Origin of the sequence: Lactimicrobium massiliense, assembly GCF_900343155.1 — a bacterium.
Lineage (GTDB): Bacteria > Bacillota_I > Bacilli_A > Erysipelotrichales > Erysipelotrichaceae > Bulleidia > Bulleidia massiliensis.
Genome location: NZ_OUNG01000006.1, coordinates 1 through 115,343, shown reverse-complemented (window position 1 = coordinate 115,343; position 115,343 = coordinate 1). Strand labels below are relative to the sequence as shown.

At 46.7% G+C, this 115,343-nt stretch carries 117 protein-coding genes, 2 rRNA genes, 1 pseudogene, 1 riboswitch and 1 other annotated feature (1 of these 122 running past the window's edge); of the genes and pseudogenes, 10 read left to right on the top strand and 110 right to left on the bottom strand.

Features of this window, described 5'->3' with window-relative positions; translation table 11 throughout:
* The 4 genes from DHU66_RS11145 to DHU66_RS11130 all read right to left on the bottom strand — a co-directional run.
* Positions 1-2,799: ribosomal RNA gene (locus DHU66_RS11145) — 23S ribosomal RNA — on the bottom strand; it reaches 101 nt to the left of the window's first position.
* 243 nt (positions 2,800-3,042) lie between these two features.
* Positions 3,043-4,567, bottom strand: a 16S ribosomal RNA gene (locus DHU66_RS11140).
* The 16S and 23S rRNA genes sit together here, the layout of an rRNA operon.
* A gap of 334 nt (positions 4,568-4,901) precedes the next feature.
* Positions 4,902-5,441, bottom strand: a complete 540-nt coding sequence (locus DHU66_RS11135; protein ID WP_108776022.1) for a DUF402 domain-containing protein — start codon at positions 5,439-5,441, stop codon at positions 4,902-4,904.
* Between the two features lie 89 nt (positions 5,442-5,530).
* The gene (locus tag DHU66_RS11130) at positions 5,531-6,091 is read right to left on the bottom strand and encodes an energy-coupled thiamine transporter ThiT (protein ID WP_108776021.1); all 561 of its coding nucleotides are present in this window, start codon (positions 6,089-6,091) and stop codon (positions 5,531-5,533) included.
* A 27-nt stretch (positions 6,092-6,118) separates the two neighbouring features.
* Positions 6,119-6,205: riboswitch (TPP riboswitch) on the bottom strand.
* A gap of 37 nt (positions 6,206-6,242) precedes the next feature.
* On the opposite strand from DHU66_RS11130, the gene DHU66_RS11125 reads away from it, so the two are divergent.
* The gene (locus DHU66_RS11125) at positions 6,243-6,707 is read left to right on the top strand and encodes a GAF domain-containing protein (RefSeq protein WP_108776158.1); all 465 of its coding nucleotides are present in this window, start codon (positions 6,243-6,245) and stop codon (positions 6,705-6,707) included.
* Here the strand turns inward: DHU66_RS11125 and DHU66_RS11120 are convergent, their stop codons facing one another.
* From DHU66_RS11120 to DHU66_RS11110, 3 genes are read right to left on the bottom strand one after another with little or no spacing between them, the layout of a single operon-like run.
* The gene (locus DHU66_RS11120; RefSeq protein WP_108776020.1) at positions 6,708-7,526 is read right to left on the bottom strand and encodes an AAC(3) family N-acetyltransferase; all 819 of its coding nucleotides are present in this window, start codon (positions 7,524-7,526) and stop codon (positions 6,708-6,710) included.
* Positions 7,526-8,446, bottom strand: a complete 921-nt coding sequence (locus DHU66_RS11115) for a pseudouridine-5'-phosphate glycosidase (protein WP_108776019.1) — start codon at positions 8,444-8,446, stop codon at positions 7,526-7,528. Before DHU66_RS11115 ends, DHU66_RS11120 begins: the two co-directional genes overlap by 1 nt.
* Complete coding sequence (locus DHU66_RS11110; RefSeq protein WP_108776018.1) at positions 8,443-9,378, bottom strand: carbohydrate kinase family protein; 936 nt, start codon at positions 9,376-9,378, stop codon at positions 8,443-8,445. Before DHU66_RS11110 ends, DHU66_RS11115 begins: the two co-directional genes overlap by 4 nt.
* A 123-nt stretch (positions 9,379-9,501) precedes the next feature.
* Between DHU66_RS11110 and DHU66_RS11105 the strand changes: the two genes are divergently transcribed.
* Entirely contained in the window at positions 9,502-9,906 is a 405-nt protein-coding gene (locus DHU66_RS11105) for a metal-dependent transcriptional regulator (RefSeq protein ID WP_108776017.1), read from the top strand.
* A gap of 97 nt (positions 9,907-10,003) precedes the next feature.
* On the opposite strand, the gene DHU66_RS11100 is transcribed toward DHU66_RS11105, so the two are convergent.
* From DHU66_RS11100 to DHU66_RS11090, 3 genes are all read right to left on the bottom strand, one after another.
* Complete coding sequence (locus DHU66_RS11100; RefSeq protein ID WP_167836375.1) at positions 10,004-10,426, bottom strand: hypothetical protein; 423 nt, start codon at positions 10,424-10,426, stop codon at positions 10,004-10,006.
* Positions 10,427-10,668: 242 nt separating this feature from the next.
* Positions 10,669-11,520 (bottom strand): patatin-like phospholipase family protein, encoded by an 852-nt coding sequence (locus tag DHU66_RS11095; protein ID WP_108776015.1) that lies wholly within the window; start codon positions 11,518-11,520, stop codon positions 10,669-10,671.
* A gap of 16 nt (positions 11,521-11,536) precedes the next feature.
* Positions 11,537-12,697, bottom strand: coding sequence for a transglutaminase domain-containing protein (locus DHU66_RS11090; RefSeq protein WP_167836374.1), 1,161 nt, complete (start codon positions 12,695-12,697; stop codon positions 11,537-11,539).
* Between the two features lie 120 nt (positions 12,698-12,817).
* Between DHU66_RS11090 and DHU66_RS11085 the strand changes: the two genes are divergently transcribed.
* The 3 genes from DHU66_RS11085 to DHU66_RS11075 all read left to right on the top strand — a co-directional run bounded on the left by DHU66_RS11085 (position 12,818) and on the right by DHU66_RS11075 (position 17,512).
* Positions 12,818-13,837 carry a M42 family metallopeptidase gene (locus DHU66_RS11085; RefSeq protein WP_108776013.1) on the top strand — a complete coding sequence of 340 codons (1,020 nt, stop codon included), beginning with the start codon at positions 12,818-12,820 and terminating at the stop codon, positions 13,835-13,837.
* A 308-nt stretch (positions 13,838-14,145) separates the two neighbouring features.
* Complete coding sequence (locus DHU66_RS11080; RefSeq protein WP_108776012.1) at positions 14,146-15,879, top strand: ABC transporter ATP-binding protein; 1,734 nt, start codon at positions 14,146-14,148, stop codon at positions 15,877-15,879.
* Positions 15,866-17,512, top strand: a complete 1,647-nt coding sequence (locus DHU66_RS11075) for an ABC transporter ATP-binding protein (RefSeq protein WP_209451822.1) — start codon at positions 15,866-15,868, stop codon at positions 17,510-17,512. The genes DHU66_RS11080 and DHU66_RS11075 overlap by 14 nt, the downstream gene beginning before the upstream one ends.
* 17 nt (positions 17,513-17,529) lie before the next feature.
* Here DHU66_RS11075 and DHU66_RS11070 read toward each other — a convergent pair whose 3' ends face one another.
* The 8 genes from DHU66_RS11070 to DHU66_RS11035 all read right to left on the bottom strand — a co-directional run bounded on the left by DHU66_RS11070 (position 17,530) and on the right by DHU66_RS11035 (position 26,784).
* Positions 17,530-19,188, bottom strand: coding sequence for an AAA family ATPase (locus DHU66_RS11070; protein WP_209451821.1), 1,659 nt, complete (start codon positions 19,186-19,188; stop codon positions 17,530-17,532).
* A 90-nt stretch (positions 19,189-19,278) separates the two neighbouring features.
* Complete coding sequence (locus tag DHU66_RS11065) at positions 19,279-19,791, bottom strand: ferritin (protein WP_108776010.1); 513 nt, start codon at positions 19,789-19,791, stop codon at positions 19,279-19,281.
* Positions 19,792-19,859: 68 nt separating this feature from the next.
* Entirely contained in the window at positions 19,860-21,539 is a 1,680-nt protein-coding gene (locus tag DHU66_RS11060; protein WP_108776009.1) for a M14 family metallopeptidase, read from the bottom strand.
* A gap of 8 nt (positions 21,540-21,547) precedes the next feature.
* A complete protein-coding gene (locus DHU66_RS11055) occupies positions 21,548-22,291 on the bottom strand; it encodes an amino acid ABC transporter ATP-binding protein (RefSeq protein ID WP_209451820.1) in 744 nt (247 codons plus the stop codon).
* Positions 22,284-22,949, bottom strand: coding sequence for an amino acid ABC transporter permease (locus tag DHU66_RS11050; protein ID WP_108776008.1), 666 nt, complete (start codon positions 22,947-22,949; stop codon positions 22,284-22,286). The genes DHU66_RS11055 and DHU66_RS11050 overlap by 8 nt, the downstream gene beginning before the upstream one ends.
* Positions 22,950-22,974: 25 nt before the next feature.
* On the bottom strand, positions 22,975-23,919 hold the full coding sequence (locus DHU66_RS11045) for a transporter substrate-binding domain-containing protein (protein ID WP_108776007.1): 945 nt from the start codon (positions 23,917-23,919) through the stop codon (positions 22,975-22,977).
* A gap of 119 nt (positions 23,920-24,038) precedes the next feature.
* Positions 24,039-24,249, bottom strand: a binding site (T-box leader).
* Between the two features lie 55 nt (positions 24,250-24,304).
* Positions 24,305-25,282: a glycosyltransferase gene (locus DHU66_RS11040; protein WP_108776006.1), complete on the bottom strand. Its 978-nt coding sequence runs from the start codon at positions 25,280-25,282 to the stop codon at positions 24,305-24,307.
* 191 nt (positions 25,283-25,473) lie between these two features.
* A complete protein-coding gene (locus DHU66_RS11035; protein WP_108776005.1) occupies positions 25,474-26,784 on the bottom strand; it encodes a PAS domain-containing protein in 1,311 nt (436 codons plus the stop codon).
* 50 nt (positions 26,785-26,834) lie between these two features.
* Here DHU66_RS11035 and DHU66_RS11030 point away from each other — a divergent pair, with 50 nt between their 5' ends.
* On the top strand, positions 26,835-27,212 hold the full coding sequence (locus DHU66_RS11030) for a GGDEF domain-containing protein (protein ID WP_167836373.1): 378 nt from the start codon (positions 26,835-26,837) through the stop codon (positions 27,210-27,212).
* 45 nt (positions 27,213-27,257) lie between these two features.
* On the opposite strand, the gene DHU66_RS11025 is transcribed toward DHU66_RS11030, so the two are convergent.
* From DHU66_RS11025 to DHU66_RS10935, 19 genes are all read right to left on the bottom strand, one after another.
* On the bottom strand, positions 27,258-28,727 hold the full coding sequence (locus tag DHU66_RS11025) for a glycoside hydrolase family 1 protein (protein ID WP_108776004.1): 1,470 nt from the start codon (positions 28,725-28,727) through the stop codon (positions 27,258-27,260).
* Between the two features lie 125 nt (positions 28,728-28,852).
* The gene (locus tag DHU66_RS11020) at positions 28,853-29,164 is read right to left on the bottom strand and encodes a hypothetical protein (RefSeq protein WP_108776003.1); all 312 of its coding nucleotides are present in this window, start codon (positions 29,162-29,164) and stop codon (positions 28,853-28,855) included.
* A 1-nt stretch (position 29,165) separates the two neighbouring features.
* Positions 29,166-29,561 (bottom strand): C-GCAxxG-C-C family protein, encoded by a 396-nt coding sequence (locus tag DHU66_RS11015; RefSeq protein ID WP_108776002.1) that lies wholly within the window; start codon positions 29,559-29,561, stop codon positions 29,166-29,168.
* Between the two features lie 70 nt (positions 29,562-29,631).
* Positions 29,632-30,885: a nickel-dependent malate racemase, LarAH6 family gene (larAH6, locus tag DHU66_RS11010; RefSeq protein ID WP_108776001.1), complete on the bottom strand. Its 1,254-nt coding sequence runs from the start codon at positions 30,883-30,885 to the stop codon at positions 29,632-29,634.
* 183 nt (positions 30,886-31,068) lie between these two features.
* Positions 31,069-32,016: a lactate/malate family dehydrogenase gene (locus DHU66_RS11005; RefSeq protein ID WP_108776000.1), complete on the bottom strand. Its 948-nt coding sequence runs from the start codon at positions 32,014-32,016 to the stop codon at positions 31,069-31,071.
* A gap of 125 nt (positions 32,017-32,141) precedes the next feature.
* Positions 32,142-33,149 carry an NADP-dependent oxidoreductase gene (locus DHU66_RS11000; protein ID WP_108775999.1) on the bottom strand — a complete coding sequence of 336 codons (1,008 nt, stop codon included), beginning with the start codon at positions 33,147-33,149 and terminating at the stop codon, positions 32,142-32,144.
* On the bottom strand, positions 33,146-33,595 hold the full coding sequence (locus tag DHU66_RS10995; RefSeq protein ID WP_108775998.1) for an Rrf2 family transcriptional regulator: 450 nt from the start codon (positions 33,593-33,595) through the stop codon (positions 33,146-33,148). The genes DHU66_RS11000 and DHU66_RS10995 overlap by 4 nt, the downstream gene beginning before the upstream one ends.
* Positions 33,595-34,407, bottom strand: coding sequence for a nitroreductase family protein (locus tag DHU66_RS10990; RefSeq protein WP_108776154.1), 813 nt, complete (start codon positions 34,405-34,407; stop codon positions 33,595-33,597). Before DHU66_RS10990 ends, DHU66_RS10995 begins: the two co-directional genes overlap by 1 nt.
* 124 nt (positions 34,408-34,531) lie before the next feature.
* Positions 34,532-34,933, bottom strand: a complete 402-nt coding sequence (locus DHU66_RS10985) for an arsenate reductase ArsC (protein ID WP_108775997.1) — start codon at positions 34,931-34,933, stop codon at positions 34,532-34,534.
* 16 nt (positions 34,934-34,949) lie between these two features.
* On the bottom strand, positions 34,950-35,999 hold the full coding sequence (gene arsB, locus DHU66_RS10980; protein WP_108775996.1) for an ACR3 family arsenite efflux transporter: 1,050 nt from the start codon (positions 35,997-35,999) through the stop codon (positions 34,950-34,952).
* A gap of 93 nt (positions 36,000-36,092) precedes the next feature.
* On the bottom strand, positions 36,093-36,425 hold the full coding sequence (locus DHU66_RS10975) for an ArsR/SmtB family transcription factor (protein ID WP_245309541.1): 333 nt from the start codon (positions 36,423-36,425) through the stop codon (positions 36,093-36,095).
* Positions 36,426-36,459: 34 nt separating this feature from the next.
* Entirely contained in the window at positions 36,460-37,104 is a 645-nt protein-coding gene (locus tag DHU66_RS10970; protein WP_108776153.1) for a flavodoxin family protein, read from the bottom strand.
* Positions 37,105-37,129: 25 nt separating this feature from the next.
* Entirely contained in the window at positions 37,130-37,729 is a 600-nt protein-coding gene (locus DHU66_RS10965) for a DUF1349 domain-containing protein (protein WP_108775994.1), read from the bottom strand.
* Positions 37,730-37,959: 230 nt separating this feature from the next.
* Positions 37,960-38,154 (bottom strand): hypothetical protein, encoded by a 195-nt coding sequence (locus DHU66_RS10960; protein ID WP_108775993.1) that lies wholly within the window; start codon positions 38,152-38,154, stop codon positions 37,960-37,962.
* A gap of 17 nt (positions 38,155-38,171) precedes the next feature.
* Positions 38,172-40,679: an excinuclease ABC subunit UvrA gene (locus DHU66_RS10955; RefSeq protein WP_108775992.1), complete on the bottom strand. Its 2,508-nt coding sequence runs from the start codon at positions 40,677-40,679 to the stop codon at positions 38,172-38,174.
* 252 nt (positions 40,680-40,931) lie between these two features.
* The gene (locus DHU66_RS10950; protein WP_108775991.1) at positions 40,932-41,138 is read right to left on the bottom strand and encodes a hypothetical protein; all 207 of its coding nucleotides are present in this window, start codon (positions 41,136-41,138) and stop codon (positions 40,932-40,934) included.
* 182 nt (positions 41,139-41,320) lie between these two features.
* The gene (locus DHU66_RS10945) at positions 41,321-41,923 is read right to left on the bottom strand and encodes a hypothetical protein (protein ID WP_108775990.1); all 603 of its coding nucleotides are present in this window, start codon (positions 41,921-41,923) and stop codon (positions 41,321-41,323) included.
* Positions 41,924-42,064: 141 nt separating this feature from the next.
* Positions 42,065-42,313, bottom strand: a complete 249-nt coding sequence (locus tag DHU66_RS10940) for a hypothetical protein (protein ID WP_209451819.1) — start codon at positions 42,311-42,313, stop codon at positions 42,065-42,067.
* A gap of 75 nt (positions 42,314-42,388) precedes the next feature.
* On the bottom strand, positions 42,389-43,366 hold the full coding sequence (locus DHU66_RS10935) for a ketopantoate reductase family protein (RefSeq protein ID WP_108775989.1): 978 nt from the start codon (positions 43,364-43,366) through the stop codon (positions 42,389-42,391).
* A 96-nt stretch (positions 43,367-43,462) separates the two neighbouring features.
* Between DHU66_RS10935 and DHU66_RS12715 the strand changes: the two genes are divergently transcribed.
* Positions 43,463-43,783: a LysR family transcriptional regulator gene (locus tag DHU66_RS12715; protein ID WP_135358362.1), complete on the top strand. Its 321-nt coding sequence runs from the start codon at positions 43,463-43,465 to the stop codon at positions 43,781-43,783.
* Positions 43,784-43,849: 66 nt separating this feature from the next.
* Here the strand turns inward: DHU66_RS12715 and DHU66_RS10925 are convergent, their stop codons facing one another.
* The 17 genes from DHU66_RS10925 to DHU66_RS10855 all read right to left on the bottom strand — a co-directional run bounded on the left by DHU66_RS10925 (position 43,850) and on the right by DHU66_RS10855 (position 63,617).
* Entirely contained in the window at positions 43,850-44,839 is a 990-nt protein-coding gene (locus DHU66_RS10925; protein ID WP_108775987.1) for an SIR2 family NAD-dependent protein deacylase, read from the bottom strand.
* On the bottom strand, positions 44,820-45,206 hold the full coding sequence (locus DHU66_RS10920; protein WP_245309538.1) for a macro domain-containing protein: 387 nt from the start codon (positions 45,204-45,206) through the stop codon (positions 44,820-44,822). The genes DHU66_RS10925 and DHU66_RS10920 overlap by 20 nt, the downstream gene beginning before the upstream one ends.
* Entirely contained in the window at positions 45,130-47,118 is a 1,989-nt protein-coding gene (locus DHU66_RS10915) for a recombinase family protein (protein WP_108775986.1), read from the bottom strand. Before DHU66_RS10915 ends, DHU66_RS10920 begins: the two co-directional genes overlap by 77 nt.
* A gap of 331 nt (positions 47,119-47,449) precedes the next feature.
* Positions 47,450-47,860 carry a type II toxin-antitoxin system PemK/MazF family toxin gene (locus DHU66_RS10910; protein WP_245309534.1) on the bottom strand — a complete coding sequence of 137 codons (411 nt, stop codon included), beginning with the start codon at positions 47,858-47,860 and terminating at the stop codon, positions 47,450-47,452.
* Between the two features lie 39 nt (positions 47,861-47,899).
* The gene (locus DHU66_RS12275; protein WP_167836370.1) at positions 47,900-48,067 is read right to left on the bottom strand and encodes a hypothetical protein; all 168 of its coding nucleotides are present in this window, start codon (positions 48,065-48,067) and stop codon (positions 47,900-47,902) included.
* A 305-nt stretch (positions 48,068-48,372) separates the two neighbouring features.
* The gene (locus DHU66_RS10905; protein WP_108775985.1) at positions 48,373-48,669 is read right to left on the bottom strand and encodes a helix-turn-helix domain-containing protein; all 297 of its coding nucleotides are present in this window, start codon (positions 48,667-48,669) and stop codon (positions 48,373-48,375) included.
* 178 nt (positions 48,670-48,847) lie between these two features.
* On the bottom strand, positions 48,848-50,215 hold the full coding sequence (locus DHU66_RS10900) for an AfsR/SARP family transcriptional regulator (protein WP_108775984.1): 1,368 nt from the start codon (positions 50,213-50,215) through the stop codon (positions 48,848-48,850).
* A 121-nt stretch (positions 50,216-50,336) separates the two neighbouring features.
* A complete protein-coding gene (locus DHU66_RS10895) occupies positions 50,337-50,672 on the bottom strand; it encodes a helix-turn-helix transcriptional regulator (protein WP_108775983.1) in 336 nt (111 codons plus the stop codon).
* A 289-nt stretch (positions 50,673-50,961) separates the two neighbouring features.
* Positions 50,962-51,663 carry a hypothetical protein gene (locus DHU66_RS10890; protein ID WP_108775982.1) on the bottom strand — a complete coding sequence of 234 codons (702 nt, stop codon included), beginning with the start codon at positions 51,661-51,663 and terminating at the stop codon, positions 50,962-50,964.
* A complete protein-coding gene (locus DHU66_RS10885; protein WP_108775981.1) occupies positions 51,656-53,119 on the bottom strand; it encodes a PglZ domain-containing protein in 1,464 nt (487 codons plus the stop codon). Before DHU66_RS10885 ends, DHU66_RS10890 begins: the two co-directional genes overlap by 8 nt.
* Positions 53,120-53,122: 3 nt before the next feature.
* Positions 53,123-55,798 (bottom strand): DEAD/DEAH box helicase, encoded by a 2,676-nt coding sequence (locus DHU66_RS10880; protein ID WP_108775980.1) that lies wholly within the window; start codon positions 55,796-55,798, stop codon positions 53,123-53,125.
* Between the two features lie 27 nt (positions 55,799-55,825).
* A complete protein-coding gene (locus DHU66_RS12560) occupies positions 55,826-55,951 on the bottom strand; it encodes a hypothetical protein (RefSeq protein ID WP_280952647.1) in 126 nt (41 codons plus the stop codon).
* Positions 55,952-56,102: 151 nt separating this feature from the next.
* Positions 56,103-56,690, bottom strand: coding sequence for a hypothetical protein (locus tag DHU66_RS10875; protein WP_108775979.1), 588 nt, complete (start codon positions 56,688-56,690; stop codon positions 56,103-56,105).
* 4 nt (positions 56,691-56,694) lie between these two features.
* Positions 56,695-59,217, bottom strand: coding sequence for a DNA methyltransferase (locus DHU66_RS10870; protein ID WP_108775978.1), 2,523 nt, complete (start codon positions 59,215-59,217; stop codon positions 56,695-56,697).
* A 2-nt stretch (positions 59,218-59,219) separates the two neighbouring features.
* The gene (locus tag DHU66_RS10865) at positions 59,220-62,945 is read right to left on the bottom strand and encodes a DUF6079 family protein (RefSeq protein ID WP_209451817.1); all 3,726 of its coding nucleotides are present in this window, start codon (positions 62,943-62,945) and stop codon (positions 59,220-59,222) included.
* 15 nt (positions 62,946-62,960) lie between these two features.
* On the bottom strand, positions 62,961-63,377 hold the full coding sequence (brxF, locus tag DHU66_RS10860; protein ID WP_108775977.1) for a BREX-3 system P-loop-containing protein BrxF: 417 nt from the start codon (positions 63,375-63,377) through the stop codon (positions 62,961-62,963).
* A gap of 12 nt (positions 63,378-63,389) precedes the next feature.
* Entirely contained in the window at positions 63,390-63,617 is a 228-nt protein-coding gene (locus tag DHU66_RS10855; protein ID WP_108775976.1) for a helix-turn-helix domain-containing protein, read from the bottom strand.
* Positions 63,618-63,950: 333 nt separating this feature from the next.
* Between DHU66_RS10855 and DHU66_RS10850 the strand changes: the two genes are divergently transcribed.
* Positions 63,951-65,144 (top strand): hypothetical protein, encoded by a 1,194-nt coding sequence (locus DHU66_RS10850; RefSeq protein ID WP_108775975.1) that lies wholly within the window; start codon positions 63,951-63,953, stop codon positions 65,142-65,144.
* Between the two features lie 13 nt (positions 65,145-65,157).
* Here the strand turns inward: DHU66_RS10850 and DHU66_RS10845 are convergent, their stop codons facing one another.
* The 32 genes from DHU66_RS10845 to DHU66_RS10690 form a co-directional block, all read right to left on the bottom strand.
* Positions 65,158-66,546 (bottom strand): relaxase/mobilization nuclease domain-containing protein, encoded by a 1,389-nt coding sequence (locus tag DHU66_RS10845; RefSeq protein ID WP_108775974.1) that lies wholly within the window; start codon positions 66,544-66,546, stop codon positions 65,158-65,160.
* Positions 66,547-66,624: 78 nt separating this feature from the next.
* Positions 66,625-66,918, bottom strand: coding sequence for a hypothetical protein (locus tag DHU66_RS10840; RefSeq protein ID WP_108775973.1), 294 nt, complete (start codon positions 66,916-66,918; stop codon positions 66,625-66,627).
* 76 nt (positions 66,919-66,994) lie between these two features.
* Complete coding sequence (locus DHU66_RS10835) at positions 66,995-67,342, bottom strand: plasmid mobilization protein (RefSeq protein WP_245309532.1); 348 nt, start codon at positions 67,340-67,342, stop codon at positions 66,995-66,997.
* Entirely contained in the window at positions 67,339-67,542 is a 204-nt protein-coding gene (locus tag DHU66_RS10830; RefSeq protein WP_108775972.1) for a transposon-transfer assisting family protein, read from the bottom strand. Before DHU66_RS10830 ends, DHU66_RS10835 begins: the two co-directional genes overlap by 4 nt.
* Before the next feature lie 9 nt (positions 67,543-67,551).
* Entirely contained in the window at positions 67,552-68,169 is a 618-nt protein-coding gene (locus DHU66_RS10825; protein WP_108775971.1) for a YodL domain-containing protein, read from the bottom strand.
* 17 nt (positions 68,170-68,186) lie between these two features.
* On the bottom strand, positions 68,187-68,534 hold the full coding sequence (locus DHU66_RS10820; protein ID WP_108775970.1) for a hypothetical protein: 348 nt from the start codon (positions 68,532-68,534) through the stop codon (positions 68,187-68,189).
* A 14-nt stretch (positions 68,535-68,548) separates the two neighbouring features.
* Positions 68,549-70,288 (bottom strand): JAB domain-containing protein, encoded by a 1,740-nt coding sequence (locus tag DHU66_RS10815; protein WP_167836369.1) that lies wholly within the window; start codon positions 70,286-70,288, stop codon positions 68,549-68,551.
* Positions 70,275-70,472, bottom strand: a complete 198-nt coding sequence (locus tag DHU66_RS10810) for a hypothetical protein (RefSeq protein ID WP_108775968.1) — start codon at positions 70,470-70,472, stop codon at positions 70,275-70,277. The genes DHU66_RS10815 and DHU66_RS10810 overlap by 14 nt, the downstream gene beginning before the upstream one ends.
* Positions 70,462-71,175, bottom strand: coding sequence for a DUF4366 domain-containing protein (locus DHU66_RS10805; protein WP_108775967.1), 714 nt, complete (start codon positions 71,173-71,175; stop codon positions 70,462-70,464). Before DHU66_RS10805 ends, DHU66_RS10810 begins: the two co-directional genes overlap by 11 nt.
* Positions 71,165-71,419: a DUF4315 family protein gene (locus DHU66_RS10800; RefSeq protein WP_108775966.1), complete on the bottom strand. Its 255-nt coding sequence runs from the start codon at positions 71,417-71,419 to the stop codon at positions 71,165-71,167. The genes DHU66_RS10805 and DHU66_RS10800 overlap by 11 nt, the downstream gene beginning before the upstream one ends.
* A gap of 13 nt (positions 71,420-71,432) precedes the next feature.
* Positions 71,433-73,238 carry a C40 family peptidase gene (locus tag DHU66_RS10795; RefSeq protein WP_108775965.1) on the bottom strand — a complete coding sequence of 602 codons (1,806 nt, stop codon included), beginning with the start codon at positions 73,236-73,238 and terminating at the stop codon, positions 71,433-71,435.
* Positions 73,201-75,633, bottom strand: coding sequence for a VirB4-like conjugal transfer ATPase, CD1110 family (locus DHU66_RS10790; RefSeq protein WP_108775964.1), 2,433 nt, complete (start codon positions 75,631-75,633; stop codon positions 73,201-73,203). Before DHU66_RS10790 ends, DHU66_RS10795 begins: the two co-directional genes overlap by 38 nt.
* On the bottom strand, positions 75,572-75,997 hold the full coding sequence (locus tag DHU66_RS10785) for a PrgI family protein (RefSeq protein ID WP_108776149.1): 426 nt from the start codon (positions 75,995-75,997) through the stop codon (positions 75,572-75,574). Before DHU66_RS10785 ends, DHU66_RS10790 begins: the two co-directional genes overlap by 62 nt.
* Positions 75,998-76,009: 12 nt before the next feature.
* On the bottom strand, positions 76,010-76,876 hold the full coding sequence (locus DHU66_RS10780; RefSeq protein WP_108775963.1) for a VirB6/TrbL-like conjugal transfer protein, CD1112 family: 867 nt from the start codon (positions 76,874-76,876) through the stop codon (positions 76,010-76,012).
* Positions 76,877-76,895: 19 nt separating this feature from the next.
* Positions 76,896-77,108 carry a Maff2 family mobile element protein gene (locus DHU66_RS10775; RefSeq protein WP_102343515.1) on the bottom strand — a complete coding sequence of 71 codons (213 nt, stop codon included), beginning with the start codon at positions 77,106-77,108 and terminating at the stop codon, positions 76,896-76,898.
* A gap of 235 nt (positions 77,109-77,343) precedes the next feature.
* Entirely contained in the window at positions 77,344-77,700 is a 357-nt protein-coding gene (locus DHU66_RS10770; protein WP_108775962.1) for a hypothetical protein, read from the bottom strand.
* 183 nt (positions 77,701-77,883) lie between these two features.
* Complete coding sequence (locus DHU66_RS10765) at positions 77,884-78,543, bottom strand: CpXC domain-containing protein (protein ID WP_108775961.1); 660 nt, start codon at positions 78,541-78,543, stop codon at positions 77,884-77,886.
* Between the two features lie 101 nt (positions 78,544-78,644).
* Positions 78,645-80,456 carry a VirD4-like conjugal transfer protein, CD1115 family gene (locus DHU66_RS10760; RefSeq protein WP_108775960.1) on the bottom strand — a complete coding sequence of 604 codons (1,812 nt, stop codon included), beginning with the start codon at positions 80,454-80,456 and terminating at the stop codon, positions 78,645-78,647.
* Positions 80,453-80,941 (bottom strand): PcfB family protein, encoded by a 489-nt coding sequence (locus DHU66_RS10755; RefSeq protein ID WP_108775959.1) that lies wholly within the window; start codon positions 80,939-80,941, stop codon positions 80,453-80,455. Before DHU66_RS10755 ends, DHU66_RS10760 begins: the two co-directional genes overlap by 4 nt.
* Before the next feature lie 14 nt (positions 80,942-80,955).
* Positions 80,956-82,344: a DUF5688 family protein gene (locus tag DHU66_RS12490; protein ID WP_245309529.1), complete on the bottom strand. Its 1,389-nt coding sequence runs from the start codon at positions 82,342-82,344 to the stop codon at positions 80,956-80,958.
* A gap of 18 nt (positions 82,345-82,362) precedes the next feature.
* The gene (locus DHU66_RS10745; protein WP_108775958.1) at positions 82,363-82,896 is read right to left on the bottom strand and encodes a hypothetical protein; all 534 of its coding nucleotides are present in this window, start codon (positions 82,894-82,896) and stop codon (positions 82,363-82,365) included.
* A 95-nt stretch (positions 82,897-82,991) separates the two neighbouring features.
* The gene (locus tag DHU66_RS10740; protein WP_108775957.1) at positions 82,992-83,921 is read right to left on the bottom strand and encodes a ParB/RepB/Spo0J family partition protein; all 930 of its coding nucleotides are present in this window, start codon (positions 83,919-83,921) and stop codon (positions 82,992-82,994) included.
* Positions 83,878-84,705 carry a ParA family protein gene (locus DHU66_RS10735; RefSeq protein ID WP_108775956.1) on the bottom strand — a complete coding sequence of 276 codons (828 nt, stop codon included), beginning with the start codon at positions 84,703-84,705 and terminating at the stop codon, positions 83,878-83,880. The genes DHU66_RS10740 and DHU66_RS10735 overlap by 44 nt, the downstream gene beginning before the upstream one ends.
* Positions 84,702-85,562, bottom strand: a complete 861-nt coding sequence (locus DHU66_RS10730) for an ATP-binding protein (protein ID WP_108775955.1) — start codon at positions 85,560-85,562, stop codon at positions 84,702-84,704. Before DHU66_RS10730 ends, DHU66_RS10735 begins: the two co-directional genes overlap by 4 nt.
* Positions 85,559-86,326, bottom strand: coding sequence for a helix-turn-helix domain-containing protein (locus DHU66_RS10725; protein WP_209451815.1), 768 nt, complete (start codon positions 86,324-86,326; stop codon positions 85,559-85,561). Before DHU66_RS10725 ends, DHU66_RS10730 begins: the two co-directional genes overlap by 4 nt.
* A 102-nt stretch (positions 86,327-86,428) precedes the next feature.
* Complete coding sequence (locus DHU66_RS10720; RefSeq protein ID WP_108775954.1) at positions 86,429-87,211, bottom strand: protein-ADP-ribose hydrolase; 783 nt, start codon at positions 87,209-87,211, stop codon at positions 86,429-86,431.
* Positions 87,126-88,370 (bottom strand): helix-turn-helix domain-containing protein, encoded by a 1,245-nt coding sequence (locus DHU66_RS10715; protein ID WP_108775953.1) that lies wholly within the window; start codon positions 88,368-88,370, stop codon positions 87,126-87,128. Before DHU66_RS10715 ends, DHU66_RS10720 begins: the two co-directional genes overlap by 86 nt.
* 65 nt (positions 88,371-88,435) lie before the next feature.
* The gene (locus DHU66_RS10710) at positions 88,436-88,807 is read right to left on the bottom strand and encodes a macro domain-containing protein (RefSeq protein ID WP_209451814.1); all 372 of its coding nucleotides are present in this window, start codon (positions 88,805-88,807) and stop codon (positions 88,436-88,438) included.
* Between the two features lie 13 nt (positions 88,808-88,820).
* A complete protein-coding gene (locus DHU66_RS10705) occupies positions 88,821-89,444 on the bottom strand; it encodes a 4Fe-4S binding protein (protein ID WP_108775952.1) in 624 nt (207 codons plus the stop codon).
* Between the two features lie 56 nt (positions 89,445-89,500).
* On the bottom strand, positions 89,501-89,941 hold the full coding sequence (locus DHU66_RS10700) for an Rrf2 family transcriptional regulator (protein WP_108775951.1): 441 nt from the start codon (positions 89,939-89,941) through the stop codon (positions 89,501-89,503).
* A 57-nt stretch (positions 89,942-89,998) separates the two neighbouring features.
* Positions 89,999-90,772, bottom strand: coding sequence for a nuclear transport factor 2 family protein (locus DHU66_RS10695; RefSeq protein ID WP_108775950.1), 774 nt, complete (start codon positions 90,770-90,772; stop codon positions 89,999-90,001).
* Between the two features lie 215 nt (positions 90,773-90,987).
* Positions 90,988-91,791 (bottom strand): CPBP family intramembrane glutamic endopeptidase, encoded by an 804-nt coding sequence (locus DHU66_RS10690; RefSeq protein ID WP_108775949.1) that lies wholly within the window; start codon positions 91,789-91,791, stop codon positions 90,988-90,990.
* A gap of 655 nt (positions 91,792-92,446) precedes the next feature.
* Here DHU66_RS10690 and DHU66_RS10680 point away from each other — a divergent pair.
* Together DHU66_RS10680 and DHU66_RS10675 are read left to right on the top strand one after the other, a co-directional pair.
* Positions 92,447-92,728: a type II toxin-antitoxin system RelB/DinJ family antitoxin gene (locus DHU66_RS10680; RefSeq protein WP_108775947.1), complete on the top strand. Its 282-nt coding sequence runs from the start codon at positions 92,447-92,449 to the stop codon at positions 92,726-92,728.
* A gap of 7 nt (positions 92,729-92,735) precedes the next feature.
* Complete coding sequence (locus DHU66_RS10675; RefSeq protein ID WP_209451813.1) at positions 92,736-93,065, top strand: putative toxin-antitoxin system toxin component, PIN family; 330 nt, start codon at positions 92,736-92,738, stop codon at positions 93,063-93,065.
* 383 nt (positions 93,066-93,448) lie between these two features.
* Here DHU66_RS10675 and DHU66_RS10670 read toward each other — a convergent pair whose 3' ends face one another.
* The 24 genes and pseudogenes from DHU66_RS10670 to DHU66_RS10555 form a co-directional block, all read right to left on the bottom strand.
* Entirely contained in the window at positions 93,449-94,126 is a 678-nt protein-coding gene (locus DHU66_RS10670; RefSeq protein WP_108775946.1) for a hypothetical protein, read from the bottom strand.
* A gap of 6 nt (positions 94,127-94,132) precedes the next feature.
* A complete protein-coding gene (locus tag DHU66_RS12270; protein WP_167836368.1) occupies positions 94,133-94,285 on the bottom strand; it encodes a hypothetical protein in 153 nt (50 codons plus the stop codon).
* Between the two features lie 220 nt (positions 94,286-94,505).
* Positions 94,506-94,688 (bottom strand): hypothetical protein, encoded by a 183-nt coding sequence (locus DHU66_RS10660; protein ID WP_108775944.1) that lies wholly within the window; start codon positions 94,686-94,688, stop codon positions 94,506-94,508.
* A 238-nt stretch (positions 94,689-94,926) separates the two neighbouring features.
* Positions 94,927-97,980 (bottom strand): DUF4268 domain-containing protein, encoded by a 3,054-nt coding sequence (locus tag DHU66_RS10655; RefSeq protein WP_245309526.1) that lies wholly within the window; start codon positions 97,978-97,980, stop codon positions 94,927-94,929.
* Between the two features lie 57 nt (positions 97,981-98,037).
* Entirely contained in the window at positions 98,038-101,451 is a 3,414-nt protein-coding gene (locus DHU66_RS10650; RefSeq protein ID WP_108775942.1) for a DEAD/DEAH box helicase family protein, read from the bottom strand.
* Positions 101,451-102,485, bottom strand: a complete 1,035-nt coding sequence (locus DHU66_RS10645; protein WP_108775941.1) for an Eco57I restriction-modification methylase domain-containing protein — start codon at positions 102,483-102,485, stop codon at positions 101,451-101,453. Before DHU66_RS10645 ends, DHU66_RS10650 begins: the two co-directional genes overlap by 1 nt.
* 2 nt (positions 102,486-102,487) lie before the next feature.
* Positions 102,488-102,934, bottom strand: a complete 447-nt coding sequence (locus DHU66_RS10640; RefSeq protein WP_108775940.1) for a PDDEXK nuclease domain-containing protein — start codon at positions 102,932-102,934, stop codon at positions 102,488-102,490.
* A 49-nt stretch (positions 102,935-102,983) separates the two neighbouring features.
* Complete coding sequence (locus DHU66_RS10635) at positions 102,984-104,258, bottom strand: DDE-type integrase/transposase/recombinase (RefSeq protein WP_167836185.1); 1,275 nt, start codon at positions 104,256-104,258, stop codon at positions 102,984-102,986.
* A gap of 103 nt (positions 104,259-104,361) precedes the next feature.
* Positions 104,362-104,988, bottom strand: coding sequence for a DUF1016 N-terminal domain-containing protein (locus DHU66_RS10630; protein ID WP_209451812.1), 627 nt, complete (start codon positions 104,986-104,988; stop codon positions 104,362-104,364).
* Positions 104,989-104,990: 2 nt separating this feature from the next.
* Complete coding sequence (locus DHU66_RS10625) at positions 104,991-105,926, bottom strand: restriction endonuclease subunit M (protein ID WP_108775938.1); 936 nt, start codon at positions 105,924-105,926, stop codon at positions 104,991-104,993.
* A gap of 19 nt (positions 105,927-105,945) precedes the next feature.
* Positions 105,946-106,719 (bottom strand): radical SAM protein, encoded by a 774-nt coding sequence (locus DHU66_RS10620; RefSeq protein ID WP_108775937.1) that lies wholly within the window; start codon positions 106,717-106,719, stop codon positions 105,946-105,948.
* A complete protein-coding gene (gene tcmP / locus DHU66_RS10615; protein WP_108775936.1) occupies positions 106,720-107,931 on the bottom strand; it encodes a three-Cys-motif partner protein TcmP in 1,212 nt (403 codons plus the stop codon).
* A gap of 416 nt (positions 107,932-108,347) precedes the next feature.
* Positions 108,348-108,590: a phospholipase D-like domain-containing protein gene (locus DHU66_RS10610; protein ID WP_209451811.1), complete on the bottom strand. Its 243-nt coding sequence runs from the start codon at positions 108,588-108,590 to the stop codon at positions 108,348-108,350.
* Between the two features lie 56 nt (positions 108,591-108,646).
* Positions 108,647-108,865 (bottom strand): helix-turn-helix domain-containing protein, encoded by a 219-nt coding sequence (locus DHU66_RS10605; protein ID WP_108775935.1) that lies wholly within the window; start codon positions 108,863-108,865, stop codon positions 108,647-108,649.
* Positions 108,866-109,243: 378 nt separating this feature from the next.
* Positions 109,244-109,493: pseudogene (locus DHU66_RS12595) on the bottom strand (cupin domain-containing protein); the annotation flags it as partial.
* A gap of 68 nt (positions 109,494-109,561) precedes the next feature.
* Positions 109,562-110,104, bottom strand: coding sequence for a flavodoxin family protein (locus tag DHU66_RS10595; protein WP_108775934.1), 543 nt, complete (start codon positions 110,102-110,104; stop codon positions 109,562-109,564).
* 26 nt (positions 110,105-110,130) lie between these two features.
* Positions 110,131-110,478, bottom strand: coding sequence for a cyclophilin-like fold protein (locus DHU66_RS10590; protein ID WP_135358360.1), 348 nt, complete (start codon positions 110,476-110,478; stop codon positions 110,131-110,133).
* Positions 110,479-110,699: 221 nt separating this feature from the next.
* A complete protein-coding gene (locus DHU66_RS10585) occupies positions 110,700-111,656 on the bottom strand; it encodes an alpha/beta hydrolase (protein WP_108775932.1) in 957 nt (318 codons plus the stop codon).
* 19 nt (positions 111,657-111,675) lie between these two features.
* Positions 111,676-112,839, bottom strand: a complete 1,164-nt coding sequence (locus DHU66_RS10580; RefSeq protein WP_108775931.1) for an iron-containing alcohol dehydrogenase — start codon at positions 112,837-112,839, stop codon at positions 111,676-111,678.
* A gap of 24 nt (positions 112,840-112,863) precedes the next feature.
* Entirely contained in the window at positions 112,864-113,706 is an 843-nt protein-coding gene (locus DHU66_RS10575) for an aldo/keto reductase (protein ID WP_108775930.1), read from the bottom strand.
* Between the two features lie 10 nt (positions 113,707-113,716).
* Positions 113,717-114,238 carry a flavodoxin gene (locus tag DHU66_RS10570; protein ID WP_108776147.1) on the bottom strand — a complete coding sequence of 174 codons (522 nt, stop codon included), beginning with the start codon at positions 114,236-114,238 and terminating at the stop codon, positions 113,717-113,719.
* Between the two features lie 10 nt (positions 114,239-114,248).
* Complete coding sequence (locus DHU66_RS10565; RefSeq protein WP_342587734.1) at positions 114,249-114,650, bottom strand: MerR family transcriptional regulator; 402 nt, start codon at positions 114,648-114,650, stop codon at positions 114,249-114,251.
* A gap of 196 nt (positions 114,651-114,846) precedes the next feature.
* Positions 114,847-115,077 carry a hypothetical protein gene (locus DHU66_RS10560; protein WP_108775929.1) on the bottom strand — a complete coding sequence of 77 codons (231 nt, stop codon included), beginning with the start codon at positions 115,075-115,077 and terminating at the stop codon, positions 114,847-114,849.
* 145 nt (positions 115,078-115,222) lie between these two features.
* On the bottom strand, positions 115,223-115,343 hold a 121-nt coding region (locus DHU66_RS10555; protein ID WP_209451826.1), incomplete at its 5' end, for a putative PEP-binding protein.

The window sequence follows — 115,343 nt, the reverse complement described above, 5'->3', positions numbered from 1 at the left end:
TTGAATCAATGGGAAATCTTATCTTGGAGTTGGTTTCGCGCTTAGATGCCTTCAGCGTTTATCCAATCCGTTCTCAGCTATCCAGCTGTACCACTGGCGTGATAACTGGTGCACCGTAGGAACGTCCACCCTGGTCCTCTCGTACTAGGGGCAGCTCTCCTCAAATTTCCAACGCCCACAACAGATAGGGACCGAACTGTCTCACGACGTTCTGAACCCAGCTCGCGTACCGCTTTAATGGGCGGACAGCCCAACCCTTGGAAGCGAATTCACCTCCAGGATGCGATGAGCCGACATCGAGGTGCCAAACCTCGCCGTCGATGTGAACTCTTGGGCGAGATCAGCCTGTTATCCCCAGGGTAGCTTTTATCCGTTAAGCGACGGCCATTCCATTCTGCACCGCCGGATCACTAACTCCGACTTTCGTCCCTGCTCGACTTGTCTGTCTCGCAGTCAAGCACTCTTCTGCGTTTGCGCTCGCTGAATGATTTCCAACCATTCTGAGAGTACCTTTGAGCGCCTCCGTTACTCTTTGGGAGGCGACCGCCCCAGTCAAACTGCCCATCTGCCACGGTCCTCAGTCAGGTTCACTGTCCTGAGTTAGAATTTCAATTGAATAAGAGTGGTATCCCAACATTGACTCCTCAGATCCCTAAAGACCTGTCTCTTTGTCTCCCACCTATCCTGTGCATATCCAACCGAAACTCAATAGCAGACTGCAGTAAAGCTCCATGGGGTCTTTCCGTCTAGTTGCGGGTAACCTGCATCTTCACAGGTACTAAGATTTCACCGAGTCTGCTGCCGAGACAGTGCCCAAATCATTACACCTTTCGTGCGGGTCAGAACTTACCTGACAAGGAATTTCGCTACCTTAGGACCGTTATAGTTACGGCCGCCGTTCACTGGGGCTTCGGTTCACTGCTTCGCCTTGCGGCTAACGGATCCCCTTGACCTTCCAGCACCGGGCAGGTGTCACCCCCTATACTTCGTCTTGCGACTTCGCAGAGAGCTATGTTTTAGTTAAACAGTTGCTAGGGCCTTTTCACTGCGGCTCTTTCGAGCGTCCCTTATAGCTAACGTACGGGACCAATTTGCCGAGTTCCTTGGCAACAGTTCTCTCGCTCACCTCAGGCTATTCGCCTTGACCACCTGTGTCGGTTTTGGTACGGGCCGCTGGTCAATTAACACTAGAAGCTTTTCCTGGGAATCGCTCCATACCCTTCGATACTTGATCGCTCTTTCTCTCGGTTCATAACTCGATTTCCGCCAACGCATTTCACTGTCGGCCCTCTCATTATGCCCTGCCCAATCCATTAAGGGCTGGTACTTTACGCTTCCGTCACTCCATCATTTGACCTGCGGGTGCAGGAATATCAACCTGCTGTCCATCGACTACGCCTTTCGGCCTCGCCTTAGGTCCCGACTTACCCAGGGCGGACGAACCTTCCCCTGGAATCCTTGGTCTATCGGTGTGCAGGATTCTCACCTGCATCTCGCTACTCACACCGGCATTCTCACTTCCATACGCTCCAACACTCCTTACGGTATGCCTTCAACGCTGTATGGAACGCTCCCCTACCACTTATACATTGCTGCACAAATCCATAGATTCGGTACTGCGCTTAGCCCCGGTTAATTTTCGGCGCAGAGATACTCGACTAGTGAGCTGTTACGCACTCTTTTAAGGATGGCTGCTTCTGAGCCAACCTCCTAGCTGTTTACGCGTCTCCACATCCTTTTCCACTTGGCGCAGATTCTGGGACCTTATCTGATGATCTGGGCTGTTTCCCTTTTGACCATGGACCTTATCACCCACAGTCTGACTGCTGAATATTAACACATGGCATTCGGAGTTTGATTTATGTTGGTATGGCTAGGTGCCACCCGCGACAATTCAGTGCTCTACCTCCATATGTCTTCCTTCAACGCTAGCCCTAAAGCTATTTCGGGGAGAACCAGCTATCGCCGTGTTCGATTGGAATTTCTCCGCTAATCACAAGTCATCCGCCAGCTTTTCAACGAGGGTCGGTTCGGTCCTCCAGATGGTGTTACCCATCCTTCAACCTGCTCATGACTAGATCACTACGGCTTCGGGTCTATCCCTGCATACTTTCACCCTGTTCAGATTCGCTTTCGCTGCGGCTCCGCTTTGTCAGCTTAACCTCGCATGCAAGGATAACTCGCCGGTTCATTCTACAAAAGGCACGCCATCACACCTTAATGTGCTCTGGCTTTTTGTAAGCATACGGTTTCAGGATCTGTTTCACTCCGCTCCCGCGGTTCTTTTCATCTTTCCCTCATGGTACTGGTGCACTATCGGTCATACAGGAGTATTTAGCCTTGCCTGATGGTCCAGGCGGATTCCGACAGGGTTCCACGTGCCCCGTCGTACTCAGGATACCGCTTGTCCTTCTTCGTGTTTCGTCTACGGGGTTTGCACCCTCTGTGACTGAGCTTTCAATCTCATTCGACTACATTCCAAAGTGACTTCCTGCGGTCCTTCAACCCCGGTCCTAAGACCGGTTTAGGCTCCTCCGGTTTCGCTCGCCACTACTCCCGGAATCACTGTTGTTTTCTTCTCCTCCAGGTACTAAGATGTTTCAATTCCCTGGGTTGCCTTCTCACGGACTATCTATTCATCCGCGGATGTCTGAGGATTTCCCCTCAGACGGGTTGCCCCATTCGGATACCCACGATTCGTTGACTGTGTACGTCTCCTCGTGGCGTTTCGCCGTTTTCTGCGTCCTTCTTCCGCTCTGTATGCCAAGACATCCGCCGTACGCTCTGCTTCATTTAATCATGCCTGCTATCTATGACGAGTTCATAAATAGCACTTTTCTGAGAACTGTTAACTGTCTGTTTCAACTTTCAGTTAATCTTTTCTACAACTTTTCAGAAAGACCTATCTGTCTTTCTTCTGTTATTCAGTTTTCAAAGAACTTTACCTCGATGAGGTTTTTCTGAGAAATCTTTTCAGATCTCTCAAAACCGAACAGAAATCGATTATTGCACTTACAACTTGCTTGTACTCTTTCTCCTTAGAAAGGAGGTGATCCATCCCCACGTTCTCGTAGGGATACCTTGTTACGACTTGACCCCAATCACCAGTCCTGCCTTCGACGGCTCCTTCCTTGCGGTTAGGCCACCGGCTTCGGGCATTACCGGCTCTCATGGTATGACGGGCGGTGTGTACAAGGCCCGAGAACGTATTCACCGCGGCATGCTGATCCGCGATTACTAGCGATTCCAGCTTCATGAAGTCGGGTTGCAGACTTCAATCCGAACTGAGACTGTCTTTCAGTGTTCCGCTTCACTTCACAGTGTTGCTTCACGTTGTAACAGCCATTGTAGTACGTGTGTAGCCCAGGCCATAAGGGGCATGATGATTTGACGTCATCCCCACCTTCCTCCGGTTTATCACCGGCAGTCTCTCCAGAGTCCCTAACTTGATATTGGTAACTGAAGACAAGGGTTGCGCTCGTTGCGGGACTTAACCCAACATCTCACGACACGAGCTGACGACAACCATGCACCACCTGTCACCTTGATAACCTCTACTGTATCTCTACAGCTTTGCAAGGGATGTCAAGGCCTGGTAAGGTTCTTCGCGTTGCGTCGAATTAAACCACATACTCCACCGCTTGTGCGGGCCCCCGTCAATTCCTTTATGTTTCACACTTGCGTGCATACTCCACAGGCGGAATGCTTAGCGCGTTAGTTTCGGCACCGGGTTGCCCCGATACCAAGCATTCATCGTTTACGGCGTGGACTACTAGGGTATCTAATCCTATTTGCTCCCCACGCTTTCGTGCCTCAGCGTCAGTCTCTGTCCAGGCAGCCGCCTTCGCCACCGGTGTTCCTCCATATATCTACGCATTTTACCGCTACACATGGAATTCCACTGCCCTCTCCAGTACTCTAGCTGACCAGTATCCGTGGCTTTATGGGGTTGAGCCCCACGCTTTAACCACGAACTTAATCAGCCGCCTACGCACCCTTTACGCCCAATAATTCCGGATAACGCTCGCCACCTACGTATTACCGCGGCTGCTGGCACGTAGTTAGCCGTGGCTTTCTGGTAAGGTACCGTCACTCAAGCATCCTCTGCCTGACGTTCTTCCCTTACAACAGAGCTTTACAATCCGAAGACCTTCTTCACTCACGCGGCGTTGCTCGGTCAGGGTTCCCCCCATTGCCGAAAATTCCCTACTGCTGCCTCCCGTAGGAGTCTGGGCCGTGTCTCAGTCCCAATGTGGCCGTTCACCCTCTCAGGCCGGCTACGCATCATCGTCTTGGTGGGCCCTTACCTCACCAACTAACTAATGCGCCATAAGCCCATCCACCAGTGTCTCTCACCTTTAACAGCATTGAGATGCCTCATTGCTGCCTATCCGGTTTTAGTCCCCGTTTCCAGAGATTATCCCGGTCTCCGTGGGCAGGTTGCTTATGTATTACTCACCCGTTCGCCACTCGGTCAACCCAGCAAGCTGGGTCTTCCTCGTTCGACTTGCATGTATTAGGCACGCCGCCAGCGTTTATCCTGAGCCAGGATCAAACTCTTCATTTGACTTGTGCTCACCTGATTACTTACTAACCAGGATTTCTTATAAACTCATTGACGTTGTTTGTGTTCTAATCTTTCTGTTCAGTTTTCAAAGATCTGTGCTTACTTCCTTCTCAGAAGCAGCTTGTTTATCTTACCTCTTCAGTTTATTTTGTCAACAACTTTTTTTCCTCATTGCCAACCTGATCCATGATCATTTCCTGATGCCTGAACCCCTGCTGAAGAAGCTTCATGATCTTACCCTCTCTCCTCCCTCTCTGTCAACTGGTTTTTTGCATTCCTGTATTTTCAGTATTTCGAGCCGTAAAAAAAATACCGCATAGCGGCATCATTTCCATTATCTGTTCATATGCAGATATTTGCTGTAATAGTAGTCTATGCACGCCTGATTGAAGGGATCTTCACCTTTTTCCATCGCATGAATCAGCATTTGCATCTGTTCTTCTACGATCTTTTTCACTTCTTCCGGATAGTGCATCTGCCTGGCGTGCTGGGCAAACTCATCTTCGTCCAGGATCTGGTAGCCGCCATCCGGATACAGCTTGACATCCAGATCATAATCAATGTTCTTTATTGCCTCGCCATCATATACACTCGGAGAAGCCAGATTGCAGTAGTAATACACACCGGAATGGCGGATCATGGAAATAATATTCCACCAGCGGTCATCATAGAAAAAACAGATTGCCGGTTCTCTTGTCAGCCACCGTCTTCCATCTGCCTCAATTACCCAGGCGCGGTTGGTAACGGCTACGATATGTTTTTTATCGGCTTCAAGCACAAATCCCTTGCACCATGTGCGGTGCAGGCTGCCGTCATGCTTGAAAGACTGGATATATACCATTTGTCCAGGATGTGGAATGAATATTTTCGACATAGCATTTGTTATTCTACTCGCCGACAGCAAAAATAAAAAGTGGATGATTTGCATTCTCATCCACCCATTTGAATGTTTTTTGTTTCTGCTTACTTTGCAAACTGCTTCCAGGCGCTTGTTTTTTCCAGTCTTTTCAGCAGCAGCGGCACCAGAATGATGCATACCACCAATGTGGCAAGATTATACCAGAGATTGTATCCGGCAGAATATATCCAGGCAGCCTTGCTGCCGGCAACACTGCCCTCCGGCGGCCAGTAGTACACGCCTGATAACAGCTGGCTGATATATTTCAGAATCATTGCCAGTGAGATGCCGATGATCTGACGTACTGAACCATTGCGGCCAAGCAGACTTGATGCACCAACAAACAGCAGAGGCAGAATGTAATCCAGCATAAACTGCCCTAAGTTCAGCCAGTAAATCGGGAAGCCGCAGATAAATGTCAGCAGAAAGCCGATCATTGCTGTCAGAATGCCATACTTCCAGCCCATGTGGTAGGAAGCAATGAATACCGCAGCCAGCTCAAGTTCGATTGAGCCTCCCTGCGGCATCTGCAGGAATGGAATGTACTGTCCTGCAAATTTCAGGACGACATACAGTGCTGCATACAATGCCATGTACGAAATGATTCTGATCTTATTGTTCTTCACAAAAAAACACCCCCGTTTCTGAAGGCGCAAAGAGTGTTCGGAACTCCCTACGCTAGTATTACCTAGATCAGGTGATAAGGGTAATTCTCAGCAAATGCACCCCTGTTCACGAATTCATTCTACCACAGGAATATGTGCTATGATCTTTTACATGGAAAATAAAAGTCTGATCAGCCAGCAGATTGCAGCCCTGCTGGAAGAGCCTGATATGATCGCTGCATTAAGCAATGTCTCTGCCTGCATCAATATGAACTATGCCAATCTCAATTGGGCAGGATTTTATTTCGTGAAAAACAGTGAACTCGTCCTTGGTCCTTTTCAGGGCAAGACTGCCTGCACGCACATTGGCTTTGGCAAAGGTGTCTGTGGTACCTGCTGGCAGACAAAGAAGCCGCAGCGGATTGCGGATGTGCTGTCTTTCCATGGCCATATTGCCTGCGACAGTGACAGCCGCAGTGAATTATGTGTTCCGGTCATTGTCAATGATGAAGTAATCATGGAAATTGACCTGGATGCCCCAGTCAAAGATCGTTTCCACGAAACCGAAGAAAAAGAAATGCTTGAAGCAGCTGCAGCAATTTCTGCAGCATACCTCAAACATTCCTGGAAAATCTGATTACCGGTACAGTTCAAATACCGAATTGGATTCAAAGTAGCGTGTTGCCTCATCCACGGCATATGCCAGTGGGAAAAACTGAATGCGGGATCCGCCGATCACTGTTTCGCGGACCGCCTTTTTTTTGACCAGTTCACTGCGCACCCGTGTGAAGTCACTGCTGTCCAGATCAAGATCCAGATAATTCTTCCACTGTGGTCCCTGATCTGTCTGCATGCAGCAGCCTTCAATGCGGATCGGCCTGTCATCTGTGCGGTATTCCGCCAGATGCATGCTTGTCGTACTGTCAAAATCACATCCCATCAACAGCACAAAACCCTTCATCTCATACATGCGGGCTGCCGGGCTTTCTTCAGCCAGCGGAAAATGCAGAGACTGCCGGTTGCACAGCAGCTTGGCATATCTGCCCCACGCTGCATAGGAAACACGTGGATGCTGGGAAAAAATGACACCTTTGCGGCGGCGGAAATTCTCAGCCACCTCTCCCATATCAGGAATATCACTCAGCTGGGGATCGTACGGCGGGATTGCGCTGCGCACAGATGCATAGGACTGCGGCTGAAGCACCGGATGTTTCCATGTGGAAGGCTCCGCATTATCATGGCAGTTTACTGGCATGACAATCGTTCCATTTTCACCAGCAATATCCATTAATGCATCCACAACCGTCCTTGCACCGCCAATCACACAGTCAAAAGATGACAGACGGGCATGAACTTCCACAATCATGCCGTCCCGCAGGCCAAGCTTTTTCAGCCCGGCTGTCAGTGTTTCCCTGGTTACGGGATCATTGACAATATGGTCCGGCGCATATGACATCAGAGTTTACTGTACTCCTTGGCAATTTCCGAACCAACTGCCGCGTTGTTATATACAAGATGAATGTTGGCATCCAGAGACTTGCCGGCAGTAATATCTGCAATCTTGGCAAGCAGGAATGGTGTGCACTCCTTGCCATGAATACCCTTTTCATCCATCTCTGCAATTGCTTCATCAATAGCCTTGTTAATCACATCGGTAGGCATTGAATACTCTTCCGGGATCGGATTAGTAATCAGAATGCCGCCATTGAGCTTGAGATCTCTCTTCGCCTTGACGATTCTTGCTGCATCAGCTGCATCTTTAATCGCATAGTCAACTTTCAGGCCCATGCCATTATCACGGCAGTAGAAAGCAGGCAGATCATTTGTCTGATAGCCAAGCACCGGAACACCCTTTGTCTCCAGTACTTCCAGAGTCAGTTTCAGATCCAGGATTGCCTTGGCACCTGCACAGATCACGGTCACATTTGTTCTGCCAAGCTCTTCCAGGTCAGCCGAAATATCGAATGTTTCCTGTGCGCCTCTGTGAACACCGCCGATACCGCCTGTCACAAAGAATTCAACACCTGCCTTGGCAGCCAGAATCATTGTTGTCGCAACAGTAGTAGCACCCCATGACTTTTCTGCCATGACAATCGGCAGATCGCGTCTGGATACCTTCGGAATCGAATGGCCGCGCTTGCCCATTTCTTCAATCTCATCCTTTGTCAGGCCAACAACACCAACGCCATCAACGATACCAACTGTTGCTGGCACAGCTCCGTGATCACGGATGATCTGTTCCACATGCATTGCCGTTTCAACATTCTGCGGATACGGCATACCATGGGAAATAATCGTGCTTTCCAGGGCAATGACAGGCTTGTTCTCCTGTAATGCCTTTGCAACTTCAGGATTGACTCTTACCATTTCACTCATAACTTTTTCTCCTTTATATCCATCGTATCAAGACTCTTTTCAATCATTTCAGGACTGAGGCTGCGCCGCTTGACAGCATCCTGTTCGATTGCCGTCACGGAGGCAGATATACCATAGCGGATCGCCTGATCCGGACTCTGGTGTTCCAGCCTTGCGGCAACATATGCACCAAGCAGCGTATCACCGCCGCCGGTTGCATTCTCCAGAGAGATACGGCGGTGTGTCAGCCACAGCTTTTCATGTTCAGTACCCAGCAGCAGTCCGCGCTCAGCCATGGAAATAATCACTTCTTTTACGCCAGCCTGCAGAAACCAGTCCAGGCTGCGGCGGGCATCCTCCTCATTTTCAATGGAGATACCAGTCAGTTCCTTTGCTTCAAACTGATTTGGCTTGAAGATGGAAAGCTGGCCAAGCACATTTCTAAGCCTGCCGGCCTTGCTTGTGCTGACAGGGTCTGCCGCAACATGACACGGCGCATTGGCAAGCACATACTGAATACATGACATATCCAGATTGGCATCTATGATGATTATATCATCGCTGTTAAGGCTTTTTAACACAGGCTCCAGCATTGCCGAATCCATGCACCGCAGGATTCGCATGTCACTCATGCCGACCTTCATATCTCTGTTATGATCCAGAATAGCAATGTACATGGAACTTGGCAGTCCTTCAATTGTCACGGAACCAGAAGTATCCATTCCCAGCATTTCACAGTCTGCCTTCATCATCTGGCCATAGCTGTCACTGGAAAAACATGTTACAAAGCGTGTATTTTTCCGCAGCAGTGCACAGATCTGGGCGATATTGCGGCCGACGCCGCCATAGGAAACGGAAATCATACCTGGATTGGAATCAAACGAACGTAACGGGCCAATGCTTGATCCACAGATATCAATATTGGCTCCGCCAATTACACAAATGCAGCTCATTGGTGATCCTCCTGATCGCATCCTTACATTCGTATATTTTAGCATAGGTCCCGCCGGGGCACATCTCTTTTCATTTTGGCCAGCAATGTTACAATATTCGTATTGTATCGGAGGTAAGAGATCATGCAGATATATGAATCCGCAGAAGATTACCTGGAAGCGATTTTGATGCTGAAGGAAAGAAATGGCAGCGTCCACTCTGTGGATATCGCACAGGAACTCGGCTATTCAAAGGCAAGCATCAGCGTTGCCATGAAAAAGCTGAGAGAAAACGGCTATATCGAAATGGCCAAAGATGGGGAAATCTCGCTGCTTCCCCCGGGCAGAAAAATTGCTGAGCACATTTATGAGCGCCATAAGCTTTTCTCAGAATATTTTGTTTCAATTGGCGTAGATCCAGAGACAGCCCGTAAAGATGCCTGCCGCATTGAGCATGATATCAGCGATATCACGTTTGAAAAGGTAAAGCAGCAGATCCAGGCAAATATGCAGAAAAATAAGACAGCATCAAAACGATCATTGCAATAGATCAGACAATTGTGCTGACAGGCAGACAGAGGCAGATCATCCGGAATGATCTGCCTCTGTTTTATTTCAAGTTGAATGATTATTACAGTTAAACATACTATTTCTGCATATGCTCAGGAATCATGACAAGATCCAAACCCTGACAGTCTTCCACCATCAGGCAGGATGCCCTCATGCCTGGATGCAGTTCTGGCTGGTTGATACCGGAAGTGATCTTTCCTTTCAGCATTCTGCCATCAAATTCTTCACCAAGAAACGGAATCCGTTTCAGGCTGCCTGGATGCAGCACATGCAGGATATCCGGGTACTTTGCATCCCGCAGCGAATCAAAAAGATGACAGCGCCGGATGCGCTGGCGTCCTGCTTCAATTCTGAAGCGGCCAGCAATCTTTTCGGCATAAACATAGAATTTTTCCGGTACCTGTCCTTGATAAATCTCGGCTTTGGCGCCTGAAAGATAACCTGCTGTATACTGCACTGCAGCACAGGATATAATTCCCTGCTCTGTCAGCATCCCCATGTGAAAGAACAGTATTTCCCCCATACATCCCTGATGACAATAGCACAGCCACTGCCCCCGAAACCTTTCTCCGATCTGCTTCTGTGTCTCCGTATGCACAAGCACAAAATGCCCACACAGGCGGCGGCACGCTCCCTTTTCCTCTATGATCATGCGGTATTTCCCCACTCACATAGTACGGGATGATCATGCCACAGAAAATGTGTCAGAATGGAGTAATGTCACATTTTACGACATTTTAATTATTTTGTCATAAGAAACTTCTTCAGATCAGCGAGCTGACGGGACGCTTCCTGTCTGCCGATCTGATAGATTTCTTCCATCTTGTCAGGATCATGTTCCGTCTTTCCAATTTCCAAAGGAAGCTGCGGCTGAATCACAAATGCTCTGCCTTCCCGTTGGGCACGGTGCACCTGCTGCAGCTGTGCATTGTATGCCTCATGCCTGTGAGCCAGCAGATCCAGCACCGCCGGATACTGATGCAGAAGCGGCCGCATCAAAGCCATGCCCTTCTGCGGATGCTTGGTATAGCCATCTGGCTGCGTCAGTACCACAACATTGCGGTCATAGCCGATCTTTTCAAAGAAAGCAAGCGGTATGGAATCTGAAAGGCCGCCGTCCAGAAGCTTCTGACCATGCATGATGACCGGTCGAGAAACAATCGGCATTGATGCCGATGCACGTTCCCATTCCAGTCCCTCTTCATCCATCGTCTTGATCTCGTGATACACGGGCTTTCCAGTTTCAATATCCGTTGCAACGCACCAGAATTCACAAGGATTTTTGACATACGTATCATTGTCCATGACATCCAGTTCATCCGGAAGGCGGTGATAGCAGAACTCCGCATTGTACAGATTGCCTGTTTTCAGCAGCGAGTACAGGCTGCAGTAATTGCGTTCATGGGCAAAGCGCTTATTGTAGCGGATGCATCTGCCAATCTGCTTTGACTTATAGTTGCAGCCAAAAGCCGCTCCGGCAGATACCCCAATAACCCCGTCAAAAACAACATCATTTTCCATCAGAACATCCAGTACGCCAGCGGTAAACAAGCCGCGCATCGCACCGCCTTCCAACACAAGACCTTTTTTCATTGCACATCCTCCTTACTTATGATGAGAACGAAATTTCCAGAACACCAGTATCGGGATCCGTGCTGTACTGGCATGTCACTCTGCCTGTAAACCATCCAGCCATAATCGTCTGCATGTATGGTACATCACCAGAAAGCAAATCATCAAATGCCTGCTGGCAAATATCTTTTGAAAACTGCAGCGCACATTGATACTGGCCTGCCGCAAACCGGTTCATGAAATACTGATACACACTCATGCGGTCATAGCTTGTAAAGTAGCTGCCGTCGCGTACATAGTAATCCAATGACAGATCTGAACATGATGGATACTGAAATACATTGGATACATAGCTGTCTGAGTCCGGATCACCGGCACCATAGTCAATCGTATGTGTATTCAGCATCAGATCATCCGGTACGCAGAAGTAACGGTAGGTCAGTGACTGGCCGGAGGAATCCTGCTGATAAAGAGGATCTCCCCAGGTTACATCCACCCAGTAAGTATTGCCATTGATTGTTACCAGATTCCATGCATGGCGCGCATCATTAGCCTCACCTTCCACAACCACACATTCAATACCTGCTTTATCACACAGATATTTGAATGCCCGGGCATAGCCGCTGCATACCGAGACATGATCCAGAAAGACACTGCGGATATCCTGATCATATGTACTTCTGCCATAGTCTGTATTCTGGATGATCCACTCATAGAAATACTGGATTGATGCCACTGGATCAGAAGGATCAGGATTGGCAGCCACTACCTGATCTGCTGCCTGTGAGACTGCTTCCATCTGTGCGGCAGCATCATCACCTGCATTCCAGCTTACCTGTGTGATCACACTGCCATTCTGATAGCCTGTCCAGGTCCAGCTGCTGGTACCGGGCACCTCCGGATGATCCCTGGAAAATGCCGTCATTGCACACAGAAAATCATCCTGGCTGACCGGTTTGGAAAAGGATACAGAGCTCTGGCCGTCATTTGCCCCCTGCAGCAATTCCCCGTAGGCTTCTCTGGCATTCTGGTTCAGCTGATCATAGTAAAAAGCAGATGATACAGCTTCCTGCGGTACGGCAGAGGATGCGGCGCTGCTTGCGGAAGTAGCAGATGATGCAGAAGGCAGCGGCATCAGGGAGCATCCTGACAGTGCAAGAGAACTGATAACTAAAAGTGTAAGCAGTTTGTTTGTCATATGTGGCATTTTAACATGTATCTGTTTTTTGAAAAGCTGTGGATGCTTTGTGCGCCGCTTGCCAAATAAACAGTTTCCTTTTACCATTTGATATGAATATCAAAGTGAGGTGGAGATATCATGAATGACGATCTGAATTATATAACACAGCAGCTGTGTGCTTTGACGGCAATTCCTTCACCAAGCGGTTTTACAGCACGGGCTGCAGAATATGTGCGCAAGACGCTGGCAGAGATGGGATATATGCCCATCATTACCCGCAAGGGCAATGTGGAGTGTGTATTGGGCGGTGAAAAAAATCCACTGGTTCTGGCCGCCCACGTGGATACACTTGGTGCCATGGTGCGTGCAATCAAGGACAATGGCAGACTCCGTCCGACGACGATCGGCGGCCACCAGTGGCGCACCGCCGATGGTGAAAACTGCATGGTCTTTACCCGCAGCGGAAGAATGTATACCGGTGTTGTCCTGAACAAGGAGCCAAGTGTCCACGTTCGTGAGAAAGAGCTGGAAGATACAGAGGAAAACATGGAGATTCTTCTGGATGAAAATGTGTCATCCCGTCAGGAAGTTGAAGCACTTGGCGTCGAAACCGGCGACATGATTGCCATGGATCCAAGAACTGTCATTACAGACAGCGGCTATATCAAGTCACGCTTCCTGGATGATAAGCTTTCCGCTTCGATTTTGCTTGGCATTGCCAGATGGGTCAAAGAGCAGAAAATCACCCTGCCCCGCAAAGTCACTCTGCTATTTACGGTTTACGAAGAAGTCGGCTTTGGCGGATCCTGTGTGCCAATTGATACCGAAGATATGATTTCCGTTGATATGGGATGCGTCGGCAGTGATCTTGGCTGCAATGAGCATATGGTATCCATCTGTGCCAAGGATTCCGGCGGTCCCTACAATTATGACATGATCACAGAGCTTGCCCTCATCTGCAAAGCAGAGGGTCTGCCCTATGCAATTGATATCTACCCACGCTATGGCAGCGATGTAGAAACAACCATGCGGGCTGGCTATGATATCCGCCACGGTTTGATCGGGCCAGGTGTCTACGCCTCTCATAACTATGAGCGTGCCCACATTGACGGCGTGCAGGCAGCGTATACCCTGCTGCAGAAATACCTGATGCGCTGATCTTTTAAAAAATCCCTTTGCTTTTACATCTGAACCGCTGCATAGCTGTATACATGAAGCAGAAAATGAAGTCTTCCTGAGAGATTCTCTTGAACTGCAAGACGCTGATGACTTCTGCTTGTCACAAAGACGGGCAGGAGTTTTTTGTTGAAATTCCTGTCTGGAAAGAGAGGAGAATGACAACATGTTCGAAATTACATTAAATGATGAAACGAATGCCGCTTTTATGGCAGCATTGGTTTTTTTCTTACAGCTGCAGAAACGCGAATCATATATACCGTATGCGTTTACCGTGTAATAATGAAATCATGAAACGAAAAGAACAATTTGACCCGCAGAAAATTTCCAGTTACTTTCAGCATGAGAAAAAGCTTCTGATGATCATTACCATCACAGGTCTGATCTATAACATCGGCCTGCTCGCCGGGCCATATTATGAAGGCCAGCTTGCCCAGACACTGCTTGAAATCCTCAAGGGCAATGAAACAGGCATGGCGATGGTCTCGCTTGCCATCACATATCTTGCGGTCACTGCCATCGTACAGATTTCCCGCTTCTTCAAGCGTCTGTATGTACGTAAGTTTGCCAATGCCATCAACCGGCAGATGAAGCATATTCTGTATGGAAATCTTTTGAAAACACCTAAAGCAAAGGCCGGTACGGAAGATACCGGCGGCATGATTACCCGGGCAGTATCCGATGTGGATGCGTGTGCGGAAGGCATGCGCAAATTCACGACGGAAGTATTTGATACCGGTGTTGCTCTGATCAGTTATGTCGTCATGCTTGCCGTATACCGCTGGCAGCTGGCACTGCTGTGCCTGATCACACCGCCTGTTTCCTATCTGCTTGCCCAGAAGATGAAAACCGTTGTGCAGAAATGGAATGCCAGGGCAAGAGAAAGTGCCGATCAGCTGTCAGCAGCTACCATGGACCGTTCTGTCAATGCCATGACGTACCGTATTGCCGGCCAGGAAGGAAACATGAATATCCGCTATGAGCAGAGCCTGCAGGCTTATGAAGCAGCCAATACCAAAGCAGATGTGCTCGTCAATGCCCTGCCGCCCCTGTATCAGTGCATCACTGCCGTTTCTGTTCTGTTTATCCTCTTTGATGGATCAAGGCTCATTCATGCAGGCATCTGGAACATTGCTGCATTTACAACCTTTCTTTCCTGCTATGCAAAAATGGCACTGAAGTCATCCAAGGCTGCTGCCCTGTTCAACAGTGTCCAGAAAGCGCAGGTATCCTGGCACCGTATCAAGCCTCTGCTGAAAAGAACCAGTCCAGAACCGCAGAGCACTGCCGATACACATTCCATCCGGATTCATGATCTTTCCTTTGCCTATCCTGGTGCTCCCGTGCTTCTGCATGATATTTCACTGCAGGCAGAACCTGGTCAGATGATTGGCATCACCGGGCAGATTGCCTCAGGCAAATCCACCTTTGGAAGATTGTTCCTCAATGAATTTCCATATGAAGGATCACTGCGTTACGGGAACCGGGAACTGCGGGATATGTCTGTTGATGAGATTCATTCTCTCAGCGGTTATCTGGGCCACGATCCGGAACTGTTCTCTGCATCCATTGCCGACAATATCCAGCTTGGCGATGAAAGTATTGATGTCATGAAATACCTGAAACTGGTTTGTCTGGATCAGGAGGTACTTGCCATGCCAGATGGTGTCAACACCATGGTTGGCAGCAGCGGCATGCGTCTGTCCGGCGGACAGGGACAGCGCCTGGCCTTAGCAAGAACGCTGGCACATCCGCGCCCCATTCTGATCCTTGACGATCCTTTCTCCGCACTTGACCGTTCAACGGAGCTTGAAATCTTTGCCAATCTGCAGGCATACCGTAAAGACCGCATCATCTTCCTCATCAGCCACCGTCTCTATGTTTTCCCAGAGATGGATCAGGTAATCTGGCTGGAAAACGGCAGTGCACAGGCATCTGTGCATGATGCACTTGTGCAGAACAATCCTGAATACAAGCGTCTGTATGAAGTGCAGGCAGGAGGCTCTGATCATGAACAGAAATAAAACGGTTGCCAGTCTTTTAAAGCTTGCCATCCGCCAGCACATTCTGCTGTCAGTCACGGTATGTCTGATTGTGGCAGGCGCCATCATCACATCACTGCTGCCGCCGCTTGTTCTTGAGAAGATCATTGATGGCATGAGCACCAGTGTTGATGTATCACCAATGCTGTTTGCGGCGTATTTTGCTCTGCTCATCCTGTCCTCACTGCTTTCCAGCGGCCAGGAAGCAATCCTTGTTGTCTTTGGCCAGAAGATGACCCATGCCATGCGCTCTGCTCTGCGTGAGAAAATGTCAAAGCTGCCGGCTGATTTCTTTACAAAAACACAGCCGGGTGCCATTGTTTCCCGCTTCATCTATGATGTGGATACGATTGAAGACCTGTTTACAGACGGCATCATCTCCATGTTTGCGGACTGCTGCCGGATGGTATCCATCTTTGTCATCCTGTTTATCAAGAACAAAGGGCTTGCGATTCTGCTGTTATGCGTGCTGCCGCTGGTTGCGCTGTATACAAGGCATGTGCAGAAGGCAACATTAAAGGCGCAGATCGACAACCGCAAGGCAGTTGCCAGCGTGAGCAGTGCCATTCCGGAAACGCTTCATAACATCCGCACAATTCATACACTGCAGGCAGAGAAATTCATGGCGGAACGTTATGATGACAGTCTGGATGACAGCTATCGCGCCATTGAAAAAACCAACTTCTTCGATGCCGTTTATTCCCCTGTCATTCTGATTCTCAATGCGGCTGTCACTGCTCTTGTCTATATTCTGAGTGCATCCGGCAGCCCCATCATCCTGTCTTTCTTTGGTATGACACCAGGCACTTCAGTTGCGATCATCAACTACATATCACAGGTATTTTCACCAATTGAAAGCATTGGCATGGAGATCCAGACCGTACAGTCTGCCTCAGCCGGCATTCACCGTATCAATGAATTCCTTGCCCAGCCGGAAAGACAGATACCAGATCTCGCCTTTTGCAAGAATGCGGCGCCTGCCATCGCCATTTCCCATGTCAGCTTTGCCTATGATCCGTCTCACCCCATTCTGCAGGATGTGTCTTTTACAATCCAGCCAGGTGAACATGTCACGCTGACAGGACGGACAGGTGCGGGCAAGAGTACGCTGTTCAAGCTGATTCTGGGATTGTATCAGCCGGATGCAGGAACGATCTCAATCTTTGGCAATGACGCCTGCTGCATCAAAGATACGGACAAGCGCAGCCTGTTTGGTTATGTGGAGCAGTCCTTCAAACCAGTGGATGGTACGATTCGTGATCAGATCACCCTGCATGATGATACAATAACAGATGCAGAAATCCAGCAGGCAGTGAATACCGTTGGCATTGCCGGAACCATTGCCAATATGCCGGAAGGTCTGGATACGCCCTATTCTGACAGCCTGTTTTCACAGGGCCAGAAACAATTGCTTTCCATTGCCCGCTCCATCATCAAGAATCCTGAGATTCTGCTGCTGGATGAGATCACGGCAAATCTGGATGCCGAAACCGAGCGCATTATCCTGGATACACTGATCAATGTATCCAAAAACCGCACAGTCATTTCCATCTCACACCGTCTGTTTGAAAAGAGCGGCGGCCGCATGATCACCATGGGTGCACAAAAAGCCTGAAATCCGTATTCCTGATCTCAGGCCAGCACTTCCTCAACTAACTGTTTCGTAAAGACAATCTGTTTCTGATGTCCGGTTTCAATCCGGAACAATGCATTGGCGCAAAGATGCTCCGCTGCCTGTTCCAGATCTCTGACACCTGGCATCTTTTCATATTTGTGTATAATGGCATCCACTGCCTCATCCGTGATCATGATTTCTTCTCTGTGCATTCCTATGCGTTTCAATACACGCGGCAGTGAATAATCCGTGAAGATAATCTTCTTTTCTTCCATTGTATAATCCGGAATCTCAATCAGTGCGAACCTGGTTAACAGAGGATCGGAAATTCTTGTCTTGTCATTGGCCGTTGCAATTGGATAAACACCAGAAGTTGGCACTCTGCACTCAATGTAGTTGTCCATGAAGCCAAGATTATCCAGCAGTGTCAGAAGTGCATCCGCAGGATTGGAACCATTTTTACCCTGGTCCGCTTTGTCAAGCTCATTGATGATGAAGACAAGATTGCTTGATCCAGCTTTTTCAAAAGCTTCCATGATACGGCCAGGCTTTGCATTGGAATAGACACGCGGTGAACCGGTCAATGCCTCGGCATCATGTATGGTGCTCATATCCAGCGAAGTCCATGGCAAGCCGAGGATACGGGCAACGGCATAGGCAATCTGTGATTTGCCGGTTCCGGCAGGTCCGCATAGCAGCAAGCCATACGCAGGCAGTGTATGGGTGCGGTTGATCTGGATGATTGTTTCCATGACACGCTGCTTTACGGCATCCAGGCCATACAGTTCCTCATCCAGAATGCGGCGGGCTGCCACGGGATCAATGGGATCAAACTTCCTGCCCTTCCACTGAATGTTGAGCATTAATCCAAGCGCTCTCTGGGCATGACGCTTTTCTTCCTGCGGCACGGTATCGGTTTTGATCAAAGCAACATTGCGGTGTGCCCAGCTGCGGATGCCAGCGGGAAGTGTATTCTCAGCACAGTCCAGAAAATCCAGAATTGCCGGCAGATCAGACAATACCATCTGCGGCTGTTCCTCATTTTCTTCACTGTCTTTCTGATAATCACATGTATACAGCCGCTGCAACACCAGCTGCAGAAAACTGTCATTGGCAGACTGCAGAGTCATATTGTGGTTGGGATCCCAGGCATGCAAAGAAAGAACACACAGACAGTTAGTCTGCACAATGCCTTTCAACTCACAATAGACATGGCTGCGCACAAGGTAGGAAAGTACCTTTTCAAAACGGCTGTCAATTGCCATAACGTCGTTCTGAACCTGGTTATCATAATAAGAAAAGACATAGGCGTCATCATCTGGCGACAGGAAGACACCATGCAGTACATTCTGCCTGCACGCAATACGCATCAGCGGAAAATCTGCAGCAGGTTGTTTGGCAAAACAGTCATATGTCTGCAGTTTCGCATGTGGTTCTTCCTCTTTCTTCTCTGCGTCCTCTGTCTTCTCTGACCTGGTCTGATCTGCCCCGGCTGCGATCATATCCAGATTCTGATAGGCACTGATCACAGCATTCAGTTCTTCTTCATTCAGTTTTCCGCCGCGGTCTCTGGCAGTCTGCTGATAAAATGCCTCAATATCTGCAATATCGCTTTCGGAAAGTTCCTCAGCAAAGTGAAGCTGTCTCTGTGAAAGAATCTCTCTCAATGTCTGCATCGTATTTCCCTCTTTGAACATGATACTTGATTTATGCCAGCCTGTCATGAATGACGAAAAAAGGGCTGTCTTCCGACAGCCCGGAGATACTCAGATCACAAGTGTTGGTGCGGTATAGACTCTGGCCAGCAGTTCCTGATTCAAAGCATACAGACCTTTCGGATCTGAACCAAACAGCTGATACTTCTTGATCAGATCATCCGCATTCTTTTCTTCTTCGCCCTGTTCCTTGACAAACCAGTCATAGAACTGCATCGTACGGTAATCATGCACATCATTGGCAGCACCGTAGATCGTATTGATCAGGCTCGTGACATACTGCTCATGTGCAAGGCCATACTTGAGCGGATCCATCGGTGTCTTGTATGTATAAGCCGGTGCATCCACAGCAGTCAGGGTGACATGTTCACCATTGTTAATGAGATACTGTCTCATCAACATGGCATGATCACGCTCTTCCTGAGCCTGTACATCATAGTAATGGGCAAAGCCATCCAGGCCGAGATCCTGGTAATAATCCGCAAAATCAAGATACAGATACGCAGAATAAAGCTCTTTGTTCACCTGTGTATTAATGAGTTCTTTTACTTTCTGATCAAGCATTTTCTCTCCTCCTGCTTCATGTTAACCATAGAGTGACACAGCCGGGAAGTCAAGATATGTTCGCAAGATTACAGAACAATGGAATCATGTACGCTTCCCGCCTTGCAGGAAGATACTGTTAATGTCAGTTTTGTGCCTGGTTCACCCTTCACGATCCAGACAGCCTTTTTGCGTGCCTTGCCGCTGGCAAAGGTGGTCAGATTGCCATACACAGAGCTGGTACTCGTATTGGCATAGCCTTCCAGATGACCAAGATCCACCGTACTTTCCGCGCCAAGAATGTCAGCACCATCCAGCTTTGCCTCAACAGGTTTTGCGTTCTTCATCAACAGTGCATTTTCAGTAAGGTTGGTTGGCAGGTAGCCATGATTGCCAATGACAGCACTCACTTCATAGACTCCTTCTGCCTTTTTTTCGGCTGTAAAAGAATCAATGGCAAGGTGCGGCATTGCCTGTACAAAGCGCAGATTGAAGTTTGTATCATGTTCGCATTCTGTCAGAAGAAACTTCTCCGGTGGATTCTGAATCGTGAATTTGGTATTGAAGCCACCGATCTCAACTTTGCCAAAGGCTGGATGATCAAACGGCTGCCAGTCTTTGTAATACTGTGTTGCATTCTCTTTGACCCATTTCATGATCGCCACAAACCGTTCCAGACGTTTTTCTTCGCCCTCATCCTTGCGGGACCCCCAGTTCATCGGCACACCGGCTTTGGTCGAAACATCCCAGAACTCCATCGTATAGGCAGGAATGCCCTGGGCCTGATAGAACCAGTCATCCAGAGCACCGGAATCATAGTTCACCTGATCATCCATGAAGGAATCAAAGATATTCATCGGTAAATAACCGAGCTCTTCTTTGCCCATATCCGCAATAGCATGCATTGCCTTCATATCCTGTTTTGGAGCATTCTTTTCCGGCTTTGTTCCAGGCGGGATCAGAACCAGACCGCCCGATGTGTGGCCGATCGCAGCTCCACCGATGTTGTCATGGGCAAGCACAAAGTCAACAATGGCTTTACATTCCGGATTGCTTAACGGATACTTGCCGGCTCCGCCCTGTCTTGCATCCGGAAACCAGCCAAACGGAAAGTTACGGTTGAAGTCAAGACCCCAGTCAGGCTTCATCTGTTTCAGATTGTCACCGGCAGGCTCTTCGAGATTTCCCTCCGGATACAAGTCATAGAATTCACCGGCTGCATCAGACGGAGAGCGCAGCACAACGCCTGCAGCAGAAGAAGGATCCTTCTTCCATGCCCCATAGGCGGAAGGTATCAGCATCATCCGGATGACGCCGTCACCATCAAGATCTTCCGGCTTGATACCGCCCTTTTCCGGCAGATATGCACGGTCAACAGAGCGCAGATTATACGGTGAAGTCAGATACTTCTCAGCACCATCCGGACTCACTCTGGGGATGACGTAGATCGTCATGGTATCCAGGATGCGGTGCATGCCGGCATCCGTTTCATAGTTGGTCAGCAGTGTATCAATAGTATGCATGGCACACATGCTGGATGTCACTTCACCAGCGTGGATATTGCCATCCAGATACCAGCCGGGTTTGCTTAAAGCATCACCGGTATCCTTGTTGGTCAGCGTCACAACATACTGACTGCGGCCTTCTGGTGTGACCATGTTAACGTCAAGTGTGCAGAGATTGCTGTATTTTTCTGCAAAGTACTGCAGATTGCTCTGCAGCTCTGCATACTTGTAATAATGATCGTAGGAAAATGTTGTCTTCATCATGATCCTTTCTAAAGCACTTCAGACAGGAATGCCTTTGTTCTTTCATTCTGCGGATGGTCAAACAGTTGTTCCGGGGTACCTTCTTCCGCAACAACGCCGCCATCGATGAACAGTACCCGGTCGCTGACTTCTCTTGCAAAGCCCATCTCATGGGTGACAATGACACAGGTCATGCCGCTTTCTGCAAGATTCTGAATAACCCGGAGAACACCTTTGACCATTTCCGGATCCAGCGCACTGGTCGGCTCATCAAACAGCATCACATCCGGATGCATGGCCATGGCCCGCACAATGGCAAGCCGCTGTTTCTGACCGCCGGATAATTTACGCGGATAGACATTGGCCTTATCTTCAAGACCAACTGTCTTCAGCAGTTCCAATGCCTCTTTTTCAGCATCTTCCTTTTTGACATGCTTTTCCAGCTTCGGTGTAATCGTGATGTTATCCAGCACAGTCAGGTTCGGAAACACATTGAACTGCTGGAATACCATACCGATCTTCTGACGGTGCAGGTTCAGATTCGTGCTTTTGGGATCCAGCTCATGGCCTTCAAACAGCACTTTGCCAGAGGTCGGCTCTTCCAGCATATTCAGACAGCGCAGGAACGTGCTCTTGCCGCCGCCTGAAGGTCCGATGATGGTGACAACTTCACCTTTATGAATCTTCTCAGAGATGCCCTTGAGCACCTGCAGGGAGCCAAAATTTTTATGCAGGTCGACCGTTTCGATCAACACATCATTCTTCTCAGTCACTGACACTCAACCTCTTTTCCATCTTTCTGACGACCCAGGAAAGGGACAACGTAACAAGCAGATAAATACCGGCGATGATAAACAGCGGCTGCCAGATCAGATACTTATTGGCAAGCAGTGTCTGCGTGTACATCAGTTCATACAGCATGAAGCTGCCGGCAAGAGATGTTTCTTTGATCATGGAAATATATTCATTGCCAAGTGCCGGCAAGATATTCTTGATTGCCTGGGGCAGGATGATGTAGCGCATGCAGTGGCCGGATGTCATGCCAAGTGATCTGGCCGCTTCTGTCTGACCTTTGTCCACGGACATAATGCCGCTTCTGAAGATCTCAGAAACATAGGCGCTGGAGTTCAGCGTCAGTGCCAGCAGCACGAAGTAAACTTTGTCAATTTTGTTCAATGCCGGAAAAGCCATCGGCAGAAAATAGTAGGAAATATACATCTGCACAAGCAGAGGCGTGCCTCTGAGCACATTGACATAGACCGCCGCAATGGCAGATAAAACCTTATTCTTGGCCAGATGCGCCATCGCAATCAGTGTGCCCAGAATCGATCCAAAGAAGACGGCAATGAATGCATATTCCAGCGTTCCGCCAAGACCTCTCAGAAAGATCGGCCAGTATTTCAGAAAAACTTCAACAATTCCTTCTCCCATGCAGTGTCATTTCCTTCCTAACAACTTATTCAGCCTTGGACGCTTCTTTGGCCTGTGCATACCAGGTCTGGTAATAGCCTTTTTCGTTCACGAAATCGACAATCTGATTCATGACGTCAATCAGTGCGGTCTCGCCCTTCTTGGCAGCCAGAACGTTGCCCTGATAATCACCATACGGCGTCAGATCAAACATGACGCCAGTCATCACAAACTGCCCATCAGACTGTTCCACATAGTTTTCAGCAGTAGCCTGTGCCAGCGCAACGGCATCACACTTGCCGGAAGCCAGCCCGAGAATGGCCTGATCCAATGTCTTGACCGCTTCATATTTAGTCGTATCATCCTTATCCAGCGACAGAATTTCATCCTGCACATACATTTCCTGCAGCGAGGTTGCCTGCGCCATGATCGTGGATCCTACAAAGTCCTGCAGTGAATTGTATTTGCCTTCATTGGCTTTGGTTGTAATCAAAGTCTGGCCGGCGTCTGAATCCGGATCACCGATATATCCTTTGGAGAGCTCATAGCTTTCTTCTCTGTCTTTCTTCCAGCCATAGCCGCTCATGGCAAGATCCGTCTTACCCGTATCGACGGCAACCAGCGTGCCGCTGAAATCCATGGTTTCAATATTCAGGCTGACCCCCAGACAGTCGGCGATATATTTGGCAAACATCATTTCGGAACCATAGACCTTGCCGGAATCATCCACCCACTCATTCGGCGGAAAATCCGGGGACGTTGCGACGGAAAGGGTGCCGCTGTCAATGATGTCCTTGAGAACACCTGTTGGATTGCTCAGATCCAGGGTTGGCTTTTCCAGATCGGATGTATCCAGCAGATAACTGTATTCATCAGATGATGCAGATCCGGATGAAGCAGATGCGGATGCTGAAGAACTAGAACCACATGCGGCAAGACTGCAGGCGAGCAGTCCGGACAAAGCTGTTTTGACAATTTTTGATGTTTTCATAATCTTTTCCTCCCATTTGATTTGTTGTCATCGATGTTTGTTCATACAATCTGCTGTATCTTCGTCGCTCTGTCATGTGCTCACCTCCCCTTATGCAAAAAAGCCGTCTTCTGGAAAAATCCAGAGACGGCTGATCTATCCGCGGTACCACACTGGTTGCCAGCATACGCTGACCACTCTTCTCCTTAACGCAGAATCACGTTTCTTCCTATTGACTTCAGAAGAACTTCTCCCGGATGCGCTTCACTGTCCCCTCTCTTACCGGACTTCCACTCTGTTCCGGCTCGCTTGAAGATATCTGACAGCTACTCTTCCGTTCCTTGAATGTACTGAAAGTATAGTTTTCAGTTTGCTGTAAGTCAACACTTATTTTTCATGAAAATATTTACTTATTTTCATCATCCGGCCTCGGCCTTTCAAGATCGATCCCCTGTCCTACTTTTTCACGAACAAGATAGATCGGCCGGTTCTTAACTTCCAGATAGGTTTTGGACAGATATTGTCCGATGATGCCGATGCACAGCAGCTGAATGCCGCCGATCAGCAGGATGATGCAGACAAGGCTTGGCCAGCCCGGGGTTGGATCGCCGAAGATCAGTTTGCGGATAATGATGAAGATGATCATCAGGATGGCAAGGATACAGAAGAATATGCCAAAGAAACTTGCAATGGCAAGCGGGACGGTCGAATAGGCCGCAATGCCATCCAGGGCATAGCGGAACAAGGAAAAGAAAGACCACTTGGTTTTACCGTACTTTCTTTCCACATTGTCATAGGAGATCCATTTTGTCTGAAATCCCACCCAGGAAAACAGTCCTTTGGAAAAACGGTTGTATTCGGTCACCTGCAGAATGGCATCGACGACCTGTCTTGTCATCAGACGGTAGTCACGTGATCCATCCACAATTCTGGTCGCTGAAAACCGGTTAATCAGAGCATAGAAGCGTCTGGCAAACCAGGAACGTACCTTTGGTTCTCCTTTTCTGGTTGCCCGGCGGGTTGCGACCTGATCATAGCCCTGATCCAGATAGCCAAACATTTCCGGCAGTAAGGATGGCGGATCCTGCAGATCCGCATCCATGACCGCTACATAGTCACCCTTTGCGGCCTGCAGGCCGGCATACATCGCCGCTTCCTTGCCAAAGTTGCGGGAGAAGGAAATCAGCACAACTGCAGGATCCTTTTCATGCAGTGCCTTGACCTTTTCCACAGTATGATCACGGGAACCATCATCCACGAAAATGATCTCTTTCTGCATATTATGAGACTGGAAAAAAGCATCATTCTTTGCCATTTCCGTATAGAAATAATCAATGTTTTCCTCTTCATTGAAGCATGGCACAACGACTGACAGCAGCTTCATCCCAATATCCTTCTGCATGGTTACAACTATACTACACCATAATATTGGATGCCAGAGATGTCATGAAAGCATCCGTTCCGTTCAAAAATCCTCCACCAGCATTTCCAGAGACATGCCCTGCTTCTGTCTGCCAATGAAAGATGCCATTGATCGCAGCATCTGCTGTGATCCTGATCAAAACATTTCAATCATTATTTTGTTTTACAGAAGTGAGACGCAATCTCATCACACTTCTGCACGATTTCAAGTGCACCGATATATCTGCCATTGTCGTCATGCAGAGCCAGATAGTGAACATGGACAGGGAACGGATGTTCACTCCAGATTTCCATGTGGTCCCGCTTGCCGGATTTGAAGTCTTTCAGAAGATTGGAAAGGGCAATCTGCACACGGGGCGGGTGACAGTCTTTCACCGGCCGGTCAAGGGCAGTAGAAGGACGCATGAAAATTCTGCCATTATCCAGGAAATACCGGTTCATATCATTCTCGTCAATAAAGGTCAGATCAACAGGCAGCTTGTCCAGGATGGCTTTGAGCTGTGGGTATGTCAGTGTACCCCTTTCCAGACGAATTGTGCCTGTGGCAGCATCAATACCCTGCGGCCGCTGAAAAACAGATGCCAGTTCTTCACCTGTATGCCATACCGGCACGGAAGGAAGAAACGCAGATCCTTCCCTTTTCAGATCCAGATAAATCTGTACCCACTCATCCTGTGTAAAATGATCAAGGGCAAGCGGATACAATGCATTGTCCTGCTGATCCGCAATCTCTTCGATCTTATCCAGCAGTCTGCTTGTTTCTTCGGGAACATCACTGCCCGGTCTCATCAGATTGTGGACAATGCGAGACATTGTATGGCGGGCATCCTCTTCCTGTTTCCAGAGCTCATCTGTATATTCATAGAATCCATACCGGTACAGCATCGGCATGATCACTTCTTCAATGAAACTGTACAGCTTTGGCAGCGGCTTTAATGGCAGCAATGCCGCTGATGGCTCTTTGCCATCATTCAGATCTGCCCTGATCTTTTGCAGAAGATTCCGCAGGCATTCATTTTCCTTCTGCAGTGTCTGCAGCGGATGACCATCCTCCATGCTGGAAGGATCCTGATGTTCCACCTGGATCTCTTTCTGTGCCTGATCAAAAGACTGGTACAGCAGCGGTCTTTCGTTCTGGCTGGCATCTGCTGTTTCTTCCTCCTGCTGTCCGGTTAATGCAAGTCCATTTTCCTTCAGGATCGCATCCATCTGTTCATATGACACATGGTTTCTTGCCATCAGATATGCAAGTGATGCCGACTTAGCTGCAATTTTCAGTTTGTACGGATTTTCCGCTTCTTTGAACCCTGCTTCCTTCAGAATCTTTTTCAGCTGTGGATAGATATCCAGCACTTCCCAGAGAGGCTGATCTGCTTCAATCGTATTTGTCATTGTCTTCACCTTCCATGTGCCATTGTAGCAGGCACGCATCCAGAAAAGCACCACAGGATTGTGAAATCTCATGCAGTTTTTATGTACTGCAGGGGGATCCTTGCCGGCAGGTCAGTGATGTCATGTTCATCGATATTGACAATTTCAAGCATATCAATGATACATGGGGACATGATGCCGGTGATGAATGTCTGAAAGCAATCGGACAGCTTGCTGCCGCATTCAGCCTCCAGAATAACATCACCTTCTATCGCTACGGAAGTGAAGAAATTGTTGGTATCTGCCATGCCGGGAAAGAAGCTGTTTCCATGCTGGCACAGGAACTGCTGAAACAGCTCTCTGCTTTCAAAGTGCATCATGGCAGCAGTGATATTTCTCTGACTGCATCCATCGGATATACGCCCATCTGCACAGATCTTCCGAAAATGATACAGCAGGCGGACAAAGCAATGTATGAAGCAAAAAAACATGGCAAGAATCAGACTGCCTGCCTGGATTGAATATCCAGACAAACAGAATGGCTGATGCCATGTTTTTCTTATTCCTCAGTCAAGATCCGCGCCGTTGGACGCAATGACTTTCTTGTACCAATAGAAGGAATCCTTGCGGGAACGCTTCATGGTTCCCTTTCCTTCATCATCCATATCTACATAGATGAAGCCATATCTCTTCCTCATTTCGCCAGTGCCGGCCGAAACGACATCAATGCAGCCCCATGTAGTATAGCCAATCACATCCACACCGTTTTCAATTGCCTTTTCCATGGCCTTGATATGCTTGCGGAAGTAATCAATGCGGTATGGATCATGGATGGAACCATCTTCTTCGACTTTGTCATACGCACCAAGTCCGTTCTCCACAACCATCATCGGTACGTTATAGCGCTGGTACATCATTTCCAGATAATACTGCAGGCCATCCGGATCCACAGCCCATCCCCAGTCAGAATATTCCAGATACTCGTTCTTCTGTCCCTTGGAGAAGTTGCCGGCAACCTGATCTGTCACCTTGTGCGTGGTGACAAGCGAAGACATGTAGTAAGAGAATGTGTACATGTCCACAGTACCTGCAGAAAGCAGTTCGAGATCCTCATCCGTGATATCCAGGCTGACATTGTGCTCTTTCCAAAGACGTGTCGCATAGCTGCCATAGGCACCAAGCACCTGCACATCGCCGCAGTAGTAGATGTTCTTCTCCCACTGATGCTGGCAGGCAAGAATATCCTTTGGATCGCACGTTGCCGGATAGTTGGTGATGCCGCAGATCATGCAGCCGATCATATTGTCAGGATCAATCGCATGACCGATCATCACCGCTTTGGCACTTGCCACAAACTGGTAATGCAGATGCTGATACGCATCCTGATACTCCTGATCAGCATGCTCACCTCCGGCGAAATCCAGGAACATGATCGTATTATTGATTTCATTAAAGGTCAGCCAGTGATGCACAAGTCCCTTGTACTCTGTGAAGCAGGTTGTGGCAAAGCGAACATACAGATCAATCGTTTCACGATTCAGCCATCCTCCGCAGTGCTCCTCAAGATACAGCGGTGTATCAAAGTGCCAGATCGTGACTAACGGCTCAATGTCATACTTTCTGCACTCTTCAAAAACACTGCGGTAGAATTCGACACCTTCTCTGTTTGGCTCTTTTTCAAGACCAGTCGGATACAGTCTGCTCCAGGAAATCGACATCCGGAACTGTTTGAATCCCATCTCAGCAAACAGTGCAATATCCTCCTTGTAATGATGATAACCATCTACGGCCTCATGGTTTGGATAATGGTACTCATCCAGAACAGCATAGTGTGCCCCTTCCGGCAGCTTCTCATGCTGCAGCATGGTGCAGTGATTGCCATCCTTATCAATATACGTAACTTTGCGATGCTCTGTTACCGTTCCGCCGGTTGTCACATCCGTCATTGCCGGACCGCGGCCGCCTAAATTCCAGCCGCCTTCCCACTGATTGGCAGCAACAGCGCCGCCCCACAAGAATCCATTTGGAAATGCCATAAATACAATAGTCCTCCTGTTAACAGGATACCAAAAAAATGACAATAAACTGGCTGAAAGTTTTACTCATTCTGATAAAGCATAACAGGCAGTGACACCATCATGCCAATGAATATCCCTGCCTGTTACTGCTCATCTTCATCCTCGCTGCCAAGCCCGAAATTCAGAAGATCATTGTATTTTCTATTGTTGTATTCTGCAATATGCTTGCGCTGCCAGCTATCTCTCTCCGCCAGAATTGCCAGCATCTCATCCACAATTTCCTCTGCAGAATACACACCATCATGATGCAGATAGGAAATCATGCGTTTCATTGTCATTTCCGTGCCAAGCTGGTCTGCGATCACCTGTCCAAATTCCGCCGGAAACCCTCTTTTCACCAAAGCGAAGATCAGCTTTTCCCTGCATGCTGCTCTGTTTCTGCTTTTCTGATCCATCCTAATCCCTGATATTCAATGCCGCCCCGGCCGCAAGAACCGCATTGCGCACACAGTCAGGACACGGACAGACCGGTTTTCCAGTGTTGATGCCCTTGAGGTCCCTGCATATGAGTGCGCCGCTCCTTTGTTCAAATTCCCTCAGAATCTGTGCCGCATATGCAGGCGTCCTGTGCCCGTCCGTCAGAATACCGGCAGCCATCACTGCGCCTGTCAGTGCACCACAGGTACTCTCCATGCACCCCATGCCCGCTGCAAATCCCGATGTCAATTTCATCAGCGTATTATGATCCACAGGAATCCTGTCTGCAAACACACTGATAACCGCCTGGGCACAATTGCACTTTCCTTCCGCTTTCAAAGCAGCAGCCTTCTCAGCACGTTCCTCTATCGTCATTTCATATCCTCCTTCGTGTATTGCTGCATCTCACATGCCTGTTCACACTGTGACGGGCATTCAATGCTATTTACACCTTATCAGGCACGGGCAGTGTACTGCCCCCATACGGCATCGCAATCACAGACGCATTTCTGCCATATTCAGCAAGGGCATCCCTGTATGCGGTTCCAAGAGATTCATACGGTTTCAGCATCGTATTTCCAAGTATCTCTGGATCCATTTCCGACACAAAGAAAATATCCGCTTTTTCTCTCACCCTGGCAATCGCTGCTGCCTTATGCCCACCTAAAACAAAGTGCTGATGAAGATCCCGCAGCATTTCCTGCGGCGTTCTGGATGAAAGCATCCAATCCTGAAACACTGCATTGCCAAAGCCTTCCTTCGCCGATCCCACCAGGATGACCGTACCACCCTTTCTGACCGCATGTCTGGCATTATCCAGCGCTTTCTGCAGCTGATAAAGATTCAGATCCTTGGGATAACCACCTTGAGAAACAATGACAATATCTGCTTCCCTGGGAATTCTGCATGCATAGGCACCGGCAAGATACCGGCACGCATCGCGGTGTGCTTTTCGCATCTCACCGCATGCCGCATATACAATCTTTTTTTCCGGATTCAAAACGACATTGACAATAAAATCAACATCGGCAAGACCGGCCGCCTCCTCAAGATCCTGACGGACAGGATTGTCATCCAGGCTGCCGGCAAAGGATTCCGGATCAATCATCCACCTGTGATTCATGGCAATGGAAGCAGGTGTGCTGCAGCCGGGAAAAATGGCCTTGGCACCGCCGGAGAAACCGGCAAAGTAATGGTACTCCACATTGCCGATGCAGATACGCCTGTCTGCCTCCATCACCGTGCGGTCAATCGAAACATCCGTACCGCGGCCTGTACAGCCGATTCTAACCGTATCATCAGGGCTGCTGTCCCGACAGACAATCCGGCTGAAGATTTCTTTTCCGGCAAGATGCTCTCTTTCCTGATCCGTCATATGCCGGTGACTTCCAAGCGCAAACGTAATCGTAATATCCTGATCCGGAATACCGGCTGCAGAAAGCTCTGCTATGACAGCCGGCAGGATTTTCATAGACGGACACGGCCGGGAAATATCACTTGTGACAATGGCAATCTTCTCACCGGAATGCACAATATCCCGCAGTCTCTTCGTGCCAATGGGAGCAGACAGTGCCTCCTGCAGGATTTTTTGTTCATCCGGAAAAGACGGAAGTCTTCCCGGTTCCAGTACAGACAGAAGGTTTTTCTCACTGATATCAACTTCCTGATAGCCCCGGCCAAAGCCAAACTGCACTTTCATATGTTGCCTCCCTTAACGCATATAATACTATTTTATGCAGACAGCCTGCATACATCCTCAGCAGTATTTCGATCCGGCCTGATGTCATTTTCTGCATCCGCAGACAACAGTGATCAGGATTTGCCAAAAAAAGACTCTGCAAAGGGGAAATATACCTTTACAGAATCCGGGCTGATTCTGTTCTCAGATCATCTCAATCAGTTCCCGCAGATGATCATGAGAGACACGCAGATCATGCATGCCCTGCGCATCAAGGGGAAGTTCAATGATACGGTCAATTCCTGTTTTGGACAGAATGCAGGGAAGACTCATTGCCACATCATCATAGCCATACTTCCCCTGCATAACGGCAGATACCGGTACAATGCAGTGCTCATTGCGCACAATCGCACCGATGATGCGGCAAGCCGCAAGAGAAACACCGGAACTTGTATACCCCTTCAGATCAACGATATGCGGTCCGATGCTCTTGGTCTCACTGAGCAGAGCATCCTTGTCAATCGGTGCTTTCAGACCGAATTCCCTGGCAAGATCATCAAACGGAACCCCGACAATATTCACGGTATTCCAGGGAATGAAGGATGTAGAGCCATGTTCGCCCAGCACAAAGCCAACGACATTCTTGGCATCCACACCGCACAGATCGCCAAGCATCTTGTTAAAGCGGGCAGTATCCAGCAGGGTTCCGGTACCCATGATGCGGCCGGCAGGATAATCGTATTTCCGCTGTAAATAGTACGTCAGAACATCCAGCGGGTTTGAGATCATGATGATGATCGCTTCTTTGGTATATGTCGTAATCTGCTTCATGACCTCATCCATCACTTCCACATTTTTCTTCAGCAGCGTGTTGCGGTCATGATTGCCAGGCTGAATGGAAGGTCCGGCCGTGATCACAATAATATGTGCATCCCTGCAGTCACTGTAGTCACCGACACGGATACTTGCATTGGAACTATAGGCAAAGGCGGTCGTATGACTGGCATCCAGCACTTCTCCCAGCGCTTTTTCTCTGTGCCGGTTGATCATGACAATATCATCGATAATATTCATGCGCAGCACTGAATTCAGCACAGCAGAGCCAACCTTTCCGGCACCGACAATCACAAGTTTTCCATAAGATACACTCATCGTCATACCTCCCTGTAAATTGATATGACAATTCTGTTCTCTCAAGTCACATTTTGCAAGAACAGGAATCATGCATACAGTATGTAAAAAAGAGCAGGCTGAACAAACCTGCTCCTGTATCACGCCTATGCGCCGATTCTGACAATCGTCTTTCCTCTGGATCTTCCATTTCTGACCTTGTCCATTGCCTCATTGATCTGATCCAGTGTATAGATGGTATCAATGGATGTCTGCAGCGGATGATCCCTGTCAAACAGTCTGCCAATTTCTTCCAGCTGTCTGCCATTTTCATGCACGAACAGGAAATCATATGTCTGTCCTTTCGCAGCTGCCATCTTATCATATTTTCTTCCCGCAGCCTGGAACAGGAAACGCTTATAAAACGGCATACCGCTTCTGCGGGCAAATCTGCCATTGGGCAGTCCGCGCAGTGACACCAGACTGCCCCCTTCTTTCAGCACCTTGAACTCATTAGACAGTTCACGATCGCCAAGTGTATCCAGAACATGATCGACATTGGCAAGAACGTTTACATAGTTTTCTTTCCTGTAATCGATGAATTTCTCGACGCCAAGCTCTCTGACACGTTCTTCATTCTCACCGCTGCCATTGGTATAGACATGCAGGCCAAGGCTTCTGGCAACCGGAATGGCCATGGCGCCAAGACTTCCGGTTCCTCCGGAAATAAAGACGGATTCGCCTGCTTTGACATGCATGATTTCAAATGCCTGCATTGCAGTCAGAGCTGTCAGCGGGACGCAGGCAGCCTGCTCAAATGACAGATAATCCGGAATGATAGCAAGGGCAGACGCACTGACTGCTGCATACTCTGCAAAAGCGCCGATCTTCTTCAGAGGCATCCTGCCATAGACACGGTCACCCTTTCTGAATCCGGAAACAGATGATCCTGTTTTTTCCACAACACCCGCAAACTCATTTCCCATTACCAGCGGCATCCGGTAGGGAACAATCAGTTTTACCTCGCCGCGGACAATCATATTATCCACCGGATTGACAGCCGCTGCCATGATCTTTACGAGCACTTCATCATTTCCTACTATAGGAACCGGAATATCCTGAATCAGAAGATCCTTCCCTTTTTTATCATACTTTGTCAGAATTGCTGCTTTCATCTTGTTTTTCCTTCTTCTTTCTCTTCATTTCTGATATATGCCCGCATATGATTAATGCAGTCCGCAAGTGTCATCCCGGCAAGCCTGTCTTCCAAGCTCTTTTCCGTCTGACGGAACATGCTGTTCAGAACCGGACGGATATGATGGCCGACAATGCAGGCATCACTGGGATTCTGATGCACATCAAACAGATGGACACTTTCTGTTTCATTAACCGCACGATAAATATCCAGCATGGTGATCTCTTCCGGTTTTCTGTTCATGCGAAAGCCGCTGACCCCACGGCGTCCTTCGATAATTCCTGCCTTGGCAAGACGGGTAGTAAGCTTTCTGATATAGCTTGGATTGGTACCGACACTTTCTGCAATCTGATCAGAATTCATTGGCTCCTGTGATTCACTGATCAGGATCAGTGCGTGGATAGCGGATGAAAACTTCGTATCCATCAGTTCTTCTCCCGTACAAATGTTGCAATATACTCTGTATCCTGCGCTGTCTGAATACCGGGATCTTCCTGAATCCATCTTCCTTTCAAACCGCTCTGGTCAGCACCGATTTCAAAGTGGCACATGGCAATGCCAAGATCAACCTTCTGGATATCACCAGACTGATTGGCATAGCCCTTTGTTTTCTTTTCATAGAAGTGAACGCTGTCTTTTGCGACAATCACACGCCAGGGCTGTTTATTGGTTGCGGATGGTGCCAGTCTGACCATATCCAGTCCCGTCTTCCAGATACCGGCATCCTTTTCTTCAAGCGGCTGCTGAAAGCTGTCACGGAAAAACAATTCCGCAAATGGCATGCGGCTGTCAGACCGCAGTCCTTTGCGCATCATGCTGTCGCGAAGTGAACGCTTCGCTGCCGCAAAGCCAAGCGGTGACACCGCCGGCATCCTCTCATCCTCTTTCAAATCAATGGCACGTTCAAATGCCTTGCGGTCAATAGTACCGGCAAGCCAGACTGTACCAAGGCCAAGTGACGTGGCAGACAGGATAAACTTCTCAAAGGAATAGCCAAATGCAATTTCTGCATTCTTCTGCCGTCTGCACTTTCCTGCCACATATGTATCTGCACCAACAATGACCGGACTGCTCACCCAATCCTTCTTCGCATCCAGAACAAAATATTCAATTGGTACGCCGAATGGATTTTCATCATGCTGCAGAAAATCTCTGACCTGTGCCATCAGCTCTGCAGGAACTGGTTCCCCATTGAATGTTCTTACACTTTTTCTATTTTCAATCGTCTCTGTATTCATTTTTCCCCTTTCCAGCTTAAAAGGCTGTAAATATTCATAATGTACCTGTATCAGGCACGGATACATTATCATGCCTGTTTTACTGCGTCAACCATTTGCTGCAAAAGAAAAAAGATACGGCAGTTCAGGCCTGCAGTATCTTCTTCAGCCGGAGAATATTCGTTTCGATTTCCCTGATCACTTCCCGGAAAAATGCATCAGATTTTCCGGTTGGATCCGGCAGATGCCAGTCTTCATCAAATGCTCTGCCAATATAGGGGCATCCATCTGTGCAGCCCATGGAAATGACTATATCCGGATCTGGAATATCCGCAATCAGCTTGGGATACTGCGCCTTTTCCATGTCAATACCATAGAGTTTCTTCATGATCCGCACTGCATCCGGATTCAGGTCAGCCTTCAGACTGGTACCGGCGGAATAACTGACAAAGACATCACTGGCAAGGTATCTGCCAAGTGCTTCGGCGATCTGGGAGCGGCAGGAATTATGAACACAGATAAACGCAACTTTTTTTAATGGATTCATACGTCAGCTTTCTCCTTCAATGTTCCGCATCAAAAGATGACTTTGTCTTATTTGCGATCCGCACCAGCATCAGCATGACCGGCACCTCAGTAAGAACACCAACTGTTGTTGCAAGAGCAGCCGGGCTCGCCGTTCCAAACAGAGCAACGGCAACGGCTACTGCCAGTTCAAAAAAATTCGAAGCGCCGATCAGTCCCGCCGGTGCTGCAATGTCATGCGGCAGTTTCAGCATTCTGGCGGCACCATAGGCAAGGAAGAAGATCAGGAAGGTCTGGATAGTAAGCGGTACCGCAATCAGAAGAATATGAAGTGGATTGGACAGGATCACATCTGCCTGGCAGCTGAAGATGATGATCAGCGTCAGCAAAAGACCGGCTGTTGTCGCATTGTCAAACTTGTGGATAAATGTATTGTTAAAATACGCTGTTCCTTTTTTCTTTGTAACGATCACTCTGGTCAGAATGCCGCCGGCAAGCGGGATCACGACAAACAGGAAAATACTGACAAACAGAATGCTGTAGGGCACCTGAACATGCGAAACCCCAAGCAGGAATTTCACGATCGGAACAAAGGCCACCAGAATGATGAGATCATTTGTGGCAACCTGAACAACCGTATAGGCGGGATTGCCATTGGTCAGTGTACTCCAGACAAAAACCATGGCTGTGCAGGGAGCCGCGCCAAGAAGAACGGCACCGGCAAGATACTGCTTTGCAAGTTCAGAAGAAATGAATGCGCGGAAGATCACAAACAGAAACAGCCAGGAGATGCCATACATGGTAAATGGCTTTACCAGCCAGTTCGTGATCCATGTAACGAACAGTCCCTTTGGATTTCTGCCAACCTGCCTGATGCTTTGAAAATCTACTTTCATCATCATTGGATAAATCATGATCCAGATCAGAATGGCAATCGGAATAGAAATGCCTGCGATCTGCAGTTTTCCAAGGACAGCCGGAACACCCGGAATAAAATGCCCAATGAGTACGCCTGTGATCATGCACAATAGCACCCACACGGTAAGATACCTCTGAAATGTACTGATTCCTTTATTTTGTGCTGTCATTACAATTCCCCCTTAATTTGATATATTTAAATGCATCAATTTATGAAGCATAATATACAGGCAGTCATTCCAGACTGCCCGCCCTCACTTCTTTTATTTTCCGCATCCGCAGGATACGCTGCTGTCCGTTTCACAATCACATCTGGCATACATGCCAATCATTTCCCGAAACGCTCTGACGCCCTTTTCGGAAATAGAATAATACATCCACTTTCCCTGTCTGCAGCAATTCACAAGCCCGCTGTCAGCCAGAATTATCATGTGATGAGAAAGCGTAGGCTGACTGATCTTCAGTCTGGCCAGCAGATCGCAGCCGCACATTTCGCCATGCTGAAGAACAAGCATGATGGCAAGACGGTTTTCATCCGCCAGAGCCTTTATTTTTCTGGCATCTTCCCTGCATCCCATACGATTCACTCTTTTCATCACACTGATATAATAGCTCTCACATTTATAACCGTCAATGTGTTGCAGGACTACTCAGATGCTTTCCCACCTGATATGCATTTTCAAGATCTTTTGGAAATTCATGCTCGTGAGCATATCGTTTGGCAGTTTCATCAAAAGAAGCCATGTCAAATTTTGAATAATCCGCAACCTGAAGTGTGTTATAGCATGGATGCAGCTCCACTGTCCCATTCAGCATCTTCAGCTCCGCAGCATACCCCTCAAAAGCATCCTTGTACATCCGGTCATAAAAAGGCTTGGTTGCATTCATGGCTACAAACATGCCAACATTTACCTTTCCGGTGAAATAGCAGTGATAATCATCGTATGACAATGCGCAGAAATGCAGACGCTCCATCAGTTCAAAATACCTGCTTGCCGGCCTGCCAAGATAGATGCATGTGCCAATAAGCAGCACATCCGAAGCAAAGATCTGATCAATGACTGGTGAAAGATCGTCCGGCCAGTAACAGTGGCATCTCTGAACACCTTTTCTCTTGCAGAGCATGCAGCTGCGGCATCCTGTAAAATTCAGATCATACAGATCAATATAAGTCACCTGGGCACCAGCATCTTCTGCTCCCTTTGCAGCCGATTTCAACAGTTTTGCTGTATTCCATGTTTTACGTGGACTCGCATTCAATACGATCGTTTTCATTTCATTCCCACTCAATATCTTCTTTTCAGTCCGGCTGCTGACCATCATGTGCTTTCCAGACGCAATCCATCAGCTTCATATCCGTAAACACAGCGGTAAAGCTTGACTCCTCCGGACTGCAGGCATAAATGCCAAAACGGATTCTGCCTGCACCTTCCCACATGTGGCATATGCGCATCTGTGAAAAATGCAAACCATCCTGCGAACATTCAATGCAATAGTCATCTTCCCGCCTGCTGAAACGGTACCACATTGTTTTGATATCTGAGGGAATTTCTGTTGTTGCCCAGTCTGAATAACCATGGTTTGTTACAACTGAGCCAAGATGCTGAAAGTGCTCGTTTTCATACTCCACCGAGCCCTTCAGCCAGTTTTCTGCATCCAGGTACATAACAATCCCACACTGGTCAAAGCGGTGATGGCTGCCATGGAAATCCGTCTTCACCACAAACGAAAAATACTTTTCTTCTGTCTCCGTCTGCAGCACAGGCGCATTATCATTTTGAAAATGATAGTACGTTCTCTGCCAAAGATCCGTATGCGGCTGCGTCGTAATTTCAATGCGGCCGGAATCAATACTGAAATCTGCAGGCTTCCTTATCCATTTCCATTTCAATGTCTCCATACTTTCCTCCCTGCTGTATTTCTGCCATGTCTGGCAGGCATACAGCCTCCTTACAAGAATGATTGTACCAGTCCATGCTCCCTGTATTATCTGAATATCATCTGATTAAACAGGTGATTGCTGAAATACTGTCGGTAAGCAGATGTCTTTTCCTTTCCCGCAGCCTTCATTTTTTCCATCTCAACATGTTCCTTTTCTGCCTGCTGCTGCATATCTCTGTCTTCCTGAAATCAGGAACAATGCTGATCCAGAAAAGCAGTCAGTCTCAGGAATGCTTTCCTGGCAACAGGATCTGTTCTTTCCCCGGTCACAAAGCAGTGCGGCATCTTTTTTCCATCTTCCACCAGCGGATCAGCAAGTTCATTTCTGTCATCACGCAAAAAGGATGCCGGCATGACTGGATGCACATCCAGAAACACCGGCATTCTTTGCCGATTGCTGATCAGATAAATCTTCCGGTCAGGCTTTGCGGACACTGACGGATTTCTTCGGGTGTACCGCATGCAGTCAGGCGGCCGCCTTCTTTGCCTCCTCCCGGTCCAAGATCAATAATATAGTCCGCATTTCTGATCACATCCAGGTCATGTTCAATGACAATTACGGTAGCACCATGGTTGATCAGTGTCTGGAAAACCTGCAGAAGCGTTCTGACATCCTGCGGATGAAGGCCGATCGTTGGTTCATCAAACACGAATACAGAATCACTCTGTCCTTTTCCCATTTCACTGGCAAGCTTGAGTCTTTGTGCTTCTCCGCCGGAAAGTCCCGGTGTCTCCTCACCGAGAGTCAGATAGCCAAGGCCAAGATCATGCAGAACCTGAAGCCTCTTCTGCAGTATTCTGAGACCGCCCAGTGCATGCAGCACCTGATCGACACTCATATTCATCAGTTCAGGCAGACTGTATTCTTTTCCATCTGCTGCCCGGCGGCGGATCGCATAGGCCTTCCGGCTGTACCGGGAGCCATGACAGTCCGGGCACGGGATTTTCACATCCGGAAGAAACTGTACATCCAGAGAAATTTCTCCTGTTCCATCGCATGTCGGACAGCGCAAACTGCCTGTGTTGTAGGAAAAATCCGCTGCCCGGCAGGATTGTTTCTTTGCGTCTTCCGTTTTTGCATAAATCTTTCTCAGTTCATCATGCACATTGGCATATGTTGCGACAGTTGATCTGACATTGATGCCGATCGGTGTGGCATCAATCAACTTGACCTGGCTGATTCCCTCTGCCTCAATATTCTTCACATGGTCAGGCAGCTTCTGCCCGCTGATTTTAGCCTTCAGAGCAGGCACAAGACTCTCAAGAACCATTGTTGTCTTGCCTGAGCCGGATACGCCTGTCACAACGGTCAGCCTTCCTTCAGGAATCTGGATATCCAAAGGATGAACCGTATGGATTTCACTTGTTTCCAGATGAATCGTGCCTTTGGCAAACATCCTGTCCCTGTCTGTGACAGGACGTATTCTTGCTTCATACCCATCACGCAGATATGGTCCGATTACAGATGAGGGATTGTCAGCAACATCGCTTACTGTGCCCTGACAGATCACCGTTCCGCCATCGGCACCCGCACCCTTTCCCATCTCAATCATCCAGTCAGCGTGTTTCAGAACCTGCGTGTCATGATCGACGATGACAACCGAATTGCCGTCTGCCTGCAGGTCATCCATGACGCCGAGCAGTCCTTTAAGATTGAAGGGATGCAGACCAATGGACGGTTCATCAAGAACATAGAGCACACCGGTTGTGCGGTTGCGCACAGCTCTTGCAAGCTGTACCCGCTGTCTTTCACCGGTAGACAGTGTCGAGGCAGCACGGTCGAGAGAAAGATAGCCAAGGCCAAGGTCCATCAGCCGCTTTGAAGCATCCAGGAAAGATTCACAGATATCTGCAGCCATAGGACGCATCTCTTCCGGCAGGGAAGAAGGAACACCCTCAACCCAGGGAATCAGTTCTGACAGCGTCATGGCAGATGCCTCAGCCAGAGAAATTCCCCGCAGCCGCGGTGCCCGGGCAGCCTCAGAAAGACGGGTGCCATGGCAGTCCGGACAGACATCCTCTGTCAGATACTTCTCAAGGCGCTTCATGCCTTTTTCATCCTTGACCTTGGCAAGAGCGTTCTTCACAGAATTCACGGCCGAATAATACGTAAAATCCATCTCTGCAGGTTCCAGCGTATTTGGGTTGACATAATGAATATGATGCTTTTTCATCTCGCCATGATAGACAATCTCTTTTTCTGCAGGAGTCAGATCACGGAACGGCACATTTGTTCTGACACCCATGGTGCGGACAATATCCTTCATCAATGACCACATCAGTGTTCCCCAGACCACTACTGCACCTTCATCAATTGTCTTTGAATCATCCGGGACAAGTGCAGCCTCATTTACTTTCTGAACAACACCGGTGCCATTGCAGGTTCCACATGCACCAGTACTGTTGAAAGCAAGATCTTCCGCACCAGGGCCATAGAATTTTGCGCCGCATACCGGGCAGGTAATTTCCTGCATTGCGGCAACTGCCAGGGATGGCGGACAGTAATGCCCGTTCGGACACCGGTGGCTTGCCAGACGGGAGAACATGAGACGCAGGCTGTTCAGCAGTTCGGACATGGTACCGAAGGTACTGCGAATGCCGGGAACACCCGGACGCTGACGAAGTGCCAGAGCAGCCGGCACATATCGTACTTCCTCTGCATCTGCCCGCTGTGCCTGGGTCATCCTCCGTCGCGTATACGTTGACAATGATTCCAGATAGCGCCGGGATCCCTCCGCATACAGGGTACCAAGTGCAAGAGAAGATTTCCCTGAACCGGAGACCCCTGCAATCGCAGTAATCTTTTGCAGCGGAATATCCACATCAACATGCTTCAGATTATGTACGTCTGCTCCTCTCACTTCGATATGATCAGGAAGTTTTTTCTGTTTTTCATCACCTGCTGTCATCGTTTGCTCCTTTCATCAATGCTTTGCAGACAGCCTGATAGAAAAGGAAGAATACGCATCATCATCCGGCATCTGGCTGTCCTGCAGAATATATTATCTTTGCAAAAGTATGATCACAAGCACTGTGTTCTGAAAGGAACAGGCAGAATGAACCTGGCATGTTCTCTCGCAGAACTGGCAGACCATCGTGCTTTGCGGACAAAAAATCCCATCACAGCGTGCTGCGTGATGAGATTTCCAGTTAGCGTATAATTATGACTTTACAGCTGATTTCATCTTATGGATGACAATCCTGCCTGCTCTGCGGACCGCATACGGCAGTACTTCCTTCATTGTATCTTCTGCAGGCACCATCTTTCTGGCTTCCGGATGCTCCAACACCAGATGGATGGCATCAAAGCGGCAGCGGGTCGTACATATGCCACAGCCAATGTTGTCAAAGCTTTTTACACCTGTCACACCGTTCCTACCCTTAGAACTTTATTGACAGGCCAGAGAGCCGCAGATTAGGCATTACGTCCACGGGTCTGATGACCAAGACAACGTAGTACTGTTAGCGTACATAGCGTGTACAACGGTACTCAGGCTAGTCAACCAAGGCTTTTACAAGCCTGCAGTTCTAGCTGCGGGTTGTTAACCTCTCAGTCAGAACAATTGATTTCGAGATTTCTGAAAAAGCCGTCAGTGCCAACATCAACATATAATCCGACGGTGCCTTTTGCATCTGCGCCATGTTTCAATCCATTCACTTCCAGCACTTTGATGCCATCAACAAAGAATGTTCCTTTTTCATCAGCAATCTCTGCTCTGATATGGCTCCATTTTCCCAGAGCAATTGTATCCACCCGGCCTTCATAGGCCGTGATTTCAAACTCACGGAAATAAGAAAATGTATAGCCAGGATAAGAGAAATACTGGCAGCCATGTTTCTTTCTGATGGGATCCGTACAGTCCCTCCCGTTTGTCGGCCGGATATAGAAAGATTCAAACTCACTGTTGTTTTCATTGGCACGGAACACAATTCCAATAAAGCCTCTTGCATATTCCGGTGCATCTGGCAGCAGTTTTCCGCAGACATCCACATCAATAGTACCGTTATGAAACACAAGGTTATTCACCTTCAGATATGTATTTTCATCAGGCAGCTGCTTATCGGCTTTACAGAGCTCAGCTATTCCTTCCGGAAAATATGAAGCTCTTGTATGCACTGCCGTAAATTGGTTTTCTTCGATTCTGTATTTCATCAGCTGATATTCTCCTATTCTCCTGTTTTGCTCTGTATAGCTTTACAGCAGCGCCTCAGGGTGTTCCAACAGCTTACCGCCGGCCTGGCAAGCCGGGCAGACACAGTATCTGCCGCCGGCTGCCTTTGCTTTTTCTGCCTGTTACAGCAGCGCCCCGACTCTGTCTGCACCAAAGATCTTTATCCCTTGTTCAGACCTGGCAAGTGCGATCAAATCTTCAATAGATGTAACATCTTCCTCAAGTTCCTTCAGCAGTTCCTTTGCTGCAGCTTTCTGTTGAGCTGTACCGATTGCCCTGAGATATGCCTCACCCGCAGCCTTTGCCTCCTTGCAGCAGGATGGTGCTGCCACCAATTTTCTGACTTCATCAATAGCTTCTTCTCTGGTCATCATCAAGCCTCCTCATCTGTCAGAAAATATAGCACATCGTTCAGAGCATGCACAGTTCTCCCGATACTCTGTATTTCATACAGTATCTTTTTTCTGATCACAGAGAAGATGGAGTTCACTCCACGATGGCATCCGGCTGCGCAGTGCATCAAAACATGGCATTCTGAAAGCAGAATTCTGTTTGCGCATCTCCTGAAAGCATTCATCCAGATACTGCATTTCACCCACAGCATTGCGGCAGTGATCCGTCACAGCCAGTTCTCCCAGCTTTGTTCTGGCGGCAATCCACATGCATAAGGTCAGCATCGCTCCCCGTATGCCTTCCAGGTTCTTCTCATCCCCTTCCGGCCGGATCTGCATACCGATGGACTTCTGAAAGCCATAGGCTTCTTTGCCTGCCTGCAGGTAATCTCTGATATCAGCCAAACTGCTATGGCACAGATCGCAGTGAAAGGAATAGGCAAGATATGCAATCGGAAGCACAAAAGCAGCATGACAGGCATACCAGCTCTCCATATCATCCATGAAGACAAGCTTCATATCCGAATCCTGAAACAGCAACAGGAAAAAGTTCTTCTCCCGGTTATCCATTTCCTTTTTCAGATGTCCGACCGTCATCTGTGGTTTGCCAAAAGTGACAGCTTCCGTATCATCCTCATGCCGCCGGCCGGCACTGATCTGAAAGCCAAACAGAATCTTCTCTGCCTCCACTCCCAGCTCCTGCAGCTTTTCCTGCATTTGTGCACTCTGCAGATTATTTCCCGTCAGCACCAGGTATGCACAACGGATACCAGCCAGTGTTTCCAGCATTTTCTCCTGCTGCTGGTTCTGCATGATCGAAAAGACAACATCATAAAAAGCGCCATCATACTGGGACAGTACCCTGGGATGCTCTGTCCATTCCTTTCTGCCGCAGCGGATCCGCAGTCCCTTTTCCTGCAGCACCTGCCTCCAGTGCCCTCTTGCAATGACGGTGACATCATTTCCTGCCTTGCACAGCTCATGCACCGTCAGCGATCCAATGACACCGACGCCATATACCAGAACCTTCATCTTTCGTATCCTCTTATGCTCTGTTTCCCTGCGATATCAGATATCCATCCGATTTAAATATTCATTCTGCACAGTTAATTGCTGCTCATACGCGAAATGTTTGCCATAGCTAACTATTCTGAGTTTAGGCGTGAATGGAATCTGTGTCAAATCATTTTCGGAATCGCAAATAGCCAAAGCCGCAGTACCGCAGCTGAAGCCTTGCATGATACGCGATCCGGTATCACCAGAATAATCCGGGCATTGGAAAATGAGCTCGTTTATGAAGTATTCTTCCGCAGCATGCATGATGTCACTCTTAATAACACAGAATTTGATGATCGCCTGGTTAGAAAGCTCATCAGTCAGATCACCGTTTTCTCCAGCCACTTCACCGTGGAATTCAAATCCGGCATCATGATCGATATCGAAGCATAAAACAAGGCTCCCTTACTACCGATGACGGCAGTTTGGAAGCCGGATTTTCCTTTTAAATCCCTGTTATTATTTTATTTTTGCAAACACATCACCAATATCCCCATTGATACAGATGCTCCTGTTTGCAATTTCGCCCGGACAAAACGCCTCGCCATAATTGATACAAGCATACACTGACTTTTCATTTGCAAGTGTCATTTGCCAGAATGGATACTTCACAATGACGGGTGTGTTGGCCCCCACGCCAAGTTCCAGGTAAAGCACTTGAAGGTGCTCATGTCTGCGCAGGAAGTCCGCATATGCAGCAGACGCTCTGTGCCACCCTTCATCCTCGACAAAGGAATCATCTGCGCGAAGATTCATGGTCACATCAGATCCTTCATCCGGACATTTCGGAATGAGTGATGATGGAATCTTCATTTTCAGTTCACCACTTTCAGGAACCTGAAACAATCCATTCTCGTCCCTTATGAACCCCTGGACCTCCATTGCTTTCATTACCCATTCTTCATTATCATAGGTTTTCTGCATGGATGAGTTAACGCTCTGGAAAAGTCCATAGTCTCCCTGGGTGTAGAACAGACGCTTTTTATCAAAGCCTGCTCTCTGAAACTGATGATCTACATTTGTTGTAACAACAAAATAATCCTTATCTTTCACAAGTGAGAGCAGTTGCTGATAGACAGGCTTCGGCGCATCAATATATCGGTTGAAATAGATATGCCTTGCCCACCATGCCCAGCGTGTTTCTTCGTCAGGAAAGGGATAGAACCCGCCGGAATACATATCACGGATGTGATATTTCCTTGCAAAGTCAAAGAAGTATCTTTCAAATCGCTCTCCACTATAGGTCAGTCCGGCAGACGTGGAAAGGCCAGCCCCCGCTCCGATCACGACTGCATCTGCTGCTTCGATCTCTTTCTTTAATCTGGCAATTTGTTCCTCCTTGGAACCTGTTGACAATGACATGTTTCTGCTGAAATGCCGCACCGCACTGAGTCCCTTCTGAATGCTCTCCTGATATCCATTCGGCATTTCATCGTATAAGTTCGTCATAGTATTTTTTGTCCTCATCTTTAAAAACATTAAAGATCACTCTTTCCATACTGCCCGGATGCTGCAAGAGCCATCTGTCCACGGTGCTGACGGCAATCTGAGCTGCACGCTTGTTTGGAAAATGGAATACTCCAGTGGAGATGCAGCAGAACGCCACGCTTTTCAAATCCTGATCAAGACACATATCCAAGGTATTCAGGTAGCAGTCCGCCAGATTCTTTTCAAGTTCCGGCGTCAGCTCATTTTGCACAATCGGGCCTACGATATGAATTACCTTTTTCGCAGGAAGATTATAGGCATCCGTCAGCATTGGAACAGCCGTCGGCTGCTCGTAATCCTGTCCATACCTGCTGCGCAGCTGATCCATCTGCCGGTTGCACTCCGCCCGGAGCTGGACTCCGGCAAAGGTGTGAATGCAGTTCCCGGCTCTTGTCGGAGGTCGACAGATGTGTATGTATGGTTTCCTGAGCAGGATTTATCTGCTCCTGATTCATACATAAATCGACCTTCAGAACCCCTGTGCCAGTAAACGGTATGTAACCAGCTGTATCAAAGAAGCTGGTGTAGTCTTCTTTGATACAACCTTTCAGAAATATGTGGGCAACCGGTTCTTCGTCTTCGTAGACGACATAGACTCTCTCAACGACTGCCTGAATCATCGATACCAGTTCTTCCGGTGTAGCCGTCTTCCACGATTCTTTGAACTCTAGCAGTTTCTTTTTGACCTGTGAGAGGTCCTCGATGCTCTGGGAATTGTCATCGCGCTCTGCTTCCAGCCGTGCCAGTATTTCTTCTTTACGACGAAGGTCAGCGGACATCGCTGTCACATCTTCCTGAATGAATTTCTTCAGAACATCATCCGCACCACGCAGGTTCCGGACCTGCGCTGCAATGTCTGCTTTGATCTTCTCGACATCCTTCTTTGTCTCCTGATACTCGCGTTCCGCGGCATCTGATCTGGAAAGCTCCCGAATCCTTGCTTCAATCATCTTGAAGTAGGTATCCTTCTGCTCGTCAACCAGAGAAGAAAGCTGTCTAACGACCTGATCGTCCAGCTTTACGCCGTCCACAGCCAGAAAGTCGCATTCCTTTTTCCGGAATCCGGGGCAGACATATTTGAAGCGCGGCCTTCCTCTGGTCCAACGTCCGGGCTCTGATACGACATTCAGTCTCTTACCGCATTTCGGGCAGATCATCAATCCGGCAAGCAAGGCATTTGTCTTGCGGTGCGGACGATTGTACTGTTCCTCAATGGCCAGCATCAGATCCTGTGCGGCGATCCAGTCTTCCGATGAAATAAAAGGCTCATGCTTTCCAACCGATACGATCCACTCATTCAAAGGTTTCCGGAAACAGAGCTGCGTGAACTTGGGGTTGAAGAACGTTGAGTCTTCACGTTCATCTTTTACGTGATCGGTTTTATTATAACCGCTCAGCCCGTGTTTGCCATCGAAATCCTCGATGTTTCCCGCAACATTTGCTCCGTTATCTAGGAAATATTGATAGGAATTCTGATCGGCGGTGCAGTATACCGGATTATGCAGGATATCGCTGATTGCCCGCAACCGGTATGGTAGTCCGTTCTTTGTCGTGTAGCCGTTCTCATTCAGATAATCCTTAGTCTGGTTATAGGACCGTGTCTCCAGGAACTTCTTAAAGATCAGCTGAATCAGTTCTTTCTGTTCCGGGATCGTGACAAGAAAGCTGATGGCGCTTTTGTTTTTGCCGCTGCCGATGGCGACCCGCTCTTTATCAAATCCGGTCGGTGTCTGACCTCCCATCCAGCGTCCATCCTTGGAAAGCTCCATCAGGTTGTCCTGGATACGTTCCGTCAGGATGTCACGTTCAAATTCCGCGATGATCGCAAGGACCTGAATGATAATCTTGGATGTGCTGATCTGTGTATTGATGTTATTGGAGCAGACAAGAAGAATGACATCATTCTTCTCAAGATACTCCAGTAATCTCATCAGATCGGAAGTCTTACGGCTGATACGATCCAGCTTATAACAGGCAACCGCTCTGATCTTGCCGGCATCGATATCATGCAGCATTCTCTGAAAATCCGGTCGATCGGCATAATAGCCGCTTAAACCTTTGTCACTGTACTGAGCAAATTCATAATCCTCCGGCAGCTTCAGCTGATTGATTGCAAAATCAGCGCTCTGCTTCATCTGAACGCCGATACTGTCACCTTTATTTGTGATGACTGATTTTCTGGTGTAGATGGCTACCTTTCGGGTATCTTCACCCATGATGGCAGTCCGTCGTCTTCTCATTTCGCATTACCTCCTTCGACTAGAGGCATGAACGCCTCCGCAGCTGTCAGGCGGCTTTCTTTCCTGAAGGGCTATCCTTCTGCCATTCAGCGAGAAGGGCCTTCAGCTGTGCCGGCTGCCAGTCTTCAATGATCTTTGTCGCAAGATCAGCTCTTTTCTGAACAAGGAGCCTGATGTACGGTTCGCTTTCTGCTCCTGTGTGTATAATGGCCTGCATTTCATACCTCCATTCAACAGAACAGGCGGAGGTATGATTGCCTACCTGCCGCCAGTTTATTTCGTATTGATTGATTTGTTGAGGATGTCGATCCGGAAATTCGGGATGTCTCTTTCAGGAAGCATCATCATATTCCGGACCGTTCTCAATGCCGAGACTTCTCTTAATACCCTTGTCTACCAGGTTCATCTGTAAGGGTGATAACTTTCCGATATAGCGATGCAGACGGGACTTATCGATGGTCCGGATCTGCTCCAGAGCAACAATCGATGGTCTTTTCAGATCACCGGCATGTCGAATATAGATGTGAGTAGGAAGATCGATCCGTTTGATCTCCTTGGTCATCGGCGCAACAATCAGCGTCGGACTGTACAGATTTCCAAGGTTATTCTGCAGAACCAGGACCGGACGGATCCCGCCCTGTTCTGCTCCTTGATAAGGATTCAAGTTCGCTATGTAAATATCGCCCCTGTGGCATACCCAGCCGGAGGATATTCGCTGTTTCATCTCAACTACGTTTCCCATTGGGATCCTCCTGTTTCGTATAAAGTGTCCGGATCCGTGTCAAAGAAACAGCACGGATCCAAACTCTAGAATCTTTTGGTTTGAATACTTTTTGATCTCTTTTTGCAGAATATGCTGCTGCCGCAGCATCACAGGCATCTCAGCCTCCGGCGGTTCGTCACCGGCCGCACCCACAGCTTTCGGAGTTATTCCTTTCACACAAGCCATAGCCATACGGGAGTATCATTGTGGGCTGAGGGATCATCGCTGCAGTTTTTGCAGGAAACTGCTGCAGGAACCTGATGTTGATCGCTCGCCCTTACGGGGTCATGGCGCCATCAGCCTGCCGGCTCATCCTCAGCGTAACGTTTCGGGTCTGCTCTGACCGCAACTGGTTCTGAAGCGGTATTTGTCAAGGAGCATTAAGCAGCAGTGACACGATGTGATACTGTCTGCTTATGCTCAAATTCTAAGTTCTGCTTTCTTTTGGTTCATCGGCGCGACCTGCCTAAGATTATGGTGCCGTGCGCCATTCAGCGAATCTTACCGCAAAGCATCTTCAATTCTACTGAGATGCGCATCAATTCTTGCCGGATGGCTTGATTATTCCCCGCTTCTCCGAGAATCAGATAATCCAGACTGACGTCAAAGTACTGAGCAATTTCAATGAGAATATCGATAGAGAAGCCGTGCCTGGGTTCTCCACGCTCTGCCCTATATAGATGATCGCGGCTGCAGTTGACAGCATCAGCCAGTTGATCCAGGCTGAGCTGACGGCCGATACGGAGTTCATGGACTCTTTGGCCTATCTCTTTTTGATTGAAATTCATAATAAAAACTCCCTTGGATTCAGATTGCAATCGCGATTACGATTACAAGCCTACTCCAGGGGAGTCGCATCTATGGTCGCTTAGCCGGTCGCATAAAAGTCGCATGCAGATATTGGGTCACTGCAAGGTCGCAAAACCGGTCGCATTCAGGTCGCAAGAAGAAACGCAGTCCTTACGGCTACTTTTTGCCTTCCTGAAGATCCTTCAGGAGCATCTGATAATCATCTTCCTCCAAAACCTTTTCTGCATTCTTCTGGTTGCGAGAAGCCAGCGTTGTCAAATCTCTGGCCTTAAGCGAACGGATCAGCCAGTAATAAAGCCATCTGGAATCCGGGATGTATTTCAATGCAAGAAGTGCCTGCTCCTCGCATCGACAGTAATCCTTCTGATCATAGAGAAGCTTGCAGAGCTGAATCGAAACATCCAGGTATTTCTTTGTATAGTGCATCGCTGTTGGTAGAAGCCACATCTCCGATGAAATTTCCGGAAGCATGTATCCTTTGTATAACTTTGCTGCCTGGCGGAGCAGGAATGTCTTCCTCGTTATATCCTTCTCGCTTCTTGCTTCTTTCAACAAGGAATCAAAGAACATGCAGTCTGTTGAAACATGCAGAGCGGGATCCAGTCGATAGCCAGAGGATGTTGTAACAATCAGCTTGCTGCCCTGATCGAAGAGACCACCGAAACTCTTGCGGAAATGATAAATCAAGTGCTTGATCTTATTGGCACCATCCACAGAATTTTCATTTGGATAAAGTTCCTGGGCAAGTCTGGTTGATGTAACAGCTTTCTTCGGGTGCAGTGCCATATAGGCAAGGATTCTCTCGATTCCCGTCTTACTGATTTTTTCTTCGCTGATTGTTCCGTAATAACTGGAGATAGTCATGTCGCCCAGCATAGTGATGATGACATCATTCTTCTCACGGATTCCTTCACTCATGATCTGGTTCTGATTTGCCAGCATCAGTCGAATATCATTCGTTTCGGCCGCAACAATGTAAGATGTCATGACCAGTGGCGTCAGCTGGAAGAAATACCGCTTCGGATTACGGACAATCAGGAAACCTGTCGATCCCTTGTAATATGGCACACCCAGAACACTTTGCACTTCAAGCCGTTTATAATTTACATATTCCTCCGGATCCTGGTCTTTCACTGCCTCGACATCTTCTACAATCACCGGATGATTGCTGGTTAATGCTTCCACCCAGTGTACGTAATTAGACGGCAGCTCAAATTCATGGAAAAGCGTCGGTGCTTGGAATCCCGCTGTTGCATCTACCCACCATACCGGCGTCCAGATGCCAACTTCCAGGTCTGCATTGATCGCACCACACCAGTCCGCATCATAATACGTGAGCAGCATCCGCATGCATTTCTCCAATACTCTCTCCGGATATCCGTCTTCCAGCAAAATTGTCTGAACCGATTCCAACGCAGTACTGGAGTCACGCAGATAAGCGATAAATTCTTCATCGCTTTTGAATTTGTCCCGGTGCATTTCAAGCACCATCATGGACTGATCTGATTTTCCGTTAATTTTCATAATACTTTCCTCCGATTTATATGTAACGGAAAAAGCGCAGAGCCGCTGATTATGGCGGTCCTGCGCTTGAATTTTGTATTAGGCCGCCTCATTGCGGTCTGCCGTATGCTGATTCGAACACTTAGTCCATGTCTTGTTTTTCTATGCTGTCCAATATATTCAACGCAAAATCCCTTTTTGCTTCTGGAAGACGAGATATCCGAACATAGAGATTGTCTGTTCTGTCGACTGGTACTCCTCTGAATAGATAATCCATTGAATATTCAGGAAACTCGCGACAGATATTGAAGGCCACTTCCGGAGATAAACGTCTTACACCTTTTTCGATGTTTCTGACGTGCTTGCCTCCAACACCAATACGTGATCCGAAGTCATCGCGGGATAAACGTGCATTGTTTCGAATCATAAGCACACGCTGACCGACTGCTTTAAAATCAATTTCAGATTCTGCATGCATGTCGATCACCTCCCGCCTGTTCGTCTACTAGGAGTATAGAATTTACGCCTCGTTGGCGGGACTACCGTGATGATCCCCAATTTTACTTCTACTTGAAGTAATTGAATTTTAATCTTTTCCAAAGAAAAAGCCCGGAGCGTAGGCTTTCTGCACCGACGCTTCGAGCTATGTAACGCCCATTCATATGCGAAGAATGGTCTTAAAAATTTTTACTCCTCATGTTCATGTATCTCCTCCTAATCAATAGACACTTTTTGTTTCCATTGTCACGACATCGATATTTTTCAAATTATTTAATACCGACCGCGATCTCATTTCCGAATGTGCTCAATGTAAAATTCTCGTTTTGTAGCAATTGCTCTCGAGTGATTGTATATTTGAATGGAAAGTAACTATATATATTGTTCAGTTCCTCAGCAGATCTGTATGCGCTCTCCTCTATACTCATCATTGTGTAAAGCATAAAGCTACTAATGTCAGGCTGCTTAACATCCTGACGAATGATCTCGTACTGGCCTTTGGTAGATTTTAAGGCCCCCATCGCCTTCATCGTTGCAAAAATTTTATCCGTGGAATGAAAGATTGCGGACCTTTCACCCCATTCGTCGTACATCTTCTGCTTTACCTGAGTCAAAGTAAATTCATCTTGAAATTCAGCCAGTTTTCCGATAATAAACGTTATATCCTTAAATACCGGATACACGCTTAACATCAAAGCCCAATAGATCGCGGTTCGATCTTCTGGATATTTTGCAAGAAGCTCCAAACCATCCTCGCGGATTTTCTCTGATGTCGGATTCTCATAGTAAAGAATGTGGAGAAGAATTTCCCTCGTCTTCCGAATGTTTATTGGACTTGTTATTTCAAAGCTCAAATATTCATTAAGCTGATTTTTTAAATCCTCATATACCAAACCTTGCTGCATAAGTTCGTACGTCTTATTTAGCCAAGGCAACTTAATATTTCTTGATAAACCTACCATTTTAGCCATTGTTTTCACCTGCCTTGATCTCGATAAAAGGGACAACTACTTCGTCTAGCGTAATTCCCCCGTGACTCATGACACGCATGCCCTTCGCATCTAGGGATTCTCCACATTCACAGATCAGATAATTCAGCTCTTTGTTCAGATAATATTTGGGAAATTCGATTAGAGAATATTTCTCTTTTAACTGATCCTGGTTTGCATAATCCTTCAAGACAATCATGCGATGACTTTTTGTCTCAGTTTCAACACCTGTGCCTTTCAAAAGCCCTGCGCCAATGCATTCCGTGTTTCCATGATCTGCCGAAATATATACATCAAATCCTTTGCGAATCAGTCTTCTCGTCAATTCCGCAAGTTTTCCTTGTCCGGCTAAAAGCTTCATATCCTGATACATGCCGGGCATTCCTTGTTTCTGACCATGCACCATATCATCACAGTCATTTATGATTACGCAACAGCACTTTGAGAATGTTTCCGGTTCAAAGTCATAACCTCTGCCATACTGAATCTGCTGGTCTTTATACCCCAAATTCTTCACACATTGTGTGAATTCCTGCTTCTCCTTCTCCTGTTTCCATGGATTGATAAGTTCACGCGGATACTTTCCGGCAACCAAGCATTGTCTGGAAACAGAAGTAATTGTCGGCACCATAGCCATTGCTGCGGATCTTGAGTAATGAATACCTTCAAAAGATTCTGACAGCACATCCCAGTCAAACTCACTCATTCCGTCCATTACCACCAGTGCGAACTTCTTACTTTTCGCGCTCATGTAATCCATGGCCTTGCTGACAAGGACTGGTGTATGCCAGTCAATTTCGCCGGACAGCTTTCCAAAATTCTGAATAACAAATGTCTCAAAAATCCGGTTCAGTTCCGACGAATCAAAATCCAGCTGATATTGGCAGGAAAGTATGTCAATCCTTGCTTTGCCTTCCGCTATCTTCATCCAGTCTTTATAGTTGCAGCCACGTTTGGCTAATGAGAGAAGCTGCGCATAGGACTCACGGACTACATTTATGGCATTATCCGCTACATATACTTTCTTACTCAAAAAATCCTCGGTTCTGCTCTTGCTGCGCTGGTCCTCATAATTTTTCACATAAGCTTCTGAAAGCAAATTCAGATCCAATGATTTCTGATCGCGCAATGCATCGCTGTTAAGCTTCGGAAACAGTTTTTCAAAGGACAGCTGATAGCAGTGTAGGCGTCTGCTTACGTCATATGGCACGTATTTTCGTTCTTCCAATAGAACTACAATCTTCTTATCCTGATCTAACAGCTCATCATATGAATTCAGTCGGAAAGATAGATCATCCAAATAAGGAATAATATGGAACCCATTTCTCAGAAAGACATCCGTGCATGAAGCAGCAAAGCCGATGCCGGAATAATCTTCTATTAACAATTTATGATCCCAGTTTGCCGCCGACTGCTCATACACATAGTCTCCAAACACGGATTACGCCTCCAATCTAACAAGCAGCATCAGGTTGAACTCCGGATATAATCGCTGTCCTTCTTGATGCTTACGTTCAATATCCTGCCCTTCTTCGTGCAGTTTTTTCAGACGAGCAATGCGAATATTATCGATCCCGATATGCTGCGCTGCTTCTGTGCGAAGTGACAGAGCATATTTATATTTTCTGTAATTCTCTTCCTCCCGCTTAATCTGCTTATCCTTCAATGCCAAGAAGCTTTCATAAGCAAAATTCATGCTCAATTTCTGCAGCTGCCCATATACTTCTTCAGATACATTAGGCACTTGTTTGACCGTCAGCCTGGAGCTTGGGTTCAGGAAAACATCCATGATTCGCTGGCCAGCCATCGGCCGCAGCACAAAATCATCATTCACAAATATCGGCAGGATCCTCTGCGCATCTTCAGCATCGGTGACAGATAACTCCCAAAGCATGAAATAACCTTCCTCATTCGGAAAATCCTTGATCGACACTGACATCAGCTCCGAGAAGTGATTCTGTCGGATATTCTTTCGGATATGCTCTGTGAAAACATCATCATTGATTGAAAGACGATCCAAGATCAGTTTAGGATCTTCGCCGCGCCATGCATCATAGTATGTAATCGTCATCCGGAGTGCTGCTTCCACATCGAAGTTGGACTCTTTGCCGACAAGCTGCGACAGATCCTTATCTTCTTTTATGATGTCCTTATATTTCTGTGCATTGGCAACCTGCTCTTTTACCTCATGCTCAACCGGATACAGATTCTTATCGATGTTGTACGGTTTTGCAATCGAGTGCATGTATACATCGGTGTAGTCTACTTCAGCCACTTCGCTGTCAAGAACATCTGAGTATTTATTGACACCCATCTCTTCCAGGATAACTGAGAGCTTTTCTTCAAGTACCTGGCGGACACGATTCTCCACTGTATCCTCAATAATGAAGTTATAAATTTCAACATCTCGTTTCTGTCCGATACGATCTACACGACCGCATCTCTGCTCAATCTTCATCGGATTCCATGGGAGATCATAGTTGATGACAATATTCGAAAACTGCAGGTTAAGGCCTTCACCGCCCGCATCGGTTGAAATGAAAATATTTGTTTTCTCACGGAACTCCTGCAGAGCCAGATTCCGGTCTTCTATGCTCATCTGACCATTCAAGATCGATACTGTATACCCACGCTTTTCCAGGATACCTTTCAGATACTCCTGCGTCGCAACAAATTCTGTAAAAATGATGATCTTCTGGTTTGCATCTTGCGTTAAAAGTTTATCAATCAATTCCGTCAGTTCTTCAATTTTTACATCTGGATACTGATATTCCGCCTGCTTTGCAATTTCAATTATCTCTTCAAGCTCGCTGATCTCTTCTTTCACGTCCAGTGAAACAGCCTGAAGAGCATCTTCAGATCCATCTTCTATATCAAGTTCTGCAAAATCTTCCTCGGTCATATTGCTGAGTTTCGTTTCCTGGTTCAGCAAGACCTGCAGCCGGCGCATCAGGCTCTTTTTCACCGCAGTCGTTGAGCTTGTCACCATCCTCTGCATAATAATCAGCAGGAAGATGAGTGTCATGTTCTTCTTTCTGTTGCGGAGCGCTTTATTATATGTCTGACGGACATATGCCGTTACACGTTCATATAATTCTCTCTGACAAGTATGCCTTTCATCCCAATTCAGGACGACCAGATGCGTCTCACGGTTCTTAAAGAGGCGATTTCCGTTGTTATCGATAGCTTCACGCTTCTCGGTGCGAATTAAGAACGGTGCAACCTGTTCTTTTACAACAGATTTCGCATTCGGGAAGGCATCTTCATCCAGCAAACGGACCAACCGCAGAAACGGTTCAGTTTTGCCATTATGCGGCGTGGCCGTCAACAAAAGCAAATACGGGCTTGCCTGGGATAGCAAATACCCAAGTTTATACCTGGCGACTTCACCGCTGGATCCAGCAACTCTATGAGCCTCATCAATGATAATCAGATCCCAGCCACTGTTAATGATCGAGTAAATGCGTTCCTCGTTATACTTCTCAACACGTTCATCCGTCCATCCAGCTCTCTTTTCAATTGGCTTGATGGAATCCATAGGAGATATCACCTGATCAAACTGACCATATACGTCATCGTTATCTGTGAGTCTGCGAATTGTGTCATAGTCCGAGGGAAGTATCACATTGAACTTCTCATGAAACTTCTCCTGCATCTCGGTCGACCATTGTGTAACCAAGCCGGTCGGGCAGACAACTAAAATCCGGTTGATCAGCCCTCTCGTCTTCATTTCCTTAATAACCATGCCGGCTTCAATCGTCTTTCCAAGACCAACTTCGTCTGCAAGAATATAGCGAACGTTGTTAGTTGACATGGCACGGTTTAATACATGAAGCTGATGAGGCAAGGGAATGATTCCGCTAGAAAGAGATGAAAGAATTCCCCCGGCGGTTTCATTCTTTATTTTCGACAATAATGTTACATACCGGAGATAGTTTTCGTCATAACGCACTGAATCTCCAGTTTTCGATAACTGATCCTCTGATGCCCGATACACCTTGCCGGTTGATGAATTGAATACTTTATAGGAGACATAGCCCCAGATTTCATTTTTTTCGAGTATCCGCACATTAGCTGCGGCGGTTCGGTCATAAACCACATCTCCTATATCGAACATTCATCGTCACCTCTCCATATCGTTTTATTAGTTCTTCGGCTTCTTATTTATTTCATTTTCCGCTTTTGTAGGCACCGAAGGAGTATGAACAGATTTCATCGGATTATTATCTGCTCCTTGAGATTCTCCATTCTTATTTTTTTCTTCTGACATCTGTTATACCTCTCGATATATTTTCACTGTTATCTCCGGATCGCTGCTCTGTTGTAGGAACCGGTGGAGTATGAACGGAACTCATTGGATTCTGAGAATGTGGCTCCGAATTGCCAGCATTTGTCGTTTGGTTTTCTGACATAATTAGTCCTCATAATATTTTACAGAGTGCCACAATGTAACAAATTACGATTGCCGCTACAGAGGCTAGGAAAAATCCCATTGATAAGCGGATAAAAATTACTCTTTCATCGTTGGCTTTTGCAGTACTTTCCTGTATTTCGCCAACCACATCTACCCATTGTTTCAGCTGCTGCGATTCTTTAAGTGTATCTTGCCAATTATCCGATACGAACTTTTCTAGATCCGAAACATTTTGAGGAGCCTTCTTCTTTATCCTGCGTTGAGCGATTGAAGCCATCACCAAGCTTACCAGAAGCAAACCCACCATAATTGACACAGAGATGAAGAGAAAATTCATGGTCAACACACCTCTGTGTTCAATTACAATTGGAAGCGCCATGAAAACGGCAGCCGTCATGAAAGAGAATGCAGTCTGCATATGACTGGACTGCTGAATGAGAGAATCTTCTCTTCTCAACTCTCCATCATATTTCAACTGAGCTAACTCTTTTACATGTTTGTACAACGACACAGCTTGCTTTTCTTGCTCAGCCAGCCGAACATTCTCCGCCTCAGCATCGGATAAATCACTTGTCTCTTTAACACTATCGCTCAATGTCTTATACCCTACTTAAACTGATGTCATAGTACATCAAGAGATTTGGGTCTTCCTGAATCGTTGCCTCCGGAAGCCGCTCCGCTATTGCAACGATGTTCTTATAATCCTTTTCCTTCCAAAGCTTTGAGAAACCTGCTCTTATCGCCTCGGAACGGAATACTTTCAGCTTACCTTTACCTCCCAAATAAGATTCAAATTCCTTCAGCAAGCTCTTCTGACGGAGCTTCTCAACATCACCAGCTTTACGAATATCCGGAATATACCACTTACCTTCCTCGTCCTGAAGAAAGTTTTCATTTAACAAATCAATTAGTTCCGGCATTTTCTCAGTGCGGAGCTGATGAAGCTCTTGTAGATACTTAGGTTGAAGTTCTGCATATGTTTTTGGATCGTTCAATTCATAATTAAGCCACTGAATAGCTCCTCTTTCATCTTGGATTGCAAACGCCTCTTGAACATTTTCGAGTTCCATAAATGATCTTTTTTGATCATACTCATTTACTTGATCTGGCAAAAAGTACATTCCATCTCGCATTAAATAATGATCATTTAATCCTAAATAGAAGGCATTTGCATCCATCGGTACCGCAACCCCATTCATGACATGCCATGCAACCATTCGATCATATAACAAATATCCTTGTCGTTCTGGCACTATATCTATTTTGCCATCATGGTCTCCATCCGGAGCTACTGGTAAATTACGCAAGTGTTGGGTCACAAACGCCCATACTGCTTCATCACTACCGGCTTTTAACTTAAACTCTTCAGTAAAAGTTTCTACAGGTTTATATGCTGAAATAATCAAGTCCTGCTTGACTGCAGTAGTAGTTGTCACTTGTTTGAAACTTCCTTGCTTCTTATCAAGTGTCCTTACATCTGCAATAATAAAACCAGCTCTTTGCAATCCCTCTTGGATACTGTTCCAAACAGCATTTTTTGAATTATGAAATTCAACTGTCATCCATCGGCCAGGTTTTAAAATTCTTTGAAATTCCACGAAGCAATCGGTCATCAATTCTTGATAATCACTCAATTCCTTCTGCTGGGTTTTATTGATTATTGCCTCATCACTATTATTAGTTGTAACCTTTAACCATGCTTCCCAAATATAGCTCAACTCAGAATAATTGATGTTCGCTCCGAATGGTGGATCAGTAAAAATGTAATCAATGCTATTATTGGGAATATTTTTCAGCGAAGTTGATGATGCTGTATTGCACATAGCTCCATTAAAACTTGACGTAGAAGCATAAACTTTTGTGAAATCTTCTACTTTCCCCTTGAATGCACGTATTACATTTGATTCTGCAACAAGAGAGGCCACATATAACGTTCCATTTAGTGGCCCATTGCCTCTGTTTCCCATGTTGTACCGCACTAATTTTGAGCTCAGCGTGGGGTTCATTGCCTGAAATGCTATTCGAACCCTTGATGAACCAATAGCTTTATTCAAATATGAAAGTACATAAAGGTTCCTTTTTGTATAAAACTCTTCTACATATTGCAAATTATGTGACATCAACGGTTGTTGCGTATTATCCCCATTAGGCATTTTGTTTTTTGGATACCAATAAGGGATTGCCATCGAGTTTATTTTTTCTATATTCTCCAGGTCCTCAGCATCGGGTATTTTTGTATATTTTTTTCCACCATAAGTATAATTGATAAGAACCGGAACCTGCTTACCAATCCATTTTATATCCGAACTTATTGACGATTGTATATACTCTTTAGCATGCTCACATTCTTTTTTTTCTAAAACAGCTCCGCAATTGTCACATTTGAATTTATCAAGGACCTTAGATTGAACAGGATCGTATGCAGCCTTATAAAAAACTATTTCTTTTCCGCAATGTGGGCAAATGAAAACATCAGACCAGACTACATAATTTATTTCACCATATAAGTCACCTTTAAAAAATGAATTGTTCTCAATTGGATGTCTAGTTTTATATACCCACCCACATTCCTTTTCACATGACGCTATAATTTCAGATGCTTCCTTATGGAATTCATATGGATTGATTTTCGTATTATAGCTATATGTTATATATTGTGCCGCAGGAGAAAGATCTGAAAGAATTGAAAGTCGTTCTCCAACCTTGGCTTTAGGCATTAGCTGCTTTACGGCACTTTCTTGACCGCACATCTGTGCAGCAATCCCAGTCATACCACTTCCCGCGAATCCATCGAAAACAATATCCCCTGGCTCAGTATAATGAAGGATATACCGCATAATAGCTTTATAAGGCACTTTAGTATGATAAGAATGAGCGGTATAAATTGCATCACTCTTTCCTTCACTTACATCACTTGCGAATGGTTCTCTATGATAGTCATCTGTTTTTTCATCGTAAGGGTGTCCATTTTCTTCGATAAACTCTCCAATGAATGGATTTGGGCATGCAGTATAGTATGGTGCATCTGAGAGAGCAATAATATCTTCATCCGTTCCGATCGGGAAACCATCAATATCTCTGACTTTATCGATGTCCTCTTTTGTTAATTTCCTCTTTTCCATAATCATGCCTCACTGTCTTTCCGTTTCACTACAATGCGCAGCTTGCTCGGATCTTTGTCTTTAATATATCCGTCAATGAGTGACTTGATTTTTGCCTCAAATGTTGTGACATCGCATGGTCCAATTTCGTCCAGCTTGGAAACCAACTCATCTGTATCAATCACAACCGGATCAAAACCCTTCAGCAGATCTTTAATGCTCTGCACAAAGAAGTCATCTACCTTCCGCGGAAGAGTCTTTGTTGCCACAAATTCATCAATTACATCTGCCTGTTTTTTCTTAAGATATTTCTTCTGACTAAGAACGATAGGATCAGTAATTGTATTCAGTAGCATTCCGGTCCATTCAGTCACAAGATCATCAATTCTCTGCTCCAGATTATCGAGCTGTCCATACACATTCTTGGCCTTGCTGCCAATCTGGTAATGGCAATGAGGACAAACAGGATCATGCTTCAGTTCTTCCGGTGTCAGTTCATAACATGTAACAAGCTCTGCCAGATCCTGTTCAATAGCCTGCAATTTTGCAAGTGAAAGAACGTTCTTATTTTCATCTGCATTACGAAGCTTCTTCAGGTTAGCAAGAGCCTGGCTTTCCTGTAGTTTGCCGCGTTTCTTCGCTTCATTTATATCCAGACGCTTTCTCTTATGTTCCTCAAAATACAGGTTGATATACGCATCCTTAACCTTATCAAGAGCAGCCTCTACCTGATGTGCTGCAGCATCGCCTTTTGTTCCGTCCGCAATACTGTCACGAATCTGGCGGAACTGCTCTTTGCCATCTGAAATTTGCTTCTTGAGATCATCTCCCAGATCAAAGTATTCAATCTTTGACATGTAGTTGATAATGTCGGAGCATTCATTTTTAAATGTCAGATATTCCGGAACAGCCATCAGGATCTTGATCTGTTTTTCTAACTCTTCCACTTCTTCCATCGTATGTGAGAAGTTGTTGAGCTTTGCCGGCGTATTATACTTTGCACCGTAGTTCGCAAACTCGTCTCTAATGACCTTGCAGGCATTCCGCATCTGCGCAATCAAGAGCGTACTTGCCATCGGCTCGCCCCACAGATCAAAGCTGTTCTCAATTTTCGAGCTGCTCAATACTGCTGTATTGCTAAGATCCTGTGCCTTCTTCAGCAACAGGCTGATGCCTTTCTCTCGATCATTTGGGTTATCCAGATAAACCGGGTTGATGTCCAGTATCTCGAATAACTTCTTCAATTCAGCAAGAGACACTTCTGCAGGTTTTGACAGATATTTGAATTCATATAAATCCAGTGCACCTGTCTTAGGAATCTGGTCCAGTGAAGATGCTGTCACCTGCGTCTTTCCATCTCTCAGTGTGATAACTGCATATCCGCCATATACCATCGAGAGGAAGATAATCGGTGTGAAGAGCATGCTGATCTTAAAGTGTTTATCAACAAACTCGACGGAATCCTGCCATCCGTACTGATATTCAAATAGATCGCTGTAATTCAGAACCCCTTGCTGAGGAAGCTTCTTCAGCAGATCGATATAATAGCCGGCATACTTAGATCCTTCCGGTTTGATGCGATCATGGTCATCAAGCACGCCAAAGGTTTTGAGCAATGCTACCGCAACCTGGCTATTCTTACGACCGGCAAAATAGTCAAACGCTGCTCGGACATTCTCCGCCATGTTCTTTCTGGTGATTTTGGTTCTGAACACCGGGAACTCAGGATATTTATTATCAAAATACTCGTCAAAGCACAAAGACGCTGCAAGATCGATTGACCCCTTAAATGTGCTGTCAACAATATGTTTTCCGCGCAGGATCTCAATCAGCTGTCTCCGATGCTGATGGTAGCTTACATCGAAGCAGGTATTCCTGTTCTCACTGAGATAACGGATCAGCTTCTTCTTAAGAGTGGACTTCTTTGTCAGATAAGCATCCTTATCCTTGCCCTCACTCTCATTTGCCATGGCGCTGGCAGCAGCATATAGCTGCATGTTGTCATTAAACTCTGCCGATGGTTTGAAGTAGAAATACACTTCGTCATCTAAATTCCGAACATGATCTTCCTTCGCATCATACGGAGGCATGAAATGAATATAGAAATCACGCTCCGGCTGAGCAGTACTGCGCTCTTCCGGAATTCCCATAAAGAGATAACCTTCACGGAAAATGTTATGGCTTTCCCAGTTCAGGTCATACTGATAAATCTCAAAGCCTGGAACATACTGCTTCTCTGACCACTCCATGCATCCATAAACCACTTCATAAAAGTAGCGGTTCCATTCACTTGGAGCCATGATGGATGCTTTCTGCTTGATCTTCTCATCATAGTCAACAACTTTATTTACATCGATGTAATACTGACCATTGCTGTCGTTGTAAACGATAAACTGGCCAGATACAGTCATCATGATATCCTTGAGCGTGGTGCGGATAATGCCCAAGAGGAATTCTGGATCTTGTTCTGGCATTGGCAGGAATAAGCACAGATCATCCTTCAGTGTTTCAGCAGACAATCCGAACTGAACATCAAGTCCGTTCGTCGTCAATCTGTGCACACTAAGAGCATAAATGATCTGTATTGCCAGCGGTTTATAAAACGGTTTCGGGAAAGCTCTGTCAATGATATCTTCAAGCTGCGAGCTTGCATCAACGACTCTGCGGATTGTCACATCACTCTTCAGCAGTCCATTTGATTTAATTGCCGGCCAATATGTGTCAAAGGAATAAATTCCAGGTCTATCTTCCGGAACCTGCTCATCGAAAATATCTCGGATTGTTATAGAAATATTCTTCAAAATCTGCCGGTTTTCAACGAGATAAACCTGATTGAAAACGTCAATATAGGCTGGATGGATTGGGAAGAGATCGACAAACTGATCCATCTTAGATGACATTCCACCATACAGATTTGAGAATTTCTCAAGATGCTGACGGATCCATGCCTTCTGCTCCGGTGTTTTCTTCAGAATTCTCTCAGATACAACATACGCTGTATCTTCTTTTGTGATCAAAAGCTGCGTAAACCGGTCACTGACATGCTTCAGTGTATCCGATACGAAACTGAAGCGAGGATTATCAAAGATTTTCTCCTGAAGGCCGCAAATAATACGCAGTCTGCTCTTACTGCACATCTCACCAAGTGCACGAAGGAATTCCAGATCCAGCACAATCTGCTTTTCATTTCTTGAAGAGAGGTAGCCAAGAAGCTCATCAACCACAATTAAATACCCTTTGCCAGGATATTTCTCGTTGAAGGCAAGCATCATATCCGTAATAAGCTTTTTGTTATCACGAACCTTATCCAAATCCGGAACTGTGAAATCAATTCCCCTATCTGCAAAATCATCTTCGATGTAACCGAAGATAATATCGCGTAAGCTCATCGTAACCCCGCCAATTTCCATGCGAAGTATTTCAAACTTACCCGCAACACACTGCATCTCATTTGCAAATTTCTTATTCTGCAGATACTGCAGATCATCTGCGTTCGATGCGATTGCCGAAATAACACTCATCAAGTGAGATTTACCTGTACCATAATTACCAACGATCAATACACCGTGATTGTCTACTACTTCGTCCATCTGAAGTTGGTCGATAACCGGTGCCTTCAGATTCTCCGCCATCTGATCACTCATCACATAGCTTTTTACATATTCTTTGGCTCTGTTATCATCGTTTGCAGTAGTCAGCTGAATAATATCTTCTATAGGATGAAAGCTGATCAATTCTGAATACTTCATATTTCCCCTCCGTCGTTAAATGATGACTGTTACATCATAGTTTTCAATCAAATACTTCTTATAATCTGGTCTATCCGGAACAGAATATATAAGCGCTCCAGACTCATAGCTTCCGGGCCATAGGACCTGGAAAGCTTTCACTCTACAGGTATCGATTAAAACCTGCAGAACATCGATCGGATAATCCGGGTTAAACATTACATCGATATCTGTTATCACAACATCATCCGGCTGATCCTTTAGACAATCCAACAACACTTTTCCCATCCGCATTCCACGCTGCCTAGGTGTAGTGAGCTTTATTAACCTCTCGGCAAGAGGACGGTTCATAGAAATCTGTTCTATGCCTGAAGCATAATTACGAGCAGTATATATTACCGGCTTCATATACTTGTCATCAGCAAGTTTATCAATACGAGTTATTACGCCCACATTCTCGCCCCCTCATTGCTGTTTTTCTTCTTGATCTTGATCCGGAATATAAGAAACGATATCTCCAAAGTCCACGCCAAGAACATCACATATCCTTGAAAGGACTGCCATGGTCACTTCTTCATCGCGAGAAAGTCTGGTCATTGTATTAGGAGCAACATTGGCTGCTTTCCGCAGATCTGCTTTGCTCATCTTCTTGTCGATTAGTAATTTCCAAAGCTTGTTATACGAGTAAGCCATAGAGCCTCCATCCCACCAAGGATAATTAGAAATCCGTGAAAATCCTACTACTTATCAGTATATCGTAAGCTGTATTCATCTACAATGACTTTTTCGCATCCTGTTGCGAGGACCAGATGCTGTAAATAGCCAATTTCTTATTGCCAATTATATTTTCGTGGAGTTTAATTGTTTATAGATCGAACCGTGTTAACAAGCACGGTAGTAATGGAAAAATAGATGGGCAAGCAGTGTCTTCGTGTCACGAAGACCAGATGCTTGTTGGGGAAGCACCCCAATCCCCTTGAACTTTGCCTGCGGCAAAGATCTATTTTTACCAATAAGGAAAATCGAATGGATAAAGACGAAAAAGATACAGAAATCCCGAATGAATCATCAAAAAACGATTTAGATTCCAGAACCAGAACAGCGGCTTATGATTCTTTAGCTGCGTCCATTGCTAATATTACGAACTTATCAAATTCAATCCAGGCATCGATTATTTCTCCGGCATTACAGGAAACGCTCAACTCAATTCAGAGGCAAAATCTGCGCTTTTCAGAAATATTGACACCTGTAATGGATCGGCTATCTATTACAGCAGCTACAGTTTCAATGGAAGGGATATCGTCTGCCCTTCAATCTGTCGTTGAATCTACGAAACCATTACAGACAGCATATATGGATTCTATGGCTTCTATTCTCCGGTCTTTTCAACCGTTATCAAATCTGAATACAAGCTTAGTAACTGATGCTGCACTGCAATCATTCAAACTTAATATTGGATCACTAATTGACACATCCGCGTGGAAATTGGAACAAGAATCATTAGCACAGACGATTGCTGCACAAAACCAAGCTCTATTATCATCCATCGCTAAGATAACAGAAATTTATCAGCCATTTTATACTCACCTGAGCGAGATTGGGAAATCAATCTTATCATCATATTTAAACGGGCTGAATCAGGTTTTATTAAGTGAGAACTGGTTTCCTTATATCATCAGTCTGGAAGATAGAGAATTTCACAAAAGCTTAATGAATACTCTTATTCATACAAATGCCGGGTCCAAAAGCCGTGAGAAGAGAATTAACCGGTTGATTTATGATCAGTATACGAAAAGCAGAATTGAGAGTATTCGAAAATCATGGAGATATTGTGATCTCGCAAGCTTTCAAATACGTATATTAAACCAAGCTGTCTATGCGTACCACAGAGGAGAATATGCCATTACTGCAATTGTGTTAGTATCTTTCTGGGAAGGTATCATAAAAGACAAGACTGGTCATGGCAATGAACGACAAAGTATAAAAGCAATAAGAACTGAATCAGAAGAATTGATCCTTAATAATGATTATCCCCAAATATATGCTGAGTTCAGCACAAGTTGTATTTTCTACGACTGTAACTCCGTAGAAGAAATTAAACAGGATCTGCCAGGAAGACACCAGATGGCGCATAGTTGGTTTAGCCAATATCCAAGCAAGAAGACAGCTTTGAATGCGATTCTTTTCACAGATTTTCTGATAAAGATGAACGCCATTTAAGTCTCCCTGTATTTCAACGAGCTTGGCTTTTACCAAATTTTCTTTCGCGTTTTCGTTCTTGCTCGTTCTCCAGGATGATCTCCGCATTCTTCAATGCAATCTGAAGTTCCTTGGCTTTGTTCCTGGCTGTGCGGTATTCCGCATAAGCCTTTTTCTTCTCTTCTACGATGCGGCTGTATTCTTCATTAAGTTCTTTTACCTTCGGGATCTTCTTGTCCGGCAACTGATCGAAGGCATCCTTAGCGGCTTCATGCTTGCGGATGTCTTCTTCATGCTCTGTAAGAAAGGCAGGATCATATCCGGATTTCCTGTATTCCTCATATATATTCTTTGTCCGGGAGTAATTGAAGATGTGGTTCTTCAGCTGGCGGATCTCTTCCAGACGATCATCCATGGAACGGATCGTTTCATGCAGATTGTCTGCACCTCTGGATGCTTCCGAAGCAAGCCTGCGCAGTTGCTTCATATCATGGATATTGTTTTGCTGCAGAAAGAGCAAGACCTTCGCCATCTGTTTGACATTGAACTTCTCTGCCCAGCGCTGATAGCCGCTGCCTTTACCCGACAGGACCTTATCCTGCAGGTTGATGAGCAGATCCATCTGTTCATCTCTTTTCCGGGCCGGTCGTTTCTTTGTATTGCCTTGGATGAATTGTTCGATGTCCTGCTGAGCGAATCCTTCACCGAGAGAATCCAGACGGATGAATCGTTTCTGTCCATGCCCCTTAACCGAAATGTGCTTTCCCCGCTTGATCTCATACCCGGATTTCTCCAAGGAAGAGACAAATGCATCCATGGATTTTGGTTTCTTCTGCAGCTCACTGCTGATCTGTCCTCGAAGTTCATCCCGGAATGCATGACGCTTGGGATATGTCTCCCGCTTCTTTCGCTGAGATGGCGGCAATTTCTGAATGATAGATTTTCCGTGTTCCAGGCAGATGATATCGCTCAGCGTCTGCAACGCCAGACCACAGAAGAAAAAATTCTTGAACTTCCGCGTACAGTCCAGTGCAACAGAGTTAAAGATGATGTGATTGTGTATATGGGCACGGTCTGTATGTGTTGATACAACAAAGGCATGCTCGCCCTTGGTGAAACGCATCGCAGTTTCATAACCGATCTTGTTTGCTTCTTCCGGTGTGATCTCACCAGGCTTGAATGACTGTCGGATCTGGTAAGCCAGGATATCTCCCTTATAGACTCTGCCGGTGATCCGCAGATATTCTTCCTTGGAAAGTGCGAATTCTTCCGCTGCTGTCTCCGGGCTGCAGGCATAGGAAGAAATATATTTACCGTCTTCTGTTTTATCCGGATTCTCGGAATAATCGAGCCGGCCTTTCAGACTTTGCACAGCTGTCTTCCCTTTTGTCTGGTGCATGGAAATCAATTTGGTCGCTGCCATAGTACCTCCATATAGAAAAATCCGGAGACCGTCTGAAGATCAGGCAGCCTCCGGAAATTTGATTTCGTTGTTGTGTTTTTATGAATGCAGGAAACCTCTGAGTCCGTCCCTGGCATCTTCAATCAGTGCGATCAGTATGCCGGCGCAAAGATAAATGGCAAAACAACCTGCACCGATCAGCGTCAACAGGAAAACATCCCGCCAGCTTCTCATGACCAGGCTGTAGACATCGCAGATGACAATGAAGATCAGAAACGGACCGGTGATATAAGACGAGAGATTTGTAACGATCCGCAGGAACAGACCGGCAAGTGCCGTCACAGCAATCAGTGGCAGAGAGACAACTTTCAGGATCAATCGAATCATAAACATCGCGGCACCTCCTTCTGTCTGCAGGATATTAGATCATAATCCGGACTGCAAGGATGTCGATTTACTTCCAGAGAAATCATGCAAGAGCTTTCAGTTCATTCACAATTGTATGGCCGGCTTCAAACAATTCATTGAAACGGACCCGCAGATCCTCGATATCCTCCCGATAAATGCTCCCGTCCGTATTGGCTCTCCTGGCATACTGGTTCAGGTTGTTGCTGCAGATGCCGAGCAGCCGGACGAGTTCATGCATTTCCGAAAAATCCAGCTTAATACAATATCCGTCCAGTGCCATCTTCCGTATATAGGCACTGCGGTTATGCATGCCGGCTTCTTCCATCTTCTGCTGGATCCGCTCTACTTCATCTGCATCCAGCCGCAGGGAAACAAAGGTATCGCGCTTTGCTTCTGCACTTTCACTCACAGGCAGGTGTCCAGGATCTGATCAAATTCTGCATCCGAGATCTGGTCCAGCTTCGGCACCAGACCGTCGATCATTTTCTTCAGATCCCTGTCCTCCTTCGTCAGTGTTTTCTGCATTTTCGAAAGTTCATCTGCCAGTCCGGTGCGCGATCCCTGATTGTAGAGCATCATCAGCATTTTCTCATCCTTTGTGAATTTCACCTCATCACCTCACTCTCTGATCTTTTCAAGCAGCTTCTCCGCCAGATCCTTCGGCGGTTCCGGAGCTGACTCCTTCAGATCCTTCAGCTGATCAAGTACAGATTCTTTTTTTACCTCACATTTGCAAGGCTGCGTCTCCTCCGCAAGATTATTGATCACTCCATCCAGCTGATTATCATTCTGCTCCAGCATATCCTCAAGGGTGCGGATATGATTCCTGCCGGAGAAGAAACCCGGCAGTTCCTGAAATCCAATCGTATCAACGTAATGTGCCGAGATTACACCGTTCTGCCTGATGGCAATCACATCACTGACCGACAGGCTGTGCCCGTGAAAATCTTCCGGACTGGCAACATTGAACTTTCGGTACAGATCCTCCATCATTGTCTGCTGATCCGCATAGGGAATCAGCGGAGCCGCATATACCATTTCATAATGATCAACGTCCGGTTCGATCTTCTGCTTATGCAGCGCACTGTAAGACATGAACCGTTCTTCTTCCGTTTCCGGCGCATGCCGCAGCTGCAGAATCGCATAGGTATCCGTGGAATCTGTCAGAAAAGCTTCCACACGGTCCTGCTCGGATCCATGTCCGTTGATCTCATCCCATTTGAATACTTTTGACACTGTGTACCTCCTTCCTCTCAGCGTTCCGGTGCGGGTGCCGTCCTTCTGCTATCCAAAGTACGGACATTGTTCAATTCTTCTGCCTGCCGGATGGAATCCAGAACAGATGCTCTCCGATCTGTACGTTCATAAGATTCCAGCTCATCCAACAGGGAAGATGCTTCTTCCAGCAGTTCATCGTCCGGTTCCATTTCCTCTATGGCTTCCTGCAGAAATGATTGGATTCCTTCTACATCACTATGCAGAAGATCTGCTTTGACCTGCTCGAATCCTGCCTCCCGATTATCCATAGAATCCATGTAATCGTAAGGATCGAAATCATATGCAAACTGATCCAGGCGCTGTGCCAGTTCGTCTATCGTCATCGGATCACCTCCCTCTAGCGCTCCGGATCTCTGGCTTCCCGCTTCATGCTTTTTACCGGATCCAGCTCAAAACTCTTTAGTTCCTTCTCTGTCAGCGGACGGTTGTAAACGACATCACCGTATCTTCCGGATCCTTCATCGTCGCAGTACTCCAGTCCTTCTTTAGGTACGGCACCGGGTCCCGGCGGACGATGATTGCATTGATAGCGGTACTCTTTTGGCTTATCCGTATTTTCGGCAACAGATAACTGCTGCAGAGCACTTAGGACAGACGGCTGCTCGGCTGCTTGCTGGATCTCTGCTTCACGCTCTTTCATCAGCGTTTCCAGCTGCTCATCAATTCTTGTGATCAGATCACTGGCGGTACTGCGGATTGTTTCCAAGGACGCTTTCAGCTCTGCTGTTTCCTTTCCCGAAGACCAGCCGGCGATATAGGCAAAGGAATAATCGGAAGTATCTATGCCATAGTGCTGGCAGATCGTATAGGCAACACTTTCGGCTTCAACCTCTTTGGTCTGGCTGCTCTTTTCCTTCCCGTCTGCCTTCATCTTTTCCAGGGAATGCAATGTAGCGTGCGTCATCTCATGGATCGCTGTCTTTACAGTCTGTGTCTGACTCATCCCTTCCTGAATCGCAATCCGCTGATCCACGACCTGGTAATATCCCTTTGCCCCACCGGTGATTTCTTCAAAGGTAATCGAAACTGGAGAAGTCCGCTTCAGTGCTTCAAAGAACAGGTCAAAGTCTTTCACCTGACCGGAAAGCTCATCTACGCCAAGTGTCGGCAGTTCTTTGCCATCCGTCTGACTGACATCAAAGACCGTTGCCACACGGAATGCCGGACGTTCGATCTCCACCGTCTCCTTGACCGGCTGCCCGTTGGCATCGAGGATCGGTTTCCCGGTTGCCGGATCCTTCTTCTCCTGTTCTGCCTTTATCTTGTACGGAGACGGAGCAATGATCTTGATGCCCTTTTCTCCCTTGCGGACCTGCCGTCCGAAGTTCCGCTTCCATGCCTGATACCCGGCTACGGAAGTCGCATCCGGTCTCTGCATGGCGATCAGGATCGTATTGTTCAGCGAATAATGATGAAACTTGGACATTGTGGAGAGCCACTCTTTGTACTTGTCGCTCTCAAAGATCTCCTGCACACCCTTTTCCAGCTGATCCGTAATCTCCTCGATCGGCTTTTTCTTTGCCGGTGCGGACTCCTGTTTCAAAGCTGTGAAGCCTGCCGGCGGTTCGGCTACTCCCTTCAGATCGATATCATCCAGAGAAACCCTCTCCGGTGCAGGCGGGATCTTCAGAATGTCATGTTCCATAAAGGAGAAATACCGGTCATCATTGCCGATGATGATGTGATCCTGCACCGGTGTCCCCAGCAGATCACAGATCTTCTGCAGCCTGGCCGTCACATCGATATCATCCTGGGATGGCATCAGATTACCACTTGGATGGTTATGAAAAAGCATGACCGACGCCGCATTGGACAAAATCGTACTCTTCAGGATCTCCCTAGGATGAACCAGGGAAGCAGTCAGCGTACCAACTGATACCACATTCACATTGATCGGCTTCATGTCATTGCGCAGATTGACCACGCAGAAAACTTCCCGATCATACTTTTTCAACGTCTCGGCGATGATCCGGACTGCATCCTGCGGGCTGGTGATCGGTTCTGTAGAATACAGCGGCGGTTCCTGCACCATCCGGATCCCGACCTGTTCCAGTTTGTATTCCTTAGCTGAACGCATCGGCATCACCTCCGATCGGGATCACGAGGATCACAGGCTCATCAGTCATGGGAAGATCATCGCGGATGGTTCCGGTTGTCGAAAATTCGATCAGTTCTTCTTCATCATTCATAGGAACTCCTTTCTGCTTAGAAGGAAAGACAGCGGGCAGTTCCGAAACCGCCCGCATATCCTTATTCGTCATCTTTGGACTCTTCCTCTGTTTCATCATCCGTGTCCTCCGGAAGATCATAGCCATCATCGTCTTCGTGATAGTCCGCATCTGGATCCGGCTGCTGTTCTGTCTTCTGTGTTTTCTTCTTCATCCGGATGGCAAAGAATCCGACAACACCAATGCCTGCCAGCATGACGCAGACAGCTGCCGGGATCCAGTTGATCGGTTTCGTTTCCTTTACTGCCGGTGTAATTTCCGATTGACTCGCCGCTTCAGCAGCCTCCTTCTCTGCCTTTTCCTTTGCCGCCTGTTCTGCCGCTGTCTTCTCAGCTTCCTCCTGGGCTTCCGCATCGAGGATTGCCTGGGCATCTTTTTCATCCATCAGTGCCAGAAGATCGGATTCATCGACGGTATTCAGGAAGTGAACGGTGTTCTCACCCTGATCGTCGCGATCAATGATGATATAGAAGTAGTTGCCATTCTTGCTGACAACTGTGATGAACTGCTTCCCTGTTTTCTCGGAAGTAATGTCGTCCACCAGCGTCATATTCCCTTCCGGTGTCAGAGGAGGCAGGTCTTCGTCTTCCTCCGGCTGCGTCTCTTCCTGCACTGTTTCTTCGGTAGTGCCGGGATCAGTAGATTCATTGGTCTGCGCATAGGCCGGAATCGATGTGCAGCTCATCATCAATGCACTGCAGCACAATAAGGTACTCAGCATTCGTTTAATCTTCATTCTGCTTATCCTCCATGACATCTTCCGGAATTGCACCCTGCGGGATCGGATCCACCGCCATCTTTGCCAGCAATTTCTGCAGCTGGTCCGGTGTCAGATTCGCCGCATGGACGATATCGCTGATCTCGGATTTCTCCTGTTCCGCATACTGTGCTTCCAGTTCCTGAATTCTTCTGCCGTATTCTTCATAGCGAGCTCTGGTCTTCTCCAGATCCTCACCGATCTTGTCTAATTTTCTGCTCATTTTTTCCTCCTTCTTAACCTGGTAAACGGCCGTAACAATAAAAGTGCGCTCTGAAATACGATGAATTGACGGATGCGTACTGAATCGGATTGCCGCAGTGGATCATCATGCCGTCGCCGACGTAGATGCCGACATGGCTGGCCCCCGGTGTATCGTAGGTACCCTGGAAAAAGATGATGTCACCTGGTTTTGCTTCGCTTGCCGGGATGATCCGCAGCATTTGCCTGAGACCCTCCGCTGTCGTTCTGCCGACATTCCAGCCGTTGCCGCTGTGGTTGATCACCCAGCAGACAAAACCGGAACAGTCAAAACTCGTAGACGGAGATGATCCGCCCCATACATACGGATAACCGAGATACTTGGTTGCCTCCCGCATCATGTTGGCAAATTTCACATCGGATAATGCTTCCGTGTTCAGCGTGTAATCCAGACCTGGCACATCACTGGCGTAGATATCATCTTCGAACAGATACGACCGGTTGCCTTTGGTCTGCTGTAAAAGCTGATATCGTTCCATCTGATCATCCGTCATACCGGAATTTGCCACGACCATCTCCAGGCTGTTATTTGCCAGTTTGACATGCAGGATCTTGTACTCATACGGAACCTGTACCTCATATTCGTACTCTTCCTCTTCTTCTGTAATCTCTCCGGTTTCCGGATCCCTGTGTTTCTTTGTCCTGGTTCCGGTTCTGGTTTCTGTCCGGTAGCGGATCTGCACTTCTTCCCTGGTCGTCAGGAAATACTGCGCATGGAACAGTTCCTGCAGCTTTGTCTGTACTTCTTCCCTGCTGTAATCCTCGAATAGCACCGTCAGATAGGACGTCAGGACATAAGGATTGTGATTGATCTCCGCCAGGTCATACTGATATTCGTCATAACCGGGATAATCCGATTCAATGCGGCCGATCTGTGCCTGGAGATCTGCCTCCATTGCTTTGTAATCGTTATTCGCGCCTCTGATATCCTCATCCGTCGCGGTATAGCTGGTTGCAAGGATTGTCGCTCCGGGATTGCCGGAGAGCGCGGTACAAGATGAGAACGTACTGGTCACAAACATCAGGATCAATGCCAGCAATCCGCAGGTAAGAAACGCTCCCGGATGTTCCGTAATGGTCTCTGCGGCGGATCCGAACAGTTCCCGAATCTTCTCCGTAAAGGTCTTTGTACTCTGGACCGCGGCTGCTGATCCGGTCTTCTCACCGGTGCTGGCAGCCTGATACTCTGCCTTAATGGACTGTCTCTGCCGCCAGCGGGAAAGCCAGCTGGAGCCCGTGTTGTCCTTGGGATGTTTTACGGCTTCTCTTCTCTCATGAAGACGGGAAGCGTATCCACCACTCACCGGATTCTGAGATGCTTCTGCCGTTGCACCGACAGTGTTCATCGCTACATCTGCCTTTTCAGCAGCCTCTTCCGCTGCTATCTCTGCAGCGCCTGCTTCTTTCTTTGAAGCATGGAGTTTCTGCCCGTAGCGAACACGGCTGACCGTATTCCGGAGTGCATAGGATCCCTCCTCTGCCATTTCCGTGCTGCGGTTGACAGCTTCCGTGCCGATGTTGTCGTCCTGGTCCTGCCTCTCGATCTCTGCATGCATGCGCTGCGTCAGAACTGCAGATGATACATGGGAAGTTTTCTTCGGCTCGGTTTCTTTCTTCCTGCCGAAGCGCAGCTTATCGCCTTTGGGATCTGTGCCTTTGAACCTGCTTTTCTTTCTGGTATAGCCGGATTCATTCGGAAGAATGTCCGGCTGATCCGGAGCTGCATTCTCCGGATTGATCTTCTTATCCGGCAATAGCATCACCTTCCTTTTCCATTTCATTCGGCTTGGTTGTCATGATCCGGTACAGCTCCAGATCCTGCGGGAAGTGATCGACAAACGGCAGGATGACGTTTCCGTAGAACAACAGTCCTTCACCTTCTCCGGAGTGCGTGACATAAGACAACTGGTGCGGTGAGATATTCAGCTGCTTTGCCAGAATCTGCCGGTCGCCCTGCGCCTGGTTGAGCATGTAGATGAAATCGGAATTTTCGAAGATGTTCTCGACTTCCCGGCTGGAAAGCAGGTCTTTAACGTTCTGCGTAATGCCGGTCGGAATACCGCCCCACTTGCGGAATCTCTTCCAGATCTCTACGGAATAGCTGGCTGTCTGGTCCTCCTTGAGCAGCAGATGGAACTCATCCATGTAGTACCGGGTTGCCTTTCCTGCTTCCCGGTTGGCGGTGACTCTGCCCCATACCTGATCCTGCACGATGAGCATGCCCAGCTTCTTCAGCTGCTTGCCCAGTTCCTTGATGTCGTAGCAGACCAGGCGGTTATTGATATCGACATTAGTACGATGATTGAAGAGATTCAGAGAACCTTTGACATAGATTTCCAGTGCCGTCGCTACATGCTTCGCTTCTTTTTCTTCCTGCCGGAGCAGAACATCATACAGATCCTCCAGCACCGGCATATTCTCCGGTGACGGATCATCGAAATACTTCTGATAGACCTGATGGACACAGCGGTCGATGACCGTCTTCTCCACCGGCTGCAGACCTTCCTTACCGCCTACGATCAGTTCGCAGAGAGACAGAATGAAGTCCGCTTTGAGTGCCAGCGGATTATCCTCTTCTGAGTAATTGCTGTTGATATCCATGGGATTGATGTACTGACTGCTGGAAGGACTGATCTTGATGACCTGTCCCTTCAGACGGTTGACCAGCGGGGAATATTCTGCTTCCGGATCGCAGATGATGATGTCATCATCCGTTACCAGAAAAGCATTGGTGATCTCGCGCTTGGCGCTGAATGACTTGCCGGATCCCGGTGTGCCAAGGATCAGACCATTGGGATTCTTCAGCATCTTGCGGTCGACCATGATCAGATTGTTGGACAGGGCATTCAACCCGTAATACAGGGATTCCTTGCCATCCTGGAAGAGCTCCTGTGTGGTAAAGGGAACGAAGATCGCCGTGGAGCTGGTCGTCATGCCCCGCTCGATCTCGATCTGATTCATCGCCAGCGGAAGGGAACTCATCAATGCCTGTTCCTGCTGGAAATCCAGCCGGCGCAGATTGCAGTTGTGTTTTTGCGCAATGGACGATGCCTGGAAAATGTTATTGTCCAGCTCCTGCTTTGACATCCCGGTATTCATGATCAGAAAAGTGAGTAGGAACATGCGCTCGTTCTGGCTCTGCAGCTCCTGCAGCAAAGCCTTTGCGTCTTTGCCGTAGGTCGCAAGATCTGATGGGATGATGTCCATGTCATAGCCGGAACGCACTGCCTTCTTCTGTTCCTCGATCTTGGAACGGTCCAGTTCCGTGATCGTATGCTTGACCGTCTTGATTGCTTCATTCTGGTCCACCGAGCGGATATGCATGGATATAACCTGACTGGATTCCATGTCGAGAAGATCCTTCAGCAGCTGATCGGAAAGATCCGATGCTGTGATGGAGAGATAGGACATCGCTCCGTAGAGCGGCCCCATGTGGAATGTCCTGCCGCCCGGGAATGAGAAGGACGTCGGCGCGATGAAGTCTTTGATTGAAAGCCCGGACTCAACGAGCCATTTCCATTCGAATGCGAAGCGGTCCTTATCTCCCATATGAAACATGTCATGCATGACCTTCAGGCGTTCCTTTCCATCCAAAACATTTGCCGTCACACCAAGCCGGCGGAAGTTGTTGAGCAGATCCGTCTGGATATGGATCAGACGCGGTTTTGCCTGTTTCATGGACTCTGCCTCGATGCCAAAGGTCAGATACTTTGTTTTGGTCAGGCCGTTATTGCCCTGTGCCAGCTGGGTCCGCAGCATTCTGGAATACTCTTCCCGGACATCATCGAATCCGTCTTTCTTCAGAGGAATCCGGATGCTTTTCTCAAAGCTTGCCGCGTCCGTCGCCATATTCATGAAGGAAAGCTGGAAATGCACGGAGCTGTCGAAGAAATTCAGGAAGGAACACCATTCTTCAAAGATGGCGGTTTTGTCTTCCTGCTGGGCCAGCTGATAATTGATGTCCTGAAACTGTATGGTCTTTGTGTAGTAGTTCTGCCCGCACCGGCAGATGCCGTCCTGAAACATCCGGTCGATCGGAATGGTCTGCTGCGCGGTACGCGGCACGCCGTCATCTCTCTTCGCACGGACAGCTATCTGTTCGATCTGTTTCCTTTCACTTCTGCTGAGGCTGTCGGGCAGCTTTACGGCTGCCTTTTCTCTTTTTCGCTTCTGCATGAAGAACAATTGCGTTCACCTCCTGTTCCGCCTCTGCCATGCGCTGCAGGGCTGCGTAGTAGTTATCTGTCTGATACGGTCTGTCTTTGGGCCTGACGAACTTAGCTTCGATGAAATGCTGCAGGATGACCTCCAGCGGCATCCCGTCCCGCTCATACATAGCCAGGAAAAAGAACGGCAGCATGATGAGGATCATGCACATGGCCGCAAAGCTCATGTTCCCGGTCTTTCGAAGCAGGAAGTATGCCGGAACGCCGATCGCCGCGGCGATGGAAAAACAGATCAGCTGCCGCTTCGTCAGGTTGAAAAAGATCTTGGATTTGACCTTGGTCAGGTCTCTTGGTACTGAAATATAGGCTGACAAGTTCATTCCTCCTTAATGCGCGTTGAACACCGATTTCGCCAGGCTTCCGGTTTTGAACAACGTGAAGCAAAGCAATACGGTATAGCCCATGACTCCCCAGATAGATGCCACGATGTCGCTTGAGAATGAGATTCCCTGGATCAGCACCGCATAGATGCCGACACAGATCATGATCAGAAACCCTTGGAACCCCAGAGCAAATAACGATCGCAGATAGTTCTGTCCGATCTGGCTCTGTTCCCTGCTACCGAATGTTGAGAATGGGATCGGTGCCAGACTTGTCATGAGATAGATCTCAATCATGCGCCCGTAGATAATGATGAAGATGATCAGAGACATGATCCGCATGCCGAAGTTCAGCAGGAACGTCTGCAGATAGACGCCTAGAAGCGGACCGATTTCCATGGCTTCCAGCGTGTCCTGCATGCCTTCCAGCGCGGTGCTGTCTACCGCCGTACTGCCGCTGATGATTCCTCCGGCGGATGAAATGACATGCTGCGATACATCAAAGACTGCCATTGTGATCGTAAAGCAGTTGGTAATGAGCATGACTGCCACAAACGTCTTGAAGATCCATTTGAAGAAGATCCATGTCTCGAAATTGGCCAGATTGTTGTGTTCGATGATCAGCTGAATCAGCTCGTAGCAGGCAATGAACGTCAGGATAATGCCGGCGATCGGCACGATCACTGATTCGGATACTCCTCTGATTAAGGAAAAGACACCCGGCGAGAAACTCGCCGGGGTCGTCCCAACCTGTGCCGCGGCATCTCCGACCTGCTGGTTCACAGCATCGAAGATGCCGGTCAGGCTGCTCATAATTCCGCCCACGAGCATTTCTTTCAGCCAATCCGTGATTTGCTGAAAGATCGTGTCCACTTAGAAGATCACCTCCCGATCAGAACAGTCCTGCGAGAAGCGGTACCAGGGTAGTGCCGATCAGCGCGACACCTCCGCCGGCCATCAGCTGCTTCATGCCCTGGGACTTGGCGCCAGGGTTGTCGTTGCCATACCCTTCCATAAGGTTGACTGCACCCCAGATACCAAGACCTGCCCCGAGTGCGATAACAAGTGTCTGCAGTACTCCTACTGCGCTGGTGAAAAATGCCATATTCGTTTTCCTCCTTTTGCCGTCTCCTGCGGCCATAAAATATATTCCTGAATTCCAGCTCTGCCGGTGTCTCTTGGACCTCTTATCATTCTGTTGGTTTTGTCCGGTGACCGGTACTGTTGCTGGAACTGAGGACAAACTTGATGGGCAGCTATTTCTGCCCGGAAACAAAAAATGCAGCCGAACCTTTTCTGATCCGACTGCTTCTACATGAAATATTCTGTTGTACTGTTCTTCATCTTGCGTTTTCTCTGGGCTTCTTTCTGTAGAATTCCACCATCTCCTTCAGCTGATGGTTACTGACGGTGGTACGGGTATTCTCCCACAGACTTCTTCCATCCGGTCCCGTACCGGTTCTGTGAGATTTCGTGACTGTGGTCTGGCCATCCACCGGAAGATCTACACACACTGCCTTGCCGTTCTGACTGTCATAGACAGAACCGGCCGGCACCACGAAGCTTGCCCATGGAGAACGGTCCTCCGGATCCTCATTCGGGATCTTTACCCGGACCAGTTCATTGCCGTTCCTGGCAGTAAACTCATCACCCAGAAGACCTCTTGCAAATTTGATCGTAATAACACCTTCGCTCATTGTTTTTCATCCTTTCTGATTTCATGAAATGTCTGATTCAAAGCCGTATGTCACATTCCTGGTATTCGAAGCGTCATTTCTCGATATGCATCACCTCCCTTTAAGGCAAAAAAGATCCCGAACCGTTTGTTAGTTCGAGATCTGTATAAAAACAAATTCAATTGTTATCGATGCGTTAAATTACTATTGATTCTGAAGAATTGCTTCGGCCCAGTTTTGATCCACAGTGAAACTGTCATCATTTATTGTATCAACAATATTACTCTTTACCATTTCGTATAAGTCATCCGGAATGATAGCCATCAATGTTGAGATCTTTCCGATTTCCTCGGCATAAATAATCTGAATGTATTTTTCACCATTATTTCCCGGGACGAACATATCCTCTTTGACATTAAGATCTGGATATTTCTTATAAACCTCACTTAAAACAAACAACTTACATATTTCAATAACTCGATCATCCAATCCTTCATCAAGGATAAATAGCTTTTCTCTCAGATCATTCATAGATCTGACAATTCTTATCCAATATCCTTCTGCCTTGAAATTTGTTGGAAAATCCGGATTATTCTGATTGAAAAACTGAATAAATTCAGTTTCTTCTTTATCAGTTTCGCAGTATTGAATTAGTACCTTATCTTCCATCTGATGATAAAGGAAGCGACGATAAATATATGTCTGGTAACCACAATGTGGGCAAGTAAAGCTAAAGGCAGATCCGTCACGCACCTTTTGCTTCATTTCCGGATCAAGGGTTGTATTAATACTGTCCCACAGCTTAAACTTGCTTACTTTTCCGCAATTCGGACATTTAATTGTTACTTCTTCCCATTTCGACATACCAACGCTCCCTAAGTACTTTCAGCTGTAACAATCCAAATGATCTGCCGATTCTAAGTTGTTGATTTCTAGGTAAAGATTATCATGCAAACTCTAGAATGTCATCCAACATTTACCACATTATACTGATCATTCGGATGCAATTTTAAGCCATGTTTCAGATACTTCTCAATATCAAACATCTGCTTCTTATCATAATCTCCAGTCAGCTTGTAATTGGGATGCTGTGTCAGGTCATATTTATCTGACAGGAACGGCCGCACACCACGCAGCTGCAGGATGCACTTGTTTCCTTCCAGTACTGCCAGCTCATCGACAGACAGAAGATCATGACCTAGCTTCTGGTAATTCAGGGAATGCGATTCTTCTCGTCCCCGGCTCTCTCCAGTGTTGTACATGTCGATCGTCTCCTTGCCGAGCGACTGATTCAGCTCCTTCAATGTCGTCGGTTCGGTACCGCCGAGGAAGATCCTACTGTCCATATTTCCTATGATCGTATCCGCATTGTCCTTGTAGATCGCTTTCAGCTGTGACTGCGCCTGCAGGAAGAGGCAGGCGGAGATCTCACGACTTCGGATCGTCGCAACCAACTTTTCCAGATTAGGGATCTGACCGATATTCGCTGCCTCATCAATCAGGCACCGGACATGGACCGGAAGCCTTCCGCCATAAACATCATCCGCCTTCTCACACAGAAGGTTGAACATCTGCGTATAGATCATTGCAATCAGGAAATTAAAGGTAGTATCCGTATCCGACATGATGAGAAACAGCGCTGTCTTCCGATCCCCCAACGTATCCAACTCCAGTTCATCGTACATTGTGATGTCCCGGACCTCCTGGATATCAAAGGGAGCCAGCCTGGCACCGCAACTTACAAGGATCGACTTCAGGGTCTTGCCGGCAGCGAGCTTAAACTTGCTGTACTGCCTCACCGCGAAATGATTCGGGTTCTTCTTTTTCAGATTGGCAAAGAGGATATCGACTGGATTCATGTAGTCCTCATCGTCCTCCCGAACTTCCATGGAATTCAGCATCTCCAGCAGTGTCGCAAAGTTCTGTTCTTCCTTTGGAGCCTCATAATGGATATATCCGATCAAGGCACAATAGAGAAGTGTTTCCGACTTGGTCCAGAATTCATCACCTTCCTTCCCGTCTCCCTTAGTATTTGCGATCAGAGCCGTAACCATCTTCAGAATATCTTTTTCCGAGTGAATATAAGCAAAGGGATTATATCGCATCGATTTCCTGAAATTGATGGTATTGAAGACCTTGATCCGGTATGGTTCGTAGACGATCTTCCCCTGCTTATCTCTAATCGGTTTCCCCTTGTCATCCAGCTTCGGAGCGCCTCTTTTCAGGGCATTGCCGCATTCTGTCAGAACAGATCCCTTCGGATCAGTGACGACATAGGAAGAATGCATCTGAAGAAGGTTAGGTTTCAGCCAGAATCTTGTCTTACCGGAACCGGATCCGCCGATGATCAGGCAGTTCTTATTCCTGGCGTTGCCGGGATTCTTCGGCCGGTTGGACATCATGAGGCGCTCTGTCTTTGTCAGAATAATGTTGTTCTGAAAAACCGGATCTTCAAACGGTTCAATATCCTTCTGAGTTCCCCACCTGGCAGATCCGTATTCCGTGTTATGCCTGTACTTCTTCGCATTCTTCCCTTTGAGATAGACCGCCAGCCGGAATGCTGCGGCACACAAAGCACCGATCAGAAGATCAAATAGGGCAAAGCTCGGAAGCGGATTCGAGAATGCCGTCTGCAGTGTTGTCATCAGGCTCAGGACTTTCTCTGATGCATTCGCCCCTTCCGCCAGTCTCCATGCTTCTCCAAAATTCGTTGCAAGCAAACCTGCAATCACATAGGGAAGATTCAGGATCAACGCCTTCTTTGTCTTATTGCTCATAGGCTGTGTTCCTGTTCGTGGTGATGGACCTTCGCCGGTATTGTCGCCGCCTTTTCAACAAGCTTATGCAGCTGCTGCAGAAGACTTGGCGTCTTCTCCTTATTTAGCTGTTTTGCTGTCAGATCCTTCATGATAGCCGTCAATGCATCAGTATCCCTTGCTTTGAAGAAGACCGTATATTTTGCCGGAATCTCAGATTTATCCTTAACGACTGCGAAGTCTACGCCGTACTTCTGTGCTGCCCGGCTGAAGTCTTTGATCCGGACATCGTCCAGAGGAATACTGGTAACGCCCTGGTTCTGTCCGATCAGTTCCTTTACAGTCTGCTTTCCCTGAATATGATCCGGCTTCGCTGTCTGTTTCATGCTCTTCACCCGATTATGATGAGCCAGATACATGCGCAGACCGCTCAGGATCGCCCTGGCGCCAAGCCGCGTAGTCGTAATGGCAAGATTCACAGTCCTGTTTTCTATTTCTTCCTGCAATCACCTCACCTCCCTCAGCGGTCATCGATCTCCGGTGCCGGCTTTGTTTTCGGCTTATAGGATTCTTCCCGTTCACGGACTGCATCTTCCGGTACCTGAACTGCCATAATGCTGTGGCCAAGTCGAATGAAGACTTCCGGCGAATAGAATTTATCCTCGAAGTCCGAGAGCTGCTGATCTGTGAGAGAACAGAAGTCATCTTCCGTGAGACCTGCGATCAGGAACGGTCCAGCAATCACATCCGAAATATTGCCATGGTCATCGTAGAGTGCGCGGTTCCATTCCAGCCCGTTTAGCTTTCCTTCTTCATTGCAGATCAGCCCGACGTTGCACTCAAACGGATAAGTCACTTCGATATCACCGCCGACAGCTTTCTGCAGATCTTCCAGTCCCGTTCCGATCTGGATATGCTGCGGATATTTTCCCGGTTCTACAAGAAGCACATCAATGGTTTCAGCAGCCTTCTGCGGTTCGGTGTGTTCCGCCGCAACACGTTCTTCATAACCGTGAGCTGTTTCAAAGACCCGTGCATTCGCATCGTAGTGATAGGCATTATCCGTAAGGCGATCCTCCGGTTCTACCTGTGTGGCATTGACTGTTTTGACCATATCTACCAGTCCATCAACATCCACGTCAGGAGTATCCTTCATGATCAGAACTTCGTGGATCGATGACGGCAGGAGATAGAAGCTTCCGCCCATCTTCTCTGCAGCCTGGTCCATGAAATCCGGATACGTGATGACGCCGGCACCATTTACTGCCTTCTCATTCGTCACAACATAGAGCTTCGGAGGTCCGTCCGGATCGATACTCTCTTCTTCCGGAATACCGAAGAGGACACTCTCCATGCTGCGGATCGATGCCGGATGCATCAGCGGGGCAAAGGTCATGGCATCATCATGGAGCTGTTCTGCTGTGATCCCGTAATTCTGCAGCATCTGGTTGGTTACCAGAATGGTTGCGTTGCCGTTGGATGTCTCCCCAAGATCAAAGCGATATACCATGGACATATCTGCCATTTCCTGATGCGGTACTCTGGAAAGCATTTCCTGATTCTGTTCTGTCGAAACGATCTGTATGGAAAGGCTGTGTTTCATCTCTTCGTAATTCGATAGCTTTTCGATATCCATCCCCATGGACAGTGAACGATCAAGAGCTTCGGATGCGGCATCTCTGACATCCAGCATCACATCATGGTAAGGAACTCCGTTTTCCATCTCGTCAAAGAAGTTATGCATATCCATATTGAAGCCGACATTGGTTCCGTCTCTTGTAAATTGCAGACCGTGATAGGATTCTCCCTGCATCTTCTGAACATCCGCAGTGTCAACTGTTATTCCTGCATCAGAGTAATAATTCTGCAAATCATCTTTCAGCCTCTTCAGAAATTCTTCGTACTCCATCTGTTGACCCCTCCTTATTTATTTGAGCCGATATACGTCTTTCTTCGCTGAGCCGCAGAGAATCGTCCTCTTAACACAATTCAGGTAACCGAGTAGTTTCTGGAAATCCTTCTCCTGAAAGGCGCGCAGCTCGGCATTCGGTTCCAGCAGGACCACCAGTCCCTGCCCGAACAGATATTGATGGCCGCCGATCTCTATCAGATCGCCGATGCTGCAGGAAACTGCCATATCGGTATCGGGAATTTCAAAAATGACTTCATCGCTCTCTGTGAATGTTTCGTATTCCTCAAGCCTGCTGATCGGAACTTTCTCCGGCTGCTTTGCCGGATCGATCGCAATTGCAAAGATTTCATCCGGCGATGGTCTTTTATGCGGCGAGGATAAAAGCCTGTCCAGGCACGCTTCCATATCGGAATCATCCCTGCAGTAGTCACAGATGCTCTGATCTTTCATCACATCCAAAAGCTCCTCTAATGTTTCGGCGATTCGGTAAAGCTGCACTGCAATATCAGCCTCTGTCGCCATGCCGGTTTTGGTATTCTGGTTCATCATTCTCTAGGTCTCCTTTCTGGATTTGGGTAAAAATAAGCAGCGTCCCTTTTGAGATAGCTGCGTGTTTCAAATCATATTCACTTGTCCTCTTTGTTTCAGCGTTCCATATCTCTTTGCTGCTTGCGCTGCCATTGCTCCAGCAGCTGGATGATCTTTTCCTGCATCTGCTTCGTCGTATAGGACTTAGGGAAATACTTCCGGATCTGGCTCTGATCAAATACCACCCGATCCAGCGGTGCTTTCTTGTCCTCCGACAGCATATCCTCCATCGATTCCTGGGTCAGCTGTCCCTGTTGGCTCATTTTCTTCATGCGCTGTGCCTGGGAAAGTGAAGGAGCGATCTGTGAAGCTTCCATAGCCTCCGCAAACATCTTCTGTTCCTCCGGTGTCAGGTAAGAAAGCTCAACGGCAGGATTGAAGGAAATCTTCTTCTCATCGACCATGTCCTGGAGTTCAGGGATAAGGTTTGTCAGACGGATAAAGCGCTGGACTTGCTTCACACTCTGACCAGCTTGATCCGCTACTATTTCGTTTGATCTCTTAGTATCTAACTTCGGGCCAAGTTGGCCCGAAGTTAAATCCCTACGTTCTCCCTGATGCTTCAAAGCTTCCAGCTTCATTTTATAGGCTTTGGCTCGTTCACTCGGCAGGATTTCCTCTCGCTGCAGGTTGGAATCGACCATGAGAATCGTTGCAGCATCGTCATCCATGTTCCTTACAATGACGGGCATTGTTTCTTTGCCGGCAAGTTCAGAAGCATGGTGCCTTCGGTGTCCGGAGATCAGCTCATAGCCTCCTTCCGGTCTTGGTCTTGCAATCGCTGGCGTAAGAACTCCGTACTCACGGATGCTTTCAACCGTTTTCTGCATCGCCTCATCATCCAGTACTTTGAAAGGATGATCTTTGAAGGGATGCAGCTCGGAAAGCGGAATCTCCTGCACATGCTCTGTCGTATCTCTTTCTTCCTGCGTGGAGAAAAGGTCATCGACACTCTTCAAGCTCACGTTTGCGCCTTTTCTCTGCATTCATCATCACCTCCTTCGTGAGTTTTCCATATGCATCGGCGACCTTGCCTTTCGGGTCATAAGCAAAGATGCTTTTCCCTTCTGCTGAAATTTCAGCAGCTCTGATCGATCTGGGAATTTCTGTCTGGAAGATCCTGATGTGTCCTCCGTAGGTATCCCGGATCAGTGCACTGATCTCCCTGTTGTAATTGGTCCGGTTATCCACCATCGTCAGCAGCACACCCTCAATCTTCAGCTTCGGATTGATCTGACGTTTGACCTTATTGATGGTTCCGAGAAGCTGCTCCAGACCTTTGGCCGACAGATAATTTGCCTGCACCGGTATCAGGGCACTGGTAGAAGATGCCAGGGCATTGACTGTCATCAAGCCCAAAGACGGCATGCAGTCCAGCAGGATATAGTCGTAATTGGACTTAATCTGATCCAGCAGCTGCTTCAGAATCCGCTCGCGGTTCATGGTATTGACCAGAGAAACTTCCAGTCCTGCCAAGGAAATATTCGCCGGAACCAGATCAACACCTTCTTCGTGGTGAAGAATACCGGCTCCCGGATCGATCAGCGTCTCATCCATTGTGTAATTCATAAGCTCCGTCAGAGTGACCGGCAGGTCATCCGGATTCGGGTGGCCTAGAGCAATGGTTAAAGACGCCTGAGGATCCGTATCAACAAGAAGGACTCGTTTGCCTTCCCTCGCAAGCCCTATTCCCAGATTCTCCGCCGTCGTAGTTTTGGCTGTTCCCCCTTTCTGATTGACGATTGATATGATTTCCGTACTGTTCTTCATCGATTCACCTCGCTTTCAAACAGCATCTGCTTTGCCAGATCGATCTTCGCATCCCCGACTTTCTGCCGGCGGTCCGATCCTCTGATCTGAACCGGAGCACACATCTCCAGAAGCCGGCTGTAGATTCTGGCATCGGGGACATCCTTCGGATTGCTTAGCTCATCGATCGTCAGGTTGGTCGTCACGATCAGCGGCAGGTTTGCTTTATACCGCTCATCGATGATGGCAAAGATCTGTTCCCGGACATATTCGGTGCTTCTCTCCACGCCGAGATCATCAATGATCAGCAATGGAAATTTTGAAAAGTCTGAGATGTACTTGTATCGTTCTCCCGAGTACAGCGCCCCCATCTGATTCAGTACCTTGGAGAAGTTTGTCATCAGCACCGGCACCTTCTTCTCAATCAGAGCATTGGCAATGCACGCTGCGATATAGGTCTTGCCGGTCCCGACGCCGCCCCATAGGATCAATCCTAGGTTTTTCTCTTTAACCTGTTCCCATTGATCCACGTACCGCCGTGCCATCCGGATATCGTTGTTCTGTTCAGCATTCTGGAATGTCCAGGAGTAGAAATACTGTTCCTGGATCCCGTTTGCCTTTAACGAGGCAATGTACATGCGCTCCTTCTGTCGGCGCTCTTCCTCCTCTTGCCGTTTCATCCGTTCCTCATCGCATTGGCACAGGCACCGGACAAGGTGGACCTTGCCGCAGATTTCAAGCCGGTGCTGCACCGGTTGCTTGCAGACCTTGCAGTGAAGCAGACCATCTTCAGCTTTGTATGTGCCCTCAGGAATTTTCTCCGGCTCCATCCTGTTCTGTTCAGCCATCGCTCCCAGAATTGCATTTACCTCTGTCATAAGCTTCTCCTTTTCGTCGTTTCGTATCGGTCAGGACTATAGGCAGGAGAAGATGGCTGTCGATAAACCGGCTTCCTGCCGGTATCCCTCCTGGACCATCTCCGGATCGTGACCAGGTGATTTTTGTAAGACCTGCCCGTCGATGCCATGTATTCCGACAGATTGTCGATCCTCTCTGTGTAATCGTTCGGGAATTCTGTTTTCAGCTTTTCCAGATCATCATCACTCAGAAGGACATTTTCATACTGCCCATATCTGTGACGGGCGCTTTCTCCTCTCTCTTTCTTTGATTGATCTGTATTTAATGGATTAGTATTTGATTTTTCTGTACTTACTTCGTCTTTCTTTATTCCTGTCGTGTCCTCCAATACAGGTTCCGCCTGCACTGGATTTTCCTGCACAGGTGATTCCTTCCCAGATGCAGCCTGAGCAGGAGAAGCTTCATTAGTATCGTCACCATCAGCATCATGCTGCGGTGTCTCATAGATCAGATACTCCGCATCGCCGAGCTGCCCGTTCTCCCTGCGGGTACGTCTGCGTCTCAGATACCCCGCCGCTTCCAGTTCCTTCAGGACGCTTCGGATGCAGTCAGGACCTTCCTGACAGATCTCGGCAAGACCCTTGACGGAGTAATGCCATTCATCCGGAAGGCTCAGGAAAATCGAGAGCATTCCTTTTGCCTTGAGGGACAGGTTCTTGTCACGGAGATGGATGTTGCACATTGTGGTAAAGTTTTTGTTTTTCTTCACCCGGAAGACTGCCATGAGTCATTCCTCCTTCCTTTGTCAGTATGTTTGGCAATAAAAAACGGCCCCGAACCTTTTGCAGCTCGAGACCGTCTATATCCAAAATATTCAATTGTCTGGTTACTTCAGCAGATTTTCGTAATAGTTCCTGTCCAGATCCTTCATGACTGTGAAAACCACTTTTTCAATGCGTGGATCTTCAGCCATACATTCCTTCACTGTCTTCACCGCTATTTCAGCAGCCGGTTTATTCGGGAACATGAACACACCGGTTGAAATGCAAAGGAAGGCAATAGACTTGCATCCGGAATCCGCAGCCAGTGTATAGCAGGAACGATAGCAGGAAGCCAGCTGTGCCTTCTCCCTTGTACCAGGTACGCCTGTATAGCAGATCGGACCGACCGTATGAAGGATATGCTTGGCCGGCAGATTGAAACCGGAAGTGATCTTAGCCTCGCCGGTCGGCTCATCATGTCCCTGAATCGTCATAATGCGATTCATCTCAAGCCTCAAGGCTATCCCGGCCTTGGTATTGATGATGTTATCCGCGCAATTATGTAAAGGTTGGAAGCAACCTAACATCTTGCTGTTTGCCGGATTCACGATGGCATCTACTTTAAGTCTTGTGATGTCACCCTGCCAGAGATAGATCTTCGGATCACTTCCGAAAGGCTTCAGGTCGTCCACGTCTATGATCCCTTCCGCTTCGATTTCTGCCTGCAGATACTCGTCCTGAACGTCAAGGAATTGTTTGCTGATCTTCTTCGGCATGCGGACGTTCATCAGCGCTCTCAGAAGATTTTTCTGTTCCTGGATATCATCTGGTATCTGAATGTTCTGATACTGCGGATCCTCCGCCAGCAGCTGTTGGATCAGCCACCGTCTCTGTTCTCCATGTGTCATAGATATCAATTCCTTTCATGACTGCTATTTCAACGATCTTGTCAAAGGACCGTCTTCCCGGTTTCCGGCATTTCTTATCTGTTTCCCACTGCCATACGGCAGTTGTACTCACGCCGATGTAACGAGCAAAGTCTTCAATCGTAAGACCGCTCTCTTTTCTGATTCTTCTCACCCATGCGGAGGAATCCTGCTTCTGGATCAGTTCTGTATATGGATCCTTATAGATTTCCGGATGTCCGTTAAGACTGTCCAGATCGATTCCAACCTTTTCGGCAGCTTTCTTTATCTCCGGAAACCAAACCTTTGTCGGGATACTGTTTCCGGACTCCCATTGGCCGACAGTGCTTCCGGCGACGCCAAGCATTTCACCGAACTGTTCCATATATAAGTCATGCTTCAGCCGGATGTACCTGATCTTATCACCGCAGTCTGTTTCGATAAACTCAGCATATTCATCTCTGTAAAAATCAGGATCTTCATTGAGCTTGTCCATATCAATTCCGATGGCAACTGCCGCATCGCGGAGTTTGTAGAAAGTCTTTCGCAATGGTTTGCCTTTTCCGGACTCCCATTGACTGACTGCGCTTCCGGAATCAATGCATCCGAGCATCTTTGCGAAGTCATGCTGGAACATGCCATAAGCAGAACGGATATTCCGGACTTTCTTCGGAATGTCCGCCTTTATGAACCGCTCATAATCATCGATGCAGTATTCCTCATCATCGATCAGCTTCTGAAAGTCAATTGACTTATCTTCCGCCAGTTTTTTGAGTTTCAGGAAGCTGCTGTACTCCGGATGAATGTTGTGATACTCACATTCCCATACTGCAATATGGGCACGCTCCGTATCTGCCATTTCAGAGAATTCCGCCTGCGTGGCCTGATATTCATGCCGGATCCGCTTGATCCTTGCTCCGTAGCCGGGCTTGCAGAATCTTGTGTATTCGGTAAGCAGGTCTTCCGGATCAATGTTCAGAACTTCGGCCAATCTCACGGCATCCTCATAGAAAATCGGATTGAATCCCTTTTCCAGATTGACAATATACCAGAGATTGTCATGTCCGAGCTTTCGGCTCAGTTCCTCCTGGCTCATCTGCTTCAACTCGCGATAGTACCGCAGCTTTTCGCCGGGGCTTGCATGAACGGATGGTCCTGGCATTGAAATCACTAACTCCACCAAGGTCCGTATGTCTCTCTTTATAATATTTATACAAAGTGTGTGATTCAGTTCAGTATCGGGTTGTCAATGCAGGTGTGCATAGGGATAAAGCAGCCCAGCATCTGAGAATTTGCAGCATTGACGATAACATCCACAGCAAGCCTTGTAATATCACCCTGCCAAACAGACAGACCATCACGGATTACCGGGATGTCTGCAAGACGCACGATACCTTTTTCTTCGGCTCTGCCTGTCAGATATTGATCCTGAACAGCGAGTACATCATCTGGAAGAGCCTTCGGCATACGGATGTTCATAAGCGACCGGAGAATGCGCCGCTTCCCTTCGGTGTCATTCGGCGTTTGAAAATCCTTGTATTGGACGGAGTCTTTCTTGAATTCCTCCACGAGATAATCCAGCCGCTGTTCCTGTGTCATTTTCTCATTCATGCTATTGCCTTCTTTCCACCGCATTTACAGGACAAGCCGTCATACAGTTGCCACAATGCAGACAGTGTTCCTGTTCAATTACAAACGGTATTTTGTCATGAATGATACAATTCTGCGGACAAACCGCTGAACAGCTTCCACAGCCAATACATGTGTCAGTAATGAAATATCCTTCTGCCTTTTTCTTTACTCCTCCAAATGTAAAAGAAGCACGCTCTATCGGTCTCTTTGAAAGATCGAACCACTCACCGCTGCCCTCATAAATCTGGAACACCGTCAGAGCCTGCATAGACTCCTGGGTGGGATAGATCTTGCGCATATATGGATTTTTCTCAAACAGTTCCGGGATCTTATCATATCCAAGCTCCCGAACTTTCCCGCGGATAGACACAGCCACGCTGCTCATTGTATCCTCACCCTTCATTGCAGTCAGAGCAAGAAACTCTCGTTTCTTCAGCCTGTCATAAAAGCCTTTGCCCTTTGCTGTAAGGAAATACAAACTCTTTTCATCACTGTCCATCATATCGATTGCGGCCGTAACAGGAAGACCTTCGTCATCAACGGTTGCCACAATCGTTCGATGTATTTCATTTACTATATAGTCAAGATAGTCTTTTGCTGTCATTTTAACGCCTCCTTAGAAAAGGACTCCGAAGCTGTCTGCCCCGGAGTCCCGTTTTGTCAGGCTTCTTTTGCGAGAATATCCTGCAGTCCCGTCCTTAAATCCGCTATGGTGTACTTTTTCATCTCATTTTCCATAGCGTTTTGAATGTCTTTCAGCTTGTCATCCAAAAGAGCATGGATGTTTCGTCCTACCGGACACTGCGGACTCGGATTCTCATGGAACCGGAACAAGTTTCCGCCCTCTACAGGCTCTATGGCCTGATATACATCATAGAAGGATATCTCCGACAGTTCTCTTGTTGGCGAGATTCCGCCGGTTCCTCTTGCTACTGTGATAAGCCCTGCACTTTGCAGCTGCGTGAGTATTTTTCGAATGATCACCGGATTCGTTCCTATGCTTCTTGCGAGAAAATCACTCGTAACCTTATATTCATCCTTAAACGTATCCACACAGGTGAAGATATGCAAAGCCACGGTAAATCTGCTCGATATCTGCATATAAACCACCTCCGGCCACCATACTACATCATGCATACTGTAATTTCAAAGGTTACATTAGAATTTGCCGTTCTGGTTCTGCCAGGTCTCTTTGTCAGCAATGGTTTCCATGACATCCCAATGCTCTGCCACCTTGCCGTTCTCAATCCTCCACAGATCGTAGTACGAGGTAGGAGCTCCGCCAAAGGTACCTTCGGAAACAGCCAGCACATAATTGCCCTGTGCAAGGACCTGATGAACCTTGTCATAGATCATCTGAATGCCCTGCTTTCCAAGTGCCTCCAGAGCAGCGCCGAGACCGGATAGACCGTCAGCAATTCCTGTGTTGTGCTGAATATAGGTATCACCGTCAAAGTAGGAAGGTGTCTTTTCGGGTGCCTTGCCCTGCATGACATCATGAAGGAAGTTCTTGATGAGCTCACGGTTCTCTTCCGTCTTATCTAGGTCTTCCAATGAGTCGTAACCGTCAACCTGTGTATGACCGGACGGATTAGGATCTGCCTTGGCTGCGAGATTGTCCCAATGCTCAGCGATCTTGCCATCAGCATCAAAACGGAAGATGTCAAAAGCAACCTGCTCACCGGCTCCTGCAAAGTTGTAGATCGTCTGCAGGAACACCTTGTCTCCGTCCTCGAAAGCGCGGATGTTATTGACTGTAGTCTTTACAGGAGCAGATGCAAGATAGGCAACGCTGCCTGCGAAAGCGTCAGCGCCTGTGCCATAAGCGAGGTTGTGCTGAATGTAGCCAGGAGCAAGGAGCTCCTTTGCTTTTGTGGTATCCCCGCTTGCGAATGTGCCGATGAGAGCCAGTGCCTTTTCTTTGTTTGTCATGATGGTATCCTCCTCAGATTTTCACTAATGTTTTATCGGCTGTAACCACTGTGGTTTCATCTGATGAGCAGAATATAACATTCCAATGTTGTAATGTCAATGGTTACATCATCGTTTTTTCAAATAAAAATTCCGGACGCCTTTTGTGCATCCGGAATTTATTGCAAACTTCCCCGCCGATGATAGCAGTGTGTGGGAGCCTTGTGGTGTCATATTTATTGCCCCTGCAGCCCGAGTTTTTTAGTCTTTCGGTATCGAATATAAAATATCCCCATTAAGATCACATTCAAAACAGTTACGACAATACTTGCTTCTATTTTGTACTCTCCTCCTGACAGGAGCTTATTTGCAGAAGCTGTCATAGTTAAAACACTCGGATAATCATCTGCCAGACCAACCCCTCCGAGAATGAGTGCCCCAACGATATTCCATATGGAATGCGCCATTATGGGTGCAAGAATTGTCTTCTCTGACTCATATAGTGCCATCGTAAAAAGACACATCGTAACAACATTTATGACAGGAATGACGCCCGCTTCGAATGCTCCACCATGCATAAGCGTAAATATCGCGGTTGCAACAATAACGGCAGCGGGAAGATTGTATCTTTCCTTCAAAAGCTGATATATGTATCCTCTTACAAGGAGTTCCTGCATGATGACATTAAGAAATGCCGAAAGAATCCAAAGCCATAAGAACGAGACTTCATTTTTACCGGTAATTTCCAACTGCTTAGAAAAAATAAGAATTGATGAAGCTGCTCCAATCCAAATGATACCTATCGCAATTCCCACCAGTGTCCCTTTGCCTGAATTTTCTTTTATTGGTATGTTTACGGTTTTCTTCTCGATCAGCCAAAAGACCACAGTGAACAGTATCATGACAGTAAGTGGGATTAGCTCCGCGAAAAATCTCCATATTGCGGGATTGTCGCTCGGAACATCAATGATACCGGATAACACAGCCCATCCTATAAAGAAAACCACTATCTTCAAAATTGTATTCAATAACTTCTTCAAAAAGACTGCTCCTCCTGTTATTACGTGAAATTATTGTATCGCTTCGTTCGCCCGCATGGGTATGAGTGCTTTCATAGCACGCATTGATTCTGAATAAATACTTCTCCTTTAAAGATTCCCTGATGATATGGCAGTGAAACCACTTGATTGTTCCTGCCATCAGTTCCTTTTCATTCCCGACAATCTTTTCCAGAAGGCTGAGAAAATGATGACGATTGTTGAAGGTACACCGAACAGAGACATCAGAACGTTCTGCAGTCTTCCTGATGGGAACCAGATTACGTGTATCCATGCAGATCTGTGCTTCCTGCCATGAATGTCGCGGCGATAAAATCTGACGTGTTCTGCACCGCACACAGGGCACACCTCAGGCACACATGAGTCCAGATTGTCATGAATCCGGATCATATCCATGACTGTTTTACGGATTGTCTCTTTCTGGCTGTCAGTTCATTTGGCAAATTCTTTTATCACTTCACTCTGTCTCATTTTGATAAATACGATCACTGAAGTTGTTGTACCTGTTCTGGAACAGGTACCCAATTGGGTGAATTAAGCCTTTGTTTATGATAGCAGAGGAGTCCTATTTTGTAATCATTTGTATTCATATGATTACATTTATACTATAATTAATTCAGAAAAGGAGGTGCCTATTATGGCTAATACACTCATTCAGTTTCGTGCAGATGAAACAGAAAGAGCCGAGGCCGCCAGTATTCTTCAGCAGCTTGGGTTGGATATGCCTTCCTATCTCAGGATGTGTCTGTCCCGGCTGGTCAGCGAAAAGGGAATCCCATTCAGCATGACCCTCAAACAGGCACCGGTGAATAAAGGAATTGAGGCAATGAAGCGAGCCAGCCGGATTGCGGAAGAAAACGGCATTTCAGACATGACGCTTGAAGAAATTGATGCGGAAATAGCGGAAGCCAGAAAGTGAGATGTCTGTGAAATATTACGCTGTCATTGACACGAACGTGCTGGTTTCCGCTGCCCTTAAGTGGAAATCCGTACCAGGAAGCATCATCGATCTTGCCTTCAATGACATCATCGTACTACTGGTAAACGAGGAAATCCTGAAGGAATATCAAGCCGTTCTGCTTCGCCCAAAATTCCACCTGACAGAGGAAATTGTCCAGGACATTCTGGACGAAATAAGTGCACATGCTGTAAGTATTTCAGAAAAGCCTGTTGACATTGATCTTCCAGATCCAAAGGACCGTGTTTTCTACGAAGTCCCATGGAGGCAAGAAAAGACGAAGACAGCTATCTTGTAACCGGAAATATCAAACATTTCCTATCAAAGCCATTCGTCGTAACACCAAGACAAATGCTGGACTTGATTCTTGAAGGCACAAACGAAATCAACTGATTACCCTATTGGAAAGCATCTGTCCCTACTCAGATAGGTGCTTTTCTTATGTCCGTTTTTCAAGGAGACAACGATATGAACCACTTTTCAGGATTCTTCCGTTCAAGAGACAAGCCCAAAAACAGCACGACCGGAAGCAGCATCGCTTCTTCTTTGGCGGCCCAACTGCGGGAAAATCTGACTGTGAAGGCTCTGTCTGGTTCCCCAATCTTATGCTGTAGAATGGCAACGATTCATCGCCATGTTCGTAAGAATAATATACATGTCTGTTTTTCGCTTCAAAAGCTGTTACCAATCTACAAATAATTCTTTCAGCAGCATGTATCCTTCTGGTCGTTGATCTGAAACACCGATAATATCTCCAAGCCATTCTCCCGGCTCCGTAACCCTCCCATATCCCATTAGGATTGGAAGAGGATCTGAGTAATCGTTTCTTGTATGATCTTGATTCAGCACAACAGTCTCATCAAGAGAATAATACACTTTTTTTGTGCAGTTAACGGTATACTTGTATCTTTTCGTCTGCTTAATAAAGAGTCCTTGAAAAGGATTCTCAATATCTATTCCGTATTCGTTAACACTATCCAGTTCACCGTAGTCTCTCAAATTCTCTATGTAATAGCCTATCTCCTTACGGACATCCTTTTCCGCTTCCTTGAAAAGACACGATACGTTTCTGTATGACTCACATATCATGTCAAAAGCGTAACCCGGATATCCGAATGCTGCAGACTGATCATAAAGAGTCTGAATTATCTTATTGGGAAATTTATTTGAAACCGTGCATTCATCCCCGAGCCAAATAACATGGTCTCCTTTCCACTCATCGTTTAACAAGGTATACAGCGCATGAAGCGGAATACTCTCCTTATGCATGGATTCATGAAACTTGTTCCCATAGTCAAAATTTCCAGGACAAATATATTCTCTTTTATCAACATTAACCCAGTTATAATATTCGCCCATAAATGATCACTCGCTTTTTTCCGGAGATGGGACTCCAAATTCAATCTGCTCAGCAGCTATGCCAAGAAAAACTGAATCAAGATTAAAAACTATCTCGTTAGGCTTTTCTCCTCGTCCTACTTCATAAATCCAAAATCCCATAACAACATCGACCGACATCTCAAAAGAAGTAACACTCTTGAAATGAAAATTCCACACAAGACCGGTACTATTCTGGATTTTGCACTGGGAATAATTTCTTCAATCGTCACATCCGCATTGATACTATCGTAAAAGACATTACCAACTCTGTAGTCATGAAAGCAATCTTTTTTCTCGAGATATTTTACGATTTCCTCGTAGGAAGTAAGTATCTTTTCACGTTCTGTCCAGCCCATTGCTAATATCCTCCAGTTAATCGTAAAACCCAAGGTATCCGGATTTCATATGATCCGTTCTGCACGTTGAATTCCAGGTTTTTTGATTCACAGTCAAGCAGCAGCTCTTTGTTCTTCATGATCAGGTCGTATGCGTCAATATCGTCGGAGGTCGTTTCCTTCCTGCCGACCTTGCTGTTGATCATGGGGTCTATCTTCCTACCGACTTTGATACAATCGTCGTCTGTAGATCCCTGTACAGGAATGGGCGAAAAATCCTGAAATAGAGGGTTTCCGGAGCTTGTAGCGCCAGGTTGTGGATGAACCGAATGCAAAAGGAAGGAACGAGATCCTTCCTGCTGTTGCTGTTCCTGGCATTTTGCACCCCTCCTTCCTGTGAATTTTGGTAATCGTTAAAATTTATAGAAATGTTAAAATGTACTCTTACTGTTCTGAATTCTTTACTGCCTTAATCTGTTGCAACAGATCATCTGACATTTTCATCTTTTTCAAGAATTCTTCTTGTTTGCTTAGCACATCTTTTAGCGCCGTATCGAGCTTTGCAAATACATCTTCTTCTGTCAGGCCTTCATCAAAATCGACCGTTTCTGAGCGAAATATAGTTCTCCAAGTCCATCCATTCAATGATGTCCGAGAATGAGATAACTCAATCATTCGATCACATAAAGCCTTCTGCTCTACAGTCAGATCTTTGGAATTCAAGCACATCGTAATATAAGCGGAATAGCCGGTTTTATTCTGAATCTCAAAAAAGTAGTGATTATGCGTTCCCCAGTAACTCAGTGTCTCTATATCTGGAAGTACAGCAGACATTTGTTGTGTCTTGAAGCGTGTGCAGTTTCGGCTGCTATGATCCAGGTCTGCTTGAATAATGCCTTCTTCTGTTTTCTTCTCTGCCCATTTCTTGGAGAGATAGGAAATTGTTTCCTTCTTGGAATCATCGGGATCATAACCGCCATAGCGTTCTTCCAGAACAGGAAGAATCACGTCAAGATACTTCTTACTCCATTCTGCCATGAACTTTGCCATACGCGGCCAGTCCTCCTCGTTTACAATGCTGACATCTTTCAGGTTATAAGAAATCCACGAAGCTTTATTTTCATCCGCCCGGTTCCAAATAAGGGCGTCTCCAACAGCATCCTCAATTTCATCCTGATGTGCCATCAGATAGTCGAATGCGGCTTTATTCTCATCAGTACTACCCTTCCCGAGATAGAAGTCGATTCGAGCGCCATCGTGATTTGCTGCACAGCTAACACAGAATCCACCTATTCCAAAATATCCGTTCATCATATTGGAGGTGTTTGGATGACAATTCTTAAAGCACCCATTTCCATGGTTTACTTCCTGAATAATCGGAAGAGCATAAGTCCAGAATCTTCTTCTAAGATCATAGCGGTTATTGTCTGCCGCCTTATCCTGTTCTGAATCGCGCAAATAGAATACAAGATCCATCGGATCAGCATGGAAGAAAACAAACAACCTTCTCAATATAGAAATCTTTAATGCCGTGCTGGTATTCTTTTCAACATATACATTTTCATCAATTTTCAGTGGCGCACGAAGATTATCTGGATCATTACTGAAGTAGCCACTAAGTTCTGTGTCACTGCTTGTGCTATATGCAAGCGTTGAGAGAACAGACTTGTCCTCGCCATGCAGATACTTCACAACATGTTCAAACATATCTGCCCAGCTTGAAACAGGTGTCTCTGCATTCTGATAACTGTACTTGACAATATCCCGGCCCTTCAGTTCAAAGTCCTCATCATCCAGCGCGCAAGAATCAAATTCTTTTTCCGACGGAACAAATGTTGTAGACGGCATTGCCCATATTTTATTTGTCGCAGTATTGACCATCTCGTCACTGCGTTCCTGCATTTCCTCCTGGCCCCAGTGATCTTTTGTTGCTATCAGCTGGTTCATGCGCAATCCGCTCTTTTTATATCCAAGATCGGCATCCCGTTTTTCCTGGAACGTGGCATTGCTCATATTTGAGTTATAAGCAGTGAGCGTCAGGTTTCCAAGGCGATGAAGCCACGTGCTGTGAATTTCCTCCGCTTCCGGTCCGAGCGCCTGAATCCATGCAGGAGTTAAATGCTGTGGCATAATGTGCTCGATGGAATAAGTTCCGTTATCAAGAAGCGTGTAAACATCCTTTGCTTCCAATGTGCCATAGTTCTCGAAACGTTCAAACAGGTACGCCTTATATTTACCACGCATCTGGTATACTGCCTTGTTTGCCAGCGCCTGCGAGAACTCTTCATCATCCGGGAAGCGGCCGCTTTCCTTCTTTGAAAGCAGAGCATATATGAATTTCTGTACATAGTCATTCGTACTGTTGTCGTAGCGGATAACTTCACGATTCAAGTTCAGGAACACCTTGTTCAGGGCGTTGGTAGGTACATCACAGATATTACGGCGGAACAGATAATTTTCCGTGATCAGGAATATCTGCGTCAAATCATCGACGGAGAGTTTTTCACCATCCTGATTCAGCCTGAAAATTTCCATAAAGAATGGCTCTGTGACAGTGATCTCCAGCCGGTTCAGGCGGTACATACAATCGTCAAGTTTCTGACTATGCAGTCCGCTCTTTCCGGTCATCAGCTTTTGGTAAATGCGAGCATACTTCCGCATGTCCTCCAGAAGGGAATCCAGCGGAATCTTTTCTGCCTCTACATATTTTTTGAATGCCTGGTAGACATTGCTGATGGTCGGTGTGACCTGCTGCTTGATACTGAGATAATCCCGGACAAAACTGCTGACATCATTTCCGGTGCATTCCTCAATTTTCGTCCAGTATTTATCGTAAAGCTCATCCTGTTGCTTCGGTTTCAGCCCCATCAGTATGTAATTCCTGATTTTGTCGCCTTCAGTAAGAGCAAGGCCTGTCGAGTTCAGGCTTTCAAAGATCAGCTGTGCGTTGTCGTCGCCGTCCAGCGTAATGCTTATGATTTGAAGCTTGCCAATGGCCTCATACAAAGCATCTACAGGAAGCTCCTCTTTCAGAATCTGATCACAAAAAAACTGGTAGTTGATGGTCATGTTTGAAGCGGGTTCGTATTCTTCTGGATCACCCGCGACGAGCTTTTCCAAAGCACTGCGGTCTGTTTTCACAGGACGAAGTTTGATGCGGTCATCGCTCTTTGCCCACTTGGCAATTACAAAACGCTCCATGATCTGATCCTCAAGTGCGTCCTCGTTCGACTTTACACGCCCAGCCTTGACCATATTGCAAATGGCAAGGAGAAGCAGTGTAACAGTCGTCAATCGCTGCTGACCATCGATAATGTGAAATTCGATCTTACTACCATCTGGTATAACCTGAGAAACAATGCTGCCAAAGAAATGGCTGCTTCTACCGTCGCGGGAAACTTTCTTCAAATCCTCATACAACTGGCGGCAGTTATCTATTTTCCAGTCATACTTTCTTTGGTAAACGGGAATAACATAACGGTTATTCGCGCCTTCCATAAATCCTAAAAGTTGTGCTTCTGATCCTTTCATTGCTCTTACTCTGCTTTCATATAGTTAATTGAAGTCGAATATCTTCTCAAGTTCTGTCTCCAGCGTTCCATCTTTTGCAAACTGGAGCGTATCGCAGAGTTTGATATTGTTCTTCTCAATGTGAATCTCGTTGTTAAATCCAAGTATGTAGCGCAGGCAAATACGGTAGATGATTTCTGTAGGTGCGCAGCCATATACCTGTTTCGCGAAGATGTGATTCAGCCTTTCCATGTCATCCGGGAAGAGCGCCTTCATATGCCTGCTCTGATACAACCGTGTGACGATCTCTGTTATATACATGCCGGACTTCATATAGAGGTCGGCGAATGTAGCATCCGGATCATCAAAGCAGCCAGGATTCTCTTTTTCCAGCCGATCCACCATATCCTTCACGACGCGCTTTGGCGTAAAGATCTGGTTGGTTCTCTGCGGCGGAATGTAGTCAAAGATGTCACCTTTGTGGGATGCATCAAAATAATCTGCAAGCTCCCGACGCTTCTTCATGAATTCTCCGACAGCATCGTTAAATACAACTTCATCAAACAGATGTCCCTCAAAATGCTTCTTATGCGCTTCATCCCGGATTTCATTGCCCTGTTCATCTTTTTGATAATAGTCACCTCCATCGCGAAGCATCCGGAACTGGTCAAGAGACACCCCGACACCATGCGGATTCACCGTAACTTCCCAGAAAACATCTGCCGGAACCAGAGAATCAAAATTGGAGAGCGTTGTGTTTTCATCGCCATAAGCCATCAGGAAGGCCGGGATCGTGCGGGAGAAGCCGCGCAGATGATCGCGGACACTTCCCTCAATCGAGTCCTTTTCATTATTCCGCTTTTCTGTTTCAACCGTTTCCACGATTGTCTCAGCGGCCTTTTTGATGGTATCATTGCTGTTCAGCTTCTTGTGGATATTGTCTACCATCTGCTGATAGCCCTCGCTTCTGCGTTTTTCGTACTCCTGATCCAAACGGGAAATCTCCGACATGGAAGCACCTGATTTTTGCGCCTCGGCAACTTTATCATTCTGTTCCTTCTCAAGCTGATGATCCCGGATTTTGTAATCACCGTATTCACGGTTTACGACGGTATCTGTAGTCTCATGTATCTTGCGTTCAAGCTGACTCTGCGTAGACTTCTTCAGATCCTTGCCATATTGCTGACGGGCGGTCTCGATCAGTGTATCTGCAATTGGCTTAGAAAATTTCTCACGGAGCGTCGCAAGTTCATCATTCTTCGGATTAGGATTCTGCGCATGCTCTTCTGTAATGCCTTCCACAGCTTGCTCCAGTCGTTCATCTACATCACTGTATACCTTGTCGCCGAACAATTCGCTGGCTGTTCCGATTACCTGCTCATGTGGAATCTCAACCTCTCCTTCGTCGTTCAGATCAAGATCATCCGCCGTATGCTCATCAATACCTGTTGGTGCAAGCTTAGAAGGTTCCTCAATTGCCTGCATATTATTGATGATGTCAATGATTTCCTTCGGAGCACCGAAAATTCCGGAAATATTGGCAAAGAGGAAGTTCGACATAAAGCCGCGCTCCACGACTTCTTTTGCATGGATATGACGCGGAATCGTAAGCACAGACTCTGCATCCAGCTCAATCATGGAACCGTTCTCATCCTCGCCGTAGACAGGGAAGAAGTTCAAAAGCTCGCGGACATGCTGCTTCTTTTGATCAAAGTCTCCCTTATCTCCAGAAGTTCCCGGAATCAAGTCGTTTGCAAATTTCTCGAATATTGTCAGCGTTCTCGCCGGATCAAAGTCAAAGACATAGGCATTCTTCTTCCGATAAGAGTTTCCTTGGCCATCTGTGAAGAGACACGGATTCTGCGCACGGAAAGCCGCCTGCATATAGAGAGCTGGGCTCGCCATATTGGAAAGCATCAGAACTGCCGTCCACTCAGGGATCGTCACACCGGTTGTGAGCTGTCCGACGGACAAGGTGATGGTCTTGTCATAGGTCTTGATGGCCTTCGTCACCTTGTCAAAAGACTTTTCATTTTCGTCGTCATCGTCGAGCTTCCCGTCGCCAGCTGCGAGAATCACTTCATAGTCTTTGAAAACCGGATGCAGCGCCAGCTTCTTTGCAAGCGCCTTTGCACTTGCCACGCGATTTAAAAGCCAGAACGTGTGCTTCAACTCATCTCTAAGCTCCGGCGTGGAAAATGGGAACTTATCCTGGGTCGTCAGTGCATCGAGAAACTTGTCTACATCCGCGTCATGGACAAACCTCCCGGACTCATTTGTTTTGAAAAATTCATTCAGATCGAATGCATACTCTTCAATATCGTTATCCGCAAGCTCGATTCCCTGCTGCACCTTGTCTCGGATAATGTCAGACATTTGATAAGTGAAGAGCGACAGACGGGGCAGATTCTCATAAGGATTTTCCAGTTCGCTGGAGTTGTTCCAGTCACGCTTTTTCTTCTGCTCATCCGCATAGGTCCAGTTATAGATGGCATCTTCGGGAAATTTGTCATTCGCCAGAGCTTTAAACGGCGTTCCGGAAAGGTGAAGCGTGTATTTCCGGTTGATGTGATTAAATGCTGTATCGGTCTTGTAGGTATCTACCCCTTCATGTGCCTCATCGATGATCAGAATATCCCACGTCAGGCCTTTTTCTGCGCTGACTTCTGAGAGCTTGTCAAACCTCCCGCCAAAGTAGATGGATCCCTTCAAATCCTGCAGGCTGACAAATTCGATACAGCCTTTAATATTAGCTCCAGGTGCACTCAATTTTTCCAGATACTCCTGACGGCTCAGGACATATTTCCGGTCTTTGATCCCGTCAACGGTGCTGACAAATAAGTATCCGGACTGCGGCCCAAAAAATGTCTCATAATCCTGATACCATGAATTGGCAATTGCCGGGCGATTGGTCACAATAAGAACATTGGTAACCGCAAGCCGTCTGCAGAGGTCATACGCGGAGAGCGTTTTCCCAAACCGTGGCTTGCAGTTCCACAAGAATTCGCCCTTCTCATGGGACTTGAAATAATCATACGCAGACTGCACCGCATCACTCTGTTCATCCCGCAGCTTATACGGGATCACTGCATCAGCATCACATTCTGATACCACACCATGATTCTGTGTGAAGTCCACAAAATCCCCACGCGCAGTATCCGGTGTGATCCTGAACCACTCTGTGCCTTCCTCGCGGGCAATCCCGAGCTTCTTCAGATAGGCGTGGAAATCCTTGTCCGTAAACGTCCCGAACGGTTCTGTCATGTACGCGGCGCGCAAATGCCACCAGATCTTTGCATCCACACCAACCGTATGTGTCTGCTCATTGATACGGGTTTCGACATCCCGCTCCGTAAAACCGATCTTGGTCCAGCCATCATGCTTTGGCACTCCAGGAGTCGTATAGGCATAGCATTGCGGAATGACCTTTGTGGCGGTGTTAATCTTGATGCCAGCCATTATGCCATCTCCTTTACATGCGTTTCGATAAAGTTGATCTCGTCCTCATCCAGGCCGTACTTGTGGTAAAGCTGTAAGTCAATCTCGTGGACAGATTTTGACCAGTCGATATCAGAAGTGGGAGTGAAATCCTGAAGGGGAATCATTTCCCATACCTTAGGAGGGCAATGTTGTGTAACTTTTTTGATTCCGAGCATCGCTCTAAAGAATTTGGTCTTTATATACAAGCTAAGATTGATCGGTTCCTGTTTTGTTTTAAATTTACCAGCACTTAAAAAAGTATCTGAACTCCCATCACCTGGCATTCCAATAGTTGGAAGAGTTAAGGTTTCCCCAAAGTGCCCGCTGTTATTTGCCTCTGGAAGAAATAGATTGTAGCAGTCAATATACGGATTTTCTTCGATGTAGTCACGACTAATATATCTATACTCACGTTGCCCTCCGATACGTCCAAGCATTCGTATACTATTATCAAATTTTTCCGTTTTAAAAATATTCGGAGCTTTTGGCATCATGCTGGAAATAATTTTTGCCCCGGTTCCGTCACCTGAAAGTGTTTCAATCTCCGGATGTTCTTTAAATAATTGAGCAGAAAACCTATACAATCCTTGCGACGCAATAATAGTATTGAGTCGCGGATTATCGCCCTCAGTCTTTTTTACTTTACGAATAATTGCATTAAGCTCCGGATAGGCAGTGAAAATTCCTATTTCACCGTAGTTATTTCTTTCGTCTCGATAAGTGACGGCTACACCACCTTTAATATCGGTATTAGGAAACACTTTGGTAGCATCAGGCTCATAGTGCAACACCTTTAAGTGAGAATCCGTAAGCATCTTCTCATTCCACGCCTTTGGAGTTTGACCAGCATTAAATAAAAACCTAGCCGGTGTTATTAGTTCAACTACATCTGAAACTTCATACACCTGATCCATGAATAAATTATATACCGGCGGTTTCCTATCTCCCTCGTTTGGCGTTTCTTCCTGATAGGGCGGATTTCCTATCACATAATCGAATAATTTCTTCCCCATAATTAGTTCTCCCTTGCAGCATCAGCATCCATAAATCTGCGAATTTCATTTTCTAACTGGTTTTTGTCAGGAAGATAGAGCTGATAGCGGCTGACAAAAAGCTGATTAGAAATATTCTGTGTGGCATATTTCACCATCAGTTTATCCTCATAGGCACCCATAACAATGCCAATTGGTTCTGTATCCCCAGGCGTATTCATTTCTTCTCTATAGTAATTGAGATATAAATTCATCTGCCCGATGTCTTCATGCTGTACTTCTCCACGTTTCAGATCAATCAGAACAAAGCATTTTAGAATACGGTGATAAAACACGAGATCAATTTTAAAAATTCTACCGCCGATATTTATGCGCTGTTGTCTGCCGACATACGTAAAACCTTTGCCAAGCTCAAGAAGGAACTGACTCAGGTTGTCTATTAAAGCTGTTTCCAGATCGCCTGTTAAGATTTTTTGATTTTGTCACCGTTTGTTAATTGTTACTGTTTTGTCACGAATACTACTTTCTATGATCTTCCAGAACACTGAGGATGCGCTGTACGTCCTTCTGACTGTCCGCTTCATAGATCGGATCTCTTCTACGCTCGCCCACCTTTACGCATTTGTAGTGTTTGCCATATCGATTGATGTACATTTCTTCAGTAAAGGCATCAATCTTCACAGTAATAGGTGTCTTCTGATAGATTTCGAGCATTACTCCATCAGCGTCAAAGGCTTCATATAATGAGTTTCCCATCGAAAACATATTGTTTCTCATGGTCCTTGGATATTCCGCATAGAACACGGCAGAATAATCAAAATCTGTCGGAAGCGGACGAAATGCATCGACTGGATCCAGAACCGGGAATGAGAACTTTGCGTTGAGATAACGAATGTACTTCTCATTAAACCAGCGGTTCAGCGTGTTGTAGTTATGTGGAATATGGAATCGAATGATATCATTCGGAAGGCGTCCCTGAGCAGTGCCGTTGTACCGCTCTACACGTCCTTTAGCCTGTGGTGAATTGGCAAAGATCATCTTGATATCAAGACGGGCAAGCATGTCCGCGAACTGTGACGGCTTTCCGGATTTAACACTTCTGAAGACAGAATCCTTGTCAGAATATGTTGCCATCGGAACACCGTACTTTTCAAGGATTAGACGCATCATGCGTGCATATCCTCTGGTACACTCTGTAGGCATGAACCATCCTGCGAGCACTTCGGTTCCTGCATCATCTACTGCCAGATGCAGTGCGTAAGCTCTGCCATCGTTAAACCAATCATATGGAGTGCCGTCAATCTGGATCAGCTCTCCGCGGCGGTCTCTCGGCCTACGAATTGGATGCGATACATGCGAACCATCTGTTCGAATCGGCTTGGCACTTGGTGACTTCCAACCTTCTCGTACGAAAAGATCTCTGAACCAAGATTTACTTCTATCCTTCAGTCCATATTTCGCTGCATCTCCTTTCCTCTCAGGATCTCTTCCCCAGATTACATCCTCTCGGTAGATATCTCTGAATTGTGCTATGGTAATGCTTGGATATGCTTTCTTGAATTCTTCTAAGTAACTGACTTCTTGGTCGGAGGCAGTCGTTACTGGCTTCTTGCCGGTATTACCATGAACAAGGATAGATTGCATATCCTTTTCATTCAGCTCCCCCGCAAGCCGTATAAGCTGTCTCTTACTGTAACCAGTTTTCTCAGTTATCTCTTGGTAAGTGATATGTGGATCGCTCTGCTTCTGAATCAGAAGTTTCAACGCTCCGGACTTGTCTTTATCGTTCTTCATAGAACACCTCCAATGAGGCATTCTACTCAAATACTGATATCCATCCCGTAAAAGGGTGACATTTTCAAAAAATCAGAAAGGGGGTGACATTTTCATTTAACTATTACACTGTTTCCAGATCGCCTTCCTTATAAACCGGCAATTGCGGAAGGCCAACAAATTCAAATACATATGGATCTTTTACAATATCTTCCGGTTTTTCAATGATTTGTCCCTGCTGCGCCAGACGCATGACTTCATTTTTGTTTTTACTCAGTATCAATCGTTGAAACAGCATGCTTTTCATCTGCCGTTTCAGCTCTCTCACGCCCCAGTTTTCCTGCTCACACTCTCGCAAATAAAATGATCTTTCCTGTGGATCATCTATCTTCAAAAGCTCCACATAATGGCTCCAGCTTAATTTGTGCGACAGCGTCGCACATTTTGGATAAGCAAGATACAACTGTCGCATTCTGCTGATATTGCTGCGGCTGAATCCGGTACCATACTGATTTGTCAGGTCCTTGGCCAGCATTTGTAAAGTTTCTGAACCATATTCTGCCTTCTCATGTCCTGCCTGTTCATACTCAACGATATATCTGCCAATATTCCAGTTTGTTTCGACAATGGCCTGGTTGATCTGGTTGACCGCTTTCTGCCTGCCGTTATTTAACGCTGTTCCGATGTTTTGAAGTAAATCTTGATATTCTGCATTATCCGATACAAGTTGATTGGTGTTTTTGTCCGCCATAATCAGGTCTCCTTCAGCTTCTTAAAAATAATGGAGTTATCCTTTCTCCAGTCATAGATCTTGCATAGGATAGCTTCCGGCTCGTCCTCTTTTTCCACCATGTCCGGATACATATCAAAGAACGTCATCTGATGATATTCTTCGTAGGGCTTCCCAAGAGGGACGGTATCTTTCAGGCCATCCATCTGCCATATATTCCATACAATCTTGTTCGTAATCTGCCGAAGCAACTTTTCCTCCGGATCTTTTTCCCAGCGTTCCTTATAGTAGTCCATGAATGTAAGCAGCAAATTGATTCGCGCTATCAGCAGATTATCTCCCTGATATTCATAACCATAACAGGATTCAAATGCGCGGATCGTCCACTTCAGCCAGTCGTCAAAATCAGCGGTATTTTCATTCACCACTCTCAGCTTCCGGTCTAATTGTCCGATTCTGCGCTTCGTTGGAACAATGAAGTCTCCGGTAGAAACATCATAGCGAGATACAAGATATGGCGCTTCTCCACATGTAATTTCCAGCCGTCTTGAATCTATGTAACGTTTCCAGTCTTTTTTCTTCGGAAATGCGATGGGTTCTTCGATCACGTCCCATGTATGATCCTCTTTTTCCAGATTAAAAACAGCTTTTCTGCCGAACCATTCCTGATCGCAGTAATTATTCATTTGATTGCACAGCCATGCCGGAGTAAAGACTTCCGCTTTTTTTCGCGTCCGGGCTGCCTGCGCTTCCTGCGACTTTTGAATACGCGGCTTAATGATGTCTGCGTGCTGCAAAAGCAGGTTTCTATCTATCTGTTCCTTATCCGTAAACCCGTGGCCGTATTCCTCGTAAGTATCCGTCGCCCAGATGATGTTCTTCCTTGTCGATTTATCCTGAAGAAGAATATCGAGAAGCGGCGCTACAGGAGTGCTTCCTATATCTATTAACTTTTCCACTAAGACAGCGTCCCTCCTTTCATTCCTCCGTTATGGTCTTATTTTTTATGTGATACGCAATTCCTCTACTTTCGCAGAAATCAATCACGCTTTTCACACATTCATTATAGAAATGCTTGTGGGCGGCATACGCCGTAACCGTCTTGTTGTAGTTCGTACGCCCGAAAATAATCCGATCCGTAAAGCTGACTGCTTCCAATATCTTGTTCAGATCCTGCTCGATCAAATTCGGCGTAGGGTAAGGTTCAATGCTTACCCATGTTTTTGATCCCGCGTCGTGTAGTGCCTTCAATGCAGCAAGCCGATCTACATAAGGCGCCGCTCCCGGCTCCATCTTCTCTCTGTATTCCTCATCAAGCGAGATCAACGTAATGCCGTACTCATTCTCGCTGTAAAGATCTTTTAGCTCGATAGGTAGGATTCCCTTCGTTAAAACGCAGCATTTGATGCCATCTCTGTTGAGCCTCCTGATAGCGGCAAGACTCATATCCTGTATTTCCGGATAGTCCACCATAAACGGATCTGTTGTGAAGCAGAGCTGCACAGACTGTACCTTGTCCTTCAGTTTCGGTATTTCCTTATCAAGCAGCTGGATCGTATTCGATACGAGGAAAGGCCTGCGCCATTCATCGTAGTCCTTTATCTGGCCGAACCGCTTCTTCTGCAGGAAGGCATAGCACGGGTATTTACAACCATGCGAACAGCCGAGCACATGATTCATCGTGTAATCACCGTACTCGACGCCCGTCTGATAGAGCATGCTCTTTCTTTCAATGTAGCCAGCAACCTTCATTTAGTTCACCCACCTGACTGATACCTTCTGCTTGCTGTTTTCCGTCATAAAAGCAGACGGCTTTCCTTTCTCCGTAAACGCGGGATGACGGTCAACGGCAAGTTTTCCGCTTTTCTCCAGTTTCGTGAGTATAGGTCTAATAGTCTTTGTCGCACATAAAGGTCCATATTTCACATAAAATGCAGCCAATGCTTCCGTGAGAGATGTCAAAGTGTCATACTGAGAAAAATGTTCTATGACACAGGTGTTTATCTGATCCGGGTCAATTACATTATTATTGACATCCTCCTGGAATAAGGACATTTGGCCACTGTCCTGGATCTGTTTTAGAAGTTGCCAGCGATTACACATATTATCTGCCATAAGTACGCACCCATCAGGATGATTTGTTGCGTGAATCATTCGATATTTTGGATGCTGATTTTTATGAATTCTTATAGGCATGTTCAACACGTATTTGTAACTTTTACCTAACCGTTGACAATACTGTTCCGAAAAATGTTCTTCTGCTTTATAACCGTCGATTTTCCCAGAAGCATACTGTTCAATAATATCTTTCCAATAATCGCCCCCTGCGATTTCGTTCAGTGCCTCGACAGACTTATCTGATTTATCTAATCGTGTTGAATCATACTCAACCAAATCGTCAAAAAATGTTCCATCATCAAGCTCAAAATTCTTACCCATGACGCGGCAGCCCTCGCGGATGAAGCCAAAAGAGTTCATATTGATAAGGAGCTCTATAGTATTAAAACGGCCATTTGCAAAAGCGTCGAACTTTTTACAACTTAAAGCCTTGATTCCATACGGATCTATATACAGAAAAACGTTACTTCCATTTTCATTTTTCAAAAGCCCATCTATGCTGGTTTCGTATGCGCCCGAAATGATATTAACATTCGAATAATTGCTCAAGTTCTTATGCAAATCATCAGCATAATTGATGTCTATAAAGCTTGCTGTTATACGAGGGAGTCGGTCTAATCTGGTTCTGTCACAGCAATCCTTCATTATCTTCAATGCAATCAAAGGTGAACCGTCTTTGCCATCATCAAATTTTCCTTTTCCAGCAAAGCAGTCAATGTAGACTAACGGCCTGCGCGTATACAATATTTTCTGCATGTACGGTACAAAGTAGCAGCATAATAACTGATCCTTTACTTCTGACCATGGCTTCTTCTCTGCAAAAAAGTCATCATTCTTTTTTGACATTCCAGTTCGCCTCACTTTCCTACTTCTTCAAAAAGGAATCTCGTCGTTTGTTTCAAGCGGAAGTGCAAATTCTTCTTCATGCTGATCCTCATAAAACTCGTTATAAGGTTTCAGGAGTTTCTCATTAAACAGCATCGTCGGCTTTCCACAATGCTCTCAGAATCTCGCGTTCCCAGCATTTCTGTGTACGTGAAACCCTTGGTTATTGCCGAATTTATCATACTCTGGAGAACCTTCGCATTCATTGTATGCTGGAAATCACATATACGGCAATACTCCTCGTCAGGAGAATATTCCTCGTTTCCACAGCGTGGACATTTTACAAATCTGAGATTTCCATCTGTTTCGTATCCATCGTAATAAATCATTCGCTACAATTACCTTCACATCGTTTCTTTCAATATCATCTGTTGCCTTTAGATAAGGAAAAACGACATCTTTCTCTTCTCTAATCGCTTTTGCTTTTTCGCTTTCTCTGTTACAAAGGTCGGTGATGTGAAGATGAAATGGAACTCATCAATGCTTTCGAACTGCTTCTTCAATTCACTATAGGCATATATAGAAAAGCAAGCCGCTGCCACGGAAACCTTGCTACTCCGCTTTATCGTTTTTTCCATGTCGTCTCGAACGATGTTCGTTACATTATCAAATATCTTCATATAGATCGCCTTATTATTTCAGAGCTATTTCATCTGCTGAGTTTTGATGAGTGATATTACCTTCCCGTATAAGTTTCCGGATCAATCTCCACAATATCATCAAACGTGCAATTCATTGCTCTGCAGATTCTTTCAAGGACGCTAACCTGTACATTTTGCCCATTTTTCAATTTCAGGAGCGTTGAATAACTTAATCCAGTCTTCTCATGAAGTTCCTTTTTCTTCACGCCCTGATCAATCATCAATTTGAAAAGTTTCTTATACGAAACACCCATAATTTTTCCTCAACTCGCAGAATTAGACACGATGTTATATCTGAACTATGCATGAAGCAACTAACGGAATTATATCATGAGACGCACTAGATAACGACAATATTTACGAGATCTCGAAATAAGCAAAGTACTGTCAAGTCGACTCATCAGTTACTGTGCGAGCAGTGTCTTTGTAATACAAAGCCATTTTTTGCTCGTTGGGGAAGTACCCCAATCCCCTTGAACATCTCCTGCGGAGATGGCTGCGCGTTCCTTCGAACACTTAAAAAAGAGTGATGCCAGTTACCCGGTATCACTCCAATATCGTTATTGAATAGTGCTGCTGATTTCGTATTATTTCGATGCTTCCTCGCCTGGAACTTCTATTGTCAGATGCTAGAGCCAGCCGTCCTCTGCTGCGCCATGCCAATGCTTCACGCCAACAGGAATGTTTATGCAGTCACCCGGCTTCATCGCAACCGGTTCCTTGCCCCATTCCTGATACCATCCTCTGCCTCCCGACACAGATCAGAATCTGACCACCACCACTTTTGGCATGATGGATATGCCAGTTGTTCTGACAGCCCGGCTCAAAGGTAACATTGTGGATTCCGATCTGCGAAGCGGAAACCGGTGCTAGAAAACTTCTGCAAGTTTGTCTCTTCCCGCCGTCTGAACAATCTTACCGTCCTTGCTTCCGTTTCTCCTCTGCTCCCTTTAAAGAACTGCCTTGCCAAACTGGTAAGCCTTCTGCTGAATATCAGAATTCTCCGCTGCCTCTCCCGCATCGTTCAAGCCGCCACAGAATAAAGTTCCGACAAAACGCGCCTTAGGAAAGCAGTCAATCCATCCCTGCAGACCGCTGACTGCCCTCTTTGGTGTGCTGGATTCATCTTCTGCCGCGACGGTTAACAGATAAACATTCCGGAACTGATAATCGGAAGGATACAGCGGATTCATCCGATCAAGCAGGGTCTTCATCTGCCCGCTCAGGCCGTAATAATAAATCGGTGTTGAAAATACCAGTGTATCTGCCAGCTTTACCTTTTCTGCGATCCAGATGGCATCATCATTCAGAACGCATTTCTGCGTCTTCTGACAGACGAGGCAGCCGGTGCAGAACTTCAGGTTTTTACCTTTGAGACTGATTGTTTCCACTTCATGGCCAGCTTCCCGGATACCCTCTGTCATTTTTTCGGTTAGAAATTCTGAATTACTATGACTCCTGAAACTGGTTGAAATGACAAGTATTTTACTCATGGATTGGTTCCTTTCTGATGTTGTTCTCAATCTGTCTGTATCGTGATCGTTACATCACCATTTCCAAGCAGTTTAGACAGATCTTCCTTCGTTTTGTCTGTAATTCTGCCAAGTCTTGTATAAGCCCATGAATTGGACCCATAGAAAACTACCAGCTGATCTCCAGAGTAAAGAACAATATCGCCGGCAGATGTCGTTGTCTCTGCATCATCACTTGGAAGCGATGTCCCGATCGGTCCTACCTGCTCAAAGCCGCCATACATTGACATGTGGATCTGAATTGGTTCTTTCCGCGCAAGTTCTCTCATAGCTGTTACGGATTCATTGTCTTCCCATGTAATCCGTACCGGTGTATTTTCTATTGTCATCCTCATAGTTGCATTCTCCTTTGGCATTGATTCATCCATATTATTTTCCATCTCATCTCCAGCATTGCTTTTGGATGGAGGATCTGTTTCCTTGATGGTTCCCTCCGTATCCATTCTGAAGCCGCACCCTGAGATCAGCAACATGAAACTGAGCATTCCGGCCAATACAAACCTGTTCATTTCTTTCCGTGCGCTTATTTTCACTCAATCGGACTGCCTGCCATTCATCACTTTAACGAATCTTTGAAGAAATTCTCCAGCTTATCAAACGGAATCTTATCCACTTGATCATAAAGATCGATATGCTCCGCATTCGGAACAATATAGAGTTCTTTCGGCTCCGCCGCCTTCTCGTACGCTTTTTCTGAGAATGAGCGAGAATGAGCATGATCGCCTGCCACAAAGAGAATCGGACGCGGCGAAATTTCATCAATATAATCAAGGCACTTAAACTGCATCATGGCCAGATCGGAGGTAGTAGTAAAACCGCCTCTCGCGTTCGGATGATGCCCCCGCGGCACTGCATAGAAGCGATTCCATTCATTGGTGATCGGATCCGTGTCTGGCAGAGCTTCCACGGAAGGATATGGCGTTTCCGGAAAACTGGGAATATATTCCGGCTGACCTTGTTCAAAGTCCGACCATCTCTGTTCGGCAAGCTGATGCTTCATCTTATCGATCTGTTCCTTCGTCAGGTTCATCATGCCGCGAACATCGGAAATATCATACATGGAAGTTGTAGCAACTGCTTTGATACGGACATCAACTGAAGCCGCAGAAAGTGCAAATCCGCCCGATCCACAGATGCCGATCACACCGATCTTCTCCCGGTCCACATAGGGAACCTTCACGCCAAGATAATCGACCGCCGCACTGAACGACTCTGCAAACAGATCCGGCGAAGAAACATTCCTTGGCTCTCCTGCGGATTCTCCCATATGTACCTGATCAAACGTCAGAACCACAAACCCGCGCTGAGCCAGTTCATTTGCATAAACACAGGGTCCCTGTTCTTTCACGCCGCCATAGGGTGCCCCGACAATCAGCGCCGGATATTTTCCGGATTCATCCAGATCCTTTGCCCGGTAAAGATCAGCCGCAATCGCAATCCCATAGCGGTCATTGAAGCGAGCATGTTCCCGTATGACGTGTTCATTCAGTTTTGCAATATATCCGTATGCCATTTTTAATCTCCTTTGTCATTCATAAAGATGCTCTGAAAATGTCTGCAATATCCTTCTCAGTCAGCGGCGCCCATGCACTTTCAAGTCCTTCATTTTCTGCTACATGATGTGCCATCTCATCAATGCGGCTTTCATCAATGCCAACTTCCTTAAGATGCATCGGGATACCAATCGATGCGAAGAACTGGTACGTTTCTTCAATCGCCCGATCTGCGATGTCAAACCGATCCAGATTCGGATCAATTCCAAAGACATTGACACCGTATTTGACAAACCGATCTACAGTCTTCTCGCTTAAGATATGCTTCATCCACCGCGGCGTAATGATCGCAAGTCCCTCCCCATGCGTAATGTCATAATAAGCTGAGAGTGCATGCTCCATGCCATGGCATGGCCAGCCCGACGCACTGTTTCCAAGCGAATAGATCCCGTTGCATCCATATGTGCAGTCAAGCATCATTTCCGCTCTTGCCGTATAGTCTTCCGGATTCTCGAGACACTTTCTTGTATTCACCATAAGGCTCTTAAGCGCCGCTTCCATAAATCCATCGTTAAGAAGCGTGGAATCCTCGCAGAAATACTGCTCCATAATATGATTCATCGCATCCGCACAGCCGGCAGCCGTCTGTTTTCTGGATACCGTAAATGTGTAAGTCGGATCAAGGAATGAAACAGCAGGATAAAGAAGCGGGTCCAAATAGCCGATCTTATCGTTTGTCTCGGTTCTGGAAATCACGCCGCCGCAGTCATACTCGCTGCCCGTAGCGGCCAGCGTAATAATATCTACAATCGGAAGTGCTGCCTGTGCCTTTACCTTGTAAGAAATCAAATCCCATGGATCCCCGTCATACTTTGCTCCAGCTGCGATTGCCTTCGAGCAGTCGAGTACGCTGCCTCCGCCAACCGACAGAATCACATCCACATCATGTTCCTTGCAAAGCTTTACGCCGTCCAGGACACTCGGATCATACTTGGGATTTGGCTGAATGCCGGACAGCTCCACAATTTCAAAATCACTGAGAAGCGTCTTTACCTTGTCATAAAGACCAATCTTCTTGATACTTCCGCCGCCGTAGGTCAGAAGAATACTTTTCCCATATTGACGCATTACTTCGGGCAGCTGTTCCACTACCCCCTTTCCAAAAATCAGTCTGGTTGGTGTAACATAATCAAAATTCTGCATATTCATTCTCCATAAATGCATTACTTACGCTTTTTCAAATTCCGGTTTCCACTGTGCAAACTGCTTAAGCTGGGCATCGGTCCTGTGATAATATCTCTCGCCCTTATCCAGCTTTGCAATCTCCACCATTTCATCATTCGTAAGTTTGAAATCAAAAATATCAAGATTGTCTCTGATATGGTCTACATTTTTGCTTCCAGGGATGACAACAAAGCCCATCTGTGTATGCCAGCGAAGGATGATCTGTGCGGGTGTCTTTCCGTACTTTTTTCCAAGTTTGGCGAAAACTGGTTCATTGATGAGGGATTGATCTCCGTGTCCCAGCGGATACCAGCTCATAAGCCTGATATTATATTTATCGAGCGTCTTACGCAGCTCTTTCTGTGTAAAATAAGGGTGCGCCTCCACCTGAACAAACTGAGGAACTACTTCCCACTTCGTCTGAAGTTCTTCTATGTACTTTCCTTCAAAATTGGAGATGCCGATGGCTTTTGCTTTGCCTTCACGGTATGCTTTTTCAAGCTGATGATATCCGGCAAGCCAGTTGCCTGCAGGCTGATGGATGTAAAGAAGATCCACATAGTCCACACCAAGGCGTTCAAGCGTCTCATCAACTGCGTTGTCATTTTCATACTCGCTTGGCCAGAGCTTGGTGGAGAGGAAGATTTCTCCACGCGGTACACCACTATCGCGCATTCCGCGGCCGACAGCACGCTCATTGACATAAGCGTTTGCTGTATCAACCAGCCGATAACCCATCTTCAGGGCTTCCCGGACGCTGTTTTCTGCCTCAGCAGGTGATAACATAAATGTTCCGAGTCCTACGACCGGACATTCCAGTTTGTTGTTCAGAATAATATTCTCCATATCTAACCTCCTACATTAAACCATTGGACTTCAGCCAGCTCTTAATCTGATCATCAGCTTTATTTGCACTGCTTCCGTTGATTGACAGTCCCCGTTTCACATCTGCGCCCGGGCAAAGCTTTCTGATATCTGATTCACTGGACCCCATTCCACTCCCCTCGTTTGTACAAAGAGGAAGAATCGTCTTTCCTGAAAAATCAAACGCTTCAAGGAAAGTAAATACTGCCATTGGCATTGTTCCCCAGTAATTCGGATAACCGAGAATCACCGTGTCATACGCATCGATGCTTGTCGGAAGAGACTTGAGTTCAGGTCTTGCATCCTGCTTTTGGTGTTCCTTTGCCTCAGCAATGCAGGTGTTATAATCCTTCGCATATGGTGTCTTCATTTCCATTTTGAAGAGATCTGCCCCAATCATATCTTTGATTTTTCGAGCCACAACTTCCGTGTTGCCAACCTCTATATATCTCATAGAACCGCCAAAATAATTTTCATCCGCTCTTGAAAAGAATGCCATTAACGTCTTTGCCATAGTATCTGTCTCAATCTTTCTTAATGTTCTCAGCATCCCATGAAAGGACACCGGTTTTCACTGCTTCCTCATATCGGGAGATCTTGTAGTTGAGTCTGTCCATAGTGGCCTGATACTTATCTAAATTCTTCTGTACCTCCGCACGCGCTTCCATCAAAAGATCCCGTCTTGCTGCGATCGTAGAATCACCCTGCTGGAAAAGCTTTACATACTCAATCAGCATTTCCACCGGAACCCCGGCACTTCTCATACAAACAGCATTCTCAACCCATTTCAGATCTTCATCGGAATAATCTCGAATCCCGCCTTTGGTTCTTCTGACTTCCGGAATGACACCTACGCGCTCATAGTAGCGCAGCGTGTCCGGAGAAAGATTGAATTTTTCGCAAACCTCTTTTATCGTCATCGTCATCACCACTCTTTACAGTTTGCCGCCTACTTTATCATCTGCACCTGGACTATACCCCTTGGAGTTAACTCCAAGTCAAGTGCTATTTTGAAATTAATTTAGTTGTCTTAGCAAATTCGCCATCTTGCAAAATCATCTCTACATTTACAATTTGGCTGTACATAGTTTCAATTTGATGCCTTGTGGTAGGGGCATCCTTTTATTTCGCTTCCTTTCCTTCACCACCTGTATGACAAGCCTGATCAGCCTGCATACACCTGACAATGCATTCCTTGACAGCCTCAGATTTGGAAGAAGATCCAGCAAACTGTTCAAGCCAGTGGATCAACTCCATGTCCTTTTCACTTTTAGTGTTATACCAGACCGTAATTCTTTTCAGATACTTCTTCTGATACTCATAATCACGTTTTGCTTTTTCTTCCTGATTCATAAAATAATCCTTCTATATGCATTAAATATTATATGGTAATTAGCGCTAATCTGCATAATAACAAAAGAAAATCTCATCACAATTTCTCATGATGAGATTCTCATTTTGAGGGTTACAGCCCCTTTTCATGCTTTGATGAATAAGCTCAACCCTGCTTGATGGCAGCCTGGGCAGCAGCCAGACGGGCAATCGGAACACGGTAAGGTGAGCAGGAAACATAATCCAGACCGATCTTGTTGAAGAACTCGATGGAAGCAGGATCGCCG

Coding starts and splice junctions, on each gene's coding strand:
- DHU66_RS11135 (WP_108776022.1), bottom strand. CDS start 5,441: ATGTCGAAAATATTCATTCCACATCCTGGACAAATGGTATATATCCAG.
- DHU66_RS11125 (WP_108776158.1), top strand. CDS start 6,243: ATGGAAAATAAAAGTCTGATCAGCCAGCAGATTGCAGCCCTGCTGGAA.
- DHU66_RS11120 (WP_108776020.1), bottom strand. CDS start 7,526: ATGTCATATGCGCCGGACCATATTGTCAATGATCCCGTAACCAGGGAA.
- DHU66_RS11115 (WP_108776019.1), bottom strand. CDS start 8,446: ATGAGTGAAATGGTAAGAGTCAATCCTGAAGTTGCAAAGGCATTACAG.
- DHU66_RS11110 (WP_108776018.1), bottom strand. CDS start 9,378: ATGAGCTGCATTTGTGTAATTGGCGGAGCCAATATTGATATCTGTGGA.
- DHU66_RS11105 (WP_108776017.1), top strand. CDS start 9,502: ATGCAGATATATGAATCCGCAGAAGATTACCTGGAAGCGATTTTGATG.
- DHU66_RS11100 (WP_167836375.1), bottom strand. CDS start 10,426: ATGGGGATGCTGACAGAGCAGGGAATTATATCCTGTGCTGCAGTGCAG.
- DHU66_RS11095 (WP_108776015.1), bottom strand. CDS start 11,520: ATGAAAAAAGGTCTTGTGTTGGAAGGCGGTGCGATGCGCGGCTTGTTT.
- DHU66_RS11090 (WP_167836374.1), bottom strand. CDS start 12,697: ATGACAAACAAACTGCTTACACTTTTAGTTATCAGTTCTCTTGCACTG.
- DHU66_RS11085 (WP_108776013.1), top strand. CDS start 12,818: ATGAATGACGATCTGAATTATATAACACAGCAGCTGTGTGCTTTGACG.
- DHU66_RS11080 (WP_108776012.1), top strand. CDS start 14,146: ATGAAACGAAAAGAACAATTTGACCCGCAGAAAATTTCCAGTTACTTT.
- DHU66_RS11075 (WP_209451822.1), top strand. CDS start 15,866: ATGAACAGAAATAAAACGGTTGCCAGTCTTTTAAAGCTTGCCATCCGC.
- DHU66_RS11070 (WP_209451821.1), bottom strand. CDS start 19,188: ATGCAGACATTGAGAGAGATTCTTTCACAGAGACAGCTTCACTTTGCT.
- DHU66_RS11065 (WP_108776010.1), bottom strand. CDS start 19,791: ATGCTTGATCAGAAAGTAAAAGAACTCATTAATACACAGGTGAACAAA.
- DHU66_RS11060 (WP_108776009.1), bottom strand. CDS start 21,539: ATGATGAAGACAACATTTTCCTACGATCATTATTACAAGTATGCAGAG.
- DHU66_RS11050 (WP_108776008.1), bottom strand. CDS start 22,949: ATGGGAGAAGGAATTGTTGAAGTTTTTCTGAAATACTGGCCGATCTTT.
- DHU66_RS11045 (WP_108776007.1), bottom strand. CDS start 23,919: ATGAAAACATCAAAAATTGTCAAAACAGCTTTGTCCGGACTGCTCGCC.
- DHU66_RS11040 (WP_108776006.1), bottom strand. CDS start 25,282: ATGAAGCTGCTGTCAGTCGTTGTGCCATGCTTCAATGAAGAGGAAAAC.
- DHU66_RS11035 (WP_108776005.1), bottom strand. CDS start 26,784: ATGAGATTTCACAATCCTGTGGTGCTTTTCTGGATGCGTGCCTGCTAC.
- DHU66_RS11030 (WP_167836373.1), top strand. CDS start 26,835: ATGTTCATCGATATTGACAATTTCAAGCATATCAATGATACATGGGGA.
- DHU66_RS11025 (WP_108776004.1), bottom strand. CDS start 28,727: ATGGCATTTCCAAATGGATTCTTGTGGGGCGGCGCTGTTGCTGCCAAT.
- DHU66_RS11020 (WP_108776003.1), bottom strand. CDS start 29,164: ATGGATCAGAAAAGCAGAAACAGAGCAGCATGCAGGGAAAAGCTGATC.
- DHU66_RS11015 (WP_108776002.1), bottom strand. CDS start 29,561: ATGACGATAGAGGAACGTGCTGAGAAGGCTGCTGCTTTGAAAGCGGAA.
- larAH6 (WP_108776001.1), bottom strand. CDS start 30,885: ATGAAAGTGCAGTTTGGCTTTGGCCGGGGCTATCAGGAAGTTGATATC.
- DHU66_RS11005 (WP_108776000.1), bottom strand. CDS start 32,016: ATGAGTGTATCTTATGGAAAACTTGTGATTGTCGGTGCCGGAAAGGTT.
- DHU66_RS11000 (WP_108775999.1), bottom strand. CDS start 33,149: ATGAAAGCAGCAATTCTGACAAAGTATGATAAAAAAGGGAAGGATCTT.
- DHU66_RS10995 (WP_108775998.1), bottom strand. CDS start 33,595: ATGGATACGAAGTTTTCATCCGCTATCCACGCACTGATCCTGATCAGT.
- DHU66_RS10990 (WP_108776154.1), bottom strand. CDS start 34,407: ATGAATACAGAGACGATTGAAAATAGAAAAAGTGTAAGAACATTCAAT.
- DHU66_RS10985 (WP_108775997.1), bottom strand. CDS start 34,933: ATGAATCCATTAAAAAAAGTTGCGTTTATCTGTGTTCATAATTCCTGC.
- arsB (WP_108775996.1), bottom strand. CDS start 35,999: ATGACAGCACAAAATAAAGGAATCAGTACATTTCAGAGGTATCTTACC.
- DHU66_RS10975 (WP_245309541.1), bottom strand. CDS start 36,425: ATGAAAAGAGTGAATCGTATGGGATGCAGGGAAGATGCCAGAAAAATA.
- DHU66_RS10970 (WP_108776153.1), bottom strand. CDS start 37,104: ATGAAAACGATCGTATTGAATGCGAGTCCACGTAAAACATGGAATACA.
- DHU66_RS10965 (WP_108775994.1), bottom strand. CDS start 37,729: ATGGAGACATTGAAATGGAAATGGATAAGGAAGCCTGCAGATTTCAGT.
- DHU66_RS10960 (WP_108775993.1), bottom strand. CDS start 38,154: ATGCCGGTGTTTCTGGATGTGCATCCAGTCATGCCGGCATCCTTTTTG.
- DHU66_RS10955 (WP_108775992.1), bottom strand. CDS start 40,679: ATGACAGCAGGTGATGAAAAACAGAAAAAACTTCCTGATCATATCGAA.
- DHU66_RS10945 (WP_108775990.1), bottom strand. CDS start 41,923: ATGAAATACAGAATCGAAGAAAACCAATTTACGGCAGTGCATACAAGA.
- DHU66_RS10940 (WP_209451819.1), bottom strand. CDS start 42,313: ATGACCAGAGAAGAAGCTATTGATGAAGTCAGAAAATTGGTGGCAGCA.
- DHU66_RS10935 (WP_108775989.1), bottom strand. CDS start 43,366: ATGAAGGTTCTGGTATATGGCGTCGGTGTCATTGGATCGCTGACGGTG.
- DHU66_RS12715 (WP_135358362.1), top strand. CDS start 43,463: ATGTTTGCCATAGCTAACTATTCTGAGTTTAGGCGTGAATGGAATCTG.
- DHU66_RS10925 (WP_108775987.1), bottom strand. CDS start 44,839: ATGACGAACTTATACGATGAAATGCCGAATGGATATCAGGAGAGCATT.
- DHU66_RS10920 (WP_245309538.1), bottom strand. CDS start 45,206: ATGGATCAGCTGCGCAGCAGGTATGGACAGGATTACGAGCAGCCGACG.
- DHU66_RS10915 (WP_108775986.1), bottom strand. CDS start 47,118: ATGAGAAGACGACGGACTGCCATCATGGGTGAAGATACCCGAAAGGTA.
- DHU66_RS10910 (WP_245309534.1), bottom strand. CDS start 47,860: ATGGGAAACGTAGTTGAGATGAAACAGCGAATATCCTCCGGCTGGGTA.
- DHU66_RS12275 (WP_167836370.1), bottom strand. CDS start 48,067: ATGGCTTGTGTGAAAGGAATAACTCCGAAAGCTGTGGGTGCGGCCGGT.
- DHU66_RS10905 (WP_108775985.1), bottom strand. CDS start 48,669: ATGAATTTCAATCAAAAAGAGATAGGCCAAAGAGTCCATGAACTCCGT.
- DHU66_RS10900 (WP_108775984.1), bottom strand. CDS start 50,215: ATGAAAATTAACGGAAAATCAGATCAGTCCATGATGGTGCTTGAAATG.
- DHU66_RS10895 (WP_108775983.1), bottom strand. CDS start 50,672: ATGCATGCAGAATCTGAAATTGATTTTAAAGCAGTCGGTCAGCGTGTG.
- DHU66_RS10890 (WP_108775982.1), bottom strand. CDS start 51,663: ATGGCTAAAATGGTAGGTTTATCAAGAAATATTAAGTTGCCTTGGCTA.
- DHU66_RS10880 (WP_108775980.1), bottom strand. CDS start 55,798: ATGTTCGATATAGGAGATGTGGTTTATGACCGAACCGCCGCAGCTAAT.
- DHU66_RS12560 (WP_280952647.1), bottom strand. CDS start 55,951: ATGTCAGAAGAAAAAAATAAGAATGGAGAATCTCAAGGAGCAGATAAT.
- DHU66_RS10870 (WP_108775978.1), bottom strand. CDS start 59,217: ATGGAAAAGAGGAAATTAACAAAAGAGGACATCGATAAAGTCAGAGAT.
- DHU66_RS10865 (WP_209451817.1), bottom strand. CDS start 62,945: ATGAAGTATTCAGAATTGATCAGCTTTCATCCTATAGAAGATATTATT.
- DHU66_RS10855 (WP_108775976.1), bottom strand. CDS start 63,617: ATGGCTTACTCGTATAACAAGCTTTGGAAATTACTAATCGACAAGAAG.
- DHU66_RS10850 (WP_108775975.1), top strand. CDS start 63,951: ATGGATAAAGACGAAAAAGATACAGAAATCCCGAATGAATCATCAAAA.
- DHU66_RS10845 (WP_108775974.1), bottom strand. CDS start 66,546: ATGGCAGCGACCAAATTGATTTCCATGCACCAGACAAAAGGGAAGACA.
- DHU66_RS10840 (WP_108775973.1), bottom strand. CDS start 66,918: ATGTTTATGATTCGATTGATCCTGAAAGTTGTCTCTCTGCCACTGATT.
- DHU66_RS10820 (WP_108775970.1), bottom strand. CDS start 68,534: ATGACGATAGACGAACTGGCACAGCGCCTGGATCAGTTTGCATATGAT.
- DHU66_RS10815 (WP_167836369.1), bottom strand. CDS start 70,288: ATGCGTTCAGCTAAGGAATACAAACTGGAACAGGTCGGGATCCGGATG.
- DHU66_RS10810 (WP_108775968.1), bottom strand. CDS start 70,472: ATGACGAATAAGGATATGCGGGCGGTTTCGGAACTGCCCGCTGTCTTT.
- DHU66_RS10805 (WP_108775967.1), bottom strand. CDS start 71,175: ATGAAGATTAAACGAATGCTGAGTACCTTATTGTGCTGCAGTGCATTG.
- DHU66_RS10800 (WP_108775966.1), bottom strand. CDS start 71,419: ATGAGCAGAAAATTAGACAAGATCGGTGAGGATCTGGAGAAGACCAGA.
- DHU66_RS10795 (WP_108775965.1), bottom strand. CDS start 73,238: ATGAAATGGAAAAGGAAGGTGATGCTATTGCCGGATAAGAAGATCAAT.
- DHU66_RS10790 (WP_108775964.1), bottom strand. CDS start 75,633: ATGCAGAAGCGAAAAAGAGAAAAGGCAGCCGTAAAGCTGCCCGACAGC.
- DHU66_RS10775 (WP_102343515.1), bottom strand. CDS start 77,108: ATGGCATTTTTCACCAGCGCAGTAGGAGTACTGCAGACACTTGTTATC.
- DHU66_RS10770 (WP_108775962.1), bottom strand. CDS start 77,700: ATGAGCGAAGGTGTTATTACGATCAAATTTGCAAGAGGTCTTCTGGGT.
- DHU66_RS10765 (WP_108775961.1), bottom strand. CDS start 78,543: ATGTCGAAATGGGAAGAAGTAACAATTAAATGTCCGAATTGCGGAAAA.
- DHU66_RS10760 (WP_108775960.1), bottom strand. CDS start 80,456: ATGAGCAATAAGACAAAGAAGGCGTTGATCCTGAATCTTCCCTATGTG.
- DHU66_RS12490 (WP_245309529.1), bottom strand. CDS start 82,344: ATGGAGTACGAAGAATTTCTGAAGAGGCTGAAAGATGATTTGCAGAAT.
- DHU66_RS10745 (WP_108775958.1), bottom strand. CDS start 82,896: ATGATGAACCAGAATACCAAAACCGGCATGGCGACAGAGGCTGATATT.
- DHU66_RS10740 (WP_108775957.1), bottom strand. CDS start 83,921: ATGCAGAGAAAAGGCGCAAACGTGAGCTTGAAGAGTGTCGATGACCTT.
- DHU66_RS10735 (WP_108775956.1), bottom strand. CDS start 84,705: ATGAAGAACAGTACGGAAATCATATCAATCGTCAATCAGAAAGGGGGA.
- DHU66_RS10730 (WP_108775955.1), bottom strand. CDS start 85,562: ATGACAGAGGTAAATGCAATTCTGGGAGCGATGGCTGAACAGAACAGG.
- DHU66_RS10725 (WP_209451815.1), bottom strand. CDS start 86,326: ATGGCAGTCTTCCGGGTGAAGAAAAACAAAAACTTTACCACAATGTGC.
- DHU66_RS10720 (WP_108775954.1), bottom strand. CDS start 87,211: ATGACACATGGAGAACAGAGACGGTGGCTGATCCAACAGCTGCTGGCG.
- DHU66_RS10715 (WP_108775953.1), bottom strand. CDS start 88,370: ATGCCAGGACCATCCGTTCATGCAAGCCCCGGCGAAAAGCTGCGGTAC.
- DHU66_RS10710 (WP_209451814.1), bottom strand. CDS start 88,807: ATGACACAGGAACAGCGGCTGGATTATCTCGTGGAGGAATTCAAGAAA.
- DHU66_RS10705 (WP_108775952.1), bottom strand. CDS start 89,444: ATGACAGCAAAAGACTATCTTGACTATATAGTAAATGAAATACATCGA.
- DHU66_RS10700 (WP_108775951.1), bottom strand. CDS start 89,941: ATGCAGATATCGAGCAGATTTACCGTGGCTTTGCATATCTTCACCTGT.
- DHU66_RS10695 (WP_108775950.1), bottom strand. CDS start 90,772: ATGACAAACAAAGAAAAGGCACTGGCTCTCATCGGCACATTCGCAAGC.
- DHU66_RS10680 (WP_108775947.1), top strand. CDS start 92,447: ATGGCTAATACACTCATTCAGTTTCGTGCAGATGAAACAGAAAGAGCC.
- DHU66_RS10670 (WP_108775946.1), bottom strand. CDS start 94,126: ATGGGCGAATATTATAACTGGGTTAATGTTGATAAAAGAGAATATATT.
- DHU66_RS12270 (WP_167836368.1), bottom strand. CDS start 94,285: ATGTCGGTCGATGTTGTTATGGGATTTTGGATTTATGAAGTAGGACGA.
- DHU66_RS10660 (WP_108775944.1), bottom strand. CDS start 94,688: ATGATCAACAGCAAGGTCGGCAGGAAGGAAACGACCTCCGACGATATT.
- DHU66_RS10655 (WP_245309526.1), bottom strand. CDS start 97,980: ATGGAAGGCGCGAATAACCGTTATGTTATTCCCGTTTACCAAAGAAAG.
- DHU66_RS10650 (WP_108775942.1), bottom strand. CDS start 101,451: ATGGCTGGCATCAAGATTAACACCGCCACAAAGGTCATTCCGCAATGC.
- DHU66_RS10645 (WP_108775941.1), bottom strand. CDS start 102,485: ATGGGGAAGAAATTATTCGATTATGTGATAGGAAATCCGCCCTATCAG.
- DHU66_RS10635 (WP_167836185.1), bottom strand. CDS start 104,258: ATGAAGAACGATAAAGACAAGTCCGGAGCGTTGAAACTTCTGATTCAG.
- DHU66_RS10630 (WP_209451812.1), bottom strand. CDS start 104,988: ATGGCGGACAAAAACACCAATCAACTTGTATCGGATAATGCAGAATAT.
- DHU66_RS10620 (WP_108775937.1), bottom strand. CDS start 106,719: ATGAAGGTTGCTGGCTACATTGAAAGAAAGAGCATGCTCTATCAGACG.
- tcmP (WP_108775936.1), bottom strand. CDS start 107,931: ATGTCAAAAAAGAATGATGACTTTTTTGCAGAGAAGAAGCCATGGTCA.
- DHU66_RS10610 (WP_209451811.1), bottom strand. CDS start 108,590: ATGAAGATATTTGATAATGTAACGAACATCGTTCGAGACGACATGGAA.
- DHU66_RS10605 (WP_108775935.1), bottom strand. CDS start 108,865: ATGGGTGTTTCGTATAAGAAACTTTTCAAATTGATGATTGATCAGGGC.
- DHU66_RS10595 (WP_108775934.1), bottom strand. CDS start 110,104: ATGAGTAAAATACTTGTCATTTCAACCAGTTTCAGGAGTCATAGTAAT.
- DHU66_RS10590 (WP_135358360.1), bottom strand. CDS start 110,478: ATGAGGATGACAATAGAAAATACACCGGTACGGATTACATGGGAAGAC.
- DHU66_RS10585 (WP_108775932.1), bottom strand. CDS start 111,656: ATGGCATACGGATATATTGCAAAACTGAATGAACACGTCATACGGGAA.
- DHU66_RS10580 (WP_108775931.1), bottom strand. CDS start 112,839: ATGCAGAATTTTGATTATGTTACACCAACCAGACTGATTTTTGGAAAG.
- DHU66_RS10575 (WP_108775930.1), bottom strand. CDS start 113,706: ATGGAGAATATTATTCTGAACAACAAACTGGAATGTCCGGTCGTAGGA.
- DHU66_RS10570 (WP_108776147.1), bottom strand. CDS start 114,238: ATGGCAAAGACGTTAATGGCATTCTTTTCAAGAGCGGATGAAAATTAT.
- DHU66_RS10565 (WP_342587734.1), bottom strand. CDS start 114,650: ATGACGATGACGATAAAAGAGGTTTGCGAAAAATTCAATCTTTCTCCG.
- DHU66_RS10560 (WP_108775929.1), bottom strand. CDS start 115,077: ATGAATCAGGAAGAAAAAGCAAAACGTGATTATGAGTATCAGAAGAAG.